This is a genomic window from Pseudoalteromonas sp. DL2-H2.2, assembly GCF_021532535.1.
In the GTDB taxonomy this organism is placed as follows: domain Bacteria; phylum Pseudomonadota; class Gammaproteobacteria; order Enterobacterales; family Alteromonadaceae; genus Pseudoalteromonas; species Pseudoalteromonas rubra_A.
In genome coordinates this window covers 1-115,343 of the sequence record NZ_JAKGBD010000009.1, presented here as the reverse complement: position 1 = coordinate 115,343, position 115,343 = coordinate 1, and the positions used below count along the sequence as shown (strand labels likewise).

The window sequence follows — 115,343 nt, the reverse complement described above, 5'->3', positions numbered from 1 at the left end:
CGACTTCCTGCTGCTGTGTAAGCAAGAGCCCGGCGCAGAACTAACCGGCTCGCTGGAGTCATTTATGACTTTGCTGTGGGATCTGAACCTGGATATTGGCCACAGTGTGAGAACCCATGAGCAGGTGCTGGAACAAAAACGTGAAGACGTACACTTTACCACCAGCCTGCTGGAAAGCCGCTTAATCTGCGGTAATCACGTAGAGTTCGAACGACTGAAAAGCCATATTGTCGAAACTCCTATCTGGCAATCCGATGAGTTCTTTATCGCCAAGGTTAAAGAGCAGCGTCTGCGACGCAAAAAGTGCCACGGTACCGCTTATAATCTTGAGCCAAATATCAAAGAGAACCCCGGAGGCCTGCGCGACCTTCAGACCATCTTCTGGGTGGCAAAAAAACACTTTCACGCCGAAACGCTGGAAGAGCTTATCAGCCACGGTTATCTGACTCATGAAGAATATCAGGAACTGCTGGAGTGCCTGGAAAACCTCTGGAACATCCGCTTTGCACTGCATCTGGCCGCCGGACGCAGCGAAAACCGCTTGTTGTTTGACTACCAGCCTCATGCAGCGGAATTATTAGGGTTTGGCTCCGAAGGTAAAGCCTCAGTTGAGCGTATGATGAAACGCCTGTTCCGGATCATGAGCCGGGTACGGGAAATGAATCAAATGCTGCTGTCCTATTTTGAGCAGAGCATTTTACCAGATCAAAGCGAACAGACCGTAGTGCCACTCGATAACCACTTTGAGCGCGTTGGCAAAAGAATTCGGGTCAAAAACCCTTCTGTATTTTTTCGTCGGGAAAACCTGATCTTATTGTTCGAGCATATTGCCGACAACCCTGAGATCACCGATATCGATCCCAGCACCATACGTACCGTACGCCAGGTAAGACGCCGTTTGCTTGGCGACTTGCAGGATTATGCTGCCTGTCGTGACGCACTGATGCGTCTGCTCAAACACCCTAACGGTATGGGCCGCGCATTTACTCTTATGCACAAGCACGGGATCATTGCCGCCTATCTGCCACAGTGGCGTAACATCTTTGGCCAGATGCAGTTCGACTTGTTCCACGCCTATACCGTGGACGAGCACACCCATAAGCTGATCAACAACATTTATCGCTACTTCAGCCACGATCATCAGAGTGAGTTTCCGCTGTGTTCTGAAATTGTCACCCGCATGGATAAGCCCGAGTTACTCTATTTGGCTGGGATTTTCCATGATATTGCCAAAGGCCGTGGTGGCGACCATTCAGAGCTGGGAGCGGTGGATGCAGCGGCGTTTGCACGTATGCATGGTTTTTCCTCGTCCGATAGCAAACTGGTCGCGTGGCTGGTTGAAAACCACCTGCTAATGTCGGTCACAGCGCAGCGTAAGGACATCAATGATCCGGATGTGATCAACGAATTTGCTTCTCGCATCAAAAACGAACGCCAGCTTGATTACCTATATTGTCTGACAGTGGCGGATATTCGTGCCACCAATGACAATCTCTGGAATGACTGGAAAAACACCCTGCTGCGGGAGCTGTATTTACATACGCAGCGCGCACTGCGGCTGGGGCTTGAAAACCCCATGGACATGCGAGACCAAATTCGCGATAAAAAGCAACAGGCCAAGCAGCGGCTGATAAACAAAGACTACCGCGAAGATCTGATTGATATGATCTGGGCGCGCTTTAAGGCCAACTATTTTACTGCCTTTAGCGAGCAGCAAATTTCCTGGCATACCGAATACCTGCTTGGTCGTGATGATTTGAGTCAGCCTTGTGTGGTGGTTTCTGAACAACCGATGCACGGCGGCACTCAGGTATTTGTCTATGCGCCATACGAGTCCACTCTGTTTGCCAAACTGGTGGCGGTGATAGGCTCTAAAAAAGCCCAGATCCAGCATGCTCAGGTGCTGACCACCAAAGATGGCTATGTGGTCTTTAGCTTTGTCATTTTGGAAGTCGATGGCCGCCCTATCAGTGGCAGCCGGGCCAAAGCCCTGCGCCGCAGCCTGGAAGTGATCCTGACCGATCCGAAAAAGAAAATTCGGCTTAAAAAGAACCGCTCGCAGCGCTTTAAAGACTTTAATATTAAACCTAAGGTCGTGGTCCGCCCCCACGCCCGTAATGACCGCAACCTGATAGAGATCCAGGCAGTGGATATTCCCGGTTTGTTGACTAAAATAGCCGAGGTATTTCAATTGCATTCACTGCATATTCACGCCGCACGTATTACCACAGTGGGCGAACGTGCGGAGGATTTCTTTGTGGTTTCGGACAAAGATTATCAACGTCTCAGTGAAGATGCTAAAGCATCGTTACACCGTTCACTGATGAAAAAACTCAATGCAGAATCTGAATAAATGAGGACACTATGTCGGATTTAAAAACCATAATTGAACAGGCCTGGGAGCAACGCGACACTATCACACCAAGTGATGTGTCACCTCAGGTTAAAAATGCCATCATTGATGCGCTGGCTATGCTGGATTCGGGTGCTGCCCGTGTTGCTGAAAAAATCAGCGGCGAGTGGGTTGTACACCAGTGGCTGAAAAAGGCGGTTCTGCTGTCGTTTCGTATTCGCGATAATCAACCGCTACATGATGGCGTTAACCAGTTTTACGATAAAGTGCCGCTTAAGTTCAGCGACTATACGCCTGAGCAGTTTCAGCAAGGCGGCATGCGTGTAGTGCCTAATGCCGTGGCGCGTCAGGGCAGCTTTGTTGGCAAAAACGTGGTCCTGATGCCCTCTTATGTGAATATTGGCGCCTATGTTGACGAAGGCACTATGGTTGATACCTGGGCCACCGTTGGCTCTTGTGCGCAGATCGGCAAAAATGTGCACCTGTCAGGCGGTGTGGGCATTGGCGGTGTGCTGGAGCCACTGCAGGCCAATCCTACCATCATTGAAGACAACTGCTTCATCGGCGCCCGCTCCGAGATTGTTGAGGGCGTGATTGTCGAAGAAGGCGCTGTCATTTCTATGGGCGTCTATATTTCACAAAGTACCCGTATTTATGACCGTGAAACCGGCGAGATCCACTACGGTCGAGTACCGGCTGGCGCTGTGGTCGTCCCGGGCTCTTTACCAAGCAAAGATGGTACACACAGCCTGTATGCGGCCATTATCGTGAAAAAAGTGGATCAGCAGACACGCGAAAAAGTCGGTATTAACGCCCTGCTTCGCTCAGTGCAGGATTAATACGCATCCCGGGCTTTGTTACAAGCCCGGGGATCAACTATGCTGTGATATTCAGCCCCTCGCTGGCCTCTGACGGCATATAGCTTTGCCCATGTAGTGCCCTAACAACCGCCAGCCTTTCCTTCAAAAAATCCACCTGACCCACATCCCCAATGCTCTCGCTAAACTCGATGGACTGCTTAATCTGCCCAATATAGTCTGTTTTTACATCGCCCATTTGGGCCTGCTGACCATCCAGATGCACCCGGCCACCGGGTAAAACCATAGGAACAGCCAAGTCGGCAACACCCGAACGTACCAGCGCATTGTATTGATTAGGAGAAATACTGTTCATATCAATCGTCTGCTCTGCCTGACCGCCCGACGAGGTTTTGACAGCGTCAGTTTGCTGATAAGCCGACACCTGAGATTTGCCGGCCGTGTTGTATTTATTTGTGTTTGTGACGGCAAAGTTTTGCCCCATTCCTTGAATATTCATAGTACACCTTTGTACTTTTGTTAAACACACTTACACTGGGCATATTTTGAACCACAATGAAGCTAAATTCTAAAATACTGAGCATCAATATTTTATACCAATTTCACTTAATACCTGTTCAATTTGATGGAGCAAATATGACGTTAACTGTGTTAAAAATTTCTCATTTAGAACAACTAAATAGCAAAATTTTTGCCTTGTTATCGAACATATTTTCTCGCCTCAAAATAGAACACTTAATTAAGCAAATTGGTATTAGAAGAAGAAAAAGTATTGGAATGGTCATCACAAGCCCTCAATTTCAAAAAGTTTAAACGTATCTTGCTAAGCTATGGCTTGTTTATCCGCAAGCATTGAATACAACAACGCGGGGTTACCAATAACAGAGCCTCACTTTTGAAACATCATACTTTGATAACTGATGAGAAAAGAAATGGAGGTGCCTGCACTTGTAGAGGCGCTCAGTCAGTGAAATTAGACGAACAAAAAAGGAAAAGCGGGCACGAGCGTGCCCAGACAACACGATATGTTAGCTTAGGGGATCACCCGGCAGTATGCCCTGCCAGTGATTGAGTTAAGCGCTTCAGGCAGACTGAGGTTCGTCGATTAAATCGCTTTGGGCCCCTTGCTCCAGCAAACTCAAAAAGTTTGGCTGGCCAAAAATCATCATAATATCCAGCAATTGACAAGCCGATAAGTCAGACTTACCGCATTCCCAGTTCGAGATAGTTGCTTGATCAACGGGTGTAACAAGCTTTTTGCCTAACTCAGCCTGAGTTAAGTTCATTTCTCTGCGCAGGCGACGGATCGCAGTTTGAATTTGCTTCCTGGCTGCTATGGTGTGTGCTTTACGCACAGATTCATTTCTTTTAACAGTAGTCATAACATATCCGCTTATTATCAAATCACAGTGTCTTACAAACCTACAGCCTTGTGTCTAAAGCTAATCGATCTATAAGCCCCTAAACACAGGTCTGAATTTGTACTTAGCTGGCATCTATGCCAAAAAAGTGCTTAATTTTTCGACCCGGTTAGACATTTGACTTAGAGTCATGTAGTCTGAACGGGTCAGGTGGATAAATAATTAACCGGATTGGGTCATATGTCAAATACTTTTGCTACAAGATTAAAACAGTTACGTATCAACTTGGGGTATTCTCAGGTTGGCTTTTCAGAAATACTGGATATTCCCACTGCGTCTTACCGAAAGTATGAAAAAGATGTAAGAGAACCCACCTTGTCTGTGATCAGTAAATTCTTTTTGCATCCGGCAACCAAAGATAATGCGCTGTGGCTACTCACCGGAGAGCATCCACAGCAAAGCGCTACACCCCAAGCCACGACTGAGCCACCTATGGCTTACCACTCTGACATGGAACAAAGCCTGATAGGCAGTATTGCCAGCTCTCTTGAGTTTATTGCGCATATGAAATGGTTCACACCGGGCTCACAGGCAGGTTATCAGGATTATGGACATATCATCCTGCGCGACCTGAAACCGCTTCTGCAGCGAGGCTCAGATGCTAGCGTGTATGAAGGCAAAAAACGCGCTTAACTTAATGGATTATTGCAAAATCAAAAGTAACCCAAAGCGACCACTTTTGATTATTTTGTCTCTACAGATTGGTCACCGTGTCCTAAACGGTTAGACTATTTCCCTTTTCCTCTTTCTTGTCGCCCGCCAGTTCCTGAGCCAATATTTGTGCGCGCTGATACGCCTGTTTAAGCGATGCCTGATGTCTGCTGTCGGCAAACTCCTGATATTCACTCACTATCTCATACATGGCTTCCACGCCCAGATAACGGCTCAGTGTGCGCAAATGTGGCATGAGGTGATTACTCTTAGCCCTGACCTGAGACGCATCAAAACCAAACTCACCGCATGAGGCTATTGCAATCAGCGTCTTTCCCGACAACAAGGGCTGCAAAGGGAAATCTCCGCGAGCGAGATCAAAGTCGAAGGTTTTATTAACCCGGATCACCTGATCAAACCAGGCTTTAAGCTGCGCCGGCATACCATAGTTATACATAGGTGTTGAAATCACAATAATATCGGCAACGACCAGTTCATTGATCAAAGTATCGGATAAGGCCAGCAGCTGCTTTTGCGCCTCAGTGCGCTTGTGTTCGGCAGTGAACACCGCCCCAATCCAGTCCTGAGTGATAAATGAGGGCGGATTTATGCCAACATCACGATAAATGTACTCATCTATAACGCCTGTTTGTCGCCAGCTTTCTATGAACGTATGCGCAATGTTTTTAGAAATTGAATTATGCGACGGATTGCTGTTACTAATCGCCCTGACACTAGAATCTATATGTAATATTGTACTCATGCTGATTACCTTATTGATTAATGAACCACACTAGTGTGCGTTTCAGGACTCTGTTAAACAAACGATACTTTTACACCTATAGATGAGTTAAAATCATCTATCTCACTATTGACTGAGTCTTTACTATGCCCTTATCTGTTTCATTACAGGCACTCAGAGCGTTCGAAGCGGCGGCACGTCATAGCAGCTTTAAACGCGCAGCAGAGGAGCTAGCCTTAACACCAACGGCTATTTCTCACCATATCAGCAAACTTGAAGACCGTCTTAATGTTTGCCTGTTTGAACGTCGACCCAGGCAAGTACGGCTCACAGATACAGGGCAACAATTGGCCAAGGCAACGACTGAAGGATTTGCCAAAATTGAGCGCGCGCTGGCTGATATTCAACAATTAAATGAAGTAGTGCAGATAAGTACCACCTCCTCATTTGCCGCTCAGGTTTTGCTACCCGCACAGCACACCTTTTCGGCCACTTACCCGGATGTTTCAATTCAGATTTTGAGTGGTGAGCAGGCAAACAGCCATCCCTACTCTATTCCTGTACGTCTGGGCAATATCCAGGATGTGGCTATTGAGGACAGGCTCAACGTGGAACAATACAATGTATTTACAGGCGCGGACATGACGGCTTTACAAACCCCGTCAACTCGCCCTGTGCTTTACACAACACGCTGGAAAAACCCTGCGCTGTGTAAACCACCACTAGAGACCTGGTTGGCCAGTAACGCGCTAAACAGAGACAACTTTGTGATCAGAGAGTTTGATCAGGAATTATTTGGGATCCAGCAAGCAGTGGCACAAAACGCGTTGGTGTTTTGTTCAGAACTACTGGTGCGGGGTATGTGCTCAAGTGGCCTGCTTCAGCCTGTAAGGGGCAATAGTGTTACCTCTGAGCTTTGTTATTACATTCCCAATAAAGCGGGCTTCAGGACGCCCAATGCGATGAAATTTATTGCCTGGCTAGAAGGGCTCATGTAATGCCAGTTTTACTTAATACCCGTTAATTTGAAGGAGCAAGTTGGTATAACGCATAAAGCACCTGCTGAGGATAACGACGAATACGAATACCTGTATTGATACAAGCTTTACTAAACGGTGTGCAAACAGGCCTTGCCTGAGGGCCTGCAAGTAATAGACGCTACTTAACCACCTTCAGGTTTACAGGGTTTTGTTCCACTGATTGATTATTCTCGGCTCTGAACTCTTCAACGCGGTCATAAATGTCTTTCACGCCGTAATACTGCTCGAGATTTTTCTCAGCCGCCAGTAAATCCCCAAACTCCATCACAATTTCATAGGCTTCAGTGTACTTGTCTTCGACTTCTTCTTCGTCTTTGGTCGCTATGATAAGCGCCTTAAGACGTTTTTCGAAATACGTGAGCTTAGTCCCTTTTACCAGCATGGCCAGGACAAAAATAAGGGCCATTACTATAAACGTACCACCGATAAAGATTAGTTGCATAATCAGATCGCTCCTTTGGTAAGTCTTGATTCCATTAACTTATAAAACGGATACTTAGATAGCGCAATAAACGTGCAGATGTTGAAACTCACTACGAATGGTCCATACACTTCATACAATATATGAATATCCAAATAACCACGTAAAACTAGCTGCGAAAAGTTTAGGCACATCAACATAAATGATATGTAAGCCACGAGGCGTGATGTGGCAGAGAAACTACAACCGCGGATGACATGCAGCAAATATAAAACTGTAATGAAAGACACACCAGTACATACCAGCGCAAAATAATACACCTGGCGCATTTGTACCAGCTCAAGAGGAAGGTTGAGAATGTATGCGCCCAGGTTCGCACTCACTGGGTAAAACACCAGAACGGCTAGAGCGGAAAGAAAGCATGAATGCAGCTCATGGTCTTCTTGCTTTTTCAGAGTGCTTTTGCCACCGAAAAACAATCCAAAGCGATGCTTCTTGAAACTATACAGCAGGAAAAAAACAATAAACAATTCCAATGCTACTATGATCCACGAAGTGACTAAGTAAAACTCATTCATGCTCGGCCAAAACCCTACTATTTACCCACTAACTAATTTCGCAGCTTCAGGAGAAAAACGTTGAACGCGAGGCTGCGCACCGCTTCCTCCGCTATTTCCACCAGACACTAACTGGGCATTTGTATCAATCAGGCTCAAGGCTCTGTCTGGTTGGATTGTGTTTGACTTTTTCTTCAAGCGTTTAGTAAAAAACTTCATTTTTTCCGTCCTTCTGTAATTTTTTAAAAGGACCACCCACACAAGGTTGCACACATGTTAACCTTATTGCCATATAGTAACAAGCATTAATTGTCATAAATTCACTTGATTGCGGATGATCTCGTACGCCATGAGCATGCCAAAAGCTCACTACTGACCTAATCATGGTATTGCCCATGATAAGGAAAATTAGAAAAATTGGAACAACAAAACGGCGGGTTGTGCTGCGTTCTGGTTGTAAATCAGGCTGCGAAACGCGGAAATATGCCTTTGTTTAAGCCTGGCAAGCATATCTGTATCAAGCTGGAAACAACCTTTAAATAACACACAAAAAAGCCGCAGCCTGTATAGCTGCGGCTTTTACAATTAACAAAGCAGACCACACCTACAGCGCCGTTTGCATTTCCTCGAACTTATCTGTGATCTCAGTACTGGGCTGCGCTGTGGCTAAACTCACTGCAACAATTGCAATGGTCGCAGCGATAAAGCCCGGCACAATCTCATAGATAAGGGCACTCAGTGGCTGACCATCAATGGTCACAGGTCCATAGATCCAGAATAATACCGTGGCAGCCCCTACAACCATACCAGACAGCGCACCCGCAAAGTTCATGCGCTTCCAGAACAGGCTGAGCAGTACCAGTGGGCCAAATGCGGCGCCAAACCCGGCCCAGGCATTACTGACCAGGCTCAGAATGGTGCTATCGCGATCATAAGCCAAATAAATGGCACACAGTGATACCAGTGCAACGCTGATACGGCCAACCAGCACAAGCTCTTTGTCTGAGGCGTCTTTACGCAGGAAGATTTTATAAAAATCTTCGGTTAATGAGCTGGAGCTCACTAGTAGCTGCGATGAAATGGTACTCATAATGGCTGCCAGAATCGCAGCCAGTAAGAAACCGGCGATCAGCGGGTGGAACAACAACTCAGATAAGATCAGGAAGATGGTTTCAGGGTCTTCAACCACAATACCATTTTCATGGGCATAGGCCGCACCGAACAAACCTGTTGTAATGGCACCAATCGTCGCTACCAGCATCCAGCTCATACCAATGCGGCGTGCGGTTGGCATGTCTTTCACGCTGCGCACCGACATAAAGCGCACAATAATATGTGGCTGACCAAAATACCCCAAGCCCCAGGACATGGCAGAAATGATACCGATTGCACCGCCTGCCCCAATCCAGGTAAGCATCTGCGGGTTAATATCATTGAGCGTTACACTGAGCGGGTTATCCAGCAGTGAATAAGTCACGGCTGGCACTAAAATTAACGCCAGGAACATAATACAGCCCTGCACAAAGTCGGTCAGACTCACTGCCAAAAAGCCACCAAACAGCGTATACAAGACCACCACACCAGTTGTGATATACAGGCCGGATTCGTAGCTCATGCCAAACGAGTTTTCGAACAGCTTGCCGCCGGACACCACCCCAGCAGATGTATACAGAGTGAAGAAAATAATGATCACCAGCGCGGATACAATACGCAGCGCATTGCCTTTGTCTTCAAAGCGATTAGCAAAGTAGTCAGGAATGGTGATCGCATCGTTTGCCAGCTCGGTGTACACGCGCAGGCGCGGTGCCACTAGCAAATAGTTTAAAAATGCGCCAATGACCAAGCCTATGGCTATCCAGGTACTGCTGAAGCCACTCACAAACATAGCGCCGGGCAGACCCATCAGGATCCAGCCACTCATATCTGAGGCACCCGCAGACAGGGCCGCGACACTGGGTGGCAAGCTGCGGCCACCTAACATATAACCCGACACGTCGCTGGTTGACTTACGATACGCATACAGTCCGATACCCAGCATGGCGATGAAATACATGGCAAGAGAGATCATAGTGCCAGTTTCCAAAATTACCTCCTTTAGTTCGGGCTCCTCTCCACAATATCAGATACTGTTATGTTGTTAGCTGAGATTGGGACAAAAGCCATTGCGAAAGGTCCACTATAACATGGCAAAGATCACCACCCAAGTTACACAAGATGAAGTGAGCATGAATTGAGCGCAGTCCCACTCATACCTTAATACCAAAAGCTGAAACAAGCTGAATTAGTTAATGAAATATGCCTGAGATTGACTTATATTGTTGTGCAGTAGAAGTATTCAGTCAGGTGTATCTTTCATGTATTTTTATGCCGCCAGGCAGCCAATCCTAAACAAAAACAAAGAACTCGTGGGCTATGAGCTGTTATTTCGTGACGGTTTGGACAATGTCTTCCCGGAAATTGATGGCTCAGAGGCAACCTCCAGGTTGATTGAAGGCAGCCAGTTTAACTTTGGCCTGGAAGATTTAACCGATAACAAACCCGCCTATATTAACTTCACGCTGGAAACCCTGCTGAAAGGCTATCCAACCATGATGGGGCGTGAGCAACTGGTGGTAGAGATTCTTGAAACGGTGCAGCCGGGTAAGCGCCTGCTTGGTGCAGTGCAAGATCTCAAAGCAAAGGGCTACACCATAGTTCTGGACGATTATCAGCACCAGAAGGTTTGGCGACACTTTTACCCGTTCATCGATCAGATCAAGATAGACATGCTGACCACAGATGTGGCCACCATTGAAGAGATCAAAGAAGCCATCGCGCCGTTCAAGAATATTGAGCTGGTTGCCGAGAAAGTCGAAACCCATGAGCAGTACCAACAGGCACTGGAGCTTGGGTTTAGCTATTTTCAGGGCTTCTTTTTCGCTAAACCCGAGGTGGTACAAAGCAAAACCCTGCCCCCTTCTGAGATGGCGCTGGCGGAGCTGCTGTACGAAACCTCCAGTGTCGATGTTGATTTAAAACGCATTACTCAGGTATTCGAGCGCGATGTTAACCTTAGCTATAAACTGCTGCGTTACTCCAATTCCGCCGCATTTAAGCGCCGCGCCGAAATCTCCACCATCAAGCAAGCGTTGGTCGTGTTGGGAAATCAGGAGCTTAAAAAGTTTCTGTCGTTGCTGTTTGCCTCGCAAGTGTCTTCAGAAAAGCCGCTGGAGCTGGTACGCCTGTCACTCACCCGCGCACGCTTTGCCGAGCTGCTGGCCATTAAACACCATAAGCTAAAGGACACCGGCATGGCCTTTTTGGCAGGTATGATGTCGCTGATGGATGCCATTTTGGATGAAAGCATGGAAAGCGTAATGAGCAAACTACCGCTGGCCATTGAGATCAAAGACGCGTTACTGAAACAAGAAGGCCTACTTGCAAGCTATCTAACGCTGATCAAACTGTACGAGCAGGCCGACTGGCAAGGCGCCAATGAAGCGGCAAAGCAACTGAGCCTGGACCCGGACCTGCTGCCCGATTATTACCATGAAGCGCTGCAATGGTGCGACCAGCAAATGGAAGTCATGGCAATCTAGCCCTTTGGCGGATTAAACCCTTTAAATACAGCCACCACTCGGTGGCTGTATTTGTTTTAGGTCAATGTTTTGTGTCATCCCTTGCTAAATCCGCTGAAGTGCGACAATTTGTCACATCCCAGGCGCTTGTCTGACAAGTAAAATTCCTCTCAATAAAAACGTGAAAACACTTTGGGATGGATCATGACCAGAAACCTTATTTGGCTTGCAATAACCGCCGCTTTTTCTGCACACAGCCAGGATATGCACACAGACAACCTGGAGCGCATCGTTGTTATCGCGCCTATGCATAGTCCTTTAGACATTAAAACCGACCCAAAGGCACCCAGACAACCTTTACCCGCACAGGATGGTGCCGACTTGTTATCCAGTATTGCCGGTTTCTCTTTGGTTAAAAAAGGCGGTGCCAGCAGCGATCCTGTGTTTCGTGGGATGGCCGGGTCGCGCCTCAATATTATTACCGATGGTGGCCTGACCCTCGGTGGCTGCGGCGGCCGCATGGACCCGCCCACCGCCTACATCACACCGCAAACCTACGATACCCTGACCGTTATCAAGGGCCCGCAAACCGTATTGTACGGTCCGGGCAATAGCGCCGCCACGGTGATTTTTGAGCGTGAATCGGAACGCCTTAGTGAGACAGGCTGGCAAGGCTTTGCCAATGCAACCCTGGGCAGTTTTGGCAAGCGTATGGTGAATGCTGATGTAAAAGGCGGCACACAAGACTATTACGCACGAGTTGCCGCCAGCAAGAGCGACGCCGACGATTATGAAGACGGCGAAGGCCAGTCCATTCACTCCGCGTATGATAAGTGGAACCTGGACTCAGAATTTGCCTACACCCCGGATGATGACAGCCTCTACAGCCTGAGCCTTGGGCGCAGCGACGGTGAGGTCGCCTATGCCGACCGCATGATGGATGGCAGCAAATTCGACCGTAATCACGTCGCGCTCAATGTTGAGCTGGATGAACTCTCCGCGTTTGCTCAGGCATTAGAGGCCAACGTCTATTACAACCACATTGACCATATTATGGACAATCATAGCCTGCGCCCCTTCACGCCCAACATGATGATGAAGAACCCCACTTCATCCAACCCAGATCGTCGTACCTGGGGTGCCAAGCTGATGCTAACCTCTACCATCAATACACAACACACCCTGAGCTATGGATTGGATCATCAGCAAAACCGTCACCGTACTCGTGTCAGTATGAACCAGCCTGAGATGCCAGTAGAATCTATGCCGCGCCGCGACAACGCCGAGTTTAAACAAACAGGATTATTCGGTGAGCTGGAGTACGCACTGAGCACACAAGGCCCAACACGCAGCCAGTGGGTGAGCGGGTTGCGACTTGATGACTGGTCTGCGACCGATAAGCGCCAACAACTTGGCTCCATGATGATGCCAATGACCAACCCAACGGCGAACGAAACACGTGATGACACCCTGTGGAGCGGATTTACGCGCTATCAGGTCCAGCATGAAGACATGAGCTACTATATTGGCGCAGGTCACAGCGAACGCTTCCCAGATTACTGGGAGCTAATGGGTGGCGGACGTCGTGGCGTGGATAGCCTGAGTGCTTTCTTATTAGAGCCGGAGAAAACCAATCAGCTGGATATCGGCTGGATGCTGCAAAAATCTACGATGACCACCTCCGTCTCGCTGTTTTACAACCGTATCGATGATTATCTGCTAACCGACAATCGCTATGAGGTGATGGATAAAACACTGGCTGTGACCCGCAACATTGACGCCCAGACCATGGGTTTGGAAATGGAAACCCGGGTTGAGCTCAGTAAACGCCTGAATTTCACCACCAGTATCAATTATGTGCGCGGCAGCAATAAAACGGATCATACGGCCCTTGCACAGCAGCCTCCCCTGCAGGCTCGCTTTGCCATGGATTACACACTGGATAAGTGGCAAGTGGGTGGTTTATGGCGTCTTGTTAAAAGCCAGAACCGCGTTGCCATCGGTCAGGGCAACATTGCAGGTCAGGACGTTGGGCCCAGCCATGGCTTTGGCACACTGGCGCTGAATGCGTCTTATAGCTACTCTGATGAACTGCTAGTGAGTTTCGGCGTCGATAACGTGCTGGATAAGGCTTACGCAGAACACCTAAGCCGCGCCGGCGCTATGGTCAGCGGCTATGCGCAAATAGACAAAGTCAACGAAGCAGGCCGCACCCTGTGGGCCAATGTGAACTGGCGTTTCTAATCTCATATTGTCTGGAGCCTGACTCTATCAGGCTCCTTCTACCACCGAAGTAGCTCGCTCCCGCCAAAAGAGTGCTGATGCTATGCAAGCAAAGATAAAAAAACCGGTCAGTGAATGCTGACCGGTTTACTATGAGGTTACAGATTCTCGAGGAAATCCTCATCGAATTCCTCTGGCTCCTCCTCGACGGGCGGATTGCCATCATGGAGTTCATACAGCTGGCGCTGAAAATACACGTCTTTGAGGAAAATATACGGGTCGAGCGACTCGTTAAGGAGCTTTTCCTGTGACATCAGGCTGGCCCTTGCCTCAACGGCACGCAGGGCAAATACCAAAATGGTCTGAGGCGTAGACAGTGCAATCTCTGGCAGCACAACATTATCGACAATGTCACCGGTGAGATTACGCGCTGTTGAAGGCCCATAACCTGGGATCATCAGATAAGCGCCGTCACCGACCCCCCAAACACCGAGCGTCTGACCAAAGTCTTCGTCTTTGTGTTCCAGGCCCAACGATTTAGCGACATCAAACAGGCCAAAAATCCCCACCGTTGTATTCACCAAAAAACGTGCAACATTAACACCCGCATCACCAGGTTTTGCCTGCAGGGCCGCGTTAACCGCGTCCGTAGGCGCTGCCAGGTTAGTGGTAAAGTTTACCAGGCTGCTGCGGACCGGTGCCGGTGTGATGGCAATATAGCCTTTCGCAGCCGGGCGCAGGATATAGGCATCCAGTACATCCATATTAAAGTCATACAACGGTCGGTTGAGCGACTGTAGTGGATCCCGCGGATCTTGTTTTTCTTCGGGGACTTGCGCACACCCGGATAAAATTAGCGCCAAAGCGGCGCCAACGAGTTTTTTATACATTTAGCTTCCTGTGCTGGTTATAACACGACTGATAGTGACCGAAACCTGCTGTGCTTCCGGGGTCATCGTAATGGTCTGGGTCACGCCTTCTAGCTCACCGCTTTGCAATCCCACATTGCCGTCTGCTGAAATACGCGCTGTAACAACCACTTCTTTAAACCCAGACATTTTCAGGTTAGGCATCATCGCCATACTATCGTCCAAGTTGACACTTAATGGCAAGTTAAAATCTGTAAGTTTGGCCACCGCCAGTGGCATAGGCGGGCCCTCTGCGGCTTTAGCAAAGACAAATAGCGTCGCATTTTCAGGGATTTTATCCTTCAGCTCATCAGCAAGCGTCACCGACACCTGCAAACCATCCGCCGGCATCGCAGGTTGTGTCGCTTGTACTGTGCTCAGCTTGTCGTCCAGATCGGCGATACGCTGCTTGATCATTGCATAACGCGGGTCGTCCTGCGTCATGCTCGCAAGCAAGACTTCGAAGGCCGCTTTAGACTCTTTCCAGTCCTGACGCTCATAGGCAATCAACGCCAGCAGAGAAATCGCATCGATATTACGAGGCTCACTTTGTAGCACCTGAGACAACATGCGGGCAGCGCGGTTCATCGCGTTTTCAGAGCCCTCAACCAGCAGCGCCTGGGCATAGCTGACCTTGACATTGCTGTTATTGGGTTGCATTGCCAGCGCTTTATCAAACGCCTGCATGGCCATTTCAAAGTCATTCAGCGACATTGCAACACGGCCTAACAGCATCCAGGCAACCGCGTCATCACCACTGTTTGCCAGTTTAGTACGCAAGCCAAGCGCAAACGCCTGAAGCTCATTTGGGCTCAGTGGCTCACCCGTTTGCATCACCGCACGCTGGCCATACTCGGGCAGCATATCAACGGCTTTATACCAGTCGGCAATTTGTTTTTGGCTGCCGGTAAAAGAGTAGAATACCGCACTGACGACCAGCAGGAATGCCACACCTGTGGCGGCAAGCACCAGGTTATTACCACGTGTATCCAGCGTGCGCTCCGGTGACAACTCGTTCAGCAGTCGACGCTTGAGCTCCAGCACAGATTCATCGTGGCTGCTTTGGTCAATACGCTGATTGGCCAGCTCTTCTGCCAGCTCCTGTAAACGCTGCTGATAAATGTCTATGCGCTCGGCATTGGCATCATGGTCCACAGCCACCAGCTTGTCACGACGGAAAAACGGCATCACCACAAACAAGCCTGCCAGCACAGTCAGAAGCGCAAACATGCCCCACATTTGCATCATGTCATTCATGAAGTACGCTCCTTACGCTGGCTTTGTTTAATTAGCTCAGCCAGTTTTTGTTCATCTTCCGGACTCCAGCTTTGTTTACGTGCAGCTTTTTTCTGTCTGAATACAATAAAGCCAAAGCCCAGCACCAGGATCACCACAGGCATTACCCACAATACAATGGTGGCCGGGGTAACGGGCGGCTGGTAATGAACAAAGTAACCGTAGCGGTCAATCATAAAGTCGATGACTTCTTGCTTAGATTTACCTTCCTGAACCATGTCCAGCACGCGGTCGCGTAAGTCTTTGGCGACTACCGCATCAGAGTCCGCAATGTTTTGGTTCTGACACTTAGGACACCTTAGTTCCTGCACCAGCTCTTTAAAGGTCTGCTCTCGTTCGGCGCTCTTGAACTGGTATTTGTCTTCAACAGCATGGGCACTGAGCGACCACAGGCCTGCCAGTAATACCAATGCCAGCATTAGTTTTTTCATGGTTGCAACTCCTGAATTGCCGGAGCAAATTTGCTGCGCCATACGCGCGGATTAATGTCGCCGGTGTGGTGCAAAATGATCTTACCGTTTTTATCTACCAGGAAAGTTTCCGGCGCGCCCGAAACCCCCAGATCCAGCGCCAATGTGCGCTCCAGGTCGAGGATATTAAACTGGTAAGGGTCACCTGCGCGAGACAGCATTTGCTGTACGTCGGCACGCAGGTAGTCTATGTCGAATTGATCGCCAAAGTCGGGATCATAGGCTTGCTCGTAGTACAAACCGATGATCCGCACGCCCTGCTCACGCAGCTCGGTCAGATAACCCAGCTCCGCAATACAGGTCGGGCACCAGGTGCCCCACACGTTCAACAGGTACACCTCTCCCAGCAAGTCCTGATCGGTCCAGCGCTTTTGCTCATCCATCAGATCAGGCAACTCAAACGCCGGCATGGTGTGACCCAGGCGGCCGGTTTGCAGCTCTCTGGGGTTACCAAACAAGCCTTGATACAAGAACACACACAACAATACAAAGATCAGCAGTGGCACCAGGCCTAAAAACTTCTTATTCATTATGCGTGCTCCACAGAGGGTTGCTTACGGCGACGATAACGCTTATCGGCCAGGACAATAAAGCCCGCCAGGGAGATCAGAATACCGCCCAGCCACATCCAGCGAACGTAAGGTTTATGATAAATACGCAGTGACCAGGCACCATTACCCATGGACTCGCCCAGCGCCAGATACAAATCACGGAAGAAGCCATCGTCAATTGCCGCTTCGGTCATAAACTGCATACCCACATCGTACAAACGTTTTTCTGCATGCAACAAGGTGACATACTCGCCGTCCTTAAATACGGTTACTTCACCGGCATGGCCGCCATAGTTAGGGCCACGGATCTCGTTTACGCCTTCAAAGCGATACTCATATTCATTCAACGTTGCGGTTTCACCTTTTGTCATCACCACTGAGCGTTCAACAGAATACGCTGACGTCAGGGTTACACTTGCAATCACAAATGCAATACCTACATGGCCCAGCACCATGGCCCAATAGCTCATGCCCAGACGTTTCAGACCCTGAGCCGTGCTTGGGTGCACACTGACTTTTTCAACCAGGTCAACCGCAGTGGCGATACAGATCCACACTGCCAGTGCAGTCGCCAGATAAGTCAGCGTGCTGATGTCATCAAAGCTGGAGAACAGCCAGGCGCTGGTGATCACAATAGTGGCAACAAAAATAGCGGCCCACTTTTTAGCCAGTGGTGGCAACTTGTTTTGCTTCCAGCGCAACATAGGCGCAATACCCATCAAGATGGCAAACGGCACAATCAGGATGGCAAACATCTGGTTAAAGAAAGGTACACCAATCGAGATAGAACCCAGCCCCAGCTCTTTATGGATCATTGGCAAGAGCGTGCCCAGCAATACAATCAGGGTTGCCACAACCAGGAAGATGTTATTCACCCACAAACCGACTTCGCGTGACACAAGCTTATAGCGACCTTCGCTGTACACCTGGCTTACGCGCAGCCCGTAGAGTGCGAGACTTCCACCCACCACTAAGGCGAGGAAAGAGAGAATAAACAAACCACGATCGGGGTCAGTGGCAAACGCGTGTACCGATACAATGATACCGGAACGAACGATAAAGGTGCCTAACAAGCACAAGCTAAATGCGGCGATAGCTAATAAAACAGTCCAGGATTTGAACACGCCGCGTTTCTCTGTAATAGCCAGCGAGTGCAGGAGTGCAGTTGCCACCAGCCAGGGCATTAAAGAGGCATTTTCAACCGGATCCCAGAACCACCAGCCGCCCCAGCCTAGTTCTGCATAAGCCCACCAGCTACCAATGGTAATACCTAAAGTTAAAAAGCCCCATGCGGCCATAGTCCAGGGACGCGACCATTTAGCCCAGGTGTTATCCAGCTTGCCAGTTAACAGAGCGGCAATTGCAAAAGAGAAAGACACAGATAATCCCACATAGCCCATATAGAGCAAAGGCGGGTGAATGATCATCCCAGGGTCTTGCAGCAGCGGGTTCAAATCGCGGCCTTCTACCGGGTAGTACGGCAGTAAACGCTCAAACGGGCTCGACATCCATAGGGTGTATAGCATAAAGCCTACGCCCAGGAAGCCCAGCACCCCGAGTACGCGCGCGCGCAGTACCCAGGGCAGAGATTTAGACATCATGGCGACCAAAGCCGTCCAGCTTGCCTGCATCACCAGCCACAACAGGATAGCACCTTCATGGCCACCCCAGGTCGACGTGACCTTGTAATACCAGGGCAGCGTGCTGGAAGAATGATGCGCAACATAAGCCACAGTAAAGTCATCGGTGAGTGTGATATAAATCAATACACCAAAAGAAAACAAAACCAGCAGACACTGACCCACGGCCAGTGAAGGCGCTGTACGCATCAGGCGTAAGTTGCCGGTATAAGCGCCCCAGAGAGGAAAAATACACAACAGCAGGCTCAGGCCCATGGCCAGAACCAATGAAAAATAACCTATCTCAGGGATCATACTAGTTCTCGCTGTTTAAATTATATTTGGGTTTTTCGTGCTTGATCCCTTTCACGGCCTCAGCTATCTCGGCTGGCATATACTCTTCGTCGTGTTTTGCCAGCACTTCAAATGCTTCAATGACATTAGGTTCAACCAGTGTGCCCTGTGCAACAATACCCTGACCCTCACGGAACAAATCAGGCAAAATACCGTGGTACTTGATGGTAACCATAGGGCCGGTGTCAATAAGCTTAAAGGTCACATCCAGAGACGTTTCTTCTCGCTCCACACTGCCAGGCACAACCATGCCGCCGATGCGCAGCTTCTGGCCGATATAAGGTAGCTCTTTATCTGGACCCTTGCCTTCTATCAGCTCGCTGGGCGTATAAAAGAGGTTAATATTTTCTTGTAACGCATACAGGGTCAGACCAACTGCAGAGCCAATGCCGAATATCACGGCCAACACGGCAAATAAGCGTTTTTTACGTCTTGGGTTCATGCTTTGGCCTCCTCTTGGGCCTGCTTGATACGTGCTTCACGCTTCATTTGTGCATCAACTTCACGCTTAATACGCTTGGCATCGTTTAACGACGCCCATACCAAGCCCAGCAGGATAAAGGCACAGCTACCAAACGATAACCAGACATAAAAGGCGTAACCGCCCATGTGAAAAAAGTCACTCAAAGATTCAAACTGCATACTTAACCTCGACTAACCAGCTGGCGCACCCAGGGGCGGTGCTTCTCGACCTGAAGGATCTCGTTTTTAAGACGGACCAGTGACAGCGCGCCAACAAAGGCGGCAAACCCTAAAATATTGATAAGCAACGGCCATAACATAGACGGGTCGATGGCAGAGGTATCAAACTTGGTGATGGTTGAGCCCTGGTGCAGCGTGTTCCACCACTCAACAGAGAAATGAATAATCGGCAGATTGATCACCCCAACAATGGCCAGAATACAGGCCGCTCTGCCACCAGATTTTTTGTCCTCAAAGGCGTGATACAAAGACAGTACACCAAAGTACAAAAACAACAGGATCAACTCAGATGTTAAGCGCGCATCCCATACCCACCAGGCACCCCACATAGGTTTACCCCAGGCCGCGCCCGTGATAAGGGCAATGGCGGTCATCGCCGCGCCTACCGGCGCAATGGCAATCACGGCCAGTTCCGCATTACGAATTTGCCACACCAGCGCAACGATTGCGGCAATGGCCATAGAAGAATACGCCCCCATCGACAAAATAGCCGAAGGCACGTGAATAAAGATAATGCGATAGCTGTCCTTTTGCTGATAATCGGCCGGGGCAAATGCCAGGCCCCAGATCCATCCTACGGCGATACAGACCGCCGTCACTGTAACAAAGTACGGAAGCAAGGTGTTACACAATTGGTAAGCACGCTCCGCTTTTGCATAGGGATGTAACCACTTCCACATTTTAACTTACACTCACTCTTAAAGCTGACGATATGGCAATTGGCGCCGTGACAATGGCAACGGCCAGCATGGCACCAAGGATCGCAAGTTGTCCGCCATAAGCGACCGACATAATGGCGGTATCAATGGCAGAGGTTGCGAAAATCAGAACCGGGATATACAAAGGCAAAACAAGCAGACTCATCAAAATACCGCCCTTTTGCAGACCCACGGTTAATGCGGCGCCTATGGCGCCAATAAAACTTAATAACGGCGTTCCAATCAACAAAGTCAGAATGGTTGCGCCCAGTGCCTGGCTGTCGAGGTTCATCAACAGCGCAAATAACGGTGCCATCAGCACCATAGGCAATCCGGTGATGGTCCAGTGCGCGGCTACTTTGGCCAGCACAGACAAAGACATAGGATAGGGTGAAGCTATCATTTGCTCCAACGATCCGTCGGCATAATCATCGCGAAATAGCTTGTCCAAACCCAGCATGGTCGACAGCAACGCGGCTACCCAAATGATACCTGCAGCCATGCGCCCCAGCAAGGCCGGTTCGGGTCCAATTGCCAACGGAAATAACGAAATGACTATCAGAAAAAACAGAAGAGGGTTTACGATTTCGGCGCGTTGGCGAAAAGCCAAAGTCACATCTTTACGATAAACAGCGACAAATAAATGCCAGTAAGAATGCTCAACCTTCATTAATGGCGGTACTCCAGAGCCAGGGTTTTCAGGGAGCTGAACTGAGTTGTCAGATCCTGGTGGGTAGTCAGTAAAATAGCGCCGCCATTTGCCAGGTGCGATTCAAACTGCTGTTGCAGCAGCGCGACACCTTTTTTGTCGAGCGCAGTAAAGGGTTCATCGAGGATCCACAGGCGGGCTTTATTCAACCATAGCCGCACCAGCGCGACCCGACGTTGTTGACCTGCGGAGAGGGTTCGCACGGGGACATCTTCCAACCCAACCAGGCCAAGCTGGCCTAGCAGCGTATAGATTTCTTCTTCGTCTGCCCCGTAACCGTGCACCTGTAACCAGTACTGGACGTTTTCATAGGCAGTCAGTTGCTGGTTTACACCGGTTTTGTGTCCGATAAACAACAAAGACTCGGCGAAAGTGTCGTAATCCCGGCTAATGTCCTGCCCTTCAAAACAGATCTGGCCTTCGTCGGCACGGGCAAAACCCGCGATAATACGTAATAAAGACGTTTTACCTGCACCATTTGGGCCTTCAACTTGCATGATCTGACCCGCCTGAAGCGAAAAACTCAATGACTCAAATAAACAGCGGTCCTGTTTTACACACGTGACGGACTTAATCTCTAGCAAGGCGCGACTCTCTGACGCTAAAAAATTGGGCGTTAGTCTATCATAATGGTAGGGTAATACGAATAATTGGATGCGACCGATCAACGAAAATTTGATTTAAAATAATGAATAAGCCGACGATTTCTATTCAAAACAATGCACATTTGGCCACATCACAGCTGAATGAACGCGGGTCATCAGCAAACCCGACCGCAGCGACCGAACAGACCTTCAATGCCCGCAACTTGGTGATCAAACCCGACAGCATTCAAATGGAGGTGACGATAGATGGCCGCTGGCAAGGCGTACGACTGGCCAGTCAGAGCCAGTTGCAGCAGCCGCTGAAATTACCCGAAGCCGAGGTTAAGCTCAGTGCCGACGGCACACTGCTGACGGTCAGCACCTCAGAACTGAAATTACAGATCAAACCCGCGCAAACTTTGCTGAGCCTGCTGAGTCTGATCAAAGGGCTTGGCGGGCAAAGTGCGTTGCAGCTAGATGCGCAGCTTAAAGGCAGCAATCAATCCACCTTAATGCTGGAAAAAATCGGCCTGGCACTGCCTGTTCCCCCTGCCCTGGCAGACTTACTCAAACAAGAGAATAAACTCGTTGCCAATCTCAGTGCACGGCAGAATAACTTGCTGCTACAGATTTTTAATGCCTTTGGCGATGAGCTGATGAAAGCGCCAGTTAGTAAGCAAAAACTAACTTCTTTACTGGCGCAACTTGGCAATCAAGAGCAACCCAAGATTAAGCTTGGCCGCAGCAGTGCCACATTGCAGCTTGCCAACCAGCAGGTTGAAGTGAAAACCCCTGAAGCCCAGAGTGCGCTGAAGCTCAACAGCTGGTTCAATGCTCAGCTAAAAGCCCAGCCGGACGGGCTGCAAATCGGCGTAGCCAGGCAATCAACTGAGGTAAAACTGGCCACACCTTTACAGCAGGCCCTGCCCAAACTGGCCACACAGCGTTTCGCCGCCGAGCTGGAAAAAGCCATTAGCCCTGCAACGGACAGTAAATCGACGCTCAGCTATGATAAACCTTTGCTCAACGTATCAATGGCAGACATTAAACAGACGGTTAAACAAGCTCTGGGTCAGCTACTGTCCAGGCCCTTTTTCAACACCAAACAAACTCAGGGTTCTCAAGCGCCGACTGCCACTCAGCCGCCAACCACAGCTGCAAAATCACCCAATGCGACTTTACCTCAGATTGCTGCCAACAATGCCGCGCTGGTACTAAAAAGCATGACGCCGGTACACAGCCAACCTCTTTTACAGCTACTGGATAACGTAGAGCAAGTATTTACTAACATCACTAAGCAAGCTACACCTAAAGGTAACGTTCAGGCCCCTTTATCAACTCCAAGTAGCCCAGTCGCTGAACGCAATAGCGGCTCGGCACCAGCCGGGGCGACACCACAAGAACCCGGTAAAATCAGTAAGGCTTTGTCACAAGCATCTGCCCCAATGCCGACCCTCGGCTCTGCTGCCACAGCCAAAGATGCGCAGGCGCTCGCGCCTGGGACAACAGACAAACCCGCTGTTGCCTCGCAGCCGTCCAGCGCGTTTACTCAACGCCTGGCGATACTTCAACAAGTATTCGCTGCCGTGGTTCCTCAACAAAAGCCTTACAGCGCACAGCTTATAAACCCTCAGTTACAACAGGCACTGAGTGACGAGTCGGCAGCTAAACCCGCTGACAACCTGCCAAGCCAAACGAGCTCGACAAAAGCTGAGCAGGCTGAATCGGCCAAACCCAGTTTATCTTTACCAATCGCCCAGATTTTGAGTAAAACACTACGCCAGATAGAGGCAACACCGACACAACCTGGCCCCCCACTGCAACAACAGCTCAGTGAAACCCTGTCTGCGACACAGCAATTTCGCAGCCCCCAATCAGCAGACCTGATGCGCCTTGTGCATCAGGCCTTTAGTAAAATGATGGACGAAACGCGCCACTCCCCGGAGCAGGTCAGTCATGAGCTGTTTGCGCGGTTGCCGGCGCTTGCCAGCCAGATCCAACCCGCTTTGCCCAACAGCAGCTTTGCGCAAGCACTGGACAAGCTCATAGTGACTTTGCTCGGTACTCAGCTTACTGCCAAAGCCCAGGACTTACCGCAGCAAACCAGTCCGGAGCAGCGTGTTGCGGCCCTGGTCGAAACCCTGCAACCCGGCACTAAACTCTCATCTCCCGGTCAGTTTATTCAGGCGGTGACTCAGCAGGCTCAGTCTCGTCTGATGGACGACCTGGCACTGTTGCAAAACAATCTGGCCAACAATGCCAGTCCGCCGCCGCTGGCGCAAAAATTCGATAGCGAAAGCCAGTTGTTGATCAATTTATTTATGCCTCTCAAATTGCCGCAGGAATGTCGCCAGAGTGAACTACAGATAGGCAAGTATAAAAAACCCGCCAAAGCCAATATGCCGGAAAAACAAGTGTGGTTTGTGCGGCTTAACTTCGATTACGCCAAGCTTGGCCAGTTAAGTGTACAAGCGGAGCTGATGGACAAAGCCGTCGACTGCGAGATTGTTGGCGACAGTGCGTCGGTTTGCCAGCTGGCCCAGCCCCATCTGGATGCACTGCGCAGCAAGCTGGCCGCACATGGCCTTCAAGTTGGTGAAATAGAGCTGCGCGAAGATGCCTCTCAGGTAAAGCATTTTTACGACAGCCACGCCATCGTGAGTATTCAGGTGTAACCCAAATTTTACTCGTCAGGATCATGGCATATCCGGGCAGCTTTCACTTTTGACCATATGTTCTACAGTTGTAGCGCAAGTCTGACTTGCCTAACACTACATCACATATGCAAAGGAGAACGCTATGTCTTCGCACCACCCGCACCTTGGCTGTGCCTGCTGTAACTACCAATTGTTTGGCCATGCCGTACAAAGCGATAATAACCAATCAGATAACGGGATTTTCAATCTCGATAAACTACTGATTGCCGCAGAGCATTACATAGATGATTACATTGCCAATCAGTTTGTCAGGCCCCCTCAGCAGCACAAGATTTTTTACGGCGGTACTATTCGTACGCTCGAAAGCGGTGATGTAAACAAAACCGTTGAAGCCGTTGTCATCGAGCATGGACAGATAGTTCATACGGGTAGCCTGACTGACTGTCAAAACCAGTATCCACACGCCGACTCTGAAGATTTACAAGGGGCTTGCATGTTACCCGGGCTGATTGAACCCCATGTTCATTTGACTCCCACAGCATCTTTTAACGCCTGGCTGCAGCTCGCACCGTTCAGAGAAGGAGTAGAAAGTGGCGGTGATAACAATGATCAGTATTTAATTGGCAAAGACTACAACAAGAAGTCAGTGTCAGCGCTGTTGCTCAAAGCGGCAAAAGCACTCCCCTCTCACCGCAAATGGCTGCTGGCGTTTGGGGTTGACCCCAGCCAGTTTAACCCTATCACCACAACGTCTGCAGACGGCTCTGTCAGTCCAACGCCCTGGGAGGACTTCAACTGTACTGAGCTGGACGACATCAGTAAGCAGGCATGCTCAGGCAAAGACGATGATATTTGTATTTTTATTATGAATGCATCTGGCCATGTCGCTTACGTCAACACCAATGCGCTTGAAGCAGTGCAACGCGCGCAGCATGCAAGCAAGCCGCCCGTCAACGAAAATGGTATCTTACTTGAATCGGATCAAATTGGCCCGGTGATCAAAGTTGCGCTGGAGCAGTACTTTGTAGAACACCCTCAGGGCATCACTGAGCTGTTTGGCAATTTACAAAAGATCTTTAAGCTTGCTTTATCACGCGGTGTCACCCTAATGTGGGACGCGGCTCTCGGTGCGTCTTTGAAAAACGCTGAGTTGGAGATATTGAGTAAAATGGCCAGCAGCGGCCTAGCCGGGTTGCGCCTTGGCGGTGCATTATTCTATACCTCGGCTGATCAGTGGAGCAAAATCACGCCAACCGAGCCCAGCCATTATCATACGGACTGGTTCAATATTGCCCATGCCAAAATCGTCAGCGATGGCTCTAACCAGGGATTGACCGGATATCAGCTCACCAAATATCAATTCCCGGACAGCAACATTAACGATGAATTCCCCTATGGTGTTTGGAATTTCAATCCGCCGGATGGTGAAGCGGATCATCAAGTCGAATCTCCGTTTCTGGCGCTGGTGAGTGAGTTAGACACGCGCGGCTGGTCTTTGATGATCCATGCTAACGGCACACATGCCATAAACAATACCATCATGGCGTATCGTGATGCACTCCATAACCAGGAAAAAGCGGGACTGGAAAAACGCCATCGCATAGAGCACGCTTCTTTACTGAGCGATCAGAACCTGGCTGATATGGACTATCTTGGCCTGTCGCCAAGCTTTTTGATAGGACATGTGGGCTACTGGGGCTATACCTTCAAGCATAAGGTGTTTCCTCAGCAATCGGTTGTTGAACATCTGGATCGCACCGCCTCTGCGACTCAACATGCACTGCGCTATACCCTGCACAGTGATCACTTTGTTTCACCCATTGGCCCACTGCGTATGATGGAACAAGCCGTCACCCGTATGATGGAAGACGCCCCTGAGGAAGCCTATCAAAATGGCCACCCTCCTGTGCTCAATGAGCAAGAATGTGCCACCATGGCTCAGGCCCTGCGCGCTGCAACCTATGATGCAGCGTGGCAATGTCATATGGACCACCTCATCGGTGAACTGGTGGTTGGCAAACAGGCCGATCTGGTTATTCTGGATGAAGATCCCTTAACACGTCCTGCAGTCGGACTGAGAGATGTGCCTGTCCGTCAGACCTGGGTAAATGGCAGATTGTGTTATAAACCAATTTAACTTAATACCTGTTCAATTTGACGGAGCAAATATGACGCTAACTGTGTTAAAAATTTCTCATTTAGAATAACTAAATAGCGAAATTTTTGCCTTGTTATCGAGCATATTTTCTTGCCTCAAAATAGAACACTTAATTAAGCAAATTGGTATAATCGCTAATCTGGCAGCCCTTATCCGGATATTAATCCGGATAAGGGGTTTTTATCTGACGGTGTAACATGCTACTTTGATACTAAGATGTCTGTAGTCGTTAAATATTATGGAACAAAAAACCGCCATTGGCCTGTTATATGAAGCGGGTAAGTCGCCCGAAGTTGTTTGTAAGGGTTTTGGCGAACTTGCCGAAGAGATCATTGCACTTGCTAAAGAAAAAGACATCATGATCCATGAAGATGCCACTTTGGTCCAGACACTCAGCCAGCTCGACCTGCACGAAGAAATCCCCAAAGAGCTCTATTATGTGATTGCAGAGCTAATCGCGTTCTCTTACGTCCTGCGTGGTAAATTTCCACCGGGGTGGAAACACTTCCAGGGTAAGCTGAATATAAAGGCCTGATCCCTTTCTCAGGAGAGTTCTCGAGAGCGCAAATCGAGGTATAAGAAAGTACACAGCCAACGAAAATGCAGATGTGTTCTGGCGTTTGTCGTTGGCTGATGATGAGCAACCCTATGATTGCTTGTTGTGCAGGGACATTAATAGTTCTGCTTCGGCGCGGGGTAGTTCACACTCTCGCATGATTTCTTCTATGTCTGCGCCCAGTTCAACCATTTTAACTGCGCGTGAATAAATCTTAGCATCAGGATCGTCATATTTTTGCGCAGCCTGTTGCTGGGCCAGATCCTTTGCGTAATTCTCGCAGGCTACCAGACGTTTACCAATACTTAGTACACTGGCGCGAACTTCGGCGATTTCACTGCGTAAGATAGCCACTTGTTCATTTTCTCGCTTCATATGCTGAAGCAATTTGCCATGTTCATTGTTTTGTTGTTGTACTTTTTTACTCAGCGCAAAAATAAACCCCAAGCACACTAAACATAGCAGGCTTGAGGCAATGATCAGGAGCAATAAAATCTCGTTTTGGGTTACTGCTTGCACGGGTTATATATGGCTCAACTCATCCCACTCATCATCGCTGAGTAGTTTGTTCAAATCAACCAGGATCAGTAGCTCACCTTCACGGTTCGACACGCCCTGAATAAACTTAGCACTCTCTTCAGTACCAATGTTTGGCGCACTATCAATCTCGGAGCTGCGCAGATAAACCACTTCGGCTACGCTGTCGACCAAAATGCCAACGACTTGTTTTTCAGCCTCGATGATCACGATACGAGAGTTATCAGTGACCTCTGAGCTTGGCAGCCCAAAGCGAGAGCGTGTGTCGATAACCGTAACTACGTTACCACGTAGGTTGATGATACCAAGTACATAAGTTGGCGCGCCCGGCACAGGGGCAATCTCGGTATAGCGTAATACTTCTTGCACCTGCATTACATTAATGCCGTAGGTTTCATCCTCTAGCTTATAGGTAACCCACTGAAGGACTTCATCATTACTATCTGCATTTTTATCAGCCGAAAGCATTCTCTCTTGACTCATGATTTTACTCCAGTTAGATGCTAGTTACTGCTCTCGGCTATCGAGACCATACTCTAGCAATCGATTTAAATTCTCAACATCTATCAGTGCGCACATTTTTTCTTTAATGACGCCCGCCAGCCATGGCCTTTTACCATCCGCCGTTCGCCATTTAACGTCTTCTGGTTTCAACGTAATATTATTAACCAGATTTTCGGCCAACAAGCCCCACTGGCTATCGCCCAGCATGATCAAGTACTGGTAATCCAGCTTCTCTTCCAGCTCAGGTGTGAACTTCTCCGGCATCACCCAGCGGGCTGTATCAACCACATTGAGTTTTTCTTCCCGGTTGAGCATCACGCCTTTAAACCATTTTGGCTTACCAAACAACTGATTAACTTCGGTAAGCTGATGTATACCACCCAGCGACTGTAAAGGCACTGCCAAAGTCAGCCCAGCTACTTCGAAGAACAACGCCTGAAATTCGTTTTCCAGGTACGCATCACGCGCACGAGCTGGCCTAGTCTGCTCTGCTTCTTCTTTGATAATAGTAGTATTTTCAGTTATCTCAAGATCATCAGCCGGGGTTATTACGGGTTCTTCCTCGGCGATTTCCTGCGGCATAGCTGTTTCGGCCTGAGCCTGTGCAACGGCTTGCTCAGGTGGCTCTTGTGTAACGGCATCCTCTGAACTTGAAACAGCATCACGCGTTGCAACTTGCTCTTCTTTGGCCTCTGGCACAGATTCCAGCAGCTTAGCCACCGGTGCGAGCGCAACCTCGTCTTCCTCTTCTTCGCGTAACAAGGCGCCCAGATATTGCTTCATGACCTGTTCATTGGCAAACAGATGCTTACTCATTACTACCTCTATCCACTTCTGCCAGATGATCCAATAAGGCACGGTAAGCATAGACACCACGCGATTTTGGACAATATTGCACTGGCACTTGCTGCGCCAAACTGGCATCTCTGAATTTAGTATCAACCGGGATCACCCCTGGCCACACTTTGTCCTGATAGGTCTCGACTAGAGACTTATAGGCTTCAAGTGATGCTTTGGTGCGCTTATCATACATAGTTGGCACTATAGTATATTGATATTGCTTGGAATGCGAACTTTGCATTAATGACATTGTGCGCATCATACGATCCAGCCCCTTCAGCGCCAGGAACTCGGTTTGCACCGGGATCAAAATACGCTCGCTCGCGGCCAGGGCGTTCACCATCAGCACACCCAATACGGGTGGGCAATCCAAAATGGCATAATCGTAGTGCTCACTGATCTTGGCCAGGGCTTTTTTCAGAATTAATCCCATGCCGGAGCGGTTGCCCATGCTGCGATCAAGTGTTGCAATGGCCATGGTCGCCGGCAATATATCGAGGTTTTCTATGGTTGAGGGGCACAATGCCTGAAGAATTTCCTCACTGGCCATGTTGGAGCCACGAATAAAAATATCATACACGCTGACTTCAAGCTCTTCTGAGTCAATGCCAAAGTAGTATGTTAAAGACGCATGCGGATCTGTGTCTATCAGTAATACACGCTTACCCTGAAGCGCCAGGATCCCACCGAGACTTACTGTGGTGGTGGTTTTACCCACCCCGCCTTTTTGGTTCGCTACCGTCCAGATTTTCACGTTATTCTTTTATTCCTTCGGCCAAACACAGACACGCATTGGGGCATAGTTACGTTATGCGCAGCCTATTTCTTTGTTTATTCTCAGCGCCACATCCTGTAGGGCAATGTCTTCCGATGAAATGCCCGCACTGGCAACCGCTTGCGGCATGCCATAGACCACACAGGTTTTTTCGTCCTGGGCCCAGATAGTCGCACCACTTTGTTTCAGCATTCTGGCACCGTCTCTGCCATCCGCGCCCATGCCCGTGAGTATAACTGCTAATACGTCCCCACCGTAGGCTTTCGCCGTACTGGCAAAAGTCACATCAACACTGGGTTTGTAGGTAATACGCGGGCTGTCGTCTTCAAACACTTTAAGCGTTTTACTGCCACCTCTGGATTCAACCAACATTTGCTGGCCACCAGGTGCAAGATAAGCAACGCCAGGTTGTAAGCGATCGCCTTGCTCCGCTTCTTTTACTTTGATTTTACACAGGCTATTTAAACGCTGTGCAAATGCCGGTGTGAATGCCGCAGGCATATGCTGGATCAGCAATATCGGGTGCGGAAAGTTTGCAGGCAACTGCGTTAAAATAGTCTGAAGTGCAACCGGACCGCCCGTAGACGTGCCGATGGCAACAATTTGGTATCTTTTTCCTGACGCCTTAAACGATGCCCCTAAACTAGGCGTATCCGCCGCAGGTCGCGAGAAGGTGCGGTCTGGTTGCGCTATTGGTTTAGCCGTTGAGCGCAGCCCGGATGAGGCTGGTGTGCTGCGCGCAGGCGCAGGTGCCGGCGACGAGCTAATAGGCCGAGTAAAACGGCTTACACGACGTCGGCCAATTTCTTTGACCTTGTTTTGCAAAGAGCGGATCGCATCTTCACTATTGCGGGCAATGTCTTCAAACTTTTTCGGCAAAAAGTCGACCGCACCGGCATCCAGTGCATCTAAGGTGGCACTTGCACCTTCACGGGTCAATGACGAAAACATTAAAATGGGAGTCGGTGAGCTTTGCATGATCTGCTTTACCGCGCTAATCCCATCCATCACTGGCATTTCCACATCCATTGTGATGACATCCGGTCTGAGTTTAGCCGCTTTGTCTACGGCTTCCTGACCATTTACTGCAAAGTCAATCACCTGGATTTCAGGATCTTTTTCTAGTATTTCACTCACTCGGCGACGAAAGAAGCTCGAGTCATCTACAACTAATACTTTAACTGCCATTGGCATTGCTCTTTTATTCGTTACAGATCCGAAAAGTGGTGTCAAAGACACCACTTTGTCGGTATAAATGCGCCAGTTAATTACTTACCGGCGTAATATTTTAACATGCTGGGGACGTCCAGAATCAGCGCGATACCACCATCAGATGTAATGGTTGCACCAGCCATACCTGGTGTGCCTTGCAATAAGGCATCCAATGGTTTGATAACCACTTCTTCCTGGCCTATCAGTGAATCCACCACAAATCCAACTTGCTTAGTGCCCATCTGAACAATGACCACGTGCCCTTCAGCTTTGCGGGCTCTTCTGTCCGCGTCCTTCACTAACCAATGCTCCAGATAGAACAGTGGGATCGCTTTTTCACGCACTATGATAGTCAATTGGCCATCAACCACATTGGTCTTAGTCAAATCCAGGTGGAATATTTCGCTCACCCCGGCAAGTGGCAGTGCAAATGTCTGCTGACCAATCATTACCATCAGTGTAGGCAAAATGGCCAATGTCAGTGGTACTTTGATTTCCAGTATGGTGCCTACACCCAGTTCAGACTGGATATTAACGGAACCATTAAGCTGGGTGATCTTGGTTTTAACCACGTCCATGCCAACACCCCGGCCTGAGATGTCAGAAATTTGTTCTTTGGTTGAGAAACCAGGTGCGAAGATCAGGTTGTAAGCTTCATTATCCGACAGGCGACTTGCCTGGTCTGAGTCAATAACCCCTTTGCTGATCGCAATCTTTTTCAGTTTCTCAGGGTCCATACCTGCACCATCATCGCGAATGGTCAACAGAATATGGTCGCCTTCTTGCGAAGCGGATAAGGTGACAGTACCGGTTCTGGACTTACCTGCGGCTTCACGCACGTCAGGCATTTCAATACCATGGTCTACCGAGTTACGCACCAAGTGAACCAAGGGATCGGCCAATGCCTCAACCAGGTTTTTATCCAGATCCGTATCTTCCCCTTCCAATACTAAGCTAATGTCTTTTTTAAGACTGCGCGCTAAGTCACGAACAACCCGAGGGAAACGACCAAATACTTTCTTGATTGGCTGCATCCGGGTTTTCATTACCGCGCCCTGCAAGTCTGCCGTGACCACGTCCAGGTTCGAGATAGCCTTGCCCATAGACTCGCTATTAGAGTTGTTTGCCAGGCTCACTAGCCGGTTACGCACCAACACCAACTCACCGACCATGTTCATGATCTCATCAAGGCGCTTAGTATCAACGCGAACAGTTGTCTCAGCTTGTGCAGCTGGCTTTTTAACCGCCGCTTTATCAGCCGCAGGTTTACTCTCGGCTGGCGGCTTAGCTGCCGGCGCAGGTTTGGCAGCTGGTGCACTTGGTGCTTTTGCCGCCGGCGCCGCTGGCTTAGGTTCAGGTTTTGGCGGTGCTTTGGCCGCTTCTTTCGGCGCTGCTACTTCCGCTTCTAGTGACTTTGGCGCTTCTCCTTTACCATGCAACTCATCCAGCAAAGCTTCAAATTCGTCGTCGTTGATTTCGTCATCATCACCGCCCCCCGACACTGGTGCCTTTTCAGTGGCTGCGGGAGGTGCAGGTGCGGGTGTCGGTGCAGCAGGTGTTGCACCAAATTGTCCAACCCCGTGTAACTCGTCTAACAAACTGTCAAATTCGTCGTCAGTAATATCGCCGTCGTCACTGCTCGCTGGCACAGATGTAGCTTTGGGTGCAGCGGGTGTGTCTGAAGCTACTGACGGGGCATTGCCAGAGCCGTGTAACTCATCCAGTAAGCTTTCGAATTCTTCTTCTGAAATTTCATCAATGCTGTCTGAGCTCTCACCATCGGCTGCATCGACGGGGTCCGATGGTGCATCGAACAGCACATCATCTGCACTGGGCGTTGCAACAACCGGTTCAGGCTCTGTGGCAGCAGGAGCTGCAATTTCTTCGTCTGCTGATTGTGGTTGGCTAAGCTGGTGCAATACTTCCAGCAGGTGAGGGTCTGCGGGCTCTGGTTGCTCTCTATTTTGAATACATGAGAACATTTCATTGATGGTGTCGAGCGACTGTAAAATCACGTCCATCAACTCTGCTGTTACCTGACGCTGGCCCTGACGCAAGACATCGAACACGTTTTCCGCACCGTGACAAGCATCCACCAGTTCCGTCATACTCAGGAAGCCTGCGCCCCCTTTAACAGTATGGAAACCACGGAAAATCGCGTTCAGCAGCTCTTTATCTTCCGGGTTATTTTCTAGTTCGACAAGCTGCTCAGATAACAGTTCGAGTATTTCCCCTGCTTCAACAAGAAAGTCTTGTAAGATATCTTCATCGACTTCAAAGCTCATTCGCATACTCTCCTATTAGAAGCCCAAACTCGACAACAGGTCATCAACTTCGTCCTGCCCGGATACGACATCATCTCGAGACTCAGCGTCCATAATTGGACCCTCAGGACCTGATAACTCATCAGCAACGGGGGTGGCTTTAGTTTGTGACTGCGGCTGGGCTGCAGTTTGTTGACTTTCATCAGCGCTACCAAATACAGTCAACAAGTGAATTAGGCTGTCTTCAACTTCACGAACCAGCTCAATGACACGCCGGATCACCTGTCCGGTTAAATCCTGATAATCCTGCGCCATCAAAACATTGGTCATCAGATTCTGTAGTTCATCTGTACGGCCTTTTGACGACTGCATAAAACTGTCAAGATCGTGACACAACGACTTGAACTCTCCGAGCTGGATATCCCGGCTCATCAGTCTGTCCCAGGTGGGCTTGATTTCAGAGAGTTCATCGGCAAGTTCTTGGGCTAAGGGAAGACTCGCTTCTACGGCATCCATGGTTTTATTGGCAGCACTTTCGGTCATTTCCATGACGTAATTGAGGCGCTGCTTGGCATCTGGAATGGCTTCTGTCGTGAGATCTGCTAAACGCGTATCCAACTCAAAGTTCTTCAATGATTCATGAAGTTGTCGAGTCAGCTTACCTACTTCAGCAAAAAGCTCTGATTGTTCTTTATTAGTGGCCTCAATTAATATCTCATCAGCCTTTTCCTGCTCACCCTGTTCTAGGTATTCAACGAGCAGTTTAGCCTGTTCCAGAGTTATCTGTGGCACAGAAGATGTTGACATAAGCCTACCCTTATCAATACTAGCCTAAACGCTCGAACACTTTTTCTAGTTTGGTTTTCAGGGTTCCTGCCGTAAACGGTTTAACGATATAACCATTAACTCCAGCCTGGGCAGCAGCAACGATTTGTTCTTTCTTCGCTTCCGCTGTTACCATGAGTACTGGGATGTGTTTAAGCTTGTCGTCAGCACGAATTGCACGTAACAAATCGATACCTTGCATGCCGGGCATATTCCAGTCAGTTACGACAAAGTCGAATTCCTGATTTTGCAACATTGGAAGTGCCGTACTGCCATCATCAGCCTCTTGAACATTGGTAAAGCCTAAGTCTCTTAGCAGGTTTTTGATTATTCTTCTCATCGTAGAAAAATCATCAACCACGAGAATTTTCATGTTCTTATCCAAAACTTCCTCCGGTGAGGTTTGAACCTATATTGTAAAACTAACTCTAATTGATCCAGTCATTGATCTTCGCTCTGAGCTTGATCATTGCTTGACCGTGAATCTGACTCACTCGAGATTCGCTGACTTCTAAGATCGCGCCAATCTCTTTTAAATTCATCTCGTCGTTATAGTACAAAGACAACACCAAGGCATCTCGCTCAGGTAAAGTCTTGATAGCATTGACTAACGACTCGTTAAAGCGCTCATTTTTAACATTATTGAATGGTTTGTCTAGCGCAAAATCGTTGCCTGCGGGAGAAATTACGTCTTCGTCGACCCCTAGGTCTTCAATGCCGATAACTTTACTCGCATTGACATCATGTAAAATATGATGGTACTCATCTAGCGTAATATCAAGTTTTTCAGCGATTTCAGTATCTTTTGGTTCGCGCCCAAACTGTGCTTCAAGCTCAGCAATGGCTTCCGCAACCATCCGGCCGTTTTTGTGCACTGAGCGGGGAGCCCAGTCGCCACGGCGGATCTCGTCAATCATTGCACCGCGAATTCGAATACCGGCAAAGGTTTCGAAGCTTGCGCCTTTACTGGCGTCAAAATTTTTGCACGCTTCAATGAGTCCAATCATACCCGACTGGACTAAATCATCTAACTGAACGCTGGCTGGTAACCTCGCTAATAAATGACAGGCCACCTTTTTTACCAAAGGCGTATGACGCTCTACCACCTTACTCAGGTGGTCCGTCGTTTTATATCCCGCCATGCGGTTGACCGGTGAAGCCATCGTTAACCGTTTACCAGCTGCTCAATAAAGAATTCCAAATGACCTGAAGGTTGGTGGGGAATGGGCCACTTGACAGCTTTGCTGGCCAGGCCTCTGAACGCCACGGCAGCAGGTGAATTAGGGAAGAGCTCAACGATGGTTTTTTGGCGACGCGATGACTTGCGCATATTTTCATCAAACGGGATCGTAGCAACCAACTCCAAAGCAACATCTAAAAATCGGTCGGTCACTTTGGACAGCTTGGCAAACAACTCTTGTCCTTCACGTAGACTGCGCACCATATTGGCGACAATCTTGAATTTGTATACACCGTGTTCGCGGCTAAGCACTTTGATCAGCGCGTAAGCATCCGTGATGGAGGTTGGCTCGTCACACACTACAACCAAGACATCCTGGGCAGCACGAGAGAAGCTCAAAACCATATCAGAAATACCAGCCGCAGTATCGACGATTAAGATGTCAAATTCGCTACTCAATTCGCTAAACGCACGGATTAATCCAGCGTGCTCGGCAGGCGTTAATTCAACCATACTCTGCGACCCTGAGGTTGCAGGTACGATGCGGATCCCAGCCGGGCCCTCTACAAGAATTTCGTCTAGCTCACATTCACCAGACAAAACATGCGATAAATTTTTCTCTACTCTTAAACCCAGCATAACATCACAGTTAGCCAGACCTAAGTCAGCATCAAGCACCAAGACCCGATTACCCTGCTGTCCTAACGCAATGGCTGTGTTAAGGGATACATTGGTTTTACCTACTCCACCTTTACCACCAGTCACTGCGATTACTTTTACACTGTGGTTATTTTTCTGGTTCATTCTCCGCAGGCCACTTGCTTGATCTAAAACTGTATTAATCATACATTCCTACTGTCTGGGACGCCACTGGTACACGTCGCGAATGTTGTGCTTTTGTTCTCTTTAAATACAATTGCTCAGCCTTTTTGACTAACTTCTGAGCGTTTGCCACGCGAATGTCTTCAGGCACTCGCTGACCATTGGTAAGATACCCTATTGGCAGACGATTTTGAATCGCTATGCTAATTATCTCACCTAAACTTAGACTTTCATCAAGTTTTGTAAAAATACAACCACTTAAATTGACTTTTTTGAAGTGATTGACGGTTTCTTGCAGTACATGCATTTGTGCAGTCGCACTTAATACCAGGTAGCTGCGAATGTCAACACGGCTGCTACGCATCAGCGTGTTTAATTGCTCTGTCAGGCGTAAATCACGCTGACTCATACCTGCCGTGTCTATTAATATTAGACGCTTATTACGTAAATGATAAAGAACCTCAGCAAGTTCATTGGCATCTTTTACTTGCTTGACAGGACAACCGATGATCCGACCATAGGTTGCCAGTTGTTCATAAGCGCCGATACGGTAGGTATCTGTGGTGATCAGGGCGACATTATCGGCACCATATTTTTGTGCACCCAGCGCTGCCAATTTTGCAACTGTGGTGGTTTTGCCAACTCCTGTAGGTCCGACCATGGCATACACACCACCCTGGCGCAGAATATCGTTGTTAGTTGTGTGCATTTGATTAACAACCATATTAAGTAGTGCATTCCAGGCTTCTTTACGAGAAACGTCATCAGGGATAAAGCAAGCCATTTGCTCAGCCACTTCAGCACCAATCCCCATGCCTTTAAGGCGGTCAACCAGACAAGCACGAGTCGGGTCACGACGCGCCATTTCCTGATTCATCAGCCCTGATAGCTGGAATTCAAGTAACTGGCGAATAGCATTCATCTCATCGCGCATGGAAGACATTTCATCTTCGCTGACTTTTTTCTGCGCGGCTGGCTCGTCACCGAAGCCCTGTTCCAGATCGTCACCAAACTCCCAGGAAGACGCTGTATCGCGGCCGTCAAAATCATGACTTTGGGCCTCAAAACGAGGCTGACGAGCGCTCTGAGGTGCCGCTTTAGCTGGCGCTTCATGGCGCTGCTGCGCGCCAAACATATCATCGGTATTGATACCAGATTGAGAAAACATTGAAGCAAGCTCGGGCGACTTAGGACGAGGGGCTTGGCGCTCAAGCAAGGCTTCAAGACTGTCTGCAACCTGCGCCTGCTTCTGAGGCTCTGCGCGGCGAGGTTGAGGACGAACCATTCTGGCAGGCTGGCTGTAACTATGCTGAGCACTTTGCCCTGGGGCTGCCTGGCGAGGTGCAGCCTGCGCTGCGCTTTGCTGAGGAGCTGACTGCGCCGCCTGAGGCTGTGGAGCGGGTGTCCGATCATTGTCTACTGCAGCGACGATTTCAACGCCATCTGCCAGTTTCTTATTTGACATGATCACTGCATCTGCACCTAGCTCTTCTTTCACTTCTTTTAAAGCCGTACGCATATCTTTTGCAAAAAAACGTTTAATTTTCATGGTCAGCCCCTTCTAGTCCTCTACTGTCCAACTGAGCTCACTATCTTGATTTGTCTCTCATCCGGTACTTCCTGATATGACATCACTCTCAGTCCCGGTATGGTGTGTTTTACAAATCTTGACAGCACACTTCTTAACATACCTGAGGTTAATAAGATGGACGGCTCGCCGAGCATTTCTTGCGTTTGATGGGCTTCTCTTAATGAACCTTGAAGCCGCTCTGCAAGGCCTGGCTCTATGCCTGCCCCCTCATCACCTGCGTTCTGAAGTGATTTATGCAACATCTGTTCCAACTCGGGCGCCAATGTTATGACAGGGATTTCTTCAGCCCCACCAACCGCATCCTGAACAATCAATCGGCGTAGTGAAATACGTACCGCAGCCGTTAATACATCCGGGTCCTGACTGCGTGGCCCATACTCAACCAGGGTCTGAACAATAGAGCGCATATCACGAATTGCCACACCCTCGTTAAGCAAGTTTTGCAGTACTTTTACAATGGTTGTCAGAGGTAATACATCAGGGACCAAGCCTTCAACCAGGCGTGGGTGACTCTTGGCCAGCATATCTAGCAGGTTCTGAACTTCTTCATGGCCCAGCAGTAAGGACGCATTGTTAGTCAACAACTGGCTGATATGTGTCGCCACAACCGTCGCTGCATCGACCACGGTGTAACCCAGAGAATGTGCTTCGTCTTTTTGCTCTGGTTTGATCCAAACCGCTTCCAGACCAAATGCAGGATCTTTAGTCGCAACACCATTGATTGGGCCAAATACCTGGCCCGGATTGATAGCCAGCTCATCACCGTGCTTCAGCTCACCATCACCGGATCCCACTCCCATCAGGGTAATGCGATAGGCATTCGGGTCTAATTCGAGGTTATCGCGAATATGCACAGGTGGCACCAGAAAACCCAGCTCCTGTGACAACTTCTTACGCACCCCTTTAATACGATTCAACAGCTCACCGCCTTGTGACTGATCAACCAGCGGGATAAGGCGGTAGCCTACTTCCAGACCAATCACATCCACCGGCTGTACATCATCCCAGCCAAGCTCTTTTTGTTCCTGCTGCTGAGAAGCGACTGCGCCGCCCTTTGATTCTTCTGCTTTTTCTTCTTCGGCCTTAAGCTTCTGCTGGTGTTGGTAGTAAGCCAAAAAGCCAATGAGTCCGCCCAGGCCCAGGAAAGCAACATGTGGCATGCCAGGTACGAGCCCCATCACAATCAGAATCCCGGCTGCAATAGACAAGGACTTCTCATTGCCCAGTTGCTGGGTCATCTGCTCGCCCATGTTGTGCGATTCATTCTGACGAGTTACAACAATCGCCGTACCGATAGAAAGTAGCAGTGACGGTAGCTGAGCAACCAGACCATCACCAATAGTCAGTAAGGTATACACCTCCATCGCTCTGCCAAACGTCAGATCGTGCTGTACCATACCGACAAACAGGCCGCCAATGATGTTAATTGCCAGGATCACAATCCCCGCTATCGCATCCCCTTTTACGAATTTACTGGCACCATCCATCGAACCGTAGAAATCCGCTTCACGCGTGACTTCTTCACGTCTTGCTCTGGCTTCGTCAGCCGAGATGAAACCGGCATTTAAGTCTGCGTCAATCGCCATTTGTTTACCCGGCATCGCGTCCAAGGTAAAACGGGCTGATACTTCGGAGATACGGCCGGCACCTTTGGTGATAACCACAAAGTTAATGATGATGAGGATCAGGAAGACCACCAGACCAACCGCGTAGTTACCGCCAATTACAACGGAACCAAACGCCTCGATCACTTTACCGGCTGCGTCTCCGCCGTTATGACCTTCCAGCAGCACCACCCGGGTACTGGCAACATTCAGTGCCAATCGCAAGATTGTCGCTATCAGCAATACTGAAGGAAACATGCCAAATTCAAGCGGCTTCATGGTGTAAACCGTCACTAACAGTACAACCAATGCCAGGGCGATATTGAATGAGAACAAGATATCAAGCAAGAAAGGGGGCATAGGTAATACCACCATGCCCAATGCCGCCAACACCAATACTGGGGTACCAATGCCTTTGGCGTACTCTTTTTTATCTCGATTAACCTGCTGTAAAACCGCTTTAAAATCCATAACTTACAAACCACAAATTATTGACGCAGTTACATTAAAGCAAGTTTAATACCAATTAGCTTAGTGTTTTAGTTCATCGGGGATCGGCAGGTCTTTATTCAGGGCAACAGGCCGTTTACCCCGTCCCTTGTTGAACTTTTTCAGCTGGAATACGTAGGCCAGCACTTGTGCCACTGCGGTAAACAACTGTTGTGGAATTTGGTCGCCCACCTCAGTGGTGTGGTACAAAGAACGAGTCAGCACAGGCGACTCGACAATCGGGACTTCGTTACCTTTGGCAATTTTACGGATCTGCATGGCCAGTTCATCAACCCCTTTCGCAATGACCATAGGGGCACCGGCTTTGTCAGTGTCATACTTGAGCGCCACAGAATAGTGAGTGGGGTTGGTTACGACCACGTCGGCATCAGGTACTTCCTGCATCATACGTCGCTGCGACATCTCCCGTTGTGTGCGCCGAATACGCGCTTTGATCTGGGGATCACCTTCGGAGTTCTTGTACTCATCCTTTACTTCTTGCAGCGTCATCTTGAGTTGTTTGTGATGATTATAGCTCTGATAGGGTGCGTCAATGGCTGAAATAATGATCATAGTGCAGCTCAGTGCGAGAAACATCCAGGCCAGAATTTCCAGCGAATGCAGAATGCTGCCTGGGATTTGCTCGATACTCAGGTGCAATATCTCATAGAAGAATACCTTGATAAGTAATATTGCAAACCCAGCCACCAGCACAAATTTGAGGATTGATTTGACCAGCTCTACCGCCGCCTGGGGCCCAAACATACGTTTAATGCCTTTCATTGGTGACATTTTACTCGGCTTAGGTGCCGCAGCCTGCCAGCTGAAATTAAAGCCTCCTAACAAAGTATTACCAATGATCCCGGCAACCATAATGATCAACACAAACATAGACAGCGGGAAGATGATCTCGGAAAATGCATCACCCCAAACAGAAAACATTTTAGTGGTGTCATAGGTTTCATTGCGGTTCAATGTAAACATCCGGCCCATCATGTTATACAGGCCTTTAGCAATGTCAGGTCCATAAAGCAACAGTGAAACGGCTGAGAAGATGAGCACGAAGGTCGTACCCAGCTCTTTTGAGCGAGCAACCTGGCCTTTCTTTCGGGCGTCAGAAATTTTCTTGTCTGTGGGTTCTTCCGTACGTTCCTGACCAGAATCTTCTGCCATTTTCTTACTCCCGGTACTCGATTACACCGTGCAACCAATCAGGTTACACATCAGCTCTGTCATTTTCAGCCACTGGAACTCGTATTGAATCACAAAGTTGCCCATTGTTGCCCAGATAATCAACAAACCGGACACCATAGTAAACGCAAATCCGACCGAGAAGATATTCATCTGCGGCGCGGCACGGGTCATTATGCCAAATGACAAGTTAATCAACAGCATGGCTGTTAAAGGTGCCAAAGACAACGCCAGTGCTGTAGCAAACAGCCAGCTCCCCCAGGTCACTATCAACCAGTAGTTATCGGCCACCCACCAGTTACCGTCGATAGGCCAAGTCTGAAAGCTATAAACCACCATGTTGATCATCATCAGATGACCATTAAAGACAAAAAACAATAACGTAGCCAGGATCAGATAAAACTGGCCAACAGCAGGTACACTCAGACCATTGGCGGGGTCAACCACTGACGCAAAGCCCAGGCCTGTTTGCATTGCCAGGATCTGACCCGCAACAATAAAGGTATTTAGCAACAATACCGAGGCGAAGCCAATTGCCACCCCGACAATGATTTCATGTATCACCACCAAAATCATGGCAAAGGAGAATAAATCAGTAAACTGAGTCTGAGGGATAGCAGGCACAACCGCCACGGTTACCACAATCGACAGGGCAAGCTTCACTCGGGTTGGCACACTTTGCGCACCCAAACCGGCCATAATCATGATCATTGAGCTGATCCGAACAAACGGCAACATATAGTCACTGAGCGCCTGAATAATGAGTTCGAAGGGGTACTCCATAGCACTACCCTGCAATTTCGGGGATTTGGAGTACCAACTGGTTGAAGAAGTCCATCAGCACCTGCACCATCCAGTGGCCACCGAAAATCAGTGCCACAATGGTGATGATGAGCCTGGGCAAAAAGCTCAGAGTTTGTTCGTTAATCGACGTTGCAGCCTGGAAGACCGCGACCACCAAACCTATCATCAGACCGGGTAGTACAATTGCGGTTACTAATTTGATAACAATAAAGAGCGAGTCACTGAGAATGTCGACAAAAACTTCTGGTTCCATGTCACACTCCTAAACCAAAACTTCGCGCCAGCGTGCCCATTATCAAAGACCAACCATCGACCAACACAAACAGCATGATCTTAAAAGGTAAAGCCACAATCATGGGCGACAGCATCATCATACCCATCGCCATCAAGACACTGGCAACCACCAGGTCTACTATCAGGAAGGGGATAAAAAACATAAAGCCAATGATAAAAGCAGTTTGCAGTTCACTGGTCACAAACGCCGGAATAATGACCACAAACGGCGTGTCTTCCGGGCTATCGAGTTTATCGTAACCGGCTATCTTGGCGAATGTTTCCAAATCCTTTATCCGGGTTTGGGAAAGCATAAATGCTTTGATAGGCTCTTTGGCTTCTTGCAATGCCTGTATCGACGTCAACTCTTCGTTCAAATAAGGTTGTACGGCGCGGTCGTTAATTTGATTGAAGATTGGCGCCATAATAAAAAAGGTCAGAAACAGCGACATACCCACCAAGACCTGATTTGACGGCGATTGCTGCAAGCCAATTGCCTGACGCAATATCGCCAGTACCACAATGATGCGCGTAAACGAGGTCATCATAATCACAGCAGCCGGAATAAAGCTCAGTGCTGTCATGATGGCCAATACTTGCAGGGTTACTGAGTATTCCTGAGAGCCATCCGGATTAGTTGTTACGCTCAAAGCCTCAATACCATCAGCAAAGGCATTTGATGCAAAGAAGAACACACTGATGAGGAGAAGAATTCGGACCATAGGTTTATTTCTTATTGTTATTTGCGCCGGACATTAAGCGACTAAGTTCTTTAGCAAAAGGCGCTGTGGGTGTCACCTCTAACGGCGACTCTAACTGATATAAATAATTGATACTGTGTGGCGTGACACCGAGCAAGTGTTGCTTATCGTCAATTTCAATTACCAGCAGGCGCTCCTTACTGCCTAGCGGTAAGCTGCGGATCACTTTAAAATCCTGGCTGTTACCCAGATTTGGGTTAAAGCGCTTAACCAGTAATGCCAACCCGATAATCGCCAACACCACCAAAGCCAAAGACAGGCCAACCGATAATAGCTCACTGCTGAGCCCGCTGGGTGGCTGCGCTGCAGCCACACTGGAGAACATTAATACACTCATTCCCTGGGCTGCTAGCGAAGCTTTTTGATGCGTTCGACTTGGCTGATCACGTCAGTCAGGCGAATACCAAACTTATCGTTTACAACAACCACTTCACCGTGCGCAATCAAAGTGCCGTTAACCAATACATCCAGAGGTTCACCGGCAACCCTGTCCAGCTCAACAACGGATCCCTGGTTTAACTGGAGTAAATTACGGATATTAATTTTAGAGCGGCCCACCTCCATCGAAATGGTGACCGGGATATCTAAAATTGTATCGAGTTTGCGCTTTTCATCCGCACTCAGATTAGCGCCACTGTCCTGTAACTCTTCCAGTTCTGCAACTTCGGCTTCAGCACCGTCCTGGTCAGCTTCCTCGGCCTCTGCAAGTGCAGCCGCCCATTCGTCCATTGTATCTTGATCATCGCTCATGCACTGACTACCTTAATTAACTTCTTCATCACCAATCCAAATCCACACCTTCAGACAGGTGCAGATCTTCTTCTAATTCTGCCAATTCGGCATCCGAGTCCAGCTTCTTGCCGCCCTTTGTAAACACGTGAAGCTCAGACTTAACCGATTCAGGACGTTTAATCTTCTCACTGATCTGCAGCGCCACATTATCGCGGGAACGCCCCATTTTAGCTCGAAACGTCGGCAGCTCCTCCACAAACACAGTGATATGCTCAGGCATTTCAACGGGGATAATATCACCCGCTTTCAACTGCATAATTTGCTCCAAAGACAAGTCGACTTCCAGTAACTGTGTAGACAGTTCAACTTCAACATCCATAATTTCGTCGCGCAGGGCCTTACTCCAACGCAGATCCGTATCTTCCGTATCTGATTGAACACCGGCATCGAGCAGTTCACGGATGGGTTCGAGCATCGAGTAAGGTAGGGAAATATGGAAGTCTCCGCCCCCGCCGTCCAGCTCAATGTGGAATGAGCTTATTACCACAACCTCGGTCGGTGACACTATATTGGCCATCGCAGGGTTCACTTCTGAATCCAGGTATTCAAAAGATACATCCATAACCGGCGCCCAGGCTTCTTTGTAATCTTCAAAGATAATCTTGAGCAGCATCTGTACAATACGTCGCTCAGTTGGCGTAAATTCACGTCCTTCAATTTTCGCATGGTAACGGCCATCACCACCGAAGAAGTTATCTACCAGAATAAACACCAAACGGGCTTCCATGGTGATCAAACCGGTGCCCTTAAGCGGGCGAAAACGCACCATGTTCAAGCTGGTCGGTACAAACAAAGTGTGAATATACTCGCCAAACTTGAGCATTTGCACACCATTGATTGACACTTCAGCGGTACGACGCATCATATTGAACAGACTGATCCGCATATGCCGGGCGAATCGTTCGTTAACGATTTCCAGCGTTGGCATGCGACCACGAACGATTCGGTCCTGCGACGAAAAGTCGTATTGTAAGGCGTTACTGGTCCCGCCATCGTCACTATCGGGAACCTCTTCTTCTTCGACTTCATCGACGCCATGCAATAAGGCATCGATTTCGTCTTGTGATAATAAGTCGCTCACTGACTCTTCCTACTGCATTACAAAACCGGTAAATAACACACGCTCAACTACCTTGCTGCCCTCAACGCTTTCCATTGCGGCCTGCACTTTATCCAGCGCGCTCAGACGTAAGGTCTCTTTACCTGCACTGGTACTCAATTCATCAGCGGTTGTGGTGGAAAACACACTTAACAGGGTGCCCTCAATCAGAGGAATATGCTTCTTGGCCACCTCTTCATTGACGTCGCCCCGCACCAGCAGCTGTACTTTAATTTGCACTATGCGGTCGCGACTCGCGCCTGGCACGTTAAACACAAAAGGACGAGGCATAGCGACATACAACGCACTGCCCGTTTGAGCAGCATTTTGCTGCGATGCCTGTACCTGCTGTTCGGTCGTTTCTTCTGCCAGCGATTCGGGCGCCTCATCTGACCCTGCAAATAAAAAGTAGCCCGCAACTGCGGCTAAAACAACAACCACAGCCGCAATAATAATGATTAATTTCTTCTTCGAGCCACCGGCTTCTTCTATTTCTAAATCGCTTTCTTCTGCCATTGTCGCGCTTCTTTAACTCACTGTAACCTTAATCATAGCAGCTGTTACGCATAGTAATCTATTGCAGAATCACTTTGCCGTCTGCTAGTTGTTGATTGTTGGCCGTTATTTTGCGCTTCACTGCCATTATTAGCAAGTGTTCCATGACCTTGGGATGATTCCTGTTGCTGTTGCTCTCCCCCCTGCCCCTGCTGAATATTGCTTTCTCCGAGCTGGATCCCCTGCTCAGCAAGCATCTCTCTGAGCTTGGGCATGGACTGTTCTAACTGCTCTTTGGCTTGCTGGTTTTGCACCACAAAGTTAACCTGAGCCTGCTCCCCCTCAGAGCGTATACGTATCTGCATACTGCCCAATTCAGGTGGATCTAAGCGGATCTCAGCTTCCTTGTTATTGATATTCAGCATCATATTGACGCGCTCTTGTAAGGCTTTCACCGCATCATTTCTTGCAATATTTATGGCCTGACTGACGGCAGGGTCGGTCTGCATGGCTTTTTGGTTCACTGCACTTTGCTGGTTAACCTGCTGGGTTTGACGGACCTGCTCAACTTGTGCCAGTACTTCATTAAACTCATGCTTTAACCCATCATCGACACGCTCGCCACGAATGGCTTTAAAGATATTTTCTATGGGTGCTGGCACGGCGCTGCGCTGCTGCGAATTTTGCTGCTCAGACTGCCCCCCCTCTTTTTTGAGCTGCGCTAACTCTGGGTGTTCACTATCGAGCGACTCGCTTGCAACTGCTTGCTGCTGCACGTCTTTGAGCTGCGATTTTTGTTCTGCGTTACCCACAGCCGACTGACTTACCGCAGCGCTCTGTTTGTTCACCTTATCTGGTGAAACCGGATCTGTTACTTTTGCGGCTTTGCTGTCTTTTTCAGATGTAGCAAGCTGCTCAGTATTATTGTTTTGCACTTGCTGATCAGTTTGAGCTGGCTGTTTGGCCACCGTCGCGGCCATGTCCTGTGCTTTGTTTGCTCCCGCCAATTGGGGCTTCACACCCAACTCTTGCAGCAACTGTTCGGCTTTCGCGCGATGCTCAGGGTCGCTCAGCTCACCACTGTCCAGCTGAGACTGAAGATTCGTTGCCAGTGTCTGCTTTTGCTGCGGCGTCAATGCGTCAACCATCCCTTTCAGATCACTTGTGCTGGTTGCATTGCTGATCTGCTGAGGCTGAGCTGGTTGGGGGGTTTTGCTTGCCTTGTCTGCACTAGCCCCCTGGGCTTCATCGCCCTGTGGCGTTGTGATCACCGGGCCGATTTGCTCGCCAGAGCGCTGAGTAACTTTACCAGTCAAAGGTTGTGCCTCGCCCGCGTATTTATGCGCTGCACTTTGTGCTGACGCTTGCTCACGCGGCACCGCCTCTTTATCTCCTGCTGGGTTAACCGTTACTGGAGGTACCTCTGAGGTCGCAGGCTTACCCGCTGGCAATGCCTGTTCTGCTTGTAATGGCTTAGTCTGCACCGCGTGCTTCTGCTCATCGGTCGACGTTATGTTTACCGCGTGTTTAATATCGCCTGTACTGCCTGACTTTAACGCTTCTGTAAGCCCGGCAGCCTTTGCTTCTCCTTTCACAGGCTGATTATCCGCTTGTGCAGGCAAAGCAGCTTCGCTTGGTTGCGTGATCACCGGTCCCACTCGCTCAACGCGTTTGGTAATCACCTGCTCATCAACGCTCTCAGCCAGCGTCTTACCTTCCATAGGTTTCGCAACTGCATGGCTAGTTGCGCTTGCCAGTGGCGCTTTTGTATCAGCGATTTCAGGGTCTAGAGCCTCATCGCCTTGTCCTGCAGGCGCAGGGACGACCGGCCCGATATTATCGCCAGGCTGCTTACCTTCAGGTGGCGTTACCAGGGCTTCTTTGCCTAAATAGTCTTTCAATGCCTTGGGCACAGGTGCCAGGTTATGTGCAACGTCAGTGCTTTGTGCATTGGATGAGGTGATCTGAGCAAGCAGATCATCGGCATCGCTGTTTGAGCCAGCAGCTGCGCCCGATTGGCCCACTGTCTGACCAGGTAGCTCAGAATCATCGAGTTTTAACGGTTCGTCCGGCGCAGCTTTTTTGTTTGTCGGTACGTCACTGGTATCCAAACCCAGACGGCGGTCCAGGCCTCCCGGCAAAGGAGTATACTCCTGCGTCTCATCGGTATCTGACTGTTGAGCCTCGTCGCTACTGTCTTGCTCTGCCTGAGCCAACATAGCGAGAAAGCCCGAGTCCTCGGACTGTTCCGTTTGATCCTTTCCCTTCGCCGAAACTCCGTTATTGATTGCTACTTCTAGCGAAACATTGACCATACTGTCACCTTCATATGCGGCAAGTTTGCGCCGCTAACCGGATTAAATTGATTTACAGGGTTGATATTGCAAAAAACAGGCCATTTATTGTGCTTGTTTGCGCCGCATGAAAATATTGGTGGCAAACTCGTCCAGCATCTTCTGCTCTGCTTTGGCCAGCTTTTGCTGATGCTCTAGTGCTTTTTTCTCTATCAGCTTGGCAATTGCTTTGGCCTTAACTTGTTGCTCAAGCCATAGCTTGCGGCGCTGGTCGACCACACGCTTAGCCGTTGCAACTGTGCTTGCCTGCTGTGTAATAGCTTGTTCAATTTTGTTAATAAAGGCGTGGTACTGGCCAAACCCCGCGCTCGATAAACCTTGCTGGGCTTTTTGGTGCAGCTGTTGACTATACTCAAGTCGAAAATCATTCAAACCTTTGAGCTTTTGCTGGTTGGCATGAAAGTTCTGCTCAGCCTGAATAAAGTTAATACGCAGCTTTTCTTCTTTTTCGCTTTCCAGTTTGTAAAGCAAATCGAGTTTGTTATTTGCCATTAGCCTTGTCCCAGAAGTTGTGCCAGACCTTGCAGACATTCGTCATAATGCAGCACGTCTTTCATTCCCTGCTGCAAGAAGGCATTAATGTTCGGCATCATGTTGATGGCCTGATCCAGCATAGGGTCACTGCCCTGCTGATAAGCCCCTAAAGTGATCATGTCTTTATTTTGCTGGTACATAGAATAAACCTGTTTAAGCACCCGAGCCTGTTGCATATGGCTCTCAGACACCACCTGCGGCATCACCCGCGAAATCGACTTTTCAATATCAATGGCCGGATAGTGGCCGCTGTCTGCCAGGTCCCGTGACAACACGATGTGCCCATCAAGAATGGCCCGGGCAGAATCGGCAATGGGGTCCTGCATGTCATCCCCCTCACTCAGTACCGTGAAGAAGGCCGTGATTGAACCCTGTCCCTCGCCCCCATTACCTGCGCGCTCTACCAGCGCAGGCAACTTAGCAAATACAGAAGGCGGATACCCTTTGGTGGCCGGTGGTTCTCCCACCGCCAAGGCAATTTCCCGCTGAGCCATGGCGTAGCGGGTCACCGAGTCGAGTAGTAACAGCACGTTCAGCCCCTGATCGCGAAAATATTCCGCAATGGTTACTGCACTTTCACAGCCTTTGAGCCGCATCAACGGCGATGCATCAGCCGGTGCGGCAACCACCACAGAGCGTCGCCGCCCTTCTACACCCAGGATCTCATCTATGAATTCTTTTACTTCCCGGCCCCGTTCACCAACCAGACCGACCACAATCACATCCGCCTCACTGCCGCGCGTCATCATGCCAAGCAACACAGATTTACCCACACCACTACCTGCAAACAGACCCATCCGCTGCCCCTGACCTACAGTAACAATGGAATTAATGGCGCGTACACCCACATCCATCGGCTCTTTGATTGGGCGTCTGGCCAGCGGGTTTATGGCTGCCTGAGCGAATTTGAGGTGGGTTTCTGCTTCAATCGGTCCAAGGCCATCCAGTGGGCGTCCCAGTCCGTCGACTACTCGACCTAACAGGCTCATCCCCACCGGCAAACCAGCCTCTTTGATCTGTGGGATCACGCGGGCACCCGGCAGGACACCAGAAATATGATCATTAGGCATCAGATAGAGGGTGTCCTGATTAAATCCGATGACTTCGGCATCGACAAATCCGCGGATGGTTTCTATTTTACACTGACTGCCGACCGGGGCATTGAGCCCCCTCGCTTCAAGCGTGAGGCCGACTACCCGAGTCAGGCTGCCCGCAACAGCTACGCCATAAGGCTGGATATGTTTTTGAAATTTTTGCAGGCGTTCAGCCAGGGGCGGTTGTGTCGAACTGGATACGGTCATTTGCTATCGGTGAAAAAATTCAGATATCTCACTCATGCAAAAAGCTAACCAACATTTAGTTTAGTGCGATGCTCGGATAGCTACACCGCACTATGGTATGGCTCAGGTGTCTACGCCGCTACCCTGTAAAAAGCTGCCAAGCACCTCACTGATACGGTTTTTGAGGCTTAAGTCGATGGAGGACTCCGGCGTTCTGATCTGGCAGCCACCGCGCTCTAAGGTCGGCTCAGGCACAAGCTGCCAGTGTTGCTCGGCAATGGTTTCTTCGCCATATGCTTCTTTGACCAGCGCCAGGTCATCGGGGTGTAAATTGATCCGCATCTGCGTATCATGCAAAGGTAAAGCGTCAATCCCTTTCTTCAGCGCCTGTAAAATCAGCTCCGGACGCGCCTTCACCTGCTCAAAAATCACTTGCTCTGCCAATAAATTGACGAGTTGCAATAATTGCTTTTCAGCGGCTTCATCTATCTGACGCAGAGGGTTTTGGGTGGCATCCAGTAACGCAGACAATGACTGCAATCGCTCTTCAATGAGCGGCTTTGCTTCTTCTATGCCCTGCTCCTTACCAAGCGTGACACCTTCTTTGTAGCCGGCTTCTTTGCCTTCACTGACGCCTTTGTCAAACCCCTCAATATAGCCCTGTTCATGGCCCTGCTTAAGGCCTTCTTCATAAGCGTCCTGTCTGATCTGCTCGAGCTCCTCAAGTGTCAGTGTTGGAACGGCTTCTTCTTCAGGCTCAGGTTCGGCGTGTTTAACTTTTTGCTGATAAACCTCCTCAAGCGGCGTCCCCATTGCGGTTGAACGCCCGGAATACTTGCTCAGATCCTGTTCTACATCCGGGATCGGCCAGTTTTCTAACAGTTCGTCCAAGGCGTCGGAGCTCACAGGTTTACCACGATATAACTTTTTCTCAGCCATGGCTTACAGGAACTCCTCACCACCACCACCACCGAGCATAACTTCACCCGAGTCGGCAAGACGTCTGGCTGTGGCCAGGATCTCTTTCTGCGCAGCTTCAACTTCACTGATCCTAACTGGCGGCATGGCTTCCAGATCATCGGCCATCATTTCTGCGGCACGTTTAGACATGTTCTTCATGATCTTGTCTTTCAGAGAGTCATCGGCACCTTTGATGGCCTTCATCAATACATCCTGCTGTACTTCACGTAGAATCGCCTGAATACCTCTATCTTCAACATCCATAAGGTTTTCAAAGACAAACATCAGATCCTGAATTTGCTGCGACATTTCTTCATCATGTTCACGGATAGAGTCCATCAGCTGACCTTCGATGTTGGTATCCAGATAGTTCATAATGTCGGCAGCGGCTTTCAGGCCACCCATTTTCGCAGCCTGTGCACCTGCTTGACCGGCAAACTGTTTCTCCATGATTTCGTTCAGCTCTTGCAGTGCCGCGGGTTGTACTTCTTCAAGGTTGGCGATACGCATTGTCAGGTCTAAGCGAACCTTCTCAGGGAACTGAGCAAGTATCTCAGCCGATTGCTCCGGCTCCAGATAGGATAATACGATTGTCTGGATCTGCGGGTGCTCGTTACGGATGATGTTAGCCACCTGTTTGGAGTCCATCCATTTCAATGAGTCCAGGCCTTTAGCACCTGAGCCCATCACAATCTGGTCGATCAGGCTGGCTGCTTTGTCTTCACCCAGTGCCGCAGTCAGTGCCTTCTTAATGAAGTCCTCTGACTGGAAGCCGATGGTACTGAAGCTTTGGATCTGCTCGATAAACAGGTTGTGCACCGCACTGATTTTGGCCTGCGATAAGTCATCGAGTGCCGCCATCGCCATACCCACTTTTTGCACCTGCTTGGGTTCCAGATGCTTCAATATCTGGGCAGCATCTTCTTCCGTCAGGCTCAGTAGCAGGATGGCGGCCTTATCGACCCCATCCAGTTTGTCTACATCAAATGCCGGCGGCAGTTGTTTTTGTTCTTCATCACTCATCTTCAGTTAACCATGCTTTAACTACTTGAGAAGACAGCTCTGGCTCATTGGCAACCAGTGCACGAACCGCTTTAAGCAAGTCTTCGTCACCATGTAAGTCTGGCAATTGTAATGTACCATCGGAAGAGAAGCCAACTGCTGATTCATCAAAGTCATTGTTTAGCATATCTAAAGTACTGTCGCCAAGGTCTACCCCTGAGGTTAGTGCATCTTCATCGTATTCTTCAAGCGTATCTTCTGGGTAAATCAGACGTTTCAGCATAGGTCTGACAACAGCCAGTATCAGCACTATGATAACCAGGGCGCCCATCACCAGACGGATGGTTTTCATAAACCATTCCTGCTCCCATAGCGGCAGGTCGCCTTCTTCCAGGATGTTTTCGCGAACAAATGGCACAGTCACTACTTCCAGCGCATCACCACGTTGCATGTCGAAGCCGACACCGCCCTGAAGCAAGCGACGAATGTTGTTCAGCTCTTCCTGAGAGCGTGGTGTCATCACCATATTGCCCTCGGCATCCGGTTTGTTCATATAATCCACTGCGACCGAGACACTGATGCGACGGATCACGCCGGTTTGCTGACGCTTATGTGAAATGGTGGTATCCAGCTCATAGTTACGTGTGGCTTCTTTATGGATACGTGACGGCGTAGTGCCCGTGCCATTACCCTGGCCTGCCACTTCCGGAATATTGGAGTTCACCGGCGGCTGGTTTGTTAGCGCGCCAGGGATACCCACAGCCAGACCACCCACATTATTCTCTTCAAAGGTGGTTTCACTGCGCACCGCAGGTAAGTCCGGATTAAAACGTTTCTGGGTTTCTTCTACCGCACTGAAGTCCATCGTCAGGTCAACCTGCGCGGTGTACTTACCGAGCCCAACCACAGGGATCATGATGCTGTCGATTTTTTCCAGGTATTCCTGCTCGCGCTTACGCTCGATTTCATATTCTTTGCGAGAGCGCGCAGCCAGCGAATCCTGAGAACCGGAATTAAGTAAGCGACCATTCTGATCCGTCACCGTGACGCGGGCTGGGGTCAAGCCCTGCACAGCAGACGCGACGATATCAACAATGGAGTCCACTTCTTCACTGTCCAGTGTACGACCGCGTTTTAAGGTAACAACCACTGTGGCTGAGGGCTGTTTTTCGCGGCGTGCAAAGACGTTTTCTTTAGGAATAGCCAGCAATACTTTGGCACGATTAATATCTTGCAGTTCTTCTATGGTGCGGGCCAGTTGTTGCTCACGACTGTGCTTAAGACGCTCACGCTCCAGACGCTGACTTACGCCAAAGCCCATGTCCTGCATCAGAATATCAGTACCACTGCTGGGCGCCTGACTGAACCCGTCTCGGGCCATTCTCAGCTTGATATCCTGATAATCAGATTCGGCGACCATGATGGTGTTACCATCCAGGTCATATTCGATTTTTTGGGCATCCAGAAAGTCCAGCGTCTGAACCAGCTCTTCGGTTGGATATTGGCCCAGCGGGCGCATATCGGGCTGACGGGCCCAGATAATGATAAAAATCGCGATTGCCAGACAGATGGCCAACGCTATCACCAAAGTAATCTGGCGGAGCATATCAACACCGCTCAAAGCACTAAAGTAGCCAGATTTTTGCTCTTGTTGCGTATCTGCATCGCCACCTGCACCGGGAACGGTTTGTCCATCAGCAAGTGCCAGATCGGTTGATTGATTGTTAGCCACGATTACTCTCCACTAAGCTCTGTTTAAACCGGCATGCTCATAATGTCTTTATAAGCTTCAATCAGCTTATTTCTGACCTGCATTGTGGCATCAAACGCCACCGATGATTTGTTTTTGGCAATCATAGCTTCTGCCAGAGACACACTGCGATCACCCATTTCAACCGCAGTGACCTTTTCTTTGGCATCGCGCTGTAATCCGGCAACGGTATTGAGTGCATCACTGAGTAAGTCACCAAACTGGGCGCTTGACGTTGCAGCCGTTGCCTGAACAGGTAGCTTATTTGGGTCCTGAGGTCTGACACGGCCAGCCTCTGAGGCCATAGCCTGCATTTCCTGATAAAGTCCGGTAGATTGAATTTTCATGGTCTGGCTCACTTTGTGAGTTATACATAACTCTAATAAAGCACAAAGCGTGCCAAAATAAACGCACTAAAATTCAATAACTTAAAAGAAATTAGGTGGGTCGAATTTTTGACAGTGACAAGTTTCGACAAAGAAAACAGAGAAATCCGGGCAGTGATTGCCCGGATGATATGGTTTGCAAGTCAGGCCGGCACGGGTAACCCTAAATCGCGCATTCTGGCCAGCTTATATCTAAGTGTTCTTGGACTGATCCCCAGCAATTCGGCGACATCTTTGCGCTTACCGTTGCAACGGCTCAGCGTATCCAGAATGATCTGATGCTCTTTGTCCTGCAACTCTTCTTTATAGTTCAAGCCTTCAGCGTCCTCAGCCATATTGATGTCGGCCTGACTGACGGGTTCGGCTTCAGGGGCAGAGAATACAGCCGTTTGTTCAGTGCTGTGCTGCACGTGTGCGCTAACAGCAGGCGCAAAATTCTCGATAAAAATATCATCAGCAGTAATGTGTGTTCCCTGCTGCAGGATCAGCGCTCTCTGAACCACATTGTCTAGTTCTCTGACATTGCCAGGCCAGGCATGACTGAGCAGCTTGTCTTTGGCACACTGTGATAACGAGGGTGTCAATTTTCCGGCTTTGTCACAATGGCGCTGTAACAGATGCTGTGCCAGTGGTACTACATCACCACTGCGCTCTGCCAGTGGCAGCCAGGTCAAAGGAAACACATTGAGGCGGTAATATAGATCTTCACGGAATACGCCATCCTTCACCGCCTCTTTAAGGTCGCGGTTACTGGTTGCCAGCACCCGTACATCCAGCTCAATGGTTTTACGGCCACCCAGACGCTCTACCTCTCTTTCTTGCAGTACCCGCAGTAGTTTTGCTTGCAGGCCCAGGTCCATCTCAGTGATTTCATCCAATAAAATGGTGCCTTTTTGCGCTTGCTCAAACTTACCAGGACACGCTGCAATCGCGCCCGTAAAAGCGCCCTTCTCATAACCAAACAGCGTGGCTTCGAGCATATTCTCGGGGATCGCCGCACAGTTAATGGCCACAAATGGCTGTTCGGCGCGCTCTGAACGGTCGTGGATATAACGAGCAAGTACCTCTTTGCCTGAACCGCTGGGGCCCAACACCATGACACTGGCATCAGAGCGAGCCACTTTTTTTGCCAGTTCAAGCAACTCAAGACTTTTGCTGTCTGCCACGACAGGGCCATCCGTTTCTTTCTCTTTTTCAGGCATATAACGGCTGACCATATTGAGCAATACTTCGGGCGCAAAGGGTTTAGCCATGTAATCAATTGCCCCGAGTCGCATCGCTTCAACCGCGTCATCTATAGTGGCATAGGCGGTCATCATCAGCACAGGCAGCTCAGGATAATTCAGTTTCACCGTTCTAAGCAGATCCAAACCACTCATGGCACCCATTTGTACATCACTGACCAGCAGTGAAAAGGTCTGCTCTTTTAGCAATATGACTGCCTGCTCAGCACTATCTGCCTCGACGCACTCAAACCCAGACATTTCAAGGGTGTCAATCAGTGCTTCGCGCAACCCGGCATCGTCTTCTACAACCAGAATCTTGTTGCTCATACGGCCTCCTGTAATGATGAATGTTCGCTGGAAATAGGCAGTAACATGCTAAAACATGCGCCTCCGCTTTCATTGTTCTTGACGTCTACCCGACCTTTGTGAGAATGGGCGACGGAATTTACAACGGCTAAGCCCAGGCCCGTGCCCTGTGATTTAGTCGTGTAAAAGGGTTCAAATAATTTGCTTGCCTGGCTCAGGTCAACCCCCGGGCCGTTGTCAGACACGCTGATACGAACAGTATCTGTGCCAGCCTCACGTTTGGCACAGATCTCTATTCTGGCACCTCCGCCAATATGCTGCACACTGTTGTGGATCAGGTTCTGGATGGCACTGGCCAGCGCCGTTTTATTGCCCAGAATTTCAATATCCGGCTCGGGCAAAACCACGGATAACTCTGCCTTGTGCAGTGAAACCATAGCATCTGCTCCGGCTTTGACCTCGCTCAGAAGCTGTTGCATTGAAACGCGCTCAATCACCTGTTGCTCGCCACTTTTAGCAAACAACAGCATATCATTGACCTGGTTTTCAAGGTCTTTAAGGCGCGACATCAGCTTAGTGTGAAATTTGTCTCGTGACTGTGCGGGAAGCTTGCTGCTGCCCAAATTTGCACCATATAACATGGCCGCAGACAAAGGCGTACGCACCTGATGCGCCAATGAGGCGACCATTTTACCCAGCGCGCTGAGGCGCTGCATATGGGCAACACGCGCTTGCAGGCGTCTTGTTTCCGTTAAGTCGGTCATCAGGATCAGCTGTCCGGGCTCCGGGGTCAGAGCGGTAATATCGAGTTTGATCAGGCGTCCGTCTTTGAGAGACACTTCATGGCCATCATCTTGCTGTGGACAGAAAGAACGCTGGATAATGCTGAACCACTTCTCTCCTTCCAGAGGCTCGCCCAGCATGTCAATGGCTATCTGATTGGCCTTGGCTATCATGCCCTGACCATCCAGTACCACCACACCGGCTGGCATGGTATCGACCAGGTGGCTCAACCAGCTGGCCTGCTGGCGCAGATCGCTCAGCTCGCCCATGTACGCCTCTTGCAACAAGCAAGGGTTATACTGAGTGGTTGGCACAAATTGTGGATTGATCACTTTTGCTAATGCCATGATGTTGCTCTCATAAACTTAGATACTGTGATAAAGCAATTGATGTGCCAACTTTAATTGCCAATAAATTCAGTAAATTATAATATGTTATTACCCTTCAAAAGTTTGACACTGTTTATTTGTACAGCCATTCATTATCCGCTAAACTGAACTCAACCTAACATCACCATTAAGGACAATATCATGACCACACGCTGTCACTGGGTCGATTTAAGTAAGCCTGATTATGTCGCCTATCACGATGAGGAATGGGGAAAACCCGTACTGGAAGACGCTAAGCTGTTCGAGTTTATCACGCTGGAATCGGCACAGGCAGGTCTGAGCTGGTACACCATTTTGAAAAAACGCGACAACTACCGGGCAGCGTTTCATCAATTTGACCTGCATAAAGTCGCGGCGATGACAGAAGACGACGTCATTAAACTGATGGATAACACTGGGATCATTCGTAACAAACTAAAAATCCAGGCAACAATCAATAACGCCAAGCGGTTTATTGAGATACAACAAGAATTTGGTAGTTTTGCTTACTACCAGTGGCAGTTTGTTAACTTTGAGCCAATCGTGAATACTATCCATAGCCCGCAGGATTATCAGGCCACGACAGAGATCAGTACGCAATTCGCAAAAGATCTGAAAAAACGGGGTTTTAAATTCCTGGGACCCACCACAGTCTACGCCCACATGCAGGCCTGTGGCATGGTCAATGACCATCACGACGACTGCTTTTGTAAAGCGCCGATTTTAGAGATGTATCAGCAGTTGGATATTAAAGCGCAGTTGAGTAATACCAATTTCACTTAATACCTGTTCAATTTGAAGGAGCAAATATGACGCTAACTGTGTTAAAAACTTCTTATTTAGAACAACTAAATAGCAAAATTTTTGCCTAGTTATCGAACATATTTTCTCGCCTCAAAATAGAACACTTAACTAAGCAAATTGGTATAATCAAAAATAAGATACACAGAGGCAGCTTTTCTGTAACCATAAAAAACGGCGCTATCAAAGCGCCGTTCTTCTATTTCCTACTATCATGGCTAGTCGCGGTTTAGGTTGTATTTTTTCATTTTTTCAACCAGCGTGGTGCGGCGTACACCCAGAATCTCTGCCGCTCTGGCAACCACATAATCATAACGCTCAAGTGCCTGGGTGATCAGGCTAATTTCCATGTCTGCGAGATACTCTTTCAGCTCTATCCCTTCATCTGGCAGTAGCCCAAGACCTGGCTCGGTGCTAGCCTGTTCAAGTGATTCTTCTTCATCTTCAAAATCACTGAATCCATCACTGAACAGCTCGTTAAAGACATCTTTTTCAAGCAGTTCTTCCGGATATTCAGGTTCGTAAGCCTCGACATCGATATAACGATACTTACCCGGTAAGTCTGTGACATCCACCACTTTTTCCGGGAACATAATGGCCATGCGTTCTACCAGGTTTGCCAGTTCACGAATGTTACCGGGCCAGCCATGTGCCTTGAGGCTGTCAATGGCACGATCGGTGAATTTGACTGAACTGCCGCCCTGCTCTGCAACACGGCGCAGTAACTCTTTGAGCAAAAGCGGAATATCATCTGCACGTTCGCGCAGCGAAGGGTTTTCGATGGGAAATACATTAAGGCGGTAGAACAAATCCTCACGGAACTTGCCCTCCTCGATCATGATTTCCAGGTTACGGTGTGTGGCTGCAATCACCCTGACATCTGCCTGAATGGGCTTAGTGCCGCCAACGCGCTCGTAGCTGCGCTCTTGTAAAACACGTAGCAACTTAACCTGCATCTGCAACGGCATATCGCCTATTTCGTCGAGAAACAGCGTACCGCCTTGCGCCAGCTCAAAGCGTCCTTTACGCGCCGAGATTGCGCCGGTAAATGCGCCTTTCTCGTGACCAAACAACTCGCTTTCGAGCAGCTCACCGGGGATCGCACCACAGTTAACCGGTACAAATGGGCCTGAATTGCGGTTGGATAGCAAGTGTACATTGCGTGCAACCACCTCTTTACCTGTGCCTGATTCGCCAAGGATCAATACATTGGCATCTGTTTTTGCCACCTGAGAGATTAAAAAGCGCACTTCTTTAACGGCTTTGGTATCACCTACCAGGCCATCAAACGACTTAGCATCATTAAGCTGAGTCGACTTGCCCGGCAACATACGCAGATATTGCTGACAATCGTGCAGCAGCTGCATGGTCACTTCCTGACTAAACGGCTCTGTGATAAGACCAATCACATTGGCGAGGGAAAGCAGCGGCCTTAAGGTTTCCCCAATCAGCAAAAATGGCACTGCAGGCAATGACTTTATCAGCACCTCATGATTGTGCTGTGACAGAGCACCCAGGATCACCACTGGCTCTTGTAGATTGCTGAATAGATCGGAGGAAAACTCCGGCTCTGCAATCACCTGTGCCGGCTGCCCGACAAAACTCAATGCCGCAGCCAGTCCGGTTGCTCTGTTGTTATTGTTATCGAGGATCGTAATCATGCCCGCAAGGTCACACTTCTTCGTTTACATCAATAGTATTGATTGTAAGTCAGTGACATGGGGATGCAATACCTAAGTGGCAAGTTTTTGACATCAACGCCAAAAAAACGCCACAGCCCATGCGCTAAATCAATACTTAAGGATTAAAATGGCAGAAAATGAGGCATGCGTACATTTATAAGGAACGAGCGTTCACGCGCTCAAATTGGTATAAAAAAGCCAGTGTAAGTTCACTGGCTTTATTTAGTTCTGAGTGGCGGCTTTACAGTAAGCCCAGCACCGATGAAGCAGACTGGTTTGCCTGGCCTCGCAATGCAATTGATGCCTGAGACAAAATATCATTGGCTGTTTGCTCTGCAACCGCACTGGCGTAGTCAGTATCCTGGATCCGACTTTGGCTTTCTGCGATATTGTCTCTTTGCGTGCCCAGGCCGCGTATTGTGCTGTTGAGGGTGTTTTCAAACGCCCCTAGCTGCGTTCTTTGCGTGTTCAGCGCTTCAGAAACCTGATCGGCGGCATCTATGGCCGTTTGCGCACCCGCCTGTGTTGAAATATCAACACTCAGAATAGGATTAGCAAAGCTGCCGTCCGACGCTGTAAAGCCTTGCGTTGTATTGGCATCTGGCCCAACCTGGAAACTGGTTTGGTTGCCGTCAAACAAAGCCTGGCCACCAAAGGTGGTATTTTCAAAGGTGTCGGTGATCTGCGACTGAAGCTGAGAGACTTCGTCCTGCAAGGCTTGTCTGTCTGAATCGGTCAGTGCACCACTGCCCGCCTGGATCGACAATTCACGGATCCGCGACACAGCATCGTTAACCCCAGACAATGCAGAGTCTGTTGTTTGCGAGTAAGAGATGCCGTCATAAGCATTGCGGATAGACTGATTATATCCTTCCTGCTGAGATGTCAGCCGGTTGATAATTTGCAGTGCAGCCGCATCATCCGCTGCCGAGTTGACCTTTTTACCACTGGCAAGCTGTTGATTGAGCTTGTTATTGGTCTGATCAACTTGATTAAAAAAACTATTACTTTGAGATTTTATCTGCATAACGCCTCCCCATCAGGTGTTATATAGCACTAAGTCTACTCCTTTGTGTTCAAAAAGTCATCTATTGTAAGAAATTGAATATTACGCTTGGTATATTTACTGCAAAAACTCCATAACTGATATAAAGTGTTGAGTAATCACTTTTTTATCTTTAGTTAGGCGGGTTTCTTACAGTCATACCTTTTTCTATACTGTAAAGAATTCAATGCACCTTTAGGTGGACTTTATGTTTGATAACAAAACCATTCTCATCACGGGCGGCACCGGCTCATTCGGCAAAAAGTATGTTAAGACACTGCTTACCCGATATAAGCCAAAGAAAATTATTGTTTTTTCTCGTGATGAGCTAAAACAATTTGAGATGCAGCAAGTATTTAATGACCCTTGCATGCGTTACTTCATCGGTGACGTTCGAGACAAAAGCCGCCTTTATCGTGCCATGCAGGGCGTTGATTATGTGATCCATGCCGCAGCACTCAAACAAGTGCCAGCCGCTGAATATAACCCCATGGAATGCATAAAAACCAATATTAATGGGGCGGAGAACGTGATTGAGGCAGCGCTCGACAACAACGTCGAGAAGGTGATTGCCCTGTCCACGGATAAAGCAGCAAACCCGATCAACCTTTACGGTGCCACCAAGCTGGCCTCAGATAAATTGTTTGTTGCGGCAAATAACATCGCAGGTGGACATAAAACCCTGTTCTCTGTCGTTCGATACGGCAATGTGGTGTGTTCAAGAGGCTCAGTTGTCCCGGTGTTTCAGCGCTTTATCGATGAAGGGTACGACCATATTCCCATTACCCATGCCGATATGACGCGCTTCTGGATCAGTCTCCAGCAGGGTGTGGACTTCGTGTTGAAGAACTTTGAACGTATGTTAGGCGGGGAGATTTTCGTGCCTAAAATCCCCTCTATTCGCATTGTGGATCTTGCCACCGCTATGGCACCGCAACTGCCACATAAAATCATTGGTATTCGCCCGGGAGAAAAGCTTCACGAAGTGATGTGTCCAGGAGACCTTTGCTTTGACACCTTTGAATTTAACGATCACTTTGTCATCGCACCTGGCATTAAATTTAGCAGCCGCAGCAATAACTTCAATACCAACGCCCTTGGTGAGCAAGGCCATGCCGTAGCACCCGGATTTGAGTACAATTCTCTCAGTAACCCGGACTACCTGTCCGTCGAAGCCATTAAAGCCTTTAATACTCAGGCATTGATCTAGCCTAACAGGAGCACAACATGATCCCTTATGGCAAACAGAATATTGCTCAGCAAGACATCGATGCGGTGGTTGCGGTATTACAGTCTGATTTTCTGACCCAGGGTCCGGTTGTTCCCCAGTTCGAACACGCTGTTGCTCAATACTGCCAGGCATCTCATGCGATCGCGATGAATAGCGCCACGTCAGCTTTGCATGTTGCTTGCATGGCCCTGGATGTTACCCAGGATAGCCTGGTCTGGACCGTACCTAACTCTTTCGTTGCCTCTGCGAATTGTGCACTGTATTGTGGCGCGTCTGTCGATTTTGTCGACATCGACGTGACCACAGGTAATCTGTGCCCGCTTGCGCTGGCAGCCAAACTAGAAACAGCAAGGGCAGCCGGGCGCTTACCCGATGTTGTGATCCCAGTGCACTTTGCAGGTCAATCTTGCGATATGGCAGCCATCGCACAACTGGCCGGACAATACGACTTTAAAGTCATTGAAGATGCATCCCATGCTATCGGAGGGCGTTATCAGGATAAGCCTGTTGGCCACTGTGACTATTCAGATATTTGTGTGTTCAGCTTTCACCCGGTTAAAATTATTACTTCGGCTGAAGGCGGTATGGCCGTGACGCAAAATGAGCAGCTTGCACAGCGCATGCGCTCATTGCGCAGTCATGGTATCACAGCGGATCCCACCTTGCTGACTGAGCCAAGCCATGGTCCCTGGTACTATCAGCAACAAGCGCTGGGGTTCAACTATCGCATGACGGACCTGCATGCTGCGCTAGGCCTGAGTCAGTTAGCACAACTTGACCAGTTTGTGGCCACTCGCAACAAGCTTGCGCAACACTATGATGCTTTGTTTGCAAAAGTTGAAGGTGTCACGCCGTTATCCCAATCCGATAACCAATACAGTGCTTACCATTTGTATGTGGTCAGAATCGCTCAAAGCACCGAGCAGTTACATGAGTATCTTGTGACTCAGTTAAGAGCTCAAGGGGTTTTTGCTCATGTGCACTATATCCCTATTTATCTGCAGCCCTATTATCAACAATTAGGGTTCAAGCCCGGCTATTGCCCAGCGAGCGAAGCCTATTATCACAGTGCGATTACCTTGCCACTGTTTCCCTCTTTGACGACAGCACAACAGCAACATGTCGTCGATACCCTTTGCCAGCTGCTCAGCGATTGGCAAAAAAATCACTCTGCACTGAAGGAGTAGCAGCCATGACAACCAAGCCCTTACACCTTGCTTTTATCGGCGGAGGCATGAATTCGGCCGTCGGCTACGTGCACTTTAGTGCTGCACAACTGGATAATCGTTTTAAAGTGGTAGCCGGTGCTTTCAGTCGTGATCAGGATACCAATGCAGCGACCGCACAACAGTGGGATATCGCCCCTGAGCGCACTTACAGTGACTGGCGCACCCTTATCGAACAAGAAAAAGACCAGGTAGACGCGGTGGTGGTTCTCACGCCGACACCGCATCACCTGGATGTACTAACGGCATTACTGAGCAAAAATATTCCGATCATTTGTGAAAAGTCATTAGTCTGTGGAACCGCTGAGACACAAGCCTTGGCCAAAGTGTATGACCCGGCGACACACTTCCTGGCGGTGACTTACAACTACAGTGGTTATGCTATGGTCCGTGAGCTCAAACATCTGATCGCTCAGGGTAAGCTTGGCCAGATCCAAAAAATTCACCTGGAAATGCCACAGGAAGGCTTTAAACGTCCACCGGATATTGCCGGTAAACCCGCTAAACCACAGGCGTGGCGGCTGCAGGATTATCAGGTGCCGACTATCTGCCTGGATTTGGGTGTACATTTACATCACTTGTCGAGTTATTTGCTGGAACTGGAACCAACAGAAACCTGCGCCCAGTTTGCTATTCACTCAGATTACCCTGGGTTAGTCGACGACGTGCAAATGCTGCTTAAGTACCCCGACGGGATAAACGGCAGTATGTGGATGTCAAAAACCGCCATTGGTCATCGTAATGGCTTACAGATCAGAGTCTATGGCACGGCGGGCAGTGCCACCTGGGTACAGCTCAACCCGGATGAGCTGCAATTACAATTCAGTGATGGCAGAAGGGAGATACTGGACCGCGCTGGCCAGTGCCAGTACGCCCACCAGTTTCGTTACAACCGCATGAAGCCAGGGCACCCAACCGGATTTGTGGAAGCGTTTGCCAACTTATACACTGATATTCATCAGGGCCTGACGGCCTATCAGGCAGGTATCGCGCCCAACAATGAATATGTCTTTGGCTTTGCTCAGGCTCAGGCCGGGCTTGCGCTGTTTGAAGCGGCGGTCACTTCTAATGAGCAACACAGGTGGTGTCAGGTTTCCTCCTGACACTCCTTTTAGAGCTCTGAGTAACGCAGTTTTACATCGTTTCGCAGCACTTTACCCATTGGGTTTCTGGGTAGTGCACTGAGGCACTCAAGCGCACGTGGTTGCTGGTAATCCGTCAGCTCAGCTAAACACAGCAACCGCAGTTCGCGGCTGATATCCACATCTCCCTGCTGCTCATAAACCACTTTGATATATTCGCCCAGCTGCCTGTCTGCACAACCAAAAGCAACACAATCAATCACTTTGGGGTGTTTCTTAATAACGGCCTCGATATCCTGCGGAAAGATATTGATGCCCCCGCTGGAGATCACCTCTTTTTTACGTCCGACATAATACAAAAAGCCGTCTTCATCCAGATATCCCAAGTCGCCAGTAAGAAAATATCCTTCAGAATCATAAGCATCTTGCGTCTGCTGTGGCATTTTTAAATAGCCACTGAACCCGGTTGTCGTCTGACTGGCAATCTCACCCACTTCACCAACATCCAAAGTATGCCCTTCTTTATTCAAGATTTTAACCTGAACAAAAGGTAAAGCCGCGCCGACAGCGCCGTTTTTATCGCGTCGTTCGCTGACACAGAAATCACTGACAACGCCCACTTCAGAGGCGCCGTAACATTCATGCAAGCGACACGGTAGCTTTTTTAGCAACGCCTGTTTAGATTCTCCGGCGAGCACAGCAGACGACGACACTACACAGCGCAGCGAGTTCAAGTCCATTTCTTCGTCACAGCTGAGCAAGCTTTCTAATTGAGCTGATACGGCGAATAAAAAACTGACTTGATGCGTTTTGATGGCTTCCAGCCACTTCGGCAAAGTAAATTTGGCCAGGATCACACTGGTTGCCCCCAGCATCAGTGGCATCAGCACCCCGCGCTGAGCCAGCGAGTGATAAAGCGGTGTAGCAACCAGCACGACCTCATCCAACGTTAATCCGTAATAGCGGATTGTGGCGTCAAACGCACGACTGATTTTACATTGCTGGCTCAGTACGATGGGTTTAGGCAGACCGGTCGAACCGGATGTCATAGTGAGTATAAAAGGCGCATTAATATCCACCTGTGGCTCAGGGATATTTATCGCCTGTGCGGGCAACTCCTCTGACATAATATCCTTCCAGCACGGCTCATCAGCCACAGGCTGTGAGAGACTGAGCAGGTTAGCAGGCTCTATGACTGCATCTGCCAATAGCGTTCGCCCGATAGAAGGCCAGGCTATTACCGCTGCAACGGGGGTTTTCTTTAACGCCACCGACAGCGCATCGCCCTTCAGGCTGATAGGTAGCGGTACAATGGCAAGGCCGAGGCGCGCCGCTGCCAGCATCACAATCGGGTATTCCAGGCCGTTCGGCGCAAATAAGGCCACCCGCTGACCCGGTTGTAACCCTAAGCGGCAAAAATGGGCACACAGCTTCAATACTTTGATATTCAGCGCCTGATAACTCACTGTTTGCTGCTCAAACACCAGAGCAACCTTATCTGGCTGAGACTGCACATGCTGCGCAAAAATTTGATAGATATTACTCACAGTCTGTCCTCATTGGGTATTTGGCGACAAAGTTAAAGTCCTGATGACTGGCACCAGGAAAGAGCTGCTGCACCGCTTTATAACCGGGCTCATCTTCTGCCAGCGCCACAAAGCCTGCCCGCTCATTGAGCAGGTTAACAAATCGATTTTGTTTATTGATCACCGCAACCCAGATGGCATCAGGGAAAGCCTCACCCGTGAGTGTCAGCTGCCACTGCAAAATGAGCTGAGCATGGACAAAATTAACCGCGTCACTGGCTGCAAACCAACCACCAAACAGATAGGCCTGTCCATCTATTGTGGTACATTGGTGCCAGACATAGAGTAGCGGTTCATCGTCCTGCAACAGCACAAATGAGTCGCGTGTTTGCCGGAACCACCAGCGATAATGATCCACTTTATTAATTCGATCGGTAATGGTCATACGCCAGGCGTTATCGCTGCGGTTACGGGCACTGAGATAACGGTTGATATGCAGATCTGTCACCGGCAGCAATCGCAAGTTATCCGCCAATGTCCAGCTGATTTGTGGCTGTTCGTTGACGTATCTGAGTGCGGTCAACCCTGCGCCGGTTCCATTTAACAAAGCAGCGACAATACGCTGCGCTCCCAGCCCGTCCACCTTAATAGCCGCTTGTGTACAAAGCTGTTGCACACGTTTGCGCTCATTGTACAAAGTTGCAATTAGCTCGGTCACCTTGTGCGTATCCTGCGCCAGCAAGTCCGGAATATGCAGGTAATGCCCCAGCGCTTCAAGATCGGCTAATGCATTATCCTGGTTGGCTGCCAGGCTAAAGCTCAGCGCTGGCGTGTGTGTCGCGGCCAGCTCATACAAAGATGTGCCCAGCGCGCCGACAAAAAAGCCACAGCGCTGATAGTAGCTCATCAAACTGGTTGCCTGTTCAATCAAAACTAAGCGGCTGTGTTGCGCAGCCAGTCTATATAGCTGCTCGGTATGAGTAGCCTTGGGGCCAATCACCACCTGTATTGGCGCGCTTTCAAGCCCAGCAGGCGGCGTTTCAAGTAAGCATGAAATCCATTGCACAGGCACATGCCAGTCTCCGCCTCCCCCCAGTGAAAATAAAAGCCCGCCCTCTCGCACTTGAGCCTGTGGTTGGCAGTAATTTGGTGCCAGAATACAATAATCGGGGCCCAGTAAAGTTTGGCTGTGTTGCGCAAGTTTTCCATCGTACCGCGCAGCAGTCTGCGCCCCCTGCCATTTGGCATCCACCACCAGGTCGGCCACATGCGCTCGGGCTAAATCATCCATGGCCAACAAGGGTGTGCCAGTTTGCCGAATAAGTTGTTCCCATTGCACGTCAAATCCATAACCATCAACCACCCACTGGCTGACGGTTTCTCCTTGTTGTGCAAGAGTATCCAGGACAAACTGCGCATCACTGGCAGTATCTGGTAGTTGCGGTACTTCGATCAGCACTATGTCAATATCGAGATAAAAGCGCTCAGGCACTGTCTGCGCATCCACCAGCATCACCACCCGCTGGTGTTGTTCGAGCAAAGCCTTAGCCAGCCACTTCATGCGCATAAAGTGGCCCAGACCACAGCGCGTATCAACTCGAATGGCTATCATGCCAGCGCCACTATGGCATCAGCGAAACGCCCCACTTGTGCATTGCGCGTATCCAGCAGCAGCTCGGGTGGGACTGACAAGCCAAAATGCGCTTCGATGTGCATGATCATCGACAACACCTCGAAGGAATCCAGCACACCGGCGGCGATAAAATCGAAAGACTCAAAATCAGCCTCGCTGACCACCACAGCACGTGCTTCAAAAAACTCTTTCAGCAGAGCCAGGACCGCGTCGCGTTGTACACTCATAGCAAGTCCCCCCAGCTTAGTTGCATGCCACGTATCAGCGCCTTGTTGACTGTGCGGCCAATAACATCCGGTAAGGATTTGGGCATAATTTCTCCGCCACCAGGTCGCATTTGTGCGACATGCTCTGGCGTGATCCGCTCTCCCGCTTTGATATCCTTGACGATATACACACAGCGGCGAGCTTTCGACGCCTCGCTTGGGTAATGAACCCGCCCCATTGCCTGCTCAATTTGCCGAACACCATGCACTAACGCAGCCAGGTCATCCGGTGTCATAGAGAAGAAACTGTCTGCGGTGTTATCCTCTTTGCTCATCACAAAGTGCTTTTCAATCATACAGGCACCGACTGCCACTGAAGCCAGCGGTACATCATTTCCTAAGGTATGATCAGACAAGCCCACAGGACAACCAAATGCCTCTCGCATATGCGGGATGGTGCGCAGATTAATGCTGTCGGCGGGAGCTGGATAGGTGCTGGTACACTTCATCAGGCATAACTCTTTAATACCCGCGTCTTCAGCCACCTTCACCGCCTCGGCAATCTCTACCAGAGTGGCGCCGCCCGTTGACATGATAACCGGCTTGTTGGTGGCTGCCACATCACGGATAAGTTGATGGTCAATCAGTTCTGGTGAGGCAATTTTATAGGCCGGCGCATTCAGTTGAGCCAGCAGATCGACCGCGGTTTTATCAAACGGTGAAGAAAAACAGGTAATACCAATTTTTTCTGCCAACTCAAACAGCTCAGCATGAAAATCCCAGGGCATATAGGCCCCTTTGTAGAGGTCATGTAAATATTGCCCCTGCCAGGGGCCAGTTGCCTCAAAATGCGGCAGCTTGCAGTCCATAGTTAAGGTATCTGCAGTGTAGGTTTGCAGTTTTATGGCATTCGCACCGGCTTCTTTTGCCGCATACACTAGCTCTTTGGCTTTACTTAATGATTGACCATGATTAGCAGACATCTCTGCAATGATATAGCAGGGCTGGTCATGGCCAACTTGGTCACCTGCTATAGTAATCTGTTTCTGAAAATTCACTGTGCGCCTTCTTGTTCTACGCTGGCATCTTAATCAAATTTAAGCAAAAAGTGCGCCCTTATTGAAAAAATGAGTAAACATTGCTCAAAGCCAATAGGTTCGCGCGCTTCACCGCTACTTTGTCTCTGTCTTTGAGTGTAATCATTTGCTATATTGATCTCAATTACAATGATAACAATGACTTCAATGAGTAAAGTTCAGATCATTATTCAGGCAAGAATGACCTCAACTCGATTGCCCGGCAAAGTAATGCTGCCTTTGTGTGATAGCACTGTATTACAAGTGATGCTGGAGCGGCTCGGTGATCTATCCAAGAACGTGATTATCGCAACCACAGATGACGGCAGCGAACACCCCATAGTCGCGCTGTGTCAACGCCTTGGTGTCAAGTACTTTAAAGGCAGTACAGAGGATGTGCTGAGCCGCTATTATTTTGCTGCAAGCCATTTTGGGGCACAAGACAACACCGCCGTTGTTCGCCTGACCAGTGATTGCCCACTCATTGACGCTGAGTTGGTAAATCAGGCTATTGAGTATTACCAAAATCATAATGTGGATATGGTCAGCCTGGGACCGCACAGTGGCTTTCCTCGTGGCCTGGATACTTGCGTGTTTGCCTTTCGAATGCTGGCACGCACCCACCAATTTGCACGCAGCGCCCCGGACAGAGAGCATGTCACTTTAGGCATGGCAAAATTCAATACCATGACCAGCTACACCATTAGCGCCGGTGAGGACCATAGCCACTATCGCCTGACACTGGACGAACCCGATGACTACACAGCGATCCAGGCAATTTATCAGCAATTCAATAATAGCTTATGCTTTAGTTACAACGAGTTATTAGAAACATTAAAGAATCACCCCCACCTTGCCGATATAAATAAGCACGTTGAACAAAAAACTGTCTAGCACAGCGTAAGTCAATGGCGTCTGCAAACATAGGCGCAATTTTTGCTAGAGCATTGTCATGCCGGGTGATTAAAGTATTCAAAAAGAGAGAAAAATGAGCAATAAAACTGTTTTAGTGACCGGTGCCACCGGATATAAAGGCACGGTATTAGTACCTAAGCTGCTCGCTAAAGGCTATCAGGTTGTCGCGCTGGACACTCAGTGGTTTGGTAATTTCCTGCCTGAACATGACAACCTCACTGTGATTAAAGGTGATGTGCGTCATACCTCAGATATTGAACTGGATGGTGTAGACAGCATTATTCATCTGGCCTCTATTGCCAATGACCCCTGTGGAGACCTGGACCCCAAACTGACCTGGGAAGTAAGCGCACTGGCCACAATGCAATTGGCCGATAAAGCCAAACGCGCCGGTATCAAACAATTCATTTATGCCTCTTCAGGTAGTGTTTATGGCGTGAAGGATGAAGCGCAAGTCACTGAAGACCTTACCCTCGAACCGATATCAGAATATAACAAAACTAAAATGGTTGCCGAGCGTGTGCTACTTAGCTACGCCGACGATATGGCTGTACAAATTGTTCGCCCTGCCACCGTATGTGGTTTATCACCCCGCCAAAGACTGGATGTATCCGTCAATATGTTGACGATGCAGGCGCTTGAGAATGGCAAAATCACTGTATTTGGTGGTGCGCAGGTACGACCAAACATCCATATCGACGATATCACCGACCTGTACATTTATATGCTGGAACACCCAGAAAAAACCAGCGGTGTCTTTAATGCCGGGTTTGAAAATATCTCCATTATGGACATTGCCAACATGGTCAAAGCTCAGATTGACTGTGATATTGAAGTGACGCCATCAAACGACCCAAGATGTTACCGGATCAACTCAGACAAACTGCTGGCGACTGGATTTAAACCCACCAAAAATGTCGCCACTGCGATTGAAGAGCTGATCGCTGCCTATCGCGCAGATCAGTTAAAAAATGAAGATCGCTTCTATAACCTTAAATGGATGCAGCGAGAAGTATTATGAGTAAACAACAAGGCATCGTCGCCCCTATCCCACGCCGGGATCCCATTGTCGCTCTGACTGAGGACTATATCCACACGCTCAGCCAGGTTCTGACGCAACTCGATGGTAATGCAGTCAAGCAGCTGGTCAGCACTTTGCTAGACATGAAAGCCAAAGGCGGTACCTTGTATTTATGTGGCAATGGTGGGTCAGCCGCTAATGCCATCCACCTTGCAAACGACTTTACATTTGGTGTTCACCCTCAGGGTGATGCCCTGAAAGTGGAAGCACTGGCAGCAAACAGTTCAGTGTTGACCTGCCTTGGCAATGATATAGGCTACGACAACATTTTTGCTCACCAGCTAAAAGTGAAAGCATCCGCGCAGGATGTGCTGCTGGTGCTGTCAGGCAGTGGCAATTCAGGCAACATCATCCGTGCCATTGAGCAAGCCCAGGTTTTGGGTATGCACACTGTCGGAATTCTTGGATTTGATGGCGGTAAAGCCAAACCATTGCTCGACCAGGCATTTCACTTTGCGATTCAGGATATGCAGATCTCTGAAGATACCCAGGTGGTGATCGGACACATTCTAATGAAAGCCCTTTATCAGGAGCTCAACCATGGCTAATGCGCCAATCCTTGTACTCGGTAGTAACTCCTTTTCGGGCGCGTCTTTTTGCGCCCATTTACTAAAACAAGAACATTCAGTGCTGGCAGTCAGTCGCTCAGCAGAGCCACACACTGCTCTACTGCCCTACAAATGGCAGACTAACCAGCCTGATTTTCATCAGCTCGACCTCAACCACCAGCTGGACGACATTATGGCGCTGATCAAACGCCATAAGGTCAGTACTGTTTATAACTTTGCGGCGCAGAGCATGGTGGGACAAAGCTGGCAGTATCCGGAACACTGGTTTATGACCAATGCAGTTTCAACCATCAAACTGCACAATCAGTTAAAAGACCTGGATCACCTGGACAAATACGTACATATTTCTACACCAGAAGTGTACGGCAGCTGCGAAGGTCTGGTGAAAGAGCATAGTAACTACCAGCCCAGCACCCCTTATGCGGTATCGCGTGCTGCGGCAGACATGAGCTTGCATACCTTTTTTGATGTTTACCAATTCCCGGTGTTGTTTACCCGCGCTGCGAATGTTTATGGTGAAGGTCAGCAACTCTATCGAATTATCCCCAGAACCATTTTGTTTGCGCTGCTCGGTAAGATATTACCTCTGCATGGCGGTGGTCATTCAACCCGCTCGTTTATCCACATCGATGACGTTTCAGACGCGACACTGAAAATTGGCACTCAAGGCACATTGGGTGAGACGTATCATATCTCAACCGAACGCATGATCACCATTCGCGCCTTGGTTGAGCTGATCTGCGATATGCTGCAAGTACCTTTTGAACAGGTCTGTGCCGTCACTGAAGATCGCCTTGGCAAAGACGCAGCCTACCTGCTTGACAGTAACAAAGTCCGCTCAGAACTCAACTGGCAGGATCAAGTCTCTCTGGAAAATGGCCTGGAGCGCACCATTGCCTGGGTCAAACAGTACCAGAGCGAGCTAAGCACATTACCCCATGACTACATTCATAAAGCGTGAGATCCCTATGTTCGGACAAGAAATCGATTTATTAAAAAATTACCCTAAGTCTAAGCGCGATACTAAGGGCCGTGCCAACGTGATCACCGAAGCAGATCGCGAAATTGCCAGGCAATATGGCAAAGACTTTTTTGATGGTGACCGCACCTATGGTTACGGTGGCTTTAGCTACTTTCCGCGTTTTTGGCAGCCTGTTGTACCGGACCTCAAGGCACATTTCGCCCTTAATGAAAATTCTAGCCTGCTGGATGTAGGATGTGCAAAAGGCTTTATGCTGTACGACCTGCAGCAGATGATCCCGGGTATGACATTGCGCGGACTGGATATTTCTCAATATGCCCTGGAAAATGCCAAAGAAGAAGTCAAGGAGCTACTGACTTTAGGCAATGCCAAGGCGCTGCCCTATGAAGACAACAGCTTTGATGTGGTGATGTCAATCAACACCATTCACAACCTGGAAGAAAATGAATGTGCCATGGCGCTGCGTGAAATCGAGCGCGTCAGTCGTGGCAAATCTTTTATTACCGTCGATGCCTACCGCAACGATGAAGAAAAGGAACGCATGATGGAGTGGGCACTGACAGCCAAGACCATTATGCATGTGGATGACTGGAAACAGTTTTTCCGTGATAACGGTTACACTGGCGATTTTTATTGGTTTATTCCGTAGGCGTATTATGACTTTGAACTCCATCGCAGCGCAGATCCGTTACACTTTGTGTGACGTATCCAGCCAGACTAAAACACCACACCTGGGCAGTTGTTTGTCCTGTGTTGATATTCTGACCGTGTTGTATTGGCGCACGATGCATATCACGCCCAACAACCCGGCTGATCCTGAGCGTGATTACTTTTTGTTGGGTAAAGGGCATGCCGCCAGCGCGCTGTACACAACGCTTGCCTATCGTGATTACTTTTCTCCAACGGCACTGTACGAGCATGGTCAGACTGGCAGCCAGTTTGAAGAGCACCCGGGAATACACGCCCCGGCAGGCGTAGAGACGGTTTCGGGCTCTCTGGGCCACGCTTTATCGTTAGCAACCGGCATGGCACTCAGCAAACAGCTCCAGGGGTCCAATAACCGTTTTTATGTGCTTATGGGCGATGGAGAGATCAATGAAGGGACAGTCTGGGAAGCTGCGATGTTTGCAGCCGGCAAGCGCTTAGGTAACCTGGTTGCCATTGTCGACTTTAACAAATTACAAGGTACAGGTGAAAGTACCGAGATTATGCATCTGGAGCCGCTTGAAGAAAAATGGCGTGCCTTCGGCTGGCATACAATGCGCGTCGATGGTCATGATCTTGGTGCGCTGGAACAGGCTTTGGAAACCGCAAAATCCATCCAACAACCTGTGTGCATTGTGGCCGATACGGTTAAAGGCAAAGGCGTGTCATTTATGGAAAACGACAACAACTGGCACTACCGTATTCCGACTGCCGAAGAAGTTGCTCAGGCAAAACAGGAGCTGGGAATATCATGAGAAACGCATTTGCACGAGTCCTGACTGAGCTTGCTAAAGACGACGAATCACTGTTGCTCTTTTACGCAGATATAGGTAACCGGTTGTTTAACCCGTTAAAGGAGTTTGCCGAAGAGCGCGCTATCAACGCGGGAATTGCGGAGGCGAACATGGCCTCTATGGCCGCTGGTAGTGCCATGATGGGCCATAAACCCTTTATTTATACCATCACCCCGTTTACTACGTCACGTAACTTTGAACAGATCAAAATTGATATCGCTTATCAGAATCAGCCTGTGATCATCGTCGGCACCGGCTCTGGCTTATCTTACGCTAACCTGGGCCCGACTCATCACTCATTCGAAGATATTGCGCTGATGCGCGCACTGCCAAATATGCACGTGATCTGCCCGGCTGACGCATACGAGCTTGAGCAACTGATGCCTCAGCTGATTGAGCTTAACGCTCCTTGCTACTTCAGAATTGGTAAGAAAAACGAGCCGGCAGTCCACGAAGGAAACCCTGCCCTTACCTTTGGCAAGGTGCATGTGATGCGACCGGGTGAGCGCATTGCCGTACTGAGTACTGGTACCATTATGCCTCTAGCACAAGCATTAGTAAGCGAACTGACGGAGCGCGGATTATCGCCAGAACTGGTGAGTTTCCACACCGTAAAACCGCTCGACGAAGCGTATTTAAACGATGCGATAACCCGTTTTGACCATGTGATCACACTCGAAGAACACAATGTCAGCGGAGGCTTTGGTAGCGCTGTGCTGGAGTATGTTAGTGAGCAGGCAAACGGGCCACGGGTGCATCGTTTTGGGATCCCAGACCGCTTTATCGATCAGGTGCATTCCACCGCAGATGCGAGAGCCAAAGCGGGTCTGACTGTGCCTGATATTATGAGTACCTTATCAGAGCGAGGTGTGGTGTGATCATAGGCATAGATTTTGATAACACCATTGCCGACTATACCGGCGTATTTTATCGCGTCGGTTGTGCACTTGGCTGGCTACCAGAGTCGGTCGGTCAAAGCAAAAATGAAGTTAAACAGTATTTTATTGACCAGTACAACGAAGCTAGATGGACCGAGTTACAAGGCATCGTTTACGGTAAAGAAATTACTCAGGCACGGCCGTATCCAGGCGCACTCGATGCGATGCAGCGCCTTCATGCACAAGGACATAAACTGGCCATCGTGTCGCATAAAACTAAGTACCCGATTATTGGGGAACGTGTTGACTTTCATAACGCAGCCACACAGTGGCTCCTCAGCCACGGTTTTATCGGATCAGCCGATGCACCTGTTGACTCCGATTTGGTCTTTTTTAACGAGACCAAAGTACAAAAGGTTGCGCGTATCTCACAGCTCAAGTGTGATGTGTTTATTGATGATCTGCCAGATATTCTGACGCACAGTGATTTTCCCGAACAGTGCCATGGGGTATTGTTCGCACCCAACGCACTTCAGGGGTTCAGCGGCCCGCAAATCAACCATTGGCAAACATTGGATGCCTGGCTATGTTCTCTGCTGAACTAACAGACTTTATCTCATCTACTCTGGGACAAACCCACTGGCGCAGTTCCAGCTTGCCGCAGGGCGCAAATAATCAGGGACATAAGCTCTTTTCAGATAACAACGCCTATTTTCTGAAATGCTTTGCGCCAGGCGCACGGGCATTCGACAAGCTTTACAATGAATTTCAGTTTAGTCAGCAGCTACATAAGGCCGGTATCTCAAATATAGCCCGGCCTATCGGTTATTGTTCTAACACCCTGTCTGCCATATACGAGTTTATCGACGGCCACACTTTTGAAACAGTGACAGCACAGGATGTCAGCGCAGCATACAATTTCATTGCAGGTATTAACAGTCATCAGGTTGAGCGCACGGCGCTCAATGCAGCTGCGGATAGCCCGGCTAAACTGGAAGACTTTATTCAATTAGTCACACTGCGTCTTGCACGATTCGAATCTCTGCGTGACAACGTTGAACTCAATACTCTGCTGAGGGCAATAGAACTACGCACCAGAGTTATCAGCACAACTCCCGGTATAGACTGGCAACAGCCCTGTCCAAAGGACGTGGTCTCTCCCTCTGACTTTGGCTTTCATAACGCACTGAAATATCGCGATGAAGTGTATTTTATTGATTTCGAATATGCTGGAAATGACAGTGCCTGGAAGCTGCTATGCGACTTTTTTGCCCAGCCAGCGCTGCCCGTGCCGCTGTCTTACTTACCACAGTTTTTACGCTCGCCACTTTTTGCAACACAAGCATCCGCTGGGAACACTCTAAAGTGCGTCTTTGAGCTCACGCTGCTCAAGTGGTGTTTAATCATGCTCAACGAGTTTTTACCTGATGTTCAGGCCAGGAGACTGTTTTCCTGGAACATTTCTTGCTTAGAAGAGAGAAATGCAAAATTACAGCACATGCAGGCGCAGCAACTTGACAAGAGTCAACGCTACTTTGCTCAAATTAACGATAAAATGCATGCGTTACAAACCCAATTAAGAGAGAACTAGAATGAAAGCAGCAGTACTATTTGAAACAGGTCAGCCTCTTAAGATAGTTGACAACATTCAACTGCCGACGCTTATCACAGGCCAGGTGCAGGTCAAAATTCTCTACAGCGGCTTGTGCCACTCCCAGTTGATGGAAGTCAATGGTGGTCGTGGTGAAGACAAGTATCTGCCCCACCTGCTTGGACATGAAGGTGTTGGTATTGTCGAGGCGGTGGGTGACGGCGTTACCAAAGTACAGGTCGGCGACAAAGTCGTAATAGGCTGGATCAAAGGTGAAGGTCAGGATGCTCCGGGCGGAAAATATCCACATGACGGATACCTCATTAACTCGGGGAGCGCGACGACGCTGTGCGAGCAAACCATAGTGGCTGAAAACCGGGTTGTTAGACTGCCTCACACCTTTCCCGATAAGCTTGCGGTGTTACTCGGCTGTGCTTTACCAACCGGGTTGGGCCTTGTATTTAACGAGTTAAAGCCAGAGCCAAATAAGTCAATCGCTATTTTTGGCCTTGGTGGTATTGGTATGAGTGCTCTATTAGCAGCGAAGCTATCAGTGCCAACGATTCTCATTGCCATTGATGTAAATGAAGAAAAATTAGCACTTGCTAAAAAGCTTGGCGCTACACACTGTATTAATTCAAAAGCTTGTGATCCTGTTCAAGAAATTTATCGCCTAACAGACCAGCGCGGCGTTGATTACAGTCTTGAAGCGGGTGGTACTACCGAAACCATCGAACAAGCATTTGAAAGTGTACGTGATGGGGGCGGACAGTGCATATTCGCCTCTCATCCAAGCAACGAATTAAAAATACAATTGGAACCTCACGCGTTTCACCGCGGCAAGTCTATCAGAGGGAGTTGGGGTGGTGGCTCTCAACCTGATAAAGATATTCCTTTATTTGCCGATATGTACTTTAAAGGTGAATTAAATCTAGAACCATTAATAAGTAAAGAGTATGCCCTAGAAGATATTAACGAAGCGATTAAAGATCTAGAAAACAGAAAAATTGTCCGAGCACTCATTACCTTTTAACCACTCTTTTATTTAGGAAGACAATGAAAAATTTATTTGCAGGTACACACTCTTCAGATGATATCAAAGAGGTTTATCTTGAGTCTATTGAGGGTCAAGATGAAGTTAACGAGTTTACTTTAGGGAAAAATACCAGCTCGATTTTATTAAGCGACCCAAAATTACTTGGCTTTGTGGCTGCAAGGCATAAATTTGTCGCCAAAATGTTTGACGGATTTGACAAAGTTCTAGAAATAGGTTGTCAAGAAGGGTTCGGGTCAATGCTGGTTGCCCCAAGTGTAAAGCACCTGCATGCTATTGACTTTTATAAACCTTATATAGATAGCAGTAAAGCTAGATTCTCAGATAGAGAACTCAATATTACCTTTGAAGCTGCAGATGTCCTTAATCATATACCGGGGGACGACTATCAAGGGGTTTTTGCTTTGGATGTACTAGAGCACATTGAAAAGAGCGAAGAAGATAAGTTTATGAGCAACATTGTAAACGCTTTGAGTGAACACGGTACATGTATCATAGGTATGCCATCATTAGAATCACAGCAATATGCGTCGAAAGCATCGAAAATAGGCCATGTTAACTGCAAGACAGGTTCTGACTTCAAAGCTTTCTGTCAAAAGTACTTCCACAATGTTTATTCCTTCAGTATGAATGATGAAGTACTCCATACTGGCTACTTTCCAATGTCTCACTACTTATTTGCACTGTGTAGCTCCAAAAAGTAGCCATAGGTAATTACAGTGACAAACGTTCACCCTGTAAATAAACTTCCGCCAAGGCTGTTATTAGATACTCGCTCTGATGACGGCCTCGAAGCAGATGGTACTACGCTCACTGCTGAACAAGCATTTGAAAATGGACGTGATGGTGGCGCCTGGCGTATTTTCACCTTCCATCCAAAGAACATTTAAAAAGCCACTGATACTTCATGCCCCCCGGCGCAGGAAGTCTGCTTATAATAGTTGGGTCAATGATGTACAGTCTGATAAAGATATCTCTAGATTTGCCGATATATGCTTTAAAGGCGAATAAAATCTAGAGCTGTTAAAAAGTAAAGAGTGCGTCCTAGAACATATAAATAAAGCGATTGAAGATCTATCAAGCAAGAAGATAGTTGGAGATGCTTTAAGGTAACATTATGAAAGAAAGTAAAATCCCAGTGCCCCATTTACCACCTAGACTATTAATGGATTTATATACAGACTGCAATTTAAAGTGTCCAATGTGTATTGTGCACGGACAGCCTGACGCCCCAGAATTAAAAGGTATGCTCAAAAAAAGCATGACGCTGGCCAATGCTAAGAAAATATTAGATGAAGCCGCGCCAGCAGAACCAGCTGTAGGCCCCACCTTATGGAGTGAGCCATTGATGAGCAAAGATATATTAGTGCATCTCAAAAGTATGAAAATGAGAAATATGAATATATCTATGAACACAAATGGCCTCTTGATGAATAAAAAGATGTCTAACTCTTTAATAGAAATAGGCGTAGACAGCATTACTGTAAGTGTGGATGCCACCACTGAAGAGGTATTAGAGCAGGTTCGTGGAATTAAGAATTTAGATAAAATAAAAAACAACCTATTTAATTTGTTGGAACTCAGAGGTGATAACTCATTGCCCAGAATTGGAGTTTCCCTAACAAAACAAGGCTGTAATCTCCATCAAGTAGATGAGTTTGTGGAATACTGGATAAAAATTGTCGACTTTGTTCGTGTAGGTGAAATATTTGAAGATGGCAGTTTCCCTAATATGCAAGTAGACCAGAGCCAACGTCGCCCATGCCCTGAGCTGTATTCAACTATGCCCATTCATACTAATGGAGATGTCTCTCTATGCTGTTTAGACGGCTTTAAAGATCATGTTGTTGGAAACGTATTAGAAGAGGGCGTTGCCAATGTTTGGAATGGTGACAAACTCAACAAAATCCGACATTACCACGAAACAGGTCAATGGGATAAAGTCCCATTTTGTAAGTCTTGTGAACGCTGGTCTTCTTCAGAATACACCGAGGAAACCGTTGGCAATATTTTAATCCGTCGTTCATCCGAATACACGTTTTATAATGACATCGACAAACTAGAAAACTGGCGCGAAAACTGCCGCCACAACCGGTCAAAAAAGAAGCAAAATAGAATAGAAATAACAATGGTGGAATAACGTATGCATGTCGGTATTTTTACTTATCAAACTGGCCATTTAAAGACTTACCAAATGGTGCAAAAGTTCCTTGCAAAATCCTATAAGGTTACACTTTATGCATTTCCATTTAAGTTACGCCCGCATGAAACTCGCTCATTTGAGGAGCGGCCTTACCAGATAATTTCACTGGATATTAAGGCCTTTTGTAAAGCTGCGGGTGTGAACTACGTAGAAATGAATGGTTGGGATGAAGAATCTGCTTCTGTCATAGCTTGCGAACAAAATAAACCAGATTACTTCATAACCGTCATCGCTAAAATAATTCCACAGCATTTTATAGATGGTCACACAATTATAAATGCGCATCCTGGATTACTACCCGAGAACCGGGGGGTAGATGCCTTTAAATGGTCAATTGTAAACAAACAGCCTATTGGTATTAGTCTGCATGTTATTAACAAATATATTGATGCAGGCCGTATTCTGAAAACTTTAACCGTACCAATTACTGCTTCTGACACCTATCAAGATGTATGTCAAAGAGCCTATGATATGGAGTGTGACTTACTGGCAAGCTTTGCTCAGTATTTAGAGCATAACCACCCTCAAAATGAGGTAGATACCTCAATTCCTCTTAACAAATCTCTTGTTCCAAGAGAAATAGATGAAAATTTTGATGAAATTTTTTTATTATATATACAGTCAGTTGTTAAATCTCAACTTAATTACTAACTCACATATTTATAAGAGAGCTCGATGAAAATATTGCTTTACGGCATCAATAGCATCACGACCATGCTTACCCAAGAGTTAAACGATGAACATGACTTGTTTTATGCTTGTACATCTGGTGAACAATACTACGAAAATAATAAAGCCTTAACCCTCAGTGAGCTTGCAAATAGTCATTTAACATTTGACCAAATAATCATTTGCTCAATGTGCGTAGATGAGATCACCAATGATTTATTGGCAACAGGCGTTGATATGAATAAAATTTATTTTTTTAATTCTGCAACTTGCACCGTTCAACCTTGTCAAGAAAAACTCGTAGAGTCTGTGTCAGATACAGACATACTGTACAGTGTTTTTGACTTATCCAGAAATATTGCAAGTTTTGATGTAGTGTGGCTTGCCGCTAGGGCCGAGTTAGAACGACAAAAACGCGGCCTAAAGAAATTACATTTTGTGATCATTCCAAGAGAGCAAAACCATACTGACTCCATTGCTGTGAGAACCAACTACGACTACCATGACGAACTATGGCGAATGACACATATTATTGTACCAATCTTCAGAAGTTTACAGGCGACAAGTGCCGTGTCTGAGTTCTCCAATAAGCAACAAGTCTATGAATTTTTAAAGCAGTTTAATAGTAAAAACCTCTACCCTAGCGACTTTAATGACTCGTATAAAGGTCACCTTGTTCACTTTGATGATCTAGACGAGCATAAATCGGCAGGTCGTTCTATCGAAGTTTTTGAACCCAGCGACATTGCAAAAAACTTGGTAAGTTCTTTTATCAATTCAAGACACCTTGAAGGTAAAAAGTTAATTACTTTTACTATACGTGAATATGAAGTTCATCAAGATAGAAACTCAACCCTCGATGTATGGCTAGACTTTGCAAAAACACTGGATACAGATGAATTTGCCCTTATTTTGATCAGAGACACTTATAAATCCGCTGAGCCATTACCTAAACACATGCAAGTATTTACTGAGTGCCCGCTTGCATCTATTGATATTCAAACACGTATCGCATTGTATCAAGCAGCTTATATAAATCTTAGCTCTGCAACGGGTCCTAGCTTTTTACCCTATTTTATTCCTAACGCCCCTTCTATTCGCTTTATGCAAGTCTCAAATGACCACTTTTCCACCAGTGAAGAATACTTCAACACCCCGGGTTTCAATTTTGGATCTAAACCAAGTTTTGCTGGAGCTGAACATCATGAAGTTATTTGGCAAAAAGAAGTGCTTGAACCACTCAAAGTGGCATTTAATAGGCTACACACCTATTTAGGAAAAGAATAATGAATGAGCAGACAAAGTTGGCACTACATGGCGGTAAACCATCGGTCACTCTACAAATTCCCCCAAGAAAGGCTTTTTCCTCATTAGAACAAGAAGCAATTCAAGATGTTATTGCCCACTATAATCACTTAGATATAGACCCAGGTTACGGCGGTCAATTTGAGCGAAACTTTTGCAATGAGTTTTCGGAATTTATGGGAGGAGGGTACTCTACCGCAGTTGCAACGGGTACCGGTTCAATTTTCGTCGCACTCGCGGCTCTTCAGTTGCCTAAAGGCAGCGAGGTCGTCATGACTCCAATCACTGACCCTGGCGCACTGAACGCAGTAACGCTCCAGGGCTTTAAAGTATCGTTAGCTGACTCTAAACCCGGCTCAACACAATCTAATTGGCAGCAAATAGAACAAGCTGTAACAGATAAAACTAAAGCTATCGTGGTAGTTCATCTTGGCGGATATGCCTGCGATATAGATAAAATCGTTTATGAGGCACATAAAAGAAATATTTTAGTCATCGAAGATTGCTCACAGGCAACTGGAGCTTTATACAAAAATCAAAAAGTTGGCACCTTTGCAGATGTAGCTGCGTTTTCTACTATGAGTAGAAAAAGCTTAATGTCAGGTGGAAGCGGCGGTTTAGTTTACACTCGGAGTAAACAATTACACCAAATGGTCACTGCGCATGCAGATCGAGGAAAACCAAAATGGCAAGATGACTTCGAAGAGAGAAATCCAAATCAATATTTGTTTCCAGCTCTAAATTGGAATACCGATGAAATTTCATGTGCAATCGGCCGAGCTTCACTTGCGAGACTTTCCACTACAATAGAAAAAAGAAATCAGTTTGTTAATCGCTTAGTAGAGCTTCTCAATGATTCAAAAATATTTTATGTAGACAAACAGAGTGGTGTTGGCAGCCCATTTTTCCTGACTGTGTATTTAGACTTAACAGTTTTAGATTGCGAAAAAGATGAGTTTTGCCATGCTTTACAAGCTGAGGGAATCCCGCTCAATCCTCATTACAAATTTATTATTAGTGAATGGCAATGGGCCGAAGAACACTTCACGGGCAATAGAAAAACGCCAAACGCTGTAGATGCCAGAAACCGCTCGTTCAACATTTACGTCAATGAAAAGTATAGTCGCGATCTTGCTGATCAGTTCATTGTCGCAATGAATAAAGTCGCAACTTATTACCTTAAATAAGTAATGTATGGTGCTGATTATTTATAAGTAAAACTATAACTTATGGTACGAATAATGCAGCTAAATTATAAGTTTAAATAAAGTAGACACAACTATGGTTATTTGGATAACAGGCCTGCCTGGTGCAGGAAAAACCACAATCGCGAAGAAATTACTCGATACCTTGCAATCGCAAAATTTGCATGCCAACTTGTTAGATGGAGATGAACTTCGCGGCGTGTTAGATAACCCAGGTTACGACAAAGCCTCTAGACAGAAATTAGCGTACGTTTACTCTGGACTTGCCAATTTAATCGCGAGCCAAAACACAATCGCAATCGTAGCGACAGTAGCCATGTTTGACGAAATCAGAGACTGGAACAGAACAAATATTGAAAATTATTTAGAAGTATTCGTAAAAGTATCTGACGATGATTTACTGAAGAGAAACAAAAACAACCTCTACTCTAAGAGCAATAAAAAATCGAATGTATATGGTAAAGATATACCAATAGAACTACCTAAACGTCCAGATATAATTATCGAAAACAACAACAACAGCTCTATTAACATGCACGTAGATACTATTTTTTCAACGATTAAATCAGAAATCAATACAGAAAAAAATGCGAAAGAAATGAAACAGGCTTAAATATGCAACCCTTTATAAACCCGTTCATACACTGGACTGTTGATCAAATTCCAACTAATGCAACAGTCGCCATCTATGGCACAGGTGAATTAGCAAAAGTTTTTTTGAAAGAAGTCGCCAAGAAAAACCGAAATGATATTCGTATTAAGTACTTTTTAGATAGCTTTGAGGCCGGTACATTTAATGGCTTTGAAGTAAAGAAATATCATATTAGCCAAAGCTATGATATTGACTTTATTATCATAGCTTCAATGTATTGGCCCAACATTATTATTTCAAATGCAGAAGAAATTCGATTTAGAACTTACAAAGTAGATAACTCTATTTTTAAGCTGTCGATTGTAGACAATACACGAAAGGCCATTTTCCGTCGCAATGCAAGAACTGGTTCTAAAGACATTGAGCAATTAATGCTTAGACAAGGCGCTACTCAGCAGTATGTTGATATCACTGACAGTCAATATAAAGATTACTTCAAATTTGCGTTTACAAGGCACCCGACAACGAAGTTTCTATCTGGTTACGCTTGGTATGTGGTTGAAACATTGAAGCTAAATGTAGGAGAGCGGGATCATATTAATATCCGCCCAGTATTAGAAGCTATGAAAATTAACTGCGATAAGCCGTCTCTGCTTGAGTTTTTAATCACCTACATGACGTTGGATGAGAGTGAAAGAGACTTTCACTTTTGGGGACAAACTCAGCAGCTTGGTAATGACTTAAACTTTATTGGTAAACTAGAAAATATCCATATCGATCTTGCACAGGTGAATAGTTTTACAAATTTGTTCAATAACACATCACTAACTCACAGTTCAGCAAAAAAATTAGAAGATTATAAAAGAAGCGTGTCTAATGAGTGCCTACAAATAATTGAGACTATATTTTATCAAGACTACTTACGCTTTGGATACAACCCCTAAAATTTACGAGATAAAAAATGAGAAAAATAGTTTATATTGGTATGAGTGCCGACTTAGTACATCCAGGCCATATGAATATCATCAAAGAAGCGGCAAAACTTGGTGAAGTCGTTGTAGGCCTGCTTACAGATAAAGCAATTGCCTCCTATAAGCGCCTACCTTATATGAACTACGCGCAACGCTACGATGTCATAGAAAATATTAAAGGCGTAAAAAGTGTCATACCACAAGAAACTCTGGATTACCGCCCTAACCTAGAGAAACTAAAGCCCGATTTTGTTGTACATGGAGATGATTGGCAACAAGGGGTTCAGAAACAAACTCGCTCCCAAGTCATTGAATGTATTAAGCAGTGGGGAGGTCAATTAGTTGAAGTGCCTTACACGGTCGGTATTTCTTCATCAAATTTGAATAAAAGCCTAAGAGAAATTGGAACTACTCCAGACGTAAGAAGAGGTCGCTTAAGAAGGTTAATCGAGACAAAATCACCAGTACGTATCTTAGAGTCTCATAATGCCCTGAGTGCTCTAATTGCCGAAAATGTAAAAAGCAATTTAGGTGTCGAGTTCGATGGTTTTTGGAGTAGCTCTCTAACCGATTCAACGAGTAAGGGTAAGCCAGACATAGAAACTGTGGACCTCACCTCAAGAATCACCACTATTAATGAGATTTTTGAAGTTACAACCAAACCGTTGATTTACGATGCAGATACAGGGGGTATTGCTGAACATTTTGCTTTTACCGTTCGTACTTTAGAAAGAACTGGAGTATCTGCCGTTATCATTGAGGATAAAGTCGGTTTGAAAAAAAACTCTTTACTTGGCAATGACGTATTTCAGAAACAAGATAGTATCGATACTTTCAGTAATAAGATTAGAGCCGGCAAGCAGGCTCAGGTCACAGAAGAGTTTATGATAATTGCACGCATTGAGAGCTTGATTTTGGAGCAAGGAATGGAAGATGCGCTTGAGAGAGCCAATGCATATGTAAATGCTGGAGCTGATGGCATAATGATCCACTCTCGCATGAAATCTGCAGATGAAATTATAAGTTTTTGTAGGCATTTTAGACTAGCGCATGAGAGTGTTCCTATTATTGTTGTTCCCACTAGCTTTAACGAAGTTACCGCTTCCGCACTTTCAGAGGTAGGCGTGAATGTTGTAATCTATGCAAATCAGATGCTTCGTGCTGCTTATCCAGCAATGCAAAATACCGCGCTGAGTATATTGACACATGATCGTTCTCATGAGGCAGAGCAAGAGCTATTATCTGTTAAAGAAATTCTTTCTCTGATCCCTGGGACTAATTAAGTATGATTTCAATTTGCTCTTTTCATCACCTGCTGGCAAAGCACGATGTCGACTTTTTTACTGGCGTACCTGACTCACTGTTAAGTACATTCTCTCAGTACTTAGAAAGCGTACCTGGTAAGCATAAGCATATTATTGCGGCCAATGAAGGAAATGCAGTAGGGTTAGCTATCGGCCATCATTTGGCGACAAGTAAAATTCCTATGGTTTATATGCAAAACTCTGGTCTAGGCAATGCCTATAATCCTCTTATTTCATTAGCAGACCCTGAAGTTTATTCAATTCCTATGGTGCTTTTAGTCGGTTGGCGAGGCCAACCTGGTGTAAAAGATGAACCCCAACATAAAAAACAAGGATTAATAACAAAGGCCACGTTAGAGGCTATGGATATTCCATATGTTCAATTATCGCCAGGCACTCAGAATGTTGAACAAAAGCTGGAAACTCTATTCGATAAAATTAATCAGAAACCTCAGCCCGTTGCAATTTTAGTTGAAAAAGGCACTTTCATTAATGACTTGCCCACGACTATTACTATAGAACCAGAAAAGGAAAATCCATTCACCAGAGAAAAAGCTATTAAAACCCTCTTAGATAACTTACCTGAACACACAAAAATAGTAAGCACAACAGGAATGGCTTCTAGAGAGTTATATGAACTTAGAGAGCAAAGCTTGCAGTCACATAGCCATGATTTTTTGAGTATTGGTGGTATGGGTCACGCTAGCCAAATAGCACTCGGCTTGGCTATTAGTAATGATGCTCAAGTGCTGTGTATTGATGGCGATGGATCAGCGCTTATGCATATGGGAAGCTTCGCACTAAATGGACAAAGTCAGTTGAGCAACTTTAAGCATGTCATTCTTAATAATGGATGCCATGATTCAGTTGGCGGACAAGCTACTGTTGGGTTAGCTGTTGAATTAACTCAAATTGCCAGAGCTTGTGGCTATGTTTTTGCAACTAAAGTTTCATCTGAAGCTGAGCTAATATCTCAGCTTTCTGCTTTTTGGAGTCATAGTTCTCCTGCATTATTAGAAATTGTTATCAGCAGAGGACATAGGGCTAACTTGGGCAGACCGACACAACATCCAATTGAAAGTAAGTTAGCATTTATGAGGCATTGTTAGCCTATGACTAGAATGAATAGCTATAACGAACTGGCTTCTCTATTAGACAAACATGATAGTGTTTTGGTGATCTCGGGGAAATCTTTTGAGAAAACCAACATAACGCATAAACTCGATTTAACGAATTCAAAGTTCTATCGTTTCAGTCAGTTTAGTGAAAACCCTTGTTTAGAGGCAGTGATCTGTGCCCTCAGTATTTTTCGCCATACTGACCTTCCTGCTATTTTAGCAATAGGCGGTGGCACTGCAATAGATATTGCCAAACTTACAAAGTACTACTTGAATTGCGAACTCACCTTAGATGTAGTAGAACCACCAACTACTTCTAACAAAAAAACTTCAAGTATCCCTATTTATGTAGTTCCAACTACTTTTGGTTCGGGAAGTGAGAGCACTAGTTTTGCAGTAATATATGTTCAGGGGAAAAAGTTTTCTATTGCTGACGCTAAACTACTACCTGAATATTACTTACTAGACGCAACACTTTCCCGCAGCTTGCCCCTGTATACAAAAGCGTCAGCCTGTTTAGATTCTCTTAGTCAAGCTATTGAATCTTATTGGTCACATTCCGCAACTAGCGATAGTAAGAAAAATGCAATTGTTGCGATTGAAACCATATCGAAGAGCTTCGAGTCATACCTTTTTCAGCCAACAGATGAGATTGAACAAGCTATTGCTGAAGCCAGTAACCTTGCAGGACAAGCAATCAATATAACTAAAACAACAGCTCCACATGCGCTATCTTATTTCATATCTCAGCAATATAATATCAGCCACGGCCATGCAGTTGCCTTGTGTATGCAAAACATGTTCAAAGTCAACGAAGAGAAAGCAAATCAAATAGCTGATTATCGTCTGGTTAACACCCTCAACGAAATATATGGCGCTCTAGGCGTGAGCTGTGCAGAAGAAGCCCGTATAATGTACAAACGCTTTCTCATGAAAGCGCAATTAACTAATAGTTTTGATGATTTAGGTTTATCAGGTAACGATAAGGTGCAACAAGCCATAAACTCTGTCAACCTCGAAAGATTGAGTAATCATCCAATCGAACTTAGTCATTATGATCTAACACGTATTTTTATTGATGAATAACCACTACAATGAAAAAAATAGTACTAGTACAAGGCAATTTTGATATTTTACACCCTGGTCATATTCGCTTGCTTAATTTTGCCAAAGAATGCGGCACGGAACTACATGTCGCAGTAAACTCTGATTTAGCCATGGACGTCACTAGTCGAGTTAAAGAAAAGCACCGATTGGAGATGGTTCAATCGTTAGAGTGCGTTGATCATGCTTTTCTGACCGATTTAGACTCAATAGCGATGGTCAAAGAATTAAAACCGGCAATAGTTGTGAAAGGTAAAGAGTTTGAAGAGCAATATAACCCAGAGGAACAAGTACTAAAAGCTATTAATGGGAAGCTCATATTTGGTTCTGGTGAATTCGAATCCAACCCTGAGAACTTCATTCGAAAAAGTAGAACATCTAATATAGATTTGGATTTTAATTATGCCAAGCAATATATTCAGAGGCATAACTTCTCTCTTCAATCTCTTTTAAAAGTATTAGAGAAAACAAAAAACTTAAATGTTATTGTCATCGGAGAGGTTATTGTTGACGAATATGTTCAAGGTACCGCTGTTGGATTATCTCAAGAAGATCCCACGATAGTTATGACACCAAACAAGGTAGACACCTTTTTAGGTGGTGCAGCAATCACAGCGGGCCATATAAAGTCAATTGGCGCTCAACATGTCAGCCTAATTTCTGTTATTGGTGAAGATAAAACAGCTGAGTATGTGAAAAGCGAAATACACGCCTATCAGCTTGAATCACACTTATTTCAAGATAACAGCCGCCCTACATCGTTAAAAACAAGATATAGAGCTGGTAGTAAAACTTTACTAAGGGTAAATCAAGTACGCCAGCACAAAATTTCTATAGAGCTACAAAATCAAATATTTGAAGCTGTTGAAGAAAAAATAGCAAAAGCTAACTTACTCGTATTCTCAGACTTTAACTATGGAATACTGCCACAAAAACTAGTCGATAAGATTACTGCTCTTTGTAAAGAGCATTGTGTTACTATTGTTGCAGATAGCCAAACATCATCACAAGTTGGTGATATATCTAGGTATGTAGATATGGATCTTGTAACACCAACTGAGCGAGAGGTACGAGTGGCTTTAAGCAATCCAGACGACGGTCTGATCATTTTGGCACAGAAGTTAGCTAGTAAATCTAGAGCAAAGAATGTCGTAATCACTTTAGCTGAGGAAGGTATACTGATTCACATACCTAATTCAGATTTCAGTAACTGGGAAAACGATAGACTGCCAGCTTTTAATAAACACGCGTTGGACCCCGCGGGGGCTGGTGATTGCTTTTTTGCAGCTAGTTCTCTCGCTTTAGCCGCAAATGCATCACCTTGGCAAGCTTTCTACATCGGCAATATAGCCGCCGCGTGTCAAGTCGCTTCTGTTGGCAACTCACCACTAATTTATTCAACCCTTGAAAAAGCAATTACACGGTCATTTATATGAAAGCTATTTTACTTGCAGCTGGTTTGGGAACTCGCTTACGCCCTATCACCAACGAAATACCCAAGTGTTTAGTACCTATAAACAATAAGCCGTTACTAGCATATTGGTTAGAAAAACTGGTAGAACTTGGCGTAGAAGATATACTAATAAATACCCACTACTTCTCGGATAAAGTTGAATTTTTTATCGAAAGCTCCCCCTATAAAGAAAAAGTAACCTTGGTTAAGGAAAATAAATTACTAGGTACTGGTGGTACTCTAATAACAAATTCAGACTTTTGGAAAGGTGATGACACACTAATTATTCATGCTGACAATTATTGTGGTGATTCTTTGAAGGCCTTTATTAAAACTCACAAAGCACGGCCTAAAAGCTGTGACGCAACAGTATTACTATTCGAAACTACTCATCCTGAGCAGTGTGGTATTGTGGAGTTAAATGGAGATAATGTCGTTAATGCATTCCATGAAAAAGTAGCAAACCCACCGACTAACTTAGCTAGTGGTGCTTTATTTATATTTTCAAAGGAAGTGTATGAGAGATATTTAAAAAACTTTTCTAAGAATCATTTTTATGAATTAAGTATCGACATCGTCCCTTTGCTTATAAACCACTTATACTCATACAAAACCACATTGCCATTTATTGATATTGGTACGCCAAGTGCATATCAATATGTACAAAGCCAATTTGATGATTAAAATAATGAACATATCTGAGCATCTGTGCCAAATAGCTAAAACACACAGCCATTTACCTGCCATATTCTGCGAGGGAAACTCTTTAAGTTACAGTGTTCTATTAGAAAGCTCGCAAACTTTGAGCTCTGAGGTTTATGAAAAAAGTAACAAAATCGGCATTCTGTGTTACCGAGACAGTGGATTTTATAGCAGTGTTTTTTATTGTTTTCTAAACAGAAAAACTTTTGTGCCATTAGGTGTAAAGTTTCCATTGGCCAGGTTAGTTTCAATCATTGAACAAAGCGAACTGACAACTGTTATCTACACTGAGAGATATTCTGAGTTAGCACAAGTCCTTTCACAGCATTTCCAGTCAATAGAGTTTATATGCTTTGAGTCTCTTTCTGCAAAACCGCTAGCCAGCCCCCCCGCTTCTAAGAAGCAGGGAGATGATAATTATGTTGCTTATGTACTCTTCACCTCTGGTTCGACTGGACAACCAAAGGGAGTGCCTATAAGCAAAGATAATTTGAGTAGTTACTTAAATTATATGGTCACCCTTCTAGAACTTGACAAAAGCGACAAAGTGAGCCAAATTTTTGACCCTACATTTGATTTGTCAATTCATGACATTCTCATTACTTGGTTAAGTGGGGCATGTTTGTACTCTCTTCCCGAATCTGCACTTTTTGCACCGGGAAAGTTTATAAAGGAGCATGAATTAACTGTATGGTTTAGTGTGCCAGCCACTGCCGCTATTATGGCTAAACTGGGTATGCTAAAAAAAAGCGCCTACCCAACATTAAAATGGAGCTTGTTCTGTGGAGAAGCCCTACCTGTGGCAATTGCTGAGCAATTTCAACAAGCGGCATCGAATGCAACCTTATTAAACCTATATGGCCCGACTGAGGCAACCATCGCTTGCTCTTTTCATGAATTCAAGTTAGGTCAAGATTACACTAAAAACTATGTGCCAATAGGCAAACCGTTTTCTCATATGAATTTTGACATTGATCAGAATGGCGAACTTTTGATCAACGGCCCTCAAGTGTTTGATGGTTACCTAAGTAATCCAGAAAGAACTCAAAAAAGTTTATTCTTGAAACACAATCAAACTTTTTATCGAAGTGGTGATGCTGTCGCACTTAATGAGCAAGGCGAATATGAGTACCTTTCTCGCCTTGATGATCAAGTTAAAATTCAAGGTTATCGTATTGAGCTATCAGAGATTGATAGTCTCACCAAAAAGCTTCTTAATAACCCTTTAGTTGTTAGCCTAGCTACGCCAAAGCAGGCGCCAACATATATAGCTTTATTTATCTGTGATAACGCCGATACAGAAGTAGAGACCAACCTGGTTGAGCAACTTAGTCGCTTTTTACCAAACTATATGCTTCCGAAAAGAGTCGTATGGTTAGACAGCATGCCTTTAAACTCAAATGGTAAGATAGACAAATTATTTTTACATACATTGCTGGAGAATTCATGAGCTTAGAAAAATCCATAGAACAAACCATTTTTGACAAACTATCTTCAAAACATGACGAAACTGTATTGCTTGGTTTAGACAGAAATGTCAGTTTAATTACATCAGGATTATTAGATTCACTAGAGTTTATAAGTATGCTTATGGAGATAGAGAGCAATTTAAACATAGATATCGATTTTGAAGATGCTGACCCAGTTCAATTTACGACAGTTAATGGTTTAGTGAAGTTACTGTGTGTGAATGAAAATGTTTAAACCCATCGATTGGAAAGAGATCTATAACACTGAGTATGTCAATGCTCCTGCTTGTTGGAAAACATGTGGTGGTTATTGCTGTAAAAACTTTTATGGGGAGTACTTTAATATTCTTGATAAGAATGGGGTATCGCTTCCATTACTGGAGAAAGAATATGAATACTACAAATCTATTGGCGGTATAAAGAATATAACTACCCCAGCTAAAAAAAGAACATTCCATCTGACAAATGGCAAATCTTTCAGTATTTTTTTACTTTCTTGTAATTGTGGAGGTTTATGTGAGCCTCATGGTCACCGGCCCCTGATCTGTCGAATATACCCTTACTTTCCAGTAGTAGATGCCTTTGGTACTATTCTCGATTTCGAGTACGCTGCAATGATGGATTTGTTTTATCGTGACCCTGACAGCGACCACAAATGTACTTTAGTGAGAGAACAGGCAAAGAAAATCAAGCGAGAACTTACTGTCAGCCTCAAGCCACTTCTTAAAGACCCTGAGGTAGTATTTGTGTTTCGTTGCTTAAAAGAGCTTGTTGATAGACTAAAACAGAAAATGAACAAGCATATTGATACTTTAGATGAAGCCAAGCTTAAAAAGTTTATTGCAAAATACGAGTGGATGATCCTTTCAGGTAAGCCATGGAATGACGCCTCATTTTCACAGAGAATTGACGCCATCTATGATGAAGTCAAAGCTGCATTTGATAATAAAGACTTTTTATGAAAACAATCACCAAAGAGCAAATTACAGGCGTTCTAGAACAGTTAGAACTACATAAAAGTAACAGCGTTTTTATACATTCTTCATTGTTTACATTGGGTAAAATTGAAAGTGTAAAGGTCGCCTATTTACCGAATGTACTTCTAAGCTGTTTTCAAAATGTGTTAGGTAAAAGCGGCGGCGTCTTTATGCCGAGCTTCAATTATGACTTTCCTAAAGTTCGTAATGCAGATTTGAATACTCAACGATCTGTACTTGGATTTTGGCCAGAGTGGTTTAGAACACAACCCAATGTTGTTCGCTCGGGCCACCCTATGTTTTCAATTTGTGGTCTAGGTCCAGATGCTGATGCTATTTGTAAGCCCAGTAAACCTGAGTTTTTTGCGTTTGGGCCTGACTCGACTTTTTCACGACTAATCGAACAAGACTGCACACTCGTTTTGCAAGGTATTGGATTAAGGGTTGCAACTGTCATTGTGCAAATAGAGCATATGTTAGGCTTGAAGTATCGCTTTAATAAACCCTTCAAAGGTACTGTTACATTAACCAATGGCAAAATTTATGAAGGTGAGTATTACCATTACTGCTTTCCAATAAATAATGCTTATAGAGAAGATTACTCGGGCTTAGAGTCTGCATTACTATCTGCAGGTGTACTTAAAAAAGCGAGTTTAGGCCGTTCATTTATTATGTCGGTGAATATGAAAGCACTCTATCAGTTCGTCGAGCGCTTTACTAAAGATACTCCATTTGCACTGCTTAATTGCAACCCTGAGCAGCTATACCGCTTTGAAGATGGCAAAGAAGTCGCTTATCCTGCTGAAATATAGTCAAGGATCTCATTATATGCGGCAATCAACACATCTGCTTGTCGCCACTGTTTACCACCCGAACGTCCTGAAATAATTACGTTATCAACATTGCTTTCCAATGTCTGATAGTTTAGCTCATTATTTTTTTCAAACGATTGTGTTGGAACAGGAAAAGTATTGTGAATGGCCTGCTTGATATGAGAGATGCACTGCGCATTCTCTGGGATCATTTTCATGTCTCTCAAGTCTGATAACACCAAATCCAAAGTATATTCATCCACTTCATCAGGTTTACACAGTATCTCAGCTGACAGCGTATTAAATTGACTACTTGGGTTTAAATTAGGGTATAAAGTTAGTCGAAATATATCTGTGTTTTTATCCCACACCCACAAATAATGAGACTCTTGATTATTTAATGGCTTATCAAAATTAAGATGAAAAACAATTGCGGTTCTGAGCTCAGGCCTGTTTTGTACAACAGGCAACCCTAATGCTTGTAATGCGAGAAAAGGCGGTGCACTCCAAAAAAGTAAATCACACGGCAGTGGTTCAGTAACATTCGCAAGGTATACTTTCTTTACTTTTTTATTTTCCATTTCTAAAGAAGTAATTTTACTTTCACATAAGATATTTACACCCGCAGCTGTTACTTTCTCAGCCAGCATAGATACCCAAGTTTGGATCCCGTGCTCCGTTTTAGGGTAATAGTAACGGGGGGTTGAAGAGCTGTCTCGAGCTTGTCTAGCTTCAAAATGTGCAAATGTCTGATAACCTAACTTAGCATCAAATACTGGTAACTGTTTGAGTACATCGGCAACCGCTGCGTCAAATGCCAAAATACGCGTAAAGCCAAATAATCCTGCTCCCATTGTGAGCGAAGAAAGGTCGGTGTGTCTGCCATATAGCTTTTGTAAAATAGGGATCACGATATGATTGGTAAATGTGTCCCCAAGGGTTTCTTTGCAAAAGGGTAGAATCAGCGATGAGTCACTAAATTCAGTTGATTGTATTAACTCTGCACAACCTTGCTGGTAAGTCTGCTTATCAAGCTTTTTGCTATCTGCAAATGGTGAGTTTAAGTCCCACTCTCCGCCAAAATAATTGCCTGATTTGAGCTTTTCAATCACATTCCACGTGCTTAGCTGTTGTTGATTTGAGCCAAATAACATTTCATCAAGTTCAGCAATACCCGTTTCATTCGGAATGTGAGAGCCCATATCATAATATGCGCCAAGCTCATCTTTAACAGAACGAAAAAGCCCGCCGACTTCAGCGCTTTGCTCAATTAAGGTCACTTCTGAAAAGCTTCTTTTGAGTAGCAATGCAGCCATCAAACCACATATTCCACCACCCACAACTACGGCATGATTTTTCATAACTTTCTCGTACTAAAAACGTTTAATAATAGTGCCTAATATGACGCAGGCCTATCCTGATCTATATCAGCTTTAAAAGCGGTAATAGACCATGTCGCTGAAAGCACCTCCTCTTCTAAAGAAACAGATGTATTCAGTGTAGCTTCGAGGGTTTCAAACTCAGAAAACAAACTCGTAATATCATTTTTTGAAGCAAAATAGAGACCATCAATGTCTTGGTAGCCTGCCAAAGTGATCCCTTTGGTAAACTCTTCGCTTCTTATCTTTGCTGTAATGTATGCGGGATGAAGGTCTGAATAGATCGATGAATACAAACAGCCACCTGGCTTTAACACTCTTATCACTTCTGTTAAAGCTTGCTGTATTTGCTTTTTAGGAGAGCAATTTAACGCACTTCTGTCGATCACCAAGTCGAAAGTACTGTCTTGCCATGGCAGCACGCAAAAATCTCCAGCAATTAATTCAGCATGTAAATTCAATTGTTGCAAACGTGACTTGGCAAAATCTATCGCTGTCTGAGAGATATCAATGCCGGCTACTGACACACTTTCAGAAGCCATAAACACTATATTATTACCTGCACCACAGCCTAATTCGAGCACTTTCAAATTAGGCTTTGCTTGCTTCATTTTAAAAATTAAAGACACAACGTCACTGAAGGGGTATCGATTTAACTGTTTACCTTGTTGATAAATCTTATCCCATTCCATTTTTATATCATCTCAAGTAATTTTTGCTCTTCAAGCTTTGAGATTGCGCTTTGCATGTCTGTTACACATTTACCTTGAAGGTTAGCAATGTCTATGGTGTCGTGCTTTGTATCACTGTAATTTAATAGCATTTTAATGTGGTTTAATTCATCAAGTTGCGAGGTTCTTTCTTTACTAAAAAAGCTGAGCGTTGGATATAACCCCCTTTTTCCCAAATTTGGTTCACCAAAAGGGAATTTGTTTTCAAATTTTGCAACCTGTTCAAATGCTAAAAAGATTTTTTCTAGCTTATCAATGCTATCCAGCAGCGGTTTTATACCCATATAGTCTTTGTTATCCAGTGATGTGTGATATTCCTTATAGCCAGTATGAAAACTACGGCTTACACAACATACGGGAAACTGGAACCCTGGCGCGTTATACTGACGCTCATCGGAGCCGCTAAGCGGGCTAAATGGGATATTGCTATGCCCATAATCTCGCTCACTCAGGTGATACAAGAGTTTATCAAGTAACCCGTTGTCATTGCGGCTGTGCTTAAACACCAGTTCCTGAGGGTCTCCCCCTAAGCAGTTAAGTACCAGCCCGGATACCAGGTGCTGGCGAAAATGATCCTGCAGCAGGTGCAGTACCCCAAGACTCCCGATGGTTTCCGGGTGCAGCATAAAACGGTATGTGTAGCGGCGATTCGGCCACTGTTTGATTCTGTGATACAAACCCAGTAACACCAGCGGACCACTCAGCTCATTGTTAGCCATCGAAGGGTGGCATAGATAGGAGCTGAGTAACACTTCCTGATCTGATTGCCCCTCAAGCACGGTTTGAGCAAGATCTAAGTGCCCATCAACAAAACGGCTTTTAATCACCGCACGATACTGGCCCGGCTTTAGCTGATCACGGCGTGACTGGCTAACACAAAAACCCCAGCGTTTCTTATAATAACTGGTCACATAAGGTACCGCCTCAGGCAGCTCAGGTAAACTGTACAAATGAGATTGCAACTCTTCCAGAGACAAAGTGATGTCCACGGGCTCGGAGTAATTCACGACTTCGAGGTTGAGTCTGTGCATATCCGCCACTCGCTCACCATCAGGCCCCAGCAGATACGCTTCATCGCAGTGCCATTCCTGCGGAACCTGCCAGTCAAACAAAACTGTACCCGAAGGAATAGACAGCCGCTCCAATGGCAGGTAACGACCAAAAATATCATAACTTTGTCTCAGCCCCGGGCCTGTGATCGATCTCAGGATGGGATACAACTCATCATAAAGGTCACTGTAAAACGCTTCTGTTTCTTGATATGACACCGCAACTACTCCCGCCCCAGATCACACTTCTCAGTGTAATGCTCACAAAAATGTATATAAATTTCTTTGATATAGCTCATCCACAGCTGATTTAAACGCTGGTACTGCTCAAGGCAAAATGCTTCATCTTCGTAGGTGTACAAAAGTGTTATCAAAGGACAGTGGTAATACAGCAATGAGCCTTTAAGCACATGGAATAAATGCCCCCACTTGGAGTCGCGGTAAGCGAATACATACCTTGCCTGACGCCTGAGTTGATCAGCCGCTTCCTGACGAGTTTGTACTGGCTCAGACGCAATGCTACAAATGTGTTCAACCAGCTCTTTCAGACCATCCAGCGCTATCACTTCCTCGCTGACGTCATCCAGTGGAAACACATCGAAGCACTCAGATTTGATAGCTTCAACCGTGGCATGAATATCAAACTCTTCCTCAATATCAAGCAAATCCTCTGCTTTTACTGGCAGCGTCTTTGCTATTTTTGCACCGCTGCCGACATTCAGGCACGTATCTACATCATAGTATCTGAGTAGTTTTTCAAGCTGGGCATGGGCAATCATAAATAAGTTATTGGATACTACGAAACCGCCGAAGTTTGCTGGCAGAGTATGGCCGGTGATATCGAGATGACAGTAACCCAGGGATTCATCGTCGTCGTTTCGTGGCCGATAAATACTGTCTTTACTATGATGTGCGCCCTGTGGATCTTTGCCATTATCGACCCCAAATAAGTAGACATTACGAAAGCCGAGGTAAAGTGCAAATGACAACGCCGTATTCGCAACAACTGGGTTACTGTAAGGGATTTTTGGCAAGGTTTTTGACATGTATCGCAGCGCCAGTAAATCCATCATTGAAGTCCCGGCTTCAGCGCCTTTTGCCGCAATACCTGCCCACTTATATCTGTGATTGTTATCCGGGTAAAGCGTACTCAGGCCAATCAAATTGGTGTTTTGGTAAACCTCAGGCGGCACAATATCGCCAAAGATTTTGTAATTAGAATAAGGCCTTTCCACCAGCGCATGAAAGTCTACGGGTATGCCTTTTTTATGCAAAGTAGCAATTGAAGTACCCGCAGCAATCACGATGGCTTGTTTATGGTTACGTTTTATAAATGCTTCGGCCTCATCCAGGGAGGGACCATTACCAATAATAAAAACAGGCGTGTCTTTGTTGATATTTGACGCACTTCTAGTCAACCAGGCCGCCTTATTTCTGACATGATGAATACCATGCGCCAAACCGGTCACGGCATCATTGTAAAAGCCATGCCCAAACTGGAACCTGAAGTAGTCTTTTGCCCACTGCTGGATCAACGTATTTAGCTGTGCACCAGGAGTATGCTGGTAGCAAAAACTGCGCACCAGCGCAAAGGCTCCCACATCTTCGGCGAGCTTTTCCATATCCTGAATAAATAAGCTGTGGTCTACGCCTAAATGGAAGAATAAACACCCTCCCTGCTCGTCTATATCAGCAATAATTTGAAACCAGTCAGTACAAAACAGACTGGCAAAAAACTGTTCAAAATCAGGTTCAATCAAGAAAATGTAATCGAACTGGGTGCGTTCCAGTAACAAAGGAATGTGGTAACCCAAGCCTATGCCAAAAATCACGGCGCTTGGAAAGTGTTCTGGTATTTTACTGAGCGGCGCTTGCCCCTGATCGCGGATATCGATCATCAGATTTGTTAGCTCAGTCATATAGCGCACATGCAAACGCTCATCTTCCTGGTTTTGGCCATACCCAGTATAATCGGTCAGGCTCATAACAGGCTGACTGAGTTGCCGTTCAACCTGCTCTGTGGTTTGCTCAATTGGCGAGTGAGAATAAATAGGAGCAGTGCTGTCTTTAGGCACAAAATTACCATGACCAGATGGGGTCACGTGGAGGCAGAAGTCTTCACGTACGCTATGGTTAGTAATTGCCTTAGCTATATCTGGGTAATATTTTTCGAAACTCTGTAGGTTTTTGTTGAAACGCTCGTTGGCCTCTTTAGCGAATTCCGCTTCCCGAGCCTGGTGCGCTGTTGTTTCGGTGAGTTTTTCTGAGAGAGACTCTAATTGTTGTGATATCGGATCTTTATTCATACATCAGCCAATGTCGTATTATGTATTTTTATACGCTTTGATTTTTTTTTGGTTGCCAACAAACTGAGACAGCTCTTTAGCCACTGCCGCTTTGCTTTGCTGTAATGCGCCGGTGAGTGTTTGGATATGGTTAAATAGAGAGATTGCAGCCTGCTGAGTAGCTTCTGACTCAGCGAGCATGTCTTGCGTTAATGTCGCTCGGAGCTGTTCATCAAAGTGCTTAAAGAGTCGCTGCGCCTCCTCAAGCTCGCCTGCCTGGCAAGCCGCATCTACTGCTTCTAAAGATGCTTCTATGTCAGTAAAGCTAACCGACATTGGCATCAGCGCCATTGTCATTCAACGTCTGCTGTCGCACGTCGACAGGGATAGCATCCCAGGCTGACTTAATTTCCTTTAACAGGTTTGACACCTCATCGACGATTGCCGGATCATTTTGCAGACTGGCATCCAGTAATCTGTCAATCATATAAGAATACAAAGCATATAAATTCTCGGTGACTTCTCCACCCACTTCAAAATCCAGACAACCTCGAAGTGCCTCTAAAATAGCAGAGGCTTTTGAAATATGTTCTGCTTTTGCCTCAAGGTGGCGCTTTTCAATCGATACTTTAGCGAGTACCATTTTCTCCACTGCGCCAGCCATTAGCATTTGAATAATTTCGTAACGATCAGCACCGGCTACACGTGTTTTCAGTGCTTCTTTTTGATAATTTTTAACTCTTGCGTTGTACATAATGGCTCCTTACTTAGACTTGGTGAACCCTGGCAAATTCGCGAGCTGAGCGCCGAGATAAGACTGAGTTTGCTGCATCTGGGCGATTAACACATCCAACCCAGCGTACTGCTTTCTTAGCCTTTCTTCTAAAGACGCCATTCTATATTCGTGATTTTCAACATCGTCTTCTAAATCACTGATCTGGCCATTAAGGCCATCTTCCCGGTCTTTAATCAAACCGCTCGAGCTTGCATAATTGTCAAGCAACGTTTCAAGCTGCTTGGCGACTCCATTCTCTCCTGCAAACGCTGTGCCAATATCATCATAATTACTGTCCATCGCGTCATTCAGACTGCGCACCAAAGACGATTTTTCAAGATAACCGTCATTATCCACTCCCAAACCAATATCAAAGATGGTTTCAAATGGACCTGCATCGGTCAGTGTCGTTGACAGTGTGGTGATAAGCTGGTCACTCAACGTACGCATGGATGAGTCACCATTCAAAGGTTTACCTATGCGAGTCTGGAAACCAATGTTGCCTATCAGATTATTATAATTTGAGATAAACTCGTCAATGAGTGTGTTCACTGACTCTCTGTCGTAATCCACATTCAAACTGGCAGTATCATAACCATCCGTATCGTTTCCTTCGCTCTTGGCCAGCGCCTTGATGGTCATGTCCTGTACCGCGTCTTTAAAGGTATTGGTGTCGCTCTGTACTTCGAGACCATCCACGGTGATGATAGCGTTACGTGCATCTTCTGCAGGGTCAATGGTCATTCCGCCGGTAGTACCGATTGACACAGCATCCAGCTCAGCATTGTCATTGGTCACAGTTAAACTGTTATCATCGCCGGTCACATTGGACGTTAGTACCAATTTTGAGCCCGCAGTAGTAGTCCCTGTGTTTACAATGTTGGCGGTTACACCAAAGTTTGAATCTGAGGCATTGATAGCATCTCTGAGTTCACCTAATGTCATACCGGCTGTTACGTCAAGGGTGAAGTTGTTGTCTGTGCCCGCACCGAAAGTTAAGGTGCCTCCTGTGGCGCTTACTACATCATCAATTGACGTATAGGCGCCATCTGCCGAGACAGCCCGGCTGCCCTGCGCCAATTGTTTGACGGCAATATCAAAATTACCGACAGAGATGTCCGACGTCGGCGTCACGCTAATGATATCGCCGGATGAAGGTTGTGTAATGTTGGCAACCCGTTTACCGAAGTTATCCGGATCAGCCAGCTTTTTAACTGTGTCGTTGAGTTTGGAGATAGCAGACTTAACCTCGCCCAAGGCAGAGAGTTCTACTTTCAAAGACTCTTCTTTCTTGACGAAGGCCTGCATCTTGGGAATATTTTCGGCATCTATCGATGCTTTAATGATACTCTCCAAGTCCAGACCCGAGCCGACGCCTGCAGACGTAATAAGTGGCATTTGCTACCTCCAATTCACTTTCATTTATGCTGTCCTGTCAAACAGCAAACCTTTTCCTGATACTTTATCGGCAAATTCTTCCAAAGCCTTAGCAACTTCACGAAATTCCTCTGACGGGATCTCCCGGATCACTTCATCGCTCCCTTTGTCAATGACTCTGATGAAAGGCGGATTGCCCTTATCATCAAACTCAAACGACAAATTAGTTGCGGTGACCGGTATAAAGTCATTCAGCTTCGCCAGATCAGATTTAACCTGGGCGAACAATTTTTCCTGCGCATCAGGGTCAGCTTCTTCCTTTTGCTTATCCCGAGCACGAACTGCAGGGTTTTCAACCAACTTGGTTAATTTCTCTACAGCCCGCAGCGTCTCAGCGTTTTCCTCAGGCTTAATTTGACCAGGAGTGAGCACCGCATTATTTGAGCCAAGCCCTAATGTTGCCTGAATCTCTTTCACAATACACCTCCAATCATTAGTCTAACTGTAAGTATACGCCAAGTTTCGCGATTTCTCATGCAAACTTGACGTTACACTATTATTAGCCTAAGAGCGACAGGGCGACCTGAGGACGCTGGTTTGCCTGACTCAGGATTGAACTACTTGCCTGTTGCAGGATTTGCATCTTAGTCAAACTAGCAGTTTCGGCCGCAAAGTCGGTATCTTGGATACGAGAACGTGCAGCTGTCAGGTTTTCCGCAACATTTGACTGGTTACGAATAGTTGACTGGAACCGGTTTTGTACAGCACCCAGCTCCGCACGCTTTTTATCCACAACCGCAATAAGTTGGTCCATACCGGCAAGTACCGCTTGCGCATTGGCTTGTGAAGAAACTGAGATTCCTGCTTCAGTGAATACGTTTGAGAACACTTTAGCATCAGCTTCTGTGCCTATCGTGGTACTGATGGTTTCTGTGGTGGTACTTAGCGCAACCCCGGTTACCCCACTGGCGATACCCGCAATACCTGACAACGTGAAGCCACCGTTGGCTTGCAGGTCGTTGGTTGTAGCGGCAACGTTTTGCATACTAAAGCCGATGGTTTGCACTGCATCCGCCCCCACCTGGAAGTTCGCATTGTATGAACCATCAAGCAGGTTTTGACCACCAAAGGTGGTGTCAGCTGCAACCCGGTTTACTTCCTCAGAAAGTGAGCGAATTTCTTCTTGCAGTGCCAGTCTGTCTTCATCGGTGTTTGAACCGTTAGACGCCTGTTGCGCGAGTGTTCTGATCCGTTGGAACATTTGAGTCGTTTCGTCTAGCGCCCCTTCAGCAGTTTGCGCCAGTGAGATACCATCGTTCGCGTTTCGGATACCCTGATTCAGACCGTTAATTTGACCGTTCAGACGGTTGGTGATTTGCATACCTGCAGCATCGTCTTTTGCGCTGTTAATGCGCAAACCCGACGACAAGCGTTGGAAAGAGGTATCTAACGCACCTGAGGATTTGTTTAATTGCCGCTGTGCGTTCAATGAACTCACATTGGTGTTTACATATAAAGCCATAATAGCCTCCGCTTTATCAATATAACTCGCTGAGACGGGATACCCCTACCCTGCCAGCAGCGATGATTTAGAGTCCTAGATTTATAGTTCTCTAAATCCGCTATCGACTGATAAAGCGAAAGCTTTAGCCTTATTTGCAAATTATTTTAATTTTTTTGTGTTATTAACCCTGTAGCAGACTCAGTGCGGCCTGTGGGCGCTGATTTGCCTGGCCAAGAATGGTCTGGCTGGCCTGCTGTAAAATCTGGTTTTTAGTCAGTTTAGCGGTTTCCATCGCAAAGTCCGCATCTTTGATCCGAGATTTTGCTGCTGACAGATTTTCTGAAACATTCGCCTGGTTTCGAATCGTCGACTGGAATCGGTTTTGTACCGCACCCAGCTCAGCACGCTTTTTATCAACTACCGCAATCAAAGCATCCATCCCCGCCATGACTGCCTGTGCATTAGCCTGTGACGACACAGAAATACCTGCGGCAGTAAATACGTTAGAGAACACTTTGGCATCCGCTTCAGTACCAATGTTTGTACTAATGGTTTCTGTTGTCGCACTCAGAGCGACACCCGATACCCCACTGGCAACCCCAGCCACCCCTGAAAGGGTGAAACCACCATTATCAGCCATAGAGTTGGTCGTGGCGCCCACATACTGCATACTAAAACCGATGGTCTGTACAGCATCTGCACCCACCTGAAAGTTAGCTGCATAAGAGCCATCCAATAGGTTTTGACCACCAAACGTTGTATCGCTGGCAACCCGGTTAACTTCTGACGCCAGCTGGCGAATCTCTTCCTGAATTGCCAGTCGGTCTTCATCGGTGTTTGAGCCATTGGCTGCTTGCTGTGACAAAGTTCTGATACGCTGGAACATAGAGGTAATTTCGTCCATCGCCCCTTCAGCGGTTTGAGCAAGAGAAATACCGTCATTGGCATTTCGGTTACCCTGATTAAGACCTAAGATCTGCGACTGTAGTCGGTCCGAGATTTGCAGACCTGCAGCATCATCTGCCGCACTGTTGATCCGTAGACCTGAAGACAAGCGTTTGAAGGACGTATCCAGCTCAACACCTGAATTTTGTAGTTGTCGTTGCGCATTAATGGAACTGACATTGGTATTTACAAATAAAGCCATGATTCACTCTCTCTATACAAATGCTCAGCATTGAGCTGTTCATTGGTGTACAAGGAGGCAATTGTTATCACTGGCCGGGGCTCAGTGAAGGGGCAATCCAATGCCGCTTGTACAAACTTAATTTCTTCTGGAGTGAATAAAGCAAGGCGCGTGCCAACAAATTTTGACAAGAGAGATATTGTGTCTTGGGATCGGAATATGTTGGCCTGAACTATACTAGCTATATAGCCGCTGTTGGCGTGATACGACTAAACGGCGCCTTTTCGGGATATTAAAAGGGCTATATCGCCGGGCCAGTCAGTACTTGCCAGTAAAAGTATAAATAAAAAGAGGCCCGGAAGCCTCTTTTTTTTGAAGTTTGAGAGTGGGTGTCAATATTTTTTCATAATATTGGCACGGAAAGTGCTAATATTAACGTGTTCATTGTTTTGATGAACTGAATTGGATTTAAGCTCCTCCGCTTTATCATCCAATTAGGTGCCCTGGCTAATACCCCATCAAGTCCGGGCACCTGTTTTCCTACCTATCTTATCCTAGTAGACTTAGTGCAGCCTGTGGACGCTGGTTAGCCTGACTCAGGATTGTCTGGCTCGCCTGTTGTAGGATCTGCATTTTAGTCAAGCTTGCAGTTTCCTGAGCGAAGTCAGTATCTTTGATACGTGATTTCGCAGCTGACAGGTTCTCAGAGATGTTCGACTGGTTACGGATCGTAGACTGGAAGCGGTTTTGTACCGCACCAAGCTCTGCACGTTTCTTGTCAACTACCGCAATCAGGTTATCCATACCAGCCAATACTGCCTGCGCGTTTGCCTGAGATGATACTGAAATACCTGTTTCAGTGAATACGTTAGAGAATACCTTCGCATCCGCTTCAGCACCGATGTTTGTACTGATGGTTTCAGTGGTGGTACTCAGAGCAACACCCGTTACGCCACTGGCAATACCTGCGATACCTGACAGCGTGAAACCGCCATTTGCCTGCATATCATTGGTAGTACCGGCAACATTTTGCATGCTGAAACCGATAGTTTGCACTGCATCAGCACCAACCTGGAAGTTTGCAGAGTAAGTACCATCCAGTAGGTTTTGGCCACCGAAGGTTGTATCTGCTGCGACCCGGTTCACCTCTGAAGACAGTGAGCGGATCTCTTCCTGGATTGCCAAACGGTCTTCATCAGTATTCGAACCGTTTGATGCTTGTTGTGCCAGAGTACGAATACGCTGGAACATTGAGGTAACTTCGTCCATCGCGCCTTCAGCTGTCTGAGCTAGCGAAATACCGTCGTTGGCGTTACGGTTACCTTGGTTTAAACCGTTGATTTGTGAAGTCAAACGGTCTGAAATTTGTAGACCTGCTGCATCGTCAGCAGCGCTATTAATACGGAAGCCCGATGATAAACGCTTGAAGGAAACATCAAGCGCATTGCCTGAATTGTTTAATTGTCTTTGAGCATTCAATGAACTTACGTTAGTATTTACATAAAGTGCCATGGTGATTCTCCCACTATAATCTGAGTGCTTACTCTTCGAGTGCTTACTCTGTAAGTGCCCACTCTCAAACTTCTAAAACTTACTCTCATAGCCTTCAAGGTTTGTTTTCACTCTCCGGCTTGGTTACTTAAGTTATCGGGCGGCAGAATAAATTCTTTAGAAAAATTTATAAAAAAATAATAAACAGCTGATTTTAATGGAAATTTAGTTGCTAAAGCGACTTATAGTAGGAAAGAAATTGCCGCTTACGGTTCTGAGGATAAATCTCAAGCCTAATAGTAAAAGGCATATAAGTTATAGGGTTAGAAAGTAAACTGATTAAAAGAAGAAAGAAAAGTGAGCTTTCGAGGTATACCTCGAAAGCCACTAAAATGTAGAACTACCTGATATAGTCAAGCAAAGACAGATTGGAAAGTCGGCCAAAGGTGGCCTGAGATGCCTGCAAGGCGGTTTCATGCTTAGTGAGTTCAGTGATGGCTTCTGCCATATCCAGTTCAACCAGTTCCGCTTTTGCAATCTTATTGTTAATGTCCAGGTCTGCGTTGGCATCCGTAATACGTGTTGCTGTGTTTAGCCTGCCGCCAAGACCCGACTGTATCTGCGAAACCCGATTTTTCGCGTTATCTATCCCTATCATAGAATCAGCCAGCACCTGTCGGTAATCCTTTTCACTGAGCGTCGGGTCATTTAATGCTCCGACCAGATCATCCAGCATATTTAACACATTGTCTTTTTCTGGCGCTTCCAGATCAAAGTCAATCTGCGCAGGGGCACTGCCGGTAAAGCTGAACTCCATGCCTGCTACTTCAATGCGATTTTCTTCATAGCTTCCGGTTGCCAAAACGGTTGCACCTTGCTGCAAAGTGTAGGTATTAGGCGTACCTGCCGTCAGGACCAGACTAAACGTATTTGAGCCCGCAGGCGCAGTGGGGTCCGGGTTGTAGTTCGCTTTATGAAACTCATCAAAAGGACCTTGTTTGGTGACATACACATCGGAACTCACGACACTACCAGAAACAGTTGCTGTATTGGAAGCCACATTCAGGCGCGTATTGACGCTCTCAAACACGTCAAACCCGTTGTCACTGGACTTAATTTCAACCCCTTCAGCAACCTTGATCTTATGCTGGCCCTGATCGCCATTATACTGATAACGTTGCTGCGTACTGTTGTACGAGTAAGCTTCTGTATTGTCCTGATAGCCGGAGAATATGTACCGACCATCTTCTGTCTTGGCATTCATCAAATCGTGAACCGCCGTTTTTATCGCGCTGAGCTCTTCTGAAAGTGATGCCCGGTCTACATCGACCAAAGCGCCATTACCTGCCTGAACCGTCAGGGTCAAAGCCCGCGTTAACGAGTCTTTGATATTATCCAGCACCCCTTCTTGGGTATCCAACCGACCTTTCAGCATGGTCAGGTTTTTTGTGTATTGCTCATTGGTCTGGATCCTATCAGTGTACAATAAAGCCCGAGCCATCGCAGATGGATCATCGGATGCCGTCAATACACGCTTTTGGGTATTAACCTGCTGCATGGCTTTATTCACGTCTTGCTGACTGTCTAGTATCGAGTTCAGATTGTTCTGATACATCATATTTTGAGATAAACGCATAATTACCTCGCCGCACTTAATAAGGTGTCAAACACAGTTCTTGCCGCGCTAAGTACTTGCGCAGCCGCTGAGTAAGATTGTTGGAAACGCAACAAATTGGCCGCCTCTTCGTCCAGGTTAACCCCAGCCATTGACTCGTACCAGGCTTCAGATTGTGCTGCCAGCGCTTCATAAGCAGCCCCATTGGTTTTGGCCTGATTAGCCACCACCCCAATTTCCGTCACCAGGCCTGCATAGGCTTCATTGAAGGTTTTTAAATTGTCTGCTGTTGCAGTTGTAACTACATTTTGTCGAACCAGCTCCGAGCTTTGCAGTTTACTCAGCTCCAGACCATTACGGTTATCATCGAAACCGCCCGTATTGAATTCAATGGTGTAACTGTCACCGGTCGATGGGGTCCCTTCTATATTAAAGTCGAAGCCATAGCTGGCATACGCTCCCCCCGCCTGTGCAAGGATATTTTCTGCCGGTGGTGTGATGGTAAAGGTACTTGTCCCATTGCCATCCACAATCTGATATTCATTGGCGTTTGCCGTTTTGGTCAGAGTAATTGTGCCATTAGTCAGGCTCGGTGGTGCCGCTGTAAAGTTACTCGTAGCGGGATCCGTATTAGTAACAGAGCCGACAGAAATGGTCGCCGTACTGACGTTATTGGCTGCGGTCTCGGTCCTGATAGGTGAGGCCAAAGCCAGGCTCTCAGGGCGATCTGTAGCCAGCTGCAGATTACCTGCAGTACCTGAGTTGAGCTTAACCAAAAAGCTATCCCCGACATTGGCAGTACCCGTCAGATTCATTTGTAACCCAAATATATCCACGCCTGGCGCAACAGAATTTGAATCGATCACACCCGCATTCACCGTTGCCGTCACAGGTGATCCCAGTACATTACCTTTGCTGTCTACAGCTGCAATTTCAACGGTGTTTGCCGCGGTATACGTCACTCTGAAGTCGGTTGCGGGCACTTCTTTACCCTTGCCTGGTTCAACGGTCGCCGTTAACTGTGCCGTACTGGTATTACTGGCATAGGGAAACCCACCCACAGTTGGCAGCGAAAAAATATCGCTACCCAGATTACCATCGAGATCCATACCTAACTGGTTTTGTTGATTAAAGGCATCGGCAAGCGATAGTCCGATTTGACCAAGCTGAGTTTGCGCTGGCACCAGAATGTCATCACGAAACGCCATCAGGCCGCCGACTTTTCCTCTCAGCGTAGTATGATCGACTTCTAGTGCCACAGCTGAGCCATCTTGGACATCAAGTGTCAGTGTTTTATGGTTAGGATCGGGGTCTCCATCCATCGAAAAAAGATTAAAACTGCCATTTTCCATGACCAGAGACTGACCTGAACCCAGAAAAACCAATTTCTCACCGTTAGCACCGTCTAAGGTTTCGATATCCACCAGCTCGGCAAGGTCTCTGATGGCCTGATCTCGCTGATTCAGCAATGAACTGCCACTGCCATCACTATTGTTGCCATTGAGCGCTGCAACCTGACCATTCATATCGCTGATTTTTTGGATCAGGTTATTGGCTTCATCAGAATAGATGGATAATTGCTCGTTCACGATATTGTTCTGATCAAACACAATACCGGATAACCGGTCCATCTGGTCGATCAAGTTCTGGGCATCGGTCAAAAACAGCGAGCGCGCAACCGTTGAAGAGGGCAAATTCATCGCCTCTTGCATATTATTGAACAGGGAGTTAATGCTCTGGTTGAGGTTGTTTGACTCTTCACCAAACAAGGTATCTACCCGGGTGGCCTCCGTTACAAATTGATCGTAATAAGCCTGGCTCGAAAGGTCCCGGTTAAGTTGTTTCTGAGCAAACTCATTAAGCAAACGCACGGTTTCACCGCGACCAACCAGGTTGTCGATCATGGTGGTATGTTCAGTCCGTTCACGAACATAGCCTTTGGTATTCAGGTTTGCGATGTTTTTACTGGTCGTTTGCAAAAGCTCAGAGCTGGCTCTGACCCCTGATGACCCGATATTCATTAGGTTAAATGACATCTTAGTTTACTCCCTGATGCACTGACGCTGATAACATGGACTGAAATTCTCCTCTGCCCAACACACGTTTAATTTTTTCTGCATAATCTGGATCAGTGGCGTAACCGGCCTGCTGCAGCGCATCCAGATATTGATCCGGATTGTCTGTCTTAGTTAAGGCCTCCTGATACCTGGGGTTGGTTTGCAGGAAATCGACATAATCATTGATGCTCTCTTTGAGCGAGTTATACGCTCTGAAGTTTGCTTGTTTTTTGACGGGCAGACCCTGCTCAAACTCGAGTGTCATTTTACTGGCGCTATCGCCTTGCCAGCGCTTGTCTGCTTTTATGTTGAACAGGTTAAAGCTGCTTTCACCGTCCTGACGCGCAATAATATGTTTGCCCCAGCCCGTTTCCAGTGCAGCTTGTGCAACCATCACAGCAGGGTTCAGACCAATCTTGGCAGCGGCAGATTTAGCGTGCTCCCAAAGCTGATTAATGAAGGACTCTGGGTCTTCGAATTGCACGTCGTTGGACGCACTCTCTTTCACCTCAGGCTGTTTCTCGGCTTTGCGCTCTTTTTCGACGCTCGCTTGATTCGCTTCACCGTTGGCAATGCGATCACTTTGCAACTCGGCACCAGTGCGCAATACCGAGCTTGGCATATAACCATCACGGTTAGGTGATAGCTGCTGCACAATGAGATCAGCAAGACCTAAGCTCCCCTCACTGGACAGTTGCATAGACATCTGCTGATCGTGCATATCGCGATAAAACTTGACGCTGCTGGAATTAAACGGACTATCTTTATCTTCCAGTACCTCATTCGCTTTACGCATACTGGATAACATCATCTGGGTGAAAATAGATTCGAACTGCTGAGCCGCCTTGCGCAACGCTTCTTCAGAGGCATTGGCATCACCAGCACCTTTCAGCGCGTCTTGTCTTAACGAGTTCAAATCGGTTAAGTCATAGAAACTTTGGTTGCGAGTCGGATCAGTATTCATTGCTCAAAAACACATCAATATTCATAACTAATAACAATGCAATTATTGAGCCAAAAAAAAGCCCCATAAAATGGGGCTAACTAATTGATTATAAAAGAAGCGTCAAATGACGACTAATTGACCATGTATCGCGCCGGCTTCTTTTAGCGCTTCAAGGATCGCCATCAAGTCGCCAGGTGCTGCACCCACGGCATTGATAGCCCGCACCAGGTCATCCAAACTGGAGCCGGGGTCAAATACGAACGCACGAGAATCATCCTGATTAACATCGACAATACTCTGACGCGTAGCAACTGTCTCACCTTCAGCCAAAGGCTGCGGCTGAGAAACATTCACTTGCTCAGCAATCGTGACGGTTAAGCCACCGTGGGTGATGGCCGCAGGTTGCAGTTTGACTTCTTTACCAATGACTATGGTGCCGGTACGTGAATTCACGATGATCTTCGCGGAGGTATCTGCGGGTGTGAATTCCAGATTTTCCAGAGTCGATAAATAAGCGACACGCTGAGATGGGTCTCGCGGAGCGATCACTCTTACCGACGCGGCGTCCATCGCCTGTGCACTTTGCGGCCCGACCAGGTCGTTGATGGTGTCAGCCAAACGCTTCGCCGTTGTAAAGTCGGGACGGTTCAGGTTGAACGTAATGTGATCTCCCTGTGTAAACGGGCTTCTGACTGCGCGCTCAACCGTGCCACCATTTGGAATACGTCCAACGGTTGGCGTGTTGATCACAACCCGGCTGCCGTCCAGCCCTTCAGCCCCTAAACCACCGACGATCATGCTACCCTGCGCGATTGCATAGACATTACCATCGACCCCTTTCAGGAAAGTCTGCAATAAGGTGCCGCCACGCAAACTGCCTGCGCTACCAATGGAAGACACGGTCACGTCAATTGTTTGACCTGGCTTTACAAACGCAGGCAACTCAGCATGAACGGCTACCGCTGCGACGTTTTTAATCTTTGGTTTGAGGTTTGCTGGCATGGTAATACCAAAGCTATTAAGCATGCCTTTGAAACTTTGTTCAGTAAAGCGGGTTTGCTCCCCCGTGCCGGGCAAACCAACCACCAGGCCATACCCGACCAGCTGGTTTGAACGCACACCTTCAACCATAGTCACATCTTTGATCCGCTCTGCATGGGCAAACTGACTGCCGACGAGCGCAATGGCCAGCACGAGCATGTTGAATACTTTCATAATCTGCTTCCTCAAAATGGCATGATGGCGCTCATAAAGAACTTCGTCAGCCAGCCTGCACTTTGAACTTCCTGAGTATCGCCTTTACCTGAATACTGGATCCGCGCATTCGCAATACGGTTTGACTCCACCGTATTATCAGCATTCACATCTTGTGGCCTGACCAGACCTTCAAGACGGATAAACTCTTCACCTGTATTCAAGGTCAACCACTTTTCGCCTCGGATCACCAAGTTACCATTGGGTAAAACCCGCATGACATTGACAGAAATATTACCAATCAGGCTATTCGACTGGTTGGCCTGAGCATCTCCCGCAAAGGATGAATTAGACCCGGCGTCCAGCTGAATACTTTTGTTACCCCAGTTGACTGCCGCACCACCTAACCCAAGTATAGGATCGATATCCACTTCGCTGTCTTTGTCCAGCTTGGAGTTTGCCGCTTTTGAAGCCTGGGTCGACTCTCTCAGTACCACCGTAATAATATCTCCGGTGCGAAGCGCCTTTTTATCCGAATACAAGTCGTTGGCGTACGCATTGAATAACGAGCCGGTTGGCACAACCGGTGCCGCTTCCGCTTCCGGGTACATGGGCGCGTAGTAAGGGTCGTCCCGCTTAACATCTTTATTTTGCGTTGTTGTACAACCACTCAGTGCTATACAGCCTGCCGCTACCAGGCCAAGTGTACGTAACTTATCCATACTGCCCCCAATCATTTAAAGCTGTTGGTTAATGTGGCTAAGCATCTCATCAACGGACTTAATCACTTTTGAGTTCATTTCGTAAACTCGCTGTGTTTCAATCAGGTTGACCAGCTCTTCTGTGACATTAACGTTCGATGTTTCCAGTGCGCCCTGAACAATAGAGCCAAGACCTTCGACGCCCGGGTTACCCTGTACCGGTGCACCACTCACGGCTGTTTCGGTGTAAAGGTTTTGACCGATTGGTTCCAGACCCGACGGGTTAATAAAATCGCTGATAACCAGCTGACCTATGACCGTATTAGCGGCTTCGCCCTGGATACTGACTGACACCTCACCATCCTGAGAAATAGTAATGGAGTTGGCATTGTCCGGAACGTTCATCTCAGGCTGCACCGGGAAGCCCGCGCCAGAGGTGACAATTCGGCCTTCTTCATCTGTGGTAAACTGGCCGTTGCGTGTGTAGGCGATGGTGCCATCGGGCATCTGAATTTCAAAAAAACCAGGCCCCTGAACCATCCAGTCCAGTGAGTTTTCTGTGCTCAGCATATTGCCTTGCGAGAAGTTTTTCTGGTTTGCGACCACTTTGGCACCCGCACCTAACATCAAGCCTGATGGTAGCTCTGTATCCTGAGAGGAGCGGCCACCTGGCTGATTAATATTCTGATAGAGTAAGTCTTCAAATATCGCGCGGCTTTTCTTATAGCCGACGGTGCTGGCATTCGCCAGGTTATTCGAAATCACCGAAATATCAGTTTGCTGGGCATCTAGGCCGGTTTTACTGATCCATAATGCTGGGTTCATAATCTATACCTCACTCTCTTAAACGATACGCAGGAGCGAAGTGTGTCGCTCATCAATTTCTTCAGCGGTTTTCATCAGTTTAATCTGCATTTCAAACTGACGCTGAAGGTTTACCATGTCTACCATTTCGTGAACCGGATTCACGTTGGACATTTCCAGATAGCCGCTCATTACTTTGGCAGTTGGAGAAATTTCACAAAACCCACACACGCCATCTTCAAGCAGCTCTTCCTTTGGTCTGAACAAACCATCATTGCCTTTCTCAAGTTTGCTATTATCTGCGTTAATAATCTTTAATCGGTCTACCACTTCCAAAAAGTTGGCTGGCGCACCCTGCGGGCGAACCTGAATAGAGCCATCGTCACTGAAGACTACCTTTTCTACCGGCAGCGGCAGTATAATGGGCCCACCTTCGCCAATTAATTGACGACCATGGCTAGTGACCAGCGCCCCATCTGAGGTGATATTGAGGGTACCAACCTTGGTATAGGCCTCTTCGCCTGCGGCATCTACAACGCTTATCCAGGATTTTTCATCCACCGCAATATCCAGCTCCCGACCCGTTTCAGTAATGGCGCCACTCGTCATCATGGTTCCCGGGCGCTCCTGCATCGCAAATACGCGGGTGGGCAGCCCTTCACCAAATGCCTGCATTGAGCGGGCCTGTGCAAAGTCGGCTTTAAAACCAGTAGTATTGGCGTTGGCCAGGTTATTTGCCTTCAGCCCGACACCAACCAGGTTTTGCTTGGCGCCTGACATGGCGACATACAGCATTTTATCCATGGGAACGACCTAAAATTGTTCAATCTATACTGTATAAAGCAATATAGATGCCAAGATGATCGTCAAGAAAATGAAAAGGCCGCTTTGGAGCGGCCTTGTGAGATAATAAAGGTGATTATCGGATCTGCAGAATGTTCTGTTGAAGTGTTGAGTTGACTTCCAGTGCCCGTGAGTTTGCCTGGAAGTTTCGCTGTGCGCTGATCAGATCAACCAGCTCGTTCGTCAAGTTTACGTTCGACTGCTCCAGAGCAGAGGAGTTGATGGTGCCCAATGTACCCGAACCTGGTTCACCCGCGATCGGCTCACCCGATGTTAAACTCTTTTTCCATCCCGTGTTACCAGCTTCTGTCAAACCTTGTGAGTTTGAAAACCGCACCATGGCAACTTGCCCCAGGAAGGTCGAATCCCCGTTACTGTATGAGGCAACAATTTTGCCATCTGACCCAATATCGATACCCGCTAGCCTGCCTGTTGTTGCACCGTCCTGTTCAAGCGCTTTGACCTCAAAACGGCTGGCAAACTGTGTTGGTAATTTATTAGATGTATTCGCTTCATCACGCCAATTTAATTGAATATCAGACGGAAACGTCGCGCCGTTAGTTAACAACCCAGATATATTACCTGCGGTTAAATTGAGTGGATTAAAAGTTGTGCCTGCATTCGGAGCTCCTCCTGTAGTATCGGGGAAACCTTGCGCATTAAACTCAAATTCTGTGATTGGCGTTATTGCTGCAGGTGGAATAATTTCATTACCACCGGAGTCAAATGATTTTCCCCCAAGTGTCGCATAAACTTGCCACTCATTTGGGTTAGTTGTTGGGTCTTCTTTACGGAAGAAGAGCTGTAAAGTGTGTGGCTCTCCTAATGAGTCATACACTGTCGTTGACGTCGAGCTATTATAAGATGCCGTTGTATCTGGAGCGAATGGAACGGTTGGTGCCGTCGCTGTTGAGTCTAAGTTAAATGATGAATAAACATTTGTCGTTGCACGCGGAGAGCCTGACGCGTCAGGTATCTGCAATGGTGACGATGTGCTTAAGCTCACTGATGTTGTATCACCCGTACTTGGGTCAACTGGGAAACCCTGAAGAAAATTACCATTTGCATCAACAATAAAATTATCCTTGTTCAGCTTAAATGCACCTGCACGGGTGAATGTATAATCCTGGCTACCCAAATCTTCACTCATCGCAAAGTAGCCTTCACCAGTTATCGCAAGGTCCAGCGAGTTTTGAGTAAAGTTCAAAGACCCCTGGTGAAATTGCTGCGCAACCATAGTGGTTTGTACACCGTCACCATTTTTTGTCTTACCGGCGCTAAATACGGAAGATGCATACACAGATGCAAATTCAGCACGCGATTCTTTAAAGCCTGTCGTATTCACGTTGGCAATGTTGTTAGCTGTGGTATCCAGGTCTTTCTGAGCCGCAGCTAAACCAGTTAATGCAATATTGAAACTCATACTCTCACCTCTTGCTATTAAGGTTAAATCTTTTTAATTAGGCTAATTCCGCGACGTCAGTAAGCCGCACGGCACCCGCTTTAGTGTTAATAACGATGCCGCTTGCACCATTGACGTTGACGCTTTCAATGTTTCTGAAAGTCGCTGTAGGCAAGGCTGTAAACTTGCCGTTTACAGAGCCCTCAGCCTTTATTGTATAATCTCCAGGCGGTAACATTTCACCATCGGTGCTTTTACCATCCCAGTCAAAGCGAACTGCGCCGGGATTTTGATCTTTAAGGTCAATTGTTCTTACCAGCTCGTTTTTATCATTGAGGATACTGACCGTCAGTTTCTCTACAGGTTCGGTGACAATGATTGAACCTCGCGATTGCATGTCAGGGCCATGCTCTATCGTGTCTGACTCGAGCAGGGCCTTTTTACCGATTAGCGTCGACGCCTGCAATGCAGAATTAGAGGTCATTGATTCAGCCAATGATTCGAACTTTGAGTTTAGGTCCGAGATCCCCTCGGCCATTGTAAAGTTCGTCATTTGCGCAATCATCTGATCATTATCTGCTGGTTTACTCGGATCTTGATAAGACAACTGCTGAGTCAATAGCGCAAAGAAATCCTCTTGCTTCAACTCATCATTCTTTTCTGTCGGTACCTGCTTGTCAGGCCAACGCAATGAATCGACATAGGTCGAGGTTGCTGAATTGACTTCGTTACTCATTGGCTATACTCCCGCTTAGCGCTGGCCAAGTTGCAGGGTCTTGCTAAGCATCTGCTTAGCGGCATCCGCGACCTGAACATTCGTTTGGTACGAACGCGATGCAGAGATCATATTTGTCATCTCTTCAACCACATTCACATTCGGTTTATAGATGTACCCGTCTTTGTCAGCACTCGGATGGTTAGGGTTGTACTCAACCTGCAAAGGTTTATCACTTTCCACAATACCCAGTACTTTAACGCCCACCGACGACCCCATGGTGTTCGGTTGAGCCGCCGCAGCTTTATTTAATTCTGCAGCAAAGACTGGGTGCCTGGCTCTGTACACCTTGTCCTGACTAGAACTTACGCTGTTTGCATTTGAAATATTACTGGCGGTCGTATTCAAGCGAACGTTCTGGGCACTCATGCCCGAGCCCGCTATATCGAAAACATTATATAAACTCATAATTAGCTACCTTGACCACTTAGGGCTTTCTTAAGCCCTTTAAATTTACCAGATAAAAAATTCAAACTAGCTTGGTACTCTAGTGCATTTTGTACATACAAGTTTCGTTCCACTTGTATATCAACGGAGTTACCATCGCCAGTATCTGCTTGATTTGGAATACGATATTGTTCAATACCATTATTTAACTGAGTCCCACCGCTGAGGTGCTTCTCATTGGTTCTGACCATCTTATTGCCGCTTAGCTGTGCCGATTTTGCCGCTTTAAAAGCCTGACCAAAGTCGATATCCTTAGCTTTATATCCAGGGGTATCAGCATTGGCTATGTTACTTGCCAAAATTTCAGCACGCTGAGAGCGGATCAGCATAGTGTGGGGGTGAACCCCCAATGCTTTATCAAAACTAATTGCCATAACCCGACTCCAAAAATTTGACTTGATGAGATAAAAGCAAGAATGAGGCCAATATTTAAGTGGCGGAAAATTGCCGCATCACGACGCAGCCGGTAACTTACGGAAGACGGGGTATCCATGAGCGAAGCGGGCCTGTCGAAGCGCTTACAACTTCTAATTATTGCGTATGACTCCTTTAACCCAGTGATGCAATACTCATCAAGTCACTAGCCCAAAGCATCTAGCGATATTTGTTCGTGTTGAGTAATAACGGGTAATGCCAAATTGACTAAATTTATGATCTAATGCCAAAATCCAATATCCATCGATGTGATAATGATTTTGCAGTCCTCTGAATTTATTAAGCTCTCCAAACAGACTAAGGATCCCAGAAAGAAAGTGCGCATGCTCGCGCTGGCTCATTTCTTTGAAGGTAAATCTCGCTATCAGATTGCTGAATACTTGAAGGTCAGTCG

Annotated in this window: 115 protein-coding genes (1 of these 115 running past the window's edge); 41 read left to right on the top strand and 74 right to left on the bottom strand. The window is 47.0% G+C overall.

All coding sequences use genetic code 11. The features are described 5' to 3' along the window. On the top strand, nucleotides 1-2,353 hold the 3' portion of the coding sequence (gene glnD, locus L1285_RS15860) for a [protein-PII] uridylyltransferase (protein ID WP_235413153.1). It extends 266 nt beyond the left edge of the window; 2,353 of the gene's 2,619 nt are visible here — the last part of the coding sequence; its start codon lies off the left edge, out of view; it ends in the stop codon at nucleotides 2,351-2,353. A gap of 11 nt (nucleotides 2,354-2,364) precedes the next feature. Beyond that, entirely contained in the window at nucleotides 2,365-3,192 is an 828-nt protein-coding gene (gene dapD, locus L1285_RS15855) for a 2,3,4,5-tetrahydropyridine-2,6-dicarboxylate N-succinyltransferase (RefSeq protein ID WP_046003875.1), read from the top strand. Between the two features lie 37 nt (nucleotides 3,193-3,229). On the opposite strand, the gene L1285_RS15850 is transcribed toward dapD, so the two are convergent. Continuing rightward, nucleotides 3,230-3,670 (bottom strand): hypothetical protein, encoded by a 441-nt coding sequence (locus L1285_RS15850; RefSeq protein WP_235413152.1) that lies wholly within the window; start codon nucleotides 3,668-3,670, stop codon nucleotides 3,230-3,232. A 137-nt stretch (nucleotides 3,671-3,807) separates the two neighbouring features. On the opposite strand from L1285_RS15850, the gene L1285_RS15845 reads away from it, so the two are divergent. Beyond that, nucleotides 3,808-3,984, top strand: a complete 177-nt coding sequence (locus L1285_RS15845; protein ID WP_235413151.1) for a hypothetical protein — start codon at nucleotides 3,808-3,810, stop codon at nucleotides 3,982-3,984. Nucleotides 3,985-4,253: 269 nt separating this feature from the next. Here L1285_RS15845 and L1285_RS15840 read toward each other — a convergent pair whose 3' ends face one another. Then, nucleotides 4,254-4,553: a helix-turn-helix domain-containing protein gene (locus L1285_RS15840; RefSeq protein ID WP_082078842.1), complete on the bottom strand. Its 300-nt coding sequence runs from the start codon at nucleotides 4,551-4,553 to the stop codon at nucleotides 4,254-4,256. Nucleotides 4,554-4,772: 219 nt separating this feature from the next. Between L1285_RS15840 and L1285_RS15835 the strand changes: the two genes are divergently transcribed. Beyond that, the gene (locus L1285_RS15835) at nucleotides 4,773-5,225 is read left to right on the top strand and encodes a helix-turn-helix transcriptional regulator (protein ID WP_235413150.1); all 453 of its coding nucleotides are present in this window, start codon (nucleotides 4,773-4,775) and stop codon (nucleotides 5,223-5,225) included. Nucleotides 5,226-5,307: 82 nt separating this feature from the next. Here the strand turns inward: L1285_RS15835 and L1285_RS15830 are convergent, their stop codons facing one another. Further along, nucleotides 5,308-6,006 (bottom strand): FMN-dependent NADH-azoreductase, encoded by a 699-nt coding sequence (locus L1285_RS15830; RefSeq protein WP_235413149.1) that lies wholly within the window; start codon nucleotides 6,004-6,006, stop codon nucleotides 5,308-5,310. Nucleotides 6,007-6,131: 125 nt separating this feature from the next. On the opposite strand from L1285_RS15830, the gene L1285_RS15825 reads away from it, so the two are divergent. Then, entirely contained in the window at nucleotides 6,132-6,983 is an 852-nt protein-coding gene (locus L1285_RS15825; protein ID WP_235413148.1) for a LysR family transcriptional regulator, read from the top strand. A 160-nt stretch (nucleotides 6,984-7,143) separates the two neighbouring features. Here the strand turns inward: L1285_RS15825 and L1285_RS15820 are convergent, their stop codons facing one another. The 4 genes from L1285_RS15820 to putP form a co-directional block, all read right to left on the bottom strand. Continuing rightward, a complete protein-coding gene (locus L1285_RS15820) occupies nucleotides 7,144-7,467 on the bottom strand; it encodes a hypothetical protein (protein WP_235413147.1) in 324 nt (107 codons plus the stop codon). Nucleotides 7,468-7,469: 2 nt separating this feature from the next. Next, nucleotides 7,470-8,024, bottom strand: coding sequence for a hypothetical protein (locus L1285_RS15815; protein WP_235413146.1), 555 nt, complete (start codon nucleotides 8,022-8,024; stop codon nucleotides 7,470-7,472). Between the two features lie 21 nt (nucleotides 8,025-8,045). Beyond that, entirely contained in the window at nucleotides 8,046-8,222 is a 177-nt protein-coding gene (locus L1285_RS15810) for a hypothetical protein (RefSeq protein WP_235413145.1), read from the bottom strand. Between the two features lie 385 nt (nucleotides 8,223-8,607). Beyond that, nucleotides 8,608-10,086, bottom strand: a complete 1,479-nt coding sequence (gene putP / locus L1285_RS15805) for a sodium/proline symporter PutP (protein WP_328285048.1) — start codon at nucleotides 10,084-10,086, stop codon at nucleotides 8,608-8,610. Nucleotides 10,087-10,357: 271 nt separating this feature from the next. On the opposite strand from putP, the gene L1285_RS15800 reads away from it, so the two are divergent. Continuing rightward, complete coding sequence (locus tag L1285_RS15800; protein ID WP_235413144.1) at nucleotides 10,358-11,581, top strand: EAL and HDOD domain-containing protein; 1,224 nt, start codon at nucleotides 10,358-10,360, stop codon at nucleotides 11,579-11,581. Nucleotides 11,582-11,764: 183 nt separating this feature from the next. Beyond that, the gene (locus tag L1285_RS15795) at nucleotides 11,765-13,804 is read left to right on the top strand and encodes a TonB-dependent copper receptor (RefSeq protein ID WP_235413143.1); all 2,040 of its coding nucleotides are present in this window, start codon (nucleotides 11,765-11,767) and stop codon (nucleotides 13,802-13,804) included. 137 nt (nucleotides 13,805-13,941) lie between these two features. On the opposite strand, the gene L1285_RS15790 is transcribed toward L1285_RS15795, so the two are convergent. The 10 genes from L1285_RS15790 to ccmA are packed head-to-tail and all read right to left on the bottom strand — an operon-like array spanning nucleotide 13,942 to nucleotide 21,674. After that, the gene (locus tag L1285_RS15790; RefSeq protein ID WP_235413142.1) at nucleotides 13,942-14,673 is read right to left on the bottom strand and encodes an MlaA family lipoprotein; all 732 of its coding nucleotides are present in this window, start codon (nucleotides 14,671-14,673) and stop codon (nucleotides 13,942-13,944) included. Further along, on the bottom strand, nucleotides 14,674-15,948 hold the full coding sequence (ccmI, locus tag L1285_RS15785; RefSeq protein WP_442960509.1) for a c-type cytochrome biogenesis protein CcmI: 1,275 nt from the start codon (nucleotides 15,946-15,948) through the stop codon (nucleotides 14,674-14,676). Then, the gene (locus L1285_RS15780) at nucleotides 15,945-16,418 is read right to left on the bottom strand and encodes a cytochrome c-type biogenesis protein (protein WP_235413141.1); all 474 of its coding nucleotides are present in this window, start codon (nucleotides 16,416-16,418) and stop codon (nucleotides 15,945-15,947) included. The genes ccmI and L1285_RS15780 overlap by 4 nt, the downstream gene beginning before the upstream one ends. Beyond that, on the bottom strand, nucleotides 16,415-16,987 hold the full coding sequence (locus L1285_RS15775) for a redoxin family protein (protein WP_130245198.1): 573 nt from the start codon (nucleotides 16,985-16,987) through the stop codon (nucleotides 16,415-16,417). The genes L1285_RS15780 and L1285_RS15775 overlap by 4 nt, the downstream gene beginning before the upstream one ends. After that, entirely contained in the window at nucleotides 16,987-18,942 is a 1,956-nt protein-coding gene (locus tag L1285_RS15770) for a heme lyase CcmF/NrfE family subunit (protein WP_235413140.1), read from the bottom strand. Before L1285_RS15770 ends, L1285_RS15775 begins: the two co-directional genes overlap by 1 nt. Before the next feature lies 1 nt (nucleotide 18,943). Beyond that, a complete protein-coding gene (gene ccmE, locus L1285_RS15765; protein ID WP_235413139.1) occupies nucleotides 18,944-19,423 on the bottom strand; it encodes a cytochrome c maturation protein CcmE in 480 nt (159 codons plus the stop codon). Further along, nucleotides 19,420-19,623, bottom strand: a complete 204-nt coding sequence (gene ccmD, locus L1285_RS15760) for a heme exporter protein CcmD (RefSeq protein WP_054015643.1) — start codon at nucleotides 19,621-19,623, stop codon at nucleotides 19,420-19,422. Before ccmD ends, ccmE begins: the two co-directional genes overlap by 4 nt. Before the next feature lie 2 nt (nucleotides 19,624-19,625). Continuing rightward, nucleotides 19,626-20,363, bottom strand: a complete 738-nt coding sequence (locus L1285_RS15755; RefSeq protein WP_125720824.1) for a heme ABC transporter permease — start codon at nucleotides 20,361-20,363, stop codon at nucleotides 19,626-19,628. A 1-nt stretch (nucleotide 20,364) separates the two neighbouring features. Then, entirely contained in the window at nucleotides 20,365-21,051 is a 687-nt protein-coding gene (ccmB, locus tag L1285_RS15750) for a heme exporter protein CcmB (protein ID WP_235413138.1), read from the bottom strand. Continuing rightward, the gene (gene ccmA / locus L1285_RS15745) at nucleotides 21,051-21,674 is read right to left on the bottom strand and encodes a cytochrome c biogenesis heme-transporting ATPase CcmA (RefSeq protein WP_125720822.1); all 624 of its coding nucleotides are present in this window, start codon (nucleotides 21,672-21,674) and stop codon (nucleotides 21,051-21,053) included. Before ccmA ends, ccmB begins: the two co-directional genes overlap by 1 nt. 104 nt (nucleotides 21,675-21,778) lie before the next feature. Between ccmA and L1285_RS15740 the strand changes: the two genes are divergently transcribed. From L1285_RS15740 to L1285_RS15730, 3 genes are all read left to right on the top strand, one after another. Continuing rightward, nucleotides 21,779-24,349: a flagellar hook-length control protein FliK gene (locus L1285_RS15740; RefSeq protein ID WP_235413137.1), complete on the top strand. Its 2,571-nt coding sequence runs from the start codon at nucleotides 21,779-21,781 to the stop codon at nucleotides 24,347-24,349. A 124-nt stretch (nucleotides 24,350-24,473) separates the two neighbouring features. Continuing rightward, the gene (locus tag L1285_RS15735) at nucleotides 24,474-26,468 is read left to right on the top strand and encodes an amidohydrolase (RefSeq protein WP_235413136.1); all 1,995 of its coding nucleotides are present in this window, start codon (nucleotides 24,474-24,476) and stop codon (nucleotides 26,466-26,468) included. Nucleotides 26,469-26,727: 259 nt separating this feature from the next. Beyond that, entirely contained in the window at nucleotides 26,728-27,024 is a 297-nt protein-coding gene (locus tag L1285_RS15730; RefSeq protein ID WP_010385716.1) for an EscU/YscU/HrcU family type III secretion system export apparatus switch protein, read from the top strand. Nucleotides 27,025-27,135: 111 nt separating this feature from the next. Here the strand turns inward: L1285_RS15730 and L1285_RS15725 are convergent, their stop codons facing one another. From L1285_RS15725 to L1285_RS15585, 29 genes are all read right to left on the bottom strand, one after another. After that, on the bottom strand, nucleotides 27,136-27,540 hold the full coding sequence (locus L1285_RS15725) for a DUF2802 domain-containing protein (RefSeq protein WP_442960512.1): 405 nt from the start codon (nucleotides 27,538-27,540) through the stop codon (nucleotides 27,136-27,138). Between the two features lie 27 nt (nucleotides 27,541-27,567). Continuing rightward, nucleotides 27,568-28,065, bottom strand: coding sequence for a chemotaxis protein CheW (locus tag L1285_RS15720; protein ID WP_235413134.1), 498 nt, complete (start codon nucleotides 28,063-28,065; stop codon nucleotides 27,568-27,570). A 24-nt stretch (nucleotides 28,066-28,089) separates the two neighbouring features. Further along, nucleotides 28,090-28,902 (bottom strand): chemotaxis protein CheW, encoded by an 813-nt coding sequence (locus tag L1285_RS15715; RefSeq protein ID WP_235413133.1) that lies wholly within the window; start codon nucleotides 28,900-28,902, stop codon nucleotides 28,090-28,092. Continuing rightward, the gene (locus L1285_RS15710) at nucleotides 28,895-29,680 is read right to left on the bottom strand and encodes a ParA family protein (RefSeq protein ID WP_125720812.1); all 786 of its coding nucleotides are present in this window, start codon (nucleotides 29,678-29,680) and stop codon (nucleotides 28,895-28,897) included. The genes L1285_RS15715 and L1285_RS15710 overlap by 8 nt, the downstream gene beginning before the upstream one ends. Nucleotides 29,681-29,734: 54 nt before the next feature. After that, the gene (locus L1285_RS15705) at nucleotides 29,735-30,889 is read right to left on the bottom strand and encodes a protein-glutamate methylesterase/protein-glutamine glutaminase (RefSeq protein ID WP_235413132.1); all 1,155 of its coding nucleotides are present in this window, start codon (nucleotides 30,887-30,889) and stop codon (nucleotides 29,735-29,737) included. Between the two features lie 80 nt (nucleotides 30,890-30,969). Next, entirely contained in the window at nucleotides 30,970-33,198 is a 2,229-nt protein-coding gene (locus L1285_RS15700; protein WP_235413131.1) for a chemotaxis protein CheA, read from the bottom strand. A 15-nt stretch (nucleotides 33,199-33,213) separates the two neighbouring features. Further along, nucleotides 33,214-33,984, bottom strand: a complete 771-nt coding sequence (locus L1285_RS15695; RefSeq protein ID WP_125720806.1) for a protein phosphatase CheZ — start codon at nucleotides 33,982-33,984, stop codon at nucleotides 33,214-33,216. 19 nt (nucleotides 33,985-34,003) lie between these two features. Then, complete coding sequence (cheY, locus tag L1285_RS15690) at nucleotides 34,004-34,387, bottom strand: chemotaxis response regulator CheY (RefSeq protein WP_010385696.1); 384 nt, start codon at nucleotides 34,385-34,387, stop codon at nucleotides 34,004-34,006. A 43-nt stretch (nucleotides 34,388-34,430) separates the two neighbouring features. Further along, nucleotides 34,431-35,165: an RNA polymerase sigma factor FliA gene (locus L1285_RS15685; protein ID WP_235413130.1), complete on the bottom strand. Its 735-nt coding sequence runs from the start codon at nucleotides 35,163-35,165 to the stop codon at nucleotides 34,431-34,433. A 2-nt stretch (nucleotides 35,166-35,167) separates the two neighbouring features. Then, nucleotides 35,168-36,028, bottom strand: coding sequence for a MinD/ParA family protein (locus L1285_RS15680; protein ID WP_046003902.1), 861 nt, complete (start codon nucleotides 36,026-36,028; stop codon nucleotides 35,168-35,170). Then, on the bottom strand, nucleotides 36,021-37,553 hold the full coding sequence (flhF, locus tag L1285_RS15675) for a flagellar biosynthesis protein FlhF (RefSeq protein WP_235413129.1): 1,533 nt from the start codon (nucleotides 37,551-37,553) through the stop codon (nucleotides 36,021-36,023). Before flhF ends, L1285_RS15680 begins: the two co-directional genes overlap by 8 nt. A 20-nt stretch (nucleotides 37,554-37,573) precedes the next feature. Then, entirely contained in the window at nucleotides 37,574-39,670 is a 2,097-nt protein-coding gene (flhA, locus tag L1285_RS15670; protein WP_235413128.1) for a flagellar biosynthesis protein FlhA, read from the bottom strand. A gap of 60 nt (nucleotides 39,671-39,730) precedes the next feature. Next, on the bottom strand, nucleotides 39,731-40,861 hold the full coding sequence (flhB, locus tag L1285_RS15665; protein WP_235413127.1) for a flagellar biosynthesis protein FlhB: 1,131 nt from the start codon (nucleotides 40,859-40,861) through the stop codon (nucleotides 39,731-39,733). Between the two features lie 21 nt (nucleotides 40,862-40,882). Next, complete coding sequence (gene fliR / locus L1285_RS15660) at nucleotides 40,883-41,662, bottom strand: flagellar biosynthetic protein FliR (RefSeq protein ID WP_235413126.1); 780 nt, start codon at nucleotides 41,660-41,662, stop codon at nucleotides 40,883-40,885. A gap of 4 nt (nucleotides 41,663-41,666) precedes the next feature. Then, nucleotides 41,667-41,936 (bottom strand): flagellar biosynthesis protein FliQ, encoded by a 270-nt coding sequence (gene fliQ, locus L1285_RS15655; protein WP_054015626.1) that lies wholly within the window; start codon nucleotides 41,934-41,936, stop codon nucleotides 41,667-41,669. Between the two features lies 1 nt (nucleotide 41,937). Then, a complete protein-coding gene (fliP, locus tag L1285_RS15650) occupies nucleotides 41,938-42,678 on the bottom strand; it encodes a flagellar type III secretion system pore protein FliP (RefSeq protein WP_046003908.1) in 741 nt (246 codons plus the stop codon). 4 nt (nucleotides 42,679-42,682) lie between these two features. Further along, a complete protein-coding gene (gene fliO / locus L1285_RS15645; RefSeq protein ID WP_235413125.1) occupies nucleotides 42,683-43,054 on the bottom strand; it encodes a flagellar biosynthetic protein FliO in 372 nt (123 codons plus the stop codon). Nucleotides 43,055-43,065: 11 nt separating this feature from the next. Continuing rightward, nucleotides 43,066-43,467, bottom strand: coding sequence for a flagellar motor switch protein FliN (gene fliN / locus L1285_RS15640; protein WP_054015623.1), 402 nt, complete (start codon nucleotides 43,465-43,467; stop codon nucleotides 43,066-43,068). Nucleotides 43,468-43,495: 28 nt separating this feature from the next. Continuing rightward, entirely contained in the window at nucleotides 43,496-44,590 is a 1,095-nt protein-coding gene (fliM, locus tag L1285_RS15635; RefSeq protein WP_046003911.1) for a flagellar motor switch protein FliM, read from the bottom strand. A 9-nt stretch (nucleotides 44,591-44,599) separates the two neighbouring features. Next, nucleotides 44,600-45,124 (bottom strand): flagellar basal body-associated protein FliL, encoded by a 525-nt coding sequence (gene fliL / locus L1285_RS15630; protein WP_235413124.1) that lies wholly within the window; start codon nucleotides 45,122-45,124, stop codon nucleotides 44,600-44,602. 44 nt (nucleotides 45,125-45,168) lie between these two features. Then, on the bottom strand, nucleotides 45,169-47,418 hold the full coding sequence (locus L1285_RS15625; RefSeq protein WP_235413123.1) for a flagellar hook-length control protein FliK: 2,250 nt from the start codon (nucleotides 47,416-47,418) through the stop codon (nucleotides 45,169-45,171). Nucleotides 47,419-47,502: 84 nt separating this feature from the next. Next, a complete protein-coding gene (fliJ, locus tag L1285_RS15620; protein ID WP_235413122.1) occupies nucleotides 47,503-47,949 on the bottom strand; it encodes a flagellar export protein FliJ in 447 nt (148 codons plus the stop codon). Next, a complete protein-coding gene (gene fliI / locus L1285_RS15615) occupies nucleotides 47,949-49,292 on the bottom strand; it encodes a flagellar protein export ATPase FliI (RefSeq protein WP_046003914.1) in 1,344 nt (447 codons plus the stop codon). Before fliI ends, fliJ begins: the two co-directional genes overlap by 1 nt. A gap of 102 nt (nucleotides 49,293-49,394) precedes the next feature. Then, nucleotides 49,395-50,210, bottom strand: a complete 816-nt coding sequence (gene fliH / locus L1285_RS15610; RefSeq protein ID WP_046003915.1) for a flagellar assembly protein FliH — start codon at nucleotides 50,208-50,210, stop codon at nucleotides 49,395-49,397. Nucleotides 50,211-50,213: 3 nt separating this feature from the next. Then, nucleotides 50,214-51,254 carry a flagellar motor switch protein FliG gene (fliG, locus tag L1285_RS15605; protein ID WP_235413121.1) on the bottom strand — a complete coding sequence of 347 codons (1,041 nt, stop codon included), beginning with the start codon at nucleotides 51,252-51,254 and terminating at the stop codon, nucleotides 50,214-50,216. Next, entirely contained in the window at nucleotides 51,247-52,968 is a 1,722-nt protein-coding gene (gene fliF, locus L1285_RS15600) for a flagellar basal-body MS-ring/collar protein FliF (protein ID WP_235413221.1), read from the bottom strand. The genes fliG and fliF overlap by 8 nt, the downstream gene beginning before the upstream one ends. 20 nt (nucleotides 52,969-52,988) lie before the next feature. After that, entirely contained in the window at nucleotides 52,989-53,330 is a 342-nt protein-coding gene (gene fliE, locus L1285_RS15595) for a flagellar hook-basal body complex protein FliE (RefSeq protein WP_010385672.1), read from the bottom strand. A 182-nt stretch (nucleotides 53,331-53,512) separates the two neighbouring features. Further along, complete coding sequence (locus tag L1285_RS15590; RefSeq protein ID WP_235413120.1) at nucleotides 53,513-54,922, bottom strand: sigma-54-dependent transcriptional regulator; 1,410 nt, start codon at nucleotides 54,920-54,922, stop codon at nucleotides 53,513-53,515. Further along, the gene (locus L1285_RS15585; RefSeq protein ID WP_235413119.1) at nucleotides 54,919-56,031 is read right to left on the bottom strand and encodes a sensor histidine kinase; all 1,113 of its coding nucleotides are present in this window, start codon (nucleotides 56,029-56,031) and stop codon (nucleotides 54,919-54,921) included. The genes L1285_RS15590 and L1285_RS15585 overlap by 4 nt, the downstream gene beginning before the upstream one ends. 183 nt (nucleotides 56,032-56,214) lie before the next feature. Here L1285_RS15585 and L1285_RS15580 point away from each other — a divergent pair, with 183 nt between their 5' ends. Next, nucleotides 56,215-56,835 (top strand): DNA-3-methyladenine glycosylase I, encoded by a 621-nt coding sequence (locus L1285_RS15580; RefSeq protein ID WP_235413118.1) that lies wholly within the window; start codon nucleotides 56,215-56,217, stop codon nucleotides 56,833-56,835. Between the two features lie 236 nt (nucleotides 56,836-57,071). On the opposite strand, the gene L1285_RS15575 is transcribed toward L1285_RS15580, so the two are convergent. Both L1285_RS15575 and L1285_RS15570 read right to left on the bottom strand, forming a co-directional pair. Continuing rightward, on the bottom strand, nucleotides 57,072-58,514 hold the full coding sequence (locus tag L1285_RS15575) for a sigma-54 dependent transcriptional regulator (RefSeq protein WP_235413117.1): 1,443 nt from the start codon (nucleotides 58,512-58,514) through the stop codon (nucleotides 57,072-57,074). Between the two features lie 262 nt (nucleotides 58,515-58,776). Next, entirely contained in the window at nucleotides 58,777-59,562 is a 786-nt protein-coding gene (locus L1285_RS15570; RefSeq protein ID WP_046003922.1) for a flagellin N-terminal helical domain-containing protein, read from the bottom strand. A 226-nt stretch (nucleotides 59,563-59,788) separates the two neighbouring features. Here L1285_RS15570 and pseB point away from each other — a divergent pair, with 226 nt between their 5' ends. Genes pseB through L1285_RS15555 form a run of 3 tightly spaced genes read left to right on the top strand, consistent with a single transcriptional unit; the run spans nucleotide 59,789 to nucleotide 63,140 of the window. Then, the gene (pseB, locus tag L1285_RS15565) at nucleotides 59,789-60,790 is read left to right on the top strand and encodes a UDP-N-acetylglucosamine 4,6-dehydratase (inverting) (protein WP_235413116.1); all 1,002 of its coding nucleotides are present in this window, start codon (nucleotides 59,789-59,791) and stop codon (nucleotides 60,788-60,790) included. Between the two features lie 17 nt (nucleotides 60,791-60,807). Continuing rightward, the gene (gene pseC / locus L1285_RS15560) at nucleotides 60,808-61,998 is read left to right on the top strand and encodes a UDP-4-amino-4,6-dideoxy-N-acetyl-beta-L-altrosamine transaminase (protein ID WP_235413115.1); all 1,191 of its coding nucleotides are present in this window, start codon (nucleotides 60,808-60,810) and stop codon (nucleotides 61,996-61,998) included. A gap of 5 nt (nucleotides 61,999-62,003) precedes the next feature. After that, nucleotides 62,004-63,140, top strand: coding sequence for a Gfo/Idh/MocA family protein (locus L1285_RS15555; protein WP_235413114.1), 1,137 nt, complete (start codon nucleotides 62,004-62,006; stop codon nucleotides 63,138-63,140). 8 nt (nucleotides 63,141-63,148) lie between these two features. Here the strand turns inward: L1285_RS15555 and L1285_RS15550 are convergent, their stop codons facing one another. From L1285_RS15550 to pseI, 4 genes are read right to left on the bottom strand one after another with little or no spacing between them, the layout of a single operon-like run. Further along, nucleotides 63,149-64,666 (bottom strand): class I adenylate-forming enzyme family protein, encoded by a 1,518-nt coding sequence (locus tag L1285_RS15550; protein ID WP_235413113.1) that lies wholly within the window; start codon nucleotides 64,664-64,666, stop codon nucleotides 63,149-63,151. Further along, nucleotides 64,659-66,257 carry a pseudaminic acid biosynthesis protein PseG gene (locus L1285_RS15545; RefSeq protein ID WP_235413112.1) on the bottom strand — a complete coding sequence of 533 codons (1,599 nt, stop codon included), beginning with the start codon at nucleotides 66,255-66,257 and terminating at the stop codon, nucleotides 64,659-64,661. The genes L1285_RS15550 and L1285_RS15545 overlap by 8 nt, the downstream gene beginning before the upstream one ends. Next, nucleotides 66,254-66,505, bottom strand: coding sequence for a phosphopantetheine-binding protein (locus tag L1285_RS15540; protein WP_046003928.1), 252 nt, complete (start codon nucleotides 66,503-66,505; stop codon nucleotides 66,254-66,256). Before L1285_RS15540 ends, L1285_RS15545 begins: the two co-directional genes overlap by 4 nt. Then, nucleotides 66,502-67,542: a pseudaminic acid synthase gene (gene pseI / locus L1285_RS15535; RefSeq protein WP_235413111.1), complete on the bottom strand. Its 1,041-nt coding sequence runs from the start codon at nucleotides 67,540-67,542 to the stop codon at nucleotides 66,502-66,504. Before pseI ends, L1285_RS15540 begins: the two co-directional genes overlap by 4 nt. A 186-nt stretch (nucleotides 67,543-67,728) precedes the next feature. Here pseI and L1285_RS15530 point away from each other — a divergent pair, with 186 nt between their 5' ends. The 27 genes from L1285_RS15530 (at nucleotide 67,729) to L1285_RS15400 (ending at nucleotide 92,013) form a co-directional block, all read left to right on the top strand. Further along, nucleotides 67,729-68,454, top strand: a complete 726-nt coding sequence (locus L1285_RS15530) for a cytidylyltransferase domain-containing protein (RefSeq protein ID WP_235413110.1) — start codon at nucleotides 67,729-67,731, stop codon at nucleotides 68,452-68,454. A gap of 94 nt (nucleotides 68,455-68,548) precedes the next feature. Further along, entirely contained in the window at nucleotides 68,549-69,496 is a 948-nt protein-coding gene (locus L1285_RS15525) for an NAD-dependent epimerase/dehydratase family protein (protein WP_235413109.1), read from the top strand. Next, nucleotides 69,493-70,104 carry an SIS domain-containing protein gene (locus L1285_RS15520; protein ID WP_235413108.1) on the top strand — a complete coding sequence of 204 codons (612 nt, stop codon included), beginning with the start codon at nucleotides 69,493-69,495 and terminating at the stop codon, nucleotides 70,102-70,104. Before L1285_RS15525 ends, L1285_RS15520 begins: the two co-directional genes overlap by 4 nt. After that, a complete protein-coding gene (locus L1285_RS15515; protein WP_235413107.1) occupies nucleotides 70,097-71,086 on the top strand; it encodes a GDP-mannose 4,6-dehydratase in 990 nt (329 codons plus the stop codon). The genes L1285_RS15520 and L1285_RS15515 overlap by 8 nt, the downstream gene beginning before the upstream one ends. Next, a complete protein-coding gene (locus L1285_RS15510; RefSeq protein ID WP_235413106.1) occupies nucleotides 71,064-71,756 on the top strand; it encodes a class I SAM-dependent methyltransferase in 693 nt (230 codons plus the stop codon). Before L1285_RS15515 ends, L1285_RS15510 begins: the two co-directional genes overlap by 23 nt. A gap of 7 nt (nucleotides 71,757-71,763) precedes the next feature. Continuing rightward, a complete protein-coding gene (locus tag L1285_RS15505) occupies nucleotides 71,764-72,567 on the top strand; it encodes a transketolase (RefSeq protein WP_235413105.1) in 804 nt (267 codons plus the stop codon). After that, complete coding sequence (locus tag L1285_RS15500) at nucleotides 72,564-73,484, top strand: transketolase family protein (protein WP_235413104.1); 921 nt, start codon at nucleotides 72,564-72,566, stop codon at nucleotides 73,482-73,484. The genes L1285_RS15505 and L1285_RS15500 overlap by 4 nt, the downstream gene beginning before the upstream one ends. Continuing rightward, the gene (locus tag L1285_RS15495; protein WP_235413103.1) at nucleotides 73,481-74,089 is read left to right on the top strand and encodes an HAD family hydrolase; all 609 of its coding nucleotides are present in this window, start codon (nucleotides 73,481-73,483) and stop codon (nucleotides 74,087-74,089) included. The genes L1285_RS15500 and L1285_RS15495 overlap by 4 nt, the downstream gene beginning before the upstream one ends. Then, on the top strand, nucleotides 74,071-75,075 hold the full coding sequence (locus L1285_RS15490) for a phosphotransferase (RefSeq protein WP_235413102.1): 1,005 nt from the start codon (nucleotides 74,071-74,073) through the stop codon (nucleotides 75,073-75,075). The genes L1285_RS15495 and L1285_RS15490 overlap by 19 nt, the downstream gene beginning before the upstream one ends. A gap of 1 nt (nucleotide 75,076) precedes the next feature. Further along, nucleotides 75,077-76,108: a zinc-binding dehydrogenase gene (locus L1285_RS15485; protein WP_235413101.1), complete on the top strand. Its 1,032-nt coding sequence runs from the start codon at nucleotides 75,077-75,079 to the stop codon at nucleotides 76,106-76,108. A 23-nt stretch (nucleotides 76,109-76,131) separates the two neighbouring features. Beyond that, complete coding sequence (locus L1285_RS15480; protein ID WP_235413100.1) at nucleotides 76,132-76,833, top strand: class I SAM-dependent methyltransferase; 702 nt, start codon at nucleotides 76,132-76,134, stop codon at nucleotides 76,831-76,833. A 15-nt stretch (nucleotides 76,834-76,848) separates the two neighbouring features. Further along, nucleotides 76,849-77,019 (top strand): hypothetical protein, encoded by a 171-nt coding sequence (locus L1285_RS15475; protein ID WP_235413099.1) that lies wholly within the window; start codon nucleotides 76,849-76,851, stop codon nucleotides 77,017-77,019. Nucleotides 77,020-77,246: 227 nt separating this feature from the next. After that, nucleotides 77,247-78,269, top strand: a complete 1,023-nt coding sequence (locus tag L1285_RS15470) for a radical SAM/SPASM domain-containing protein (RefSeq protein ID WP_235413098.1) — start codon at nucleotides 77,247-77,249, stop codon at nucleotides 78,267-78,269. A gap of 3 nt (nucleotides 78,270-78,272) precedes the next feature. Then, nucleotides 78,273-78,983 (top strand): formyltransferase family protein, encoded by a 711-nt coding sequence (locus L1285_RS15465; protein WP_235413097.1) that lies wholly within the window; start codon nucleotides 78,273-78,275, stop codon nucleotides 78,981-78,983. A 24-nt stretch (nucleotides 78,984-79,007) separates the two neighbouring features. Beyond that, on the top strand, nucleotides 79,008-80,288 hold the full coding sequence (locus L1285_RS15460; protein ID WP_235413096.1) for a hypothetical protein: 1,281 nt from the start codon (nucleotides 79,008-79,010) through the stop codon (nucleotides 80,286-80,288). Then, nucleotides 80,288-81,493: a DegT/DnrJ/EryC1/StrS family aminotransferase gene (locus L1285_RS15455; protein WP_235413095.1), complete on the top strand. Its 1,206-nt coding sequence runs from the start codon at nucleotides 80,288-80,290 to the stop codon at nucleotides 81,491-81,493. Before L1285_RS15460 ends, L1285_RS15455 begins: the two co-directional genes overlap by 1 nt. 94 nt (nucleotides 81,494-81,587) lie before the next feature. Continuing rightward, entirely contained in the window at nucleotides 81,588-82,124 is a 537-nt protein-coding gene (locus L1285_RS15450; RefSeq protein ID WP_235413094.1) for an adenylyl-sulfate kinase, read from the top strand. Between the two features lie 2 nt (nucleotides 82,125-82,126). Continuing rightward, a complete protein-coding gene (locus L1285_RS15445) occupies nucleotides 82,127-83,047 on the top strand; it encodes a sulfotransferase family 2 domain-containing protein (RefSeq protein WP_235413093.1) in 921 nt (306 codons plus the stop codon). 17 nt (nucleotides 83,048-83,064) lie between these two features. Then, nucleotides 83,065-84,357 (top strand): phosphoenolpyruvate mutase, encoded by a 1,293-nt coding sequence (gene aepX / locus L1285_RS15440; RefSeq protein WP_235413092.1) that lies wholly within the window; start codon nucleotides 83,065-83,067, stop codon nucleotides 84,355-84,357. A 2-nt stretch (nucleotides 84,358-84,359) separates the two neighbouring features. Further along, on the top strand, nucleotides 84,360-85,487 hold the full coding sequence (aepY, locus tag L1285_RS15435) for a phosphonopyruvate decarboxylase (RefSeq protein WP_235413091.1): 1,128 nt from the start codon (nucleotides 84,360-84,362) through the stop codon (nucleotides 85,485-85,487). A gap of 12 nt (nucleotides 85,488-85,499) precedes the next feature. Then, entirely contained in the window at nucleotides 85,500-86,582 is a 1,083-nt protein-coding gene (locus L1285_RS15430; RefSeq protein WP_235413090.1) for an iron-containing alcohol dehydrogenase, read from the top strand. A gap of 8 nt (nucleotides 86,583-86,590) precedes the next feature. Continuing rightward, nucleotides 86,591-88,036: a PfkB family carbohydrate kinase gene (locus L1285_RS15425; RefSeq protein ID WP_235413089.1), complete on the top strand. Its 1,446-nt coding sequence runs from the start codon at nucleotides 86,591-86,593 to the stop codon at nucleotides 88,034-88,036. Next, nucleotides 88,033-88,737, top strand: coding sequence for a nucleotidyltransferase family protein (locus tag L1285_RS15420; protein WP_235413088.1), 705 nt, complete (start codon nucleotides 88,033-88,035; stop codon nucleotides 88,735-88,737). Before L1285_RS15425 ends, L1285_RS15420 begins: the two co-directional genes overlap by 4 nt. Before the next feature lie 4 nt (nucleotides 88,738-88,741). Continuing rightward, entirely contained in the window at nucleotides 88,742-90,205 is a 1,464-nt protein-coding gene (locus L1285_RS15415; RefSeq protein ID WP_235413087.1) for an AMP-binding protein, read from the top strand. Continuing rightward, nucleotides 90,202-90,459 (top strand): phosphopantetheine-binding protein, encoded by a 258-nt coding sequence (locus L1285_RS15410; protein WP_235413086.1) that lies wholly within the window; start codon nucleotides 90,202-90,204, stop codon nucleotides 90,457-90,459. Before L1285_RS15415 ends, L1285_RS15410 begins: the two co-directional genes overlap by 4 nt. Continuing rightward, the gene (locus tag L1285_RS15405; RefSeq protein ID WP_235413085.1) at nucleotides 90,452-91,186 is read left to right on the top strand and encodes a hypothetical protein; all 735 of its coding nucleotides are present in this window, start codon (nucleotides 90,452-90,454) and stop codon (nucleotides 91,184-91,186) included. Before L1285_RS15410 ends, L1285_RS15405 begins: the two co-directional genes overlap by 8 nt. Next, nucleotides 91,183-92,013: an AAC(3) family N-acetyltransferase gene (locus L1285_RS15400; RefSeq protein ID WP_235413084.1), complete on the top strand. Its 831-nt coding sequence runs from the start codon at nucleotides 91,183-91,185 to the stop codon at nucleotides 92,011-92,013. Before L1285_RS15405 ends, L1285_RS15400 begins: the two co-directional genes overlap by 4 nt. Here L1285_RS15400 and L1285_RS15395 read toward each other — a convergent pair. The 22 genes from L1285_RS15395 to flgB all read right to left on the bottom strand — a co-directional run bounded on the left by L1285_RS15395 (nucleotide 91,995) and on the right by flgB (nucleotide 114,888). Next, entirely contained in the window at nucleotides 91,995-93,374 is a 1,380-nt protein-coding gene (locus tag L1285_RS15395) for an FAD-dependent oxidoreductase (protein ID WP_235413083.1), read from the bottom strand. The two genes, L1285_RS15400 and L1285_RS15395, sit on opposite strands and share 19 nt — an antisense overlap. A 35-nt stretch (nucleotides 93,375-93,409) precedes the next feature. Beyond that, nucleotides 93,410-94,084 (bottom strand): class I SAM-dependent methyltransferase, encoded by a 675-nt coding sequence (locus L1285_RS15390; RefSeq protein WP_235413082.1) that lies wholly within the window; start codon nucleotides 94,082-94,084, stop codon nucleotides 93,410-93,412. 2 nt (nucleotides 94,085-94,086) lie between these two features. Next, nucleotides 94,087-95,391, bottom strand: a complete 1,305-nt coding sequence (locus L1285_RS15385; protein ID WP_235413081.1) for a DUF4910 domain-containing protein — start codon at nucleotides 95,389-95,391, stop codon at nucleotides 94,087-94,089. A gap of 5 nt (nucleotides 95,392-95,396) precedes the next feature. After that, complete coding sequence (locus tag L1285_RS15380; RefSeq protein ID WP_235413080.1) at nucleotides 95,397-97,478, bottom strand: motility associated factor glycosyltransferase family protein; 2,082 nt, start codon at nucleotides 97,476-97,478, stop codon at nucleotides 95,397-95,399. 18 nt (nucleotides 97,479-97,496) lie between these two features. Beyond that, complete coding sequence (locus L1285_RS15375; protein WP_235413079.1) at nucleotides 97,497-97,814, bottom strand: hypothetical protein; 318 nt, start codon at nucleotides 97,812-97,814, stop codon at nucleotides 97,497-97,499. Further along, complete coding sequence (fliS, locus tag L1285_RS15370) at nucleotides 97,783-98,211, bottom strand: flagellar export chaperone FliS (protein WP_046003943.1); 429 nt, start codon at nucleotides 98,209-98,211, stop codon at nucleotides 97,783-97,785. Before fliS ends, L1285_RS15375 begins: the two co-directional genes overlap by 32 nt. Before the next feature lie 9 nt (nucleotides 98,212-98,220). Further along, nucleotides 98,221-99,630, bottom strand: a complete 1,410-nt coding sequence (fliD, locus tag L1285_RS15365) for a flagellar filament capping protein FliD (RefSeq protein WP_235413078.1) — start codon at nucleotides 99,628-99,630, stop codon at nucleotides 98,221-98,223. 24 nt (nucleotides 99,631-99,654) lie between these two features. Beyond that, nucleotides 99,655-100,086, bottom strand: a complete 432-nt coding sequence (locus L1285_RS15360) for a flagellar protein FlaG (RefSeq protein WP_235413077.1) — start codon at nucleotides 100,084-100,086, stop codon at nucleotides 99,655-99,657. Between the two features lie 82 nt (nucleotides 100,087-100,168). Further along, nucleotides 100,169-101,131, bottom strand: a complete 963-nt coding sequence (locus L1285_RS15355) for a flagellin N-terminal helical domain-containing protein (protein WP_235413076.1) — start codon at nucleotides 101,129-101,131, stop codon at nucleotides 100,169-100,171. 163 nt (nucleotides 101,132-101,294) lie between these two features. Next, nucleotides 101,295-102,260: a flagellin N-terminal helical domain-containing protein gene (locus L1285_RS15350; RefSeq protein WP_235413075.1), complete on the bottom strand. Its 966-nt coding sequence runs from the start codon at nucleotides 102,258-102,260 to the stop codon at nucleotides 101,295-101,297. A gap of 528 nt (nucleotides 102,261-102,788) precedes the next feature. Further along, entirely contained in the window at nucleotides 102,789-103,751 is a 963-nt protein-coding gene (locus tag L1285_RS15345) for a flagellin N-terminal helical domain-containing protein (RefSeq protein WP_235413074.1), read from the bottom strand. 379 nt (nucleotides 103,752-104,130) lie between these two features. Next, on the bottom strand, nucleotides 104,131-105,366 hold the full coding sequence (gene flgL, locus L1285_RS15340; RefSeq protein WP_235413073.1) for a flagellar hook-associated protein FlgL: 1,236 nt from the start codon (nucleotides 105,364-105,366) through the stop codon (nucleotides 104,131-104,133). A gap of 2 nt (nucleotides 105,367-105,368) precedes the next feature. After that, the gene (flgK, locus tag L1285_RS15335) at nucleotides 105,369-107,381 is read right to left on the bottom strand and encodes a flagellar hook-associated protein FlgK (protein ID WP_235413072.1); all 2,013 of its coding nucleotides are present in this window, start codon (nucleotides 107,379-107,381) and stop codon (nucleotides 105,369-105,371) included. 1 nt (nucleotide 107,382) lies between these two features. Beyond that, nucleotides 107,383-108,366, bottom strand: a complete 984-nt coding sequence (flgJ, locus tag L1285_RS15330) for a flagellar assembly peptidoglycan hydrolase FlgJ (RefSeq protein WP_235413071.1) — start codon at nucleotides 108,364-108,366, stop codon at nucleotides 107,383-107,385. Between the two features lie 102 nt (nucleotides 108,367-108,468). Continuing rightward, on the bottom strand, nucleotides 108,469-109,563 hold the full coding sequence (locus L1285_RS15325) for a flagellar basal body P-ring protein FlgI (protein WP_125720717.1): 1,095 nt from the start codon (nucleotides 109,561-109,563) through the stop codon (nucleotides 108,469-108,471). An 11-nt stretch (nucleotides 109,564-109,574) separates the two neighbouring features. Further along, nucleotides 109,575-110,264, bottom strand: a complete 690-nt coding sequence (gene flgH / locus L1285_RS15320; RefSeq protein ID WP_235413070.1) for a flagellar basal body L-ring protein FlgH — start codon at nucleotides 110,262-110,264, stop codon at nucleotides 109,575-109,577. A gap of 15 nt (nucleotides 110,265-110,279) precedes the next feature. Beyond that, a complete protein-coding gene (gene flgG / locus L1285_RS15315) occupies nucleotides 110,280-111,068 on the bottom strand; it encodes a flagellar basal-body rod protein FlgG (protein ID WP_235413069.1) in 789 nt (262 codons plus the stop codon). A gap of 18 nt (nucleotides 111,069-111,086) precedes the next feature. Beyond that, the gene (locus L1285_RS15310) at nucleotides 111,087-111,851 is read right to left on the bottom strand and encodes a flagellar basal body rod protein FlgF (protein WP_235413068.1); all 765 of its coding nucleotides are present in this window, start codon (nucleotides 111,849-111,851) and stop codon (nucleotides 111,087-111,089) included. A gap of 115 nt (nucleotides 111,852-111,966) precedes the next feature. Further along, nucleotides 111,967-113,313, bottom strand: coding sequence for a flagellar hook protein FlgE (flgE, locus tag L1285_RS15305; RefSeq protein WP_235413067.1), 1,347 nt, complete (start codon nucleotides 113,311-113,313; stop codon nucleotides 111,967-111,969). 37 nt (nucleotides 113,314-113,350) lie between these two features. Beyond that, nucleotides 113,351-114,028, bottom strand: a complete 678-nt coding sequence (locus L1285_RS15300; protein WP_235413066.1) for a flagellar hook assembly protein FlgD — start codon at nucleotides 114,026-114,028, stop codon at nucleotides 113,351-113,353. Between the two features lie 15 nt (nucleotides 114,029-114,043). Then, nucleotides 114,044-114,475, bottom strand: a complete 432-nt coding sequence (gene flgC / locus L1285_RS15295; RefSeq protein ID WP_125720707.1) for a flagellar basal body rod protein FlgC — start codon at nucleotides 114,473-114,475, stop codon at nucleotides 114,044-114,046. 2 nt (nucleotides 114,476-114,477) lie between these two features. Beyond that, nucleotides 114,478-114,888 carry a flagellar basal body rod protein FlgB gene (gene flgB, locus L1285_RS15290; RefSeq protein WP_046003958.1) on the bottom strand — a complete coding sequence of 137 codons (411 nt, stop codon included), beginning with the start codon at nucleotides 114,886-114,888 and terminating at the stop codon, nucleotides 114,478-114,480. Nucleotides 114,889-115,343: the final 455 nt, after the last annotated feature.

Bases quoted from the DNA above. Each gene is read 5' to 3' on its own strand.
- L1285_RS15310 (WP_235413068.1), bottom strand. From the start codon at position 111,851: ATGGATAAAATGCTGTATGTCGCCATGTCAGGCGCCAAGCAAAACCTG.
- L1285_RS15395 (WP_235413083.1), bottom strand. From the start codon at position 93,374: ATGAAAAATCATGCCGTAGTTGTGGGTGGTGGAATATGTGGTTTGATG.
- L1285_RS15430 (WP_235413090.1), top strand. From the start codon at position 85,500: ATGAATAGCTATAACGAACTGGCTTCTCTATTAGACAAACATGATAGT.
- flhB (WP_235413127.1), bottom strand. From the start codon at position 40,861: ATGGCAGAAGATTCTGGTCAGGAACGTACGGAAGAACCCACAGACAAG.
- L1285_RS15715 (WP_235413133.1), bottom strand. From the start codon at position 28,902: ATGAGTAAGCATCTGTTTGCCAATGAACAGGTCATGAAGCAATATCTG.
- L1285_RS15410 (WP_235413086.1), top strand. From the start codon at position 90,202: ATGAGCTTAGAAAAATCCATAGAACAAACCATTTTTGACAAACTATCT.
- L1285_RS15390 (WP_235413082.1), bottom strand. From the start codon at position 94,084: ATGGAATGGGATAAGATTTATCAACAAGGTAAACAGTTAAATCGATAC.
- pseB (WP_235413116.1), top strand. From the start codon at position 59,789: ATGTTTGATAACAAAACCATTCTCATCACGGGCGGCACCGGCTCATTC.
- L1285_RS15425 (WP_235413089.1), top strand. From the start codon at position 86,591: ATGAAAAAAATAGTACTAGTACAAGGCAATTTTGATATTTTACACCCT.
- fliE (WP_010385672.1), bottom strand. From the start codon at position 53,330: ATGAAAATTCAATCTACCGGACTTTATCAGGAAATGCAGGCTATGGCC.
- L1285_RS15400 (WP_235413084.1), top strand. From the start codon at position 91,183: ATGAAAACAATCACCAAAGAGCAAATTACAGGCGTTCTAGAACAGTTA.
- L1285_RS15450 (WP_235413094.1), top strand. From the start codon at position 81,588: ATGGTTATTTGGATAACAGGCCTGCCTGGTGCAGGAAAAACCACAATC.
- L1285_RS15695 (WP_125720806.1), bottom strand. From the start codon at position 33,984: ATGTCAACATCTTCTGTGCCACAGATAACTCTGGAACAGGCTAAACTG.
- L1285_RS15525 (WP_235413109.1), top strand. From the start codon at position 68,549: ATGAGCAATAAAACTGTTTTAGTGACCGGTGCCACCGGATATAAAGGC.
- L1285_RS15700 (WP_235413131.1), bottom strand. From the start codon at position 33,198: ATGAGCTTTGAAGTCGATGAAGATATCTTACAAGACTTTCTTGTTGAA.
- L1285_RS15300 (WP_235413066.1), bottom strand. From the start codon at position 114,028: ATGAGTAACGAAGTCAATTCAGCAACCTCGACCTATGTCGATTCATTG.
- L1285_RS15325 (WP_125720717.1), bottom strand. From the start codon at position 109,563: ATGAAAGTATTCAACATGCTCGTGCTGGCCATTGCGCTCGTCGGCAGT.
- fliR (WP_235413126.1), bottom strand. From the start codon at position 41,662: ATGGAGTACCCCTTCGAACTCATTATTCAGGCGCTCAGTGACTATATG.
- flgC (WP_125720707.1), bottom strand. From the start codon at position 114,475: ATGAGTTTATATAATGTTTTCGATATAGCGGGCTCGGGCATGAGTGCC.
- L1285_RS15465 (WP_235413097.1), top strand. From the start codon at position 78,273: ATGCATGTCGGTATTTTTACTTATCAAACTGGCCATTTAAAGACTTAC.
- fliL (WP_235413124.1), bottom strand. From the start codon at position 45,124: ATGGCAGAAGAAAGCGATTTAGAAATAGAAGAAGCCGGTGGCTCGAAG.
- L1285_RS15520 (WP_235413108.1), top strand. From the start codon at position 69,493: ATGAGTAAACAACAAGGCATCGTCGCCCCTATCCCACGCCGGGATCCC.
- fliO (WP_235413125.1), bottom strand. From the start codon at position 43,054: ATGAGTGTATTAATGTTCTCCAGTGTGGCTGCAGCGCAGCCACCCAGC.
- flgK (WP_235413072.1), bottom strand. From the start codon at position 107,381: ATGTCATTTAACCTAATGAATATCGGGTCATCAGGGGTCAGAGCCAGC.
- flgE (WP_235413067.1), bottom strand. From the start codon at position 113,313: ATGAGTTTCAATATTGCATTAACTGGTTTAGCTGCGGCTCAGAAAGAC.
- L1285_RS15345 (WP_235413074.1), bottom strand. From the start codon at position 103,751: ATGGCACTTTATGTAAATACTAACGTAAGTTCATTGAATGCTCAAAGA.
- flgB (WP_046003958.1), bottom strand. From the start codon at position 114,888: ATGGCAATTAGTTTTGATAAAGCATTGGGGGTTCACCCCCACACTATG.
- aepY (WP_235413091.1), top strand. From the start codon at position 84,360: ATGATTTCAATTTGCTCTTTTCATCACCTGCTGGCAAAGCACGATGTC.
- flgJ (WP_235413071.1), bottom strand. From the start codon at position 108,366: ATGAATACTGATCCGACTCGCAACCAAAGTTTCTATGACTTAACCGAT.
- L1285_RS15555 (WP_235413114.1), top strand. From the start codon at position 62,004: ATGACAACCAAGCCCTTACACCTTGCTTTTATCGGCGGAGGCATGAAT.
- L1285_RS15680 (WP_046003902.1), bottom strand. From the start codon at position 36,028: ATGATTAATACAGTTTTAGATCAAGCAAGTGGCCTGCGGAGAATGAAC.
- L1285_RS15530 (WP_235413110.1), top strand. From the start codon at position 67,729: ATGAGTAAAGTTCAGATCATTATTCAGGCAAGAATGACCTCAACTCGA.
- flgL (WP_235413073.1), bottom strand. From the start codon at position 105,366: ATGCGTTTATCTCAAAATATGATGTATCAGAACAATCTGAACTCGATA.
- aepX (WP_235413092.1), top strand. From the start codon at position 83,065: ATGAGAAAAATAGTTTATATTGGTATGAGTGCCGACTTAGTACATCCA.
- L1285_RS15720 (WP_235413134.1), bottom strand. From the start codon at position 28,065: ATGAGTCAAGAGAGAATGCTTTCGGCTGATAAAAATGCAGATAGTAAT.
- L1285_RS15790 (WP_235413142.1), bottom strand. From the start codon at position 14,673: ATGTATAAAAAACTCGTTGGCGCCGCTTTGGCGCTAATTTTATCCGGG.
- L1285_RS15515 (WP_235413107.1), top strand. From the start codon at position 70,097: ATGGCTAATGCGCCAATCCTTGTACTCGGTAGTAACTCCTTTTCGGGC.
- L1285_RS15540 (WP_046003928.1), bottom strand. From the start codon at position 66,505: ATGAGTGTACAACGCGACGCGGTCCTGGCTCTGCTGAAAGAGTTTTTT.
- ccmD (WP_054015643.1), bottom strand. From the start codon at position 19,623: ATGCAGTTTGAATCTTTGAGTGACTTTTTTCACATGGGCGGTTACGCC.
- L1285_RS15845 (WP_235413151.1), top strand. From the start codon at position 3,808: ATGACGTTAACTGTGTTAAAAATTTCTCATTTAGAACAACTAAATAGC.
- L1285_RS15590 (WP_235413120.1), bottom strand. From the start codon at position 54,922: ATGAGCAACAAGATTCTGGTTGTAGAAGACGATGCCGGGTTGCGCGAA.
- L1285_RS15405 (WP_235413085.1), top strand. From the start codon at position 90,452: ATGTTTAAACCCATCGATTGGAAAGAGATCTATAACACTGAGTATGTC.
- fliH (WP_046003915.1), bottom strand. From the start codon at position 50,210: ATGGCTGAGAAAAAGTTATATCGTGGTAAACCTGTGAGCTCCGACGCC.
- fliP (WP_046003908.1), bottom strand. From the start codon at position 42,678: ATGGTCCGAATTCTTCTCCTCATCAGTGTGTTCTTCTTTGCATCAAAT.
- flhF (WP_235413129.1), bottom strand. From the start codon at position 37,553: ATGAAAATTAAACGTTTTTTTGCAAAAGATATGCGTACGGCTTTAAAA.
- fliI (WP_046003914.1), bottom strand. From the start codon at position 49,292: ATGACCGTATCCAGTTCGACACAACCGCCCCTGGCTGAACGCCTGCAA.
- flhA (WP_235413128.1), bottom strand. From the start codon at position 39,670: ATGGATTTTAAAGCGGTTTTACAGCAGGTTAATCGAGATAAAAAAGAG.
- L1285_RS15835 (WP_235413150.1), top strand. From the start codon at position 4,773: ATGTCAAATACTTTTGCTACAAGATTAAAACAGTTACGTATCAACTTG.
- L1285_RS15820 (WP_235413147.1), bottom strand. From the start codon at position 7,467: ATGCAACTAATCTTTATCGGTGGTACGTTTATAGTAATGGCCCTTATT.
- L1285_RS15545 (WP_235413112.1), bottom strand. From the start codon at position 66,257: ATGATAGCCATTCGAGTTGATACGCGCTGTGGTCTGGGCCACTTTATG.
- L1285_RS15735 (WP_235413136.1), top strand. From the start codon at position 24,474: ATGTCTTCGCACCACCCGCACCTTGGCTGTGCCTGCTGTAACTACCAA.
- L1285_RS15575 (WP_235413117.1), bottom strand. From the start codon at position 58,514: ATGATTACGATCCTCGATAACAATAACAACAGAGCAACCGGACTGGCT.
- ccmB (WP_235413138.1), bottom strand. From the start codon at position 21,051: ATGAAGGTTGAGCATTCTTACTGGCATTTATTTGTCGCTGTTTATCGT.
- fliD (WP_235413078.1), bottom strand. From the start codon at position 99,630: ATGCCACTTATTACGTCTGCAGGCGTCGGCTCGGGTCTGGACTTGGAG.
- dapD (WP_046003875.1), top strand. From the start codon at position 2,365: ATGTCGGATTTAAAAACCATAATTGAACAGGCCTGGGAGCAACGCGAC.
- L1285_RS15705 (WP_235413132.1), bottom strand. From the start codon at position 30,889: ATGGCAGTTAAAGTATTAGTTGTAGATGACTCGAGCTTCTTTCGTCGC.
- L1285_RS15800 (WP_235413144.1), top strand. From the start codon at position 10,358: ATGTATTTTTATGCCGCCAGGCAGCCAATCCTAAACAAAAACAAAGAA.
- L1285_RS15420 (WP_235413088.1), top strand. From the start codon at position 88,033: ATGAAAGCTATTTTACTTGCAGCTGGTTTGGGAACTCGCTTACGCCCT.
- L1285_RS15740 (WP_235413137.1), top strand. From the start codon at position 21,779: ATGAATAAGCCGACGATTTCTATTCAAAACAATGCACATTTGGCCACA.
- L1285_RS15580 (WP_235413118.1), top strand. From the start codon at position 56,215: ATGACCACACGCTGTCACTGGGTCGATTTAAGTAAGCCTGATTATGTC.
- L1285_RS15375 (WP_235413079.1), bottom strand. From the start codon at position 97,814: ATGACAATGGCGCTGATGCCAATGTCGGTTAGCTTTACTGACATAGAA.
- L1285_RS15775 (WP_130245198.1), bottom strand. From the start codon at position 16,987: ATGAATAAGAAGTTTTTAGGCCTGGTGCCACTGCTGATCTTTGTATTG.
- L1285_RS15445 (WP_235413093.1), top strand. From the start codon at position 82,127: ATGCAACCCTTTATAAACCCGTTCATACACTGGACTGTTGATCAAATT.
- L1285_RS15460 (WP_235413096.1), top strand. From the start codon at position 79,008: ATGAAAATATTGCTTTACGGCATCAATAGCATCACGACCATGCTTACC.
- L1285_RS15755 (WP_125720824.1), bottom strand. From the start codon at position 20,363: ATGTGGAAGTGGTTACATCCCTATGCAAAAGCGGAGCGTGCTTACCAA.
- L1285_RS15470 (WP_235413098.1), top strand. From the start codon at position 77,247: ATGAAAGAAAGTAAAATCCCAGTGCCCCATTTACCACCTAGACTATTA.
- L1285_RS15825 (WP_235413148.1), top strand. From the start codon at position 6,132: ATGCCCTTATCTGTTTCATTACAGGCACTCAGAGCGTTCGAAGCGGCG.
- flgH (WP_235413070.1), bottom strand. From the start codon at position 110,264: ATGGATAAGTTACGTACACTTGGCCTGGTAGCGGCAGGCTGTATAGCA.
- L1285_RS15585 (WP_235413119.1), bottom strand. From the start codon at position 56,031: ATGGCATTAGCAAAAGTGATCAATCCACAATTTGTGCCAACCACTCAG.
- L1285_RS15780 (WP_235413141.1), bottom strand. From the start codon at position 16,418: ATGAAAAAACTAATGCTGGCATTGGTATTACTGGCAGGCCTGTGGTCG.
- L1285_RS15455 (WP_235413095.1), top strand. From the start codon at position 80,288: ATGAATGAGCAGACAAAGTTGGCACTACATGGCGGTAAACCATCGGTC.
- L1285_RS15415 (WP_235413087.1), top strand. From the start codon at position 88,742: ATGAACATATCTGAGCATCTGTGCCAAATAGCTAAAACACACAGCCAT.
- L1285_RS15570 (WP_046003922.1), bottom strand. From the start codon at position 59,562: ATGCAGATAAAATCTCAAAGTAATAGTTTTTTTAATCAAGTTGATCAG.
- L1285_RS15730 (WP_010385716.1), top strand. From the start codon at position 26,728: ATGGAACAAAAAACCGCCATTGGCCTGTTATATGAAGCGGGTAAGTCG.
- L1285_RS15770 (WP_235413140.1), bottom strand. From the start codon at position 18,942: ATGATCCCTGAGATAGGTTATTTTTCATTGGTTCTGGCCATGGGCCTG.
- L1285_RS15625 (WP_235413123.1), bottom strand. From the start codon at position 47,418: ATGGTCAATGTTTCGCTAGAAGTAGCAATCAATAACGGAGTTTCGGCG.
- flgG (WP_235413069.1), bottom strand. From the start codon at position 111,068: ATGAACCCAGCATTATGGATCAGTAAAACCGGCCTAGATGCCCAGCAA.
- L1285_RS15355 (WP_235413076.1), bottom strand. From the start codon at position 101,131: ATGGCTTTATATGTAAACACCAATGTGAGTTCATTGAACGCACAGCGG.
- fliN (WP_054015623.1), bottom strand. From the start codon at position 43,467: ATGAGCGATGATCAAGATACAATGGACGAATGGGCGGCTGCACTTGCA.
- L1285_RS15850 (WP_235413152.1), bottom strand. From the start codon at position 3,670: ATGAATATTCAAGGAATGGGGCAAAACTTTGCCGTCACAAACACAAAT.
- L1285_RS15505 (WP_235413105.1), top strand. From the start codon at position 71,764: ATGACTTTGAACTCCATCGCAGCGCAGATCCGTTACACTTTGTGTGAC.
- L1285_RS15830 (WP_235413149.1), bottom strand. From the start codon at position 6,006: ATGAGTACAATATTACATATAGATTCTAGTGTCAGGGCGATTAGTAAC.
- L1285_RS15795 (WP_235413143.1), top strand. From the start codon at position 11,765: ATGACCAGAAACCTTATTTGGCTTGCAATAACCGCCGCTTTTTCTGCA.
- fliJ (WP_235413122.1), bottom strand. From the start codon at position 47,949: ATGGCAAATAACAAACTCGATTTGCTTTACAAACTGGAAAGCGAAAAA.
- L1285_RS15480 (WP_235413100.1), top strand. From the start codon at position 76,132: ATGAAAAATTTATTTGCAGGTACACACTCTTCAGATGATATCAAAGAG.
- fliG (WP_235413121.1), bottom strand. From the start codon at position 51,254: ATGAGTGATGAAGAACAAAAACAACTGCCGCCGGCATTTGATGTAGAC.
- L1285_RS15815 (WP_235413146.1), bottom strand. From the start codon at position 8,024: ATGAATGAGTTTTACTTAGTCACTTCGTGGATCATAGTAGCATTGGAA.
- L1285_RS15685 (WP_235413130.1), bottom strand. From the start codon at position 35,165: ATGGCTTCACCGGTCAACCGCATGGCGGGATATAAAACGACGGACCAC.
- L1285_RS15840 (WP_082078842.1), bottom strand. From the start codon at position 4,553: ATGACTACTGTTAAAAGAAATGAATCTGTGCGTAAAGCACACACCATA.
- pseC (WP_235413115.1), top strand. From the start codon at position 60,808: ATGATCCCTTATGGCAAACAGAATATTGCTCAGCAAGACATCGATGCG.
- L1285_RS15490 (WP_235413102.1), top strand. From the start codon at position 74,071: ATGTTCTCTGCTGAACTAACAGACTTTATCTCATCTACTCTGGGACAA.
- ccmI (WP_442960509.1), bottom strand. From the start codon at position 15,948: ATGAATGACATGATGCAAATGTGGGGCATGTTTGCGCTTCTGACTGTG.
- L1285_RS15485 (WP_235413101.1), top strand. From the start codon at position 75,077: ATGAAAGCAGCAGTACTATTTGAAACAGGTCAGCCTCTTAAGATAGTT.
- L1285_RS15500 (WP_235413104.1), top strand. From the start codon at position 72,564: ATGAGAAACGCATTTGCACGAGTCCTGACTGAGCTTGCTAAAGACGAC.
- fliQ (WP_054015626.1), bottom strand. From the start codon at position 41,936: ATGGAACCAGAAGTTTTTGTCGACATTCTCAGTGACTCGCTCTTTATT.
- fliS (WP_046003943.1), bottom strand. From the start codon at position 98,211: ATGTACAACGCAAGAGTTAAAAATTATCAAAAAGAAGCACTGAAAACA.
- L1285_RS15810 (WP_235413145.1), bottom strand. From the start codon at position 8,222: ATGAAGTTTTTTACTAAACGCTTGAAGAAAAAGTCAAACACAATCCAA.
- L1285_RS15510 (WP_235413106.1), top strand. From the start codon at position 71,064: ATGACTACATTCATAAAGCGTGAGATCCCTATGTTCGGACAAGAAATC.
- L1285_RS15350 (WP_235413075.1), bottom strand. From the start codon at position 102,260: ATGGCTTTATTTGTAAATACCAATGTCAGTTCCATTAATGCGCAACGA.
- ccmE (WP_235413139.1), bottom strand. From the start codon at position 19,423: ATGAACCCAAGACGTAAAAAACGCTTATTTGCCGTGTTGGCCGTGATA.
- L1285_RS15380 (WP_235413080.1), bottom strand. From the start codon at position 97,478: ATGAATAAAGATCCGATATCACAACAATTAGAGTCTCTCTCAGAAAAA.